Raw genomic sequence first — 115343 nt, 5'->3', positions numbered from 1 at the left:
CAAATTAATTCATACAATGAATATATATGACCCACATTAATCATACTGCCATGAATTTGCAACGTTGCTGCCATTGCAACCAAAAAATAGTGACTCCGCCTTTTCAACCTCAGCAGGTCATTGTTTGCCCAAGATGTTCTAGTCAACTTAATGATGGTCGCTCATGGTCGCTCCGTCGTCTCGCGCTATTATCTATTACTTTATTGCTCCTTGCTCCCATCGCTTTTTGGCAACCTCTAATTTCTATTCATCTATTTGGGATACAAATTAATGCCAATGTACTTGATGGTGTTCGCCTAATGAGTGAACAAGGTGATCCGTTTACTGCCAGTATTGTCGCTTTTTGTGCGATAGCGGCCCCATTGCTACTACCTATTTCGATTTTATCTCTCGTCTTAGCCCGTTATTTAGCGATGAACATGCGCCCTATTTTATTGATGATGAAACACCTCAAAGAATGGGTCATGCTGGATGTCTATTTAGTTGGGCTCGGTATTGCAGCAATTAAAATGAAGGATTACGCGACGGTCTATATGGGACATGGACTGATTGCATTCAGCATCATGTCCGTGATTAGTATCCTTATTTTAATCCACATCAATCTCGATGAGTTGTGGCGGCGGCTGTATCCTTTGGAGGAACAAGCGGATTCTCCCCGCGCCAAAACATGTCTAGCTTGCCATTTTACTGGAGAACCGAATAAAAAAGGGAAATGTCAGCGCTGTCATCGCCCACTTCATCATCGTGAACCTCTCAGCCTACAAAAAACATGGGCAGCACTGATTGCTGCCATGGTGTTGCTGATCCCTGCTAACCTACTGCCTATTTCAATCTTTTATTTAAATGGGCGGCGGTTAGAAGACACAATTTACTCAGGTGTGGTTTCCTTAATTGATTCTGGAAACTGGCCGATTGCCATTATCGTCTTTATTGCCAGTATTTTGGTGCCCTTTGTAAAAATAATCATCATGATATTACTGTTATTTTCAATTCAGTTTAAAAGCCACACCGACCCTATTCTACGTATGAAGTTACTCAAATTCGTTTCATGGATCGGGCGCTGGTCGATGTTAGATTTATTCGTCATCGCCTTAATGATGACATTGGTTAACCGAGATATGCTGATGTCGTTCACCATGGGACCAGCGGCTTTATATTTTGGTACTGCGGTTATTTTAACTATCCTTGCTGTTGAGTGGTTAGACAGTCGATTAATTTGGGATTCTTATGGAAAATCAAAACCATCAAAATGAAACTTCTGATGAAGTTTCGGAGGCTGTCCGTCGTAAAAGGACAACCATTTCACCCTTTTGGCTGCTTCCCATCATCGCGATTATGATCGCAGGCTGGCTACTGTTCCAACAATGGGTCGAACGCGGAACACAAATTACCATTCAATTTTCTTCCGCTTCTGGGGTTGTTGCTGGGCGAACACCAATCCGCTACCAAGGTGTCGATGTCGGAATGGTACAAACAGTGTCCATCAGTGGTGACATGAAAAGTGTCCTTGTCACCGCGAATGTCAATAAAGATATGCGTTCCGCGCTCACCAGTGGAACGCACTTTTGGCTGGTCACACCCAAAGCTTCTTTAGCTGGTGTATCGGGGTTAGATGCGCTAGTTGGCGGGAACTACATTGGTATGCAACCCGGTACAGGCTCACCTAAATCTCAGTTTATCGCACTTGATACGCCGCCTCTGCGCAACTTAAATGAAGGTGAATTACTGATTTATCTCACCGCAAAAGATTTAGGGGCGTTGAACGAAAACTCTCCGGTTTATTATCGTAAAGTGCCTGTCGGTTATATTTCCGATTACTCCTTATTACCTGAAAATAAAGGCGTCTCAATCGCCGTTATTATTAAAAAACGCTACGTTAACCTTGTACGCTCAGATAGCCAATTTTGGAATATTTCCGGTATTGAAGGCGGATTTGATCTCAATTCAGGTGCCAGCATCAAAATGGAAAGCCTTTCGGCGGTCATCAATGGTGCTGTAGCATTTGATTCACCTGAAAACAGTCTGCCGGCACAAACGGGACAACAGTACGTATTACAAGCCAGTAAAGACGATGTCAAACCGCTAGATCAGCAAGGTAACCTAGATTTACAACTCACCCTAACCGCCTTGGATACATTTGGGGTTAACGTAGGTCAACCCGTTGTATACCGCGGGATCAAAATTGGTGAAGTGTTACAACGTCACTTAACTGACGATAATGTTCAGTTCCAAATTTCCATTTTCAATGAATTTAAACATTTGGTTAAACAAGACAGTAAGTTTGTTGCCAATAGCCGTGTCGATGTACAACTGGGTATGAATGGCGTGCAATTCCAAGGCGCTACGCCACAAGAATGGTTAGATGGTGGCTTACATATTATTCCAGGGAAAGGCAAAGATACCTTACCCGAATCATTTCCTTTATACCGTACGGATGAGAATGCCAAAGCAGGTGTTTTAGGCTCAACCCTACCAACGACGATTACGTTGAACACCAATACGCTACCTGATATCCAACAAGGTTCCGTCGTGTTATATCGACAATTTGAAGTGGGTAAAATCGTCTCGATTAAGCCAAATAATGATGGTTTTGCGGTGAATGTCTATATCTCCGCACAATATCGCAACTTACTCACACCACAAAGTGTATTTTGGGCAGAAGGTGGCGCCAAAGTTCAGTTAAATGCAGGTGGTTTAACCGTTCAAGCCTCCCCGCTCAGCCGTGCATTTAGTGGTGCTATTAGCTTTGACAATATCCAATCTGGCTCTTTGGATACTTCACGCCAACACACTCTCTATCCATCAGAAACTGCCGCGAAAGCCATTGGTAGTGCTGTGACGCTAACCACCTTTGATGCCTCTAAATTATCAGAAGGAATGCCTATCCGTTATTTGGGGATTAACATTGGTCAAATCGAATCATTGCAGCTCTCAGCTGATAACCGCGAAGTGAAAGCAAAAGCTATTTTATACCCAGAATATGTGGAAAACTTCACCAAAATTGGCAGCCGTTTTGCCATTGTTACCCCCGAGCTTTCACCTTCTGGGGTCAATAATCTTGATACACTGATCCAACCTTATATTAGTGCAGAGCCAGGGCGCAGTAATAAGAGCCGTTTCCAATTTGAATTGCAAACTGCCAACATTACAGATTCCCGTTATCTCGATGGTCTCACCATTATCCTTGATGCCAGTGAAGCGGGTTCTATTCAGGTAGGAACGCCAATTCTGTTTAGAGGATTAGAGATCGGAACCGTCACCGGGCTTTATTTGGGAGAGCTTTCCGATCGCGTTTATGTTGCAACGCGTATAGGTAAAGAATACCAATATCTGATCCGTGATAATACCCAGTTCTGGTTATCTTCAGGTTACAACCTCGCCTTTGGCTTAACGGGCGGCGTGGTGAAAAGCGGCACATTCAAACAGTTTGTTCGTGGTGGAATCTCGCTGGCAACCCCGCCAACAGTGCCACTCGCACCTAAAGCTAAACCTGATCAGCATTTCATTCTGAAATTAGAGCCACCAGCGGACTGGTTAGACTGGGGAACCCCTATCCCCAAAAAATAATCCCTAACAAGGCGTCCTATTTTTCAGCAGGACGCCTTTTTTATCTTCCATTCATAAGAAAATATTTTGGAAATGAATTCCATTTATACTATGCTTAATTTCGTTGGGCTGATTTTTTATTGTTAAAATAAAGAGTAAAGAGGAAATGTTATGAGCATAGTTAAATTGAAAATCTCTTCCTATGAAATCAATGATGCAGTAATGGCGGACAAGCGTAGCGATACCGTGAGTATTCCTTGTGATTCTGATTCTGAATTCTGCATGCAATTAGATGGCTGGGACGAACATACAAGTATCCCTGCGACACTGAATGAAAAGCCTGTTTTGCTCTATCGCCAACGTTACGATAAAGAAAATCATCACTGGCTGATGAGAATTGCTTAATGAGTGCGAAGGGGCTAAGTCGAAATATCAGATGGGAAATAACACAAAAAAAAGAGGCCTGGTAGATTCCGATTACCGGGCCTTGGGAAATGGCTCTGGCAGAGCCGTGCGCTAAAATTGCCATTGAGACGTAACAAAGTACTCCCTAATACTAGCGTTCAGCTTACGTTCTTACCACTTAAATTAGCAATTATTTCACATATTTTTAACACAATTTATTGCTTAATTTTCCAAGATTGAACTATTTGCATGATAAGTTAAATCTATCAGAGCAATCAGTAAAACCTTTCAATCGCCATTCCCTTGATCTTTCAGCTAAAAAGTCTCAACATCTTATTTATTTTCACACAACTTTTCTGCTGCTTGTTTTAGCGGTAATACTCTCTCTTCAACAGATTTCGAGGTTTCAATCGGTGTGAGTAGTACATCGATCGGCTGTGCTTGAATCTGTTTTTTCTCCATTTGTGCAGTCGCAATATCATTTAGCGGATGCTGCATTAATGTAGCGGGATTAATCACAACCAAGGCTCCATTAGCTCGGCACTCTAACATCACTTCTTCACGTTTTAGTGGCCAATCATCGCCAAACTGTTTTTTACTCACTGTCGCCAATGGTGCAGCAACTGCAGTACTGAATGCTCCACTCAGTAATAATGCACAAACTAGTAATTTGGATTTCATCTAAAGTAACCTTGTCAAACGAGGGTTATATACATAGGAAGCTATTATACAGGTTGGTAGGTAGCAAAAATAGACACAGCAAGAATAGCGATAGTTCCTAGCAATAATTCAGCCCAACTATTCATAATCAAATAGCTGATACGCCCTTGCTGCTGAAGACGAGGAACCACCCAATAACGATTGGTTAGTGCTAACAATACCATCAATCCAACTAATACAATTTTTAGCCATAGCCAAGATTGATATTCGGACAACACTGACGAGAATGGCCAATCAGGCAATAAAATCACACTATTGATAATTCCTGTGACAAGGACGCAAATAACCGCAAGATGCCCTAATTGTGAGTAACGCTTCATTGAAATCACAATTTGCTGGTCTAATCCCGTTTTAAGTTTATCTTTACTGCGCAAGAATTGAATACAAATCAGAAATGGCCACAACCCGCCAAACCAATATGCACAACTAATCAGATGAATAAATTGGTTGATCTGGTGAAACACACCTAATCCCCCATCATGCATTGCAGCATGTCCAATTAATGCATGCAAACCAAGGATAATAATGGAAAAAATAAGGATAAGATAAAGCTTTAGCGTAATCGGGCGTATAAATAGCACCGCCAATAAGCCAACCGCACAGAGGATTTCCCAACGCCAGATTTGTCCAAACGTTGTGCCGAGTACACCTTGCCAAATAGTCATATCCAGCGCATCTTCCCAGCCATCGCCCATCAAACCTGATTGAGCAATCATCCAGCAAAATGTGGTAATAATCGTGATAACTGCGCTAAAGATAATACTTTTCTTCAGTGCAGTTTGTAACAATTCGCGAAATTGCCCACGACAAACTATCACCGCAAACATTGACATTCCACACATCAACATTGCGGCGATAAAGTGAGCAAATCGCGTTAAGGTATAAAATGCTTCTAGTGACATATTATTTCACAGTGAAGCTATAGTTCCCTTTTGTTTTATGTCCATCAACAGAGACCACGCTCCATTGAACATCATATTTACCCGCAGCTAGCTTACTTTCGACAGGAATAATGACTTTGGTATTGTTGCTAGGATCTAAAGCAGCTTTACCTGTTTTGATAGTCTGTTTATTTTCATCGGTCACATTAACTTTAGTAAAGTTAACTTCAATGCCTTCAGAAAAATTCAGCGTGATTGCTTCAGGGGCTTGTTCTAGAGCGGCGCCCTCAGCGGGTAATTGATCTTTCAGATGGGCATGCGCGAAGGCTTGTTGAAATGACATTCCTAAGAACAGTACAGCGACCGCGCTTAATTTACGCCAAGATGATTTTATCTGGTTGATTGGCATAGTAACCTCTTAATTTGCAGGTGAATTTAGATATATTGCCAATCATTATACGGAAAATAATACGATGCGCAGCGATAAAAGCAGATTTTCTCAGCCAGCTTGTGAACTTTGACACAAAACGAGAATAAAACTCACTCGCAAAAATAAAACAAGCGCCATTCATTACTGAGATGGCGCTTGAAACATAAAATAAGGAAATAGATTAAACGTGCGCTGCTGCCGCTAAACCTTTCAGATCTTTATCCAGTAAGAATAGAGATTTACCTGATTCACCCACCATGCCCAGTTTATCAAGCACAGATTTGAACAGTTTCTCTTCTTCATGCTGCTCTGCCACATACCATTGCAGGAAGTTAAATGTTGAATAATCTTGGGTCGTCATCGCCAAATGCGCTAACTTATTGATTTCTGAAGTAATCAACTGCTCATGCTCATAGGTTTTGTTGAATACATCAGCGATAGAGTCAAAATTTTCTGGTGGCGCAGCAATCGCACCTAAGCGAGGTAATGCACCTGTATCGCTAAGGTAATTAAATAAACGCTGCATATGTTCCATCTCTTCTTGCGAGTGTGCTTTTAAGAATGCAGCTGCGCCTTCAAAACCTTTATCGCTACACCAAGCACTCATCTGTAAGTACAGGTTGGCAGAGAAGAATTCAAGATTCAGTTGTTTATTTAGCGCTTCAATCATGTCAGCTTTTAACATAGTTCTACCTTAATGATGATGATTTTAAGAAGTTATACTGCACAGTAACATAATAAATGAATACATAAAACATTCTTTCCATAAAATTTAATTTATTGATTAACAATGATTTTTAGTAAAAATAACACGAATCAATCGCATTAGCTTTTCATTACCGTCATAATCCTAATTGGCGACTATTATCGAGTTTGAATTTGATATTATTCATTGGTGATATCTTTATTTTATCAAGATTTTCTGTACTTCAATTGCTACAATTACGGCTGATGTTGTTAACTGTTAGGATTTAAAATGAGCCACAATCTTGCCATCCTCCCCAAAGACGAGATGGATAAAATCAACGTTGACCTTCTTGCTTCCGGTGTTGCCTTCAAGGAGCGCTATAATATTCCTATTATTCCTGAAGCCGTCGAACGTGAACAGCCAGAACATCTGCGGGATTACTTTCGGGAAAGACTGGTTTATTATCGCCAGTTATCGATGAATTTTGCTCGTATGCCATATGAGCCAAGAAATCGCTAAAACAAAAAAAGGAGAATTCAATTCTCCTTTTTCGTTCGCTAAACCTGCAAATTAATTGCTGGTGTTATACGTAATCGTGTCGTTTTTGCAATTGACTGTAACACGGTAGTGCAAATCAGATTTTGAGCCTCTGACCACTAAAGGAAGTATGTAACCCTCTTCAGTTTTAGTCACTTCATTGTCATTAATCCAAGCAACTGCTTTTTTACCTACCGCCGCTTTTTCATCTGTCCAACGTGGTAATCTGTTGTTCATAAAGTCATTTTTAACTTGAGCTGCAATTTGTGGTTCAGTGAGATTACCACAACTCACAAATGCCGCAGCTTTGCCTTCTTCCTTGTTAGCACTGAACGCAAACGAACTTAATACAAGCGCACAACCGCCTAAAACAACTGCCATTTTTTTATTAATATTCATACCATCCTCCGGCACCCACGAGATGTAGGTGAAATTGAGATCCATTTTACTCACCAAAACTGCATCAAGGTTAACAACGCCACGCATATATGCTGACGTTATCCATACAGTGTAGTTGCTAAAATAAAACCTATGAGCAAAATGACTTAACCGATATGAATTTATCAGAAATATTTTTAAATGTTAATAGTATGTTTACCGATTATTAATTTTCATCATCGAATCGAGCAACAATTTGCTCTTTATCTTGGTATTTTTCTCTGATTTCGTGCGCTACCAGCGCAATCGCCTCTCCACTACTCATGCCATCTGCCATCAATTGGTGAATACGCTCAACGGCTTCTTGTTGCTCTTCATGGGAAAGTGCTGGCATACCTGAAAACATCATCAACCTCTTTAAATTGTGGACTTATTTTATACATTAGGATTTTCAGCAAATTTTAACAGCTCTTACCTTAATAAGGTAAGATTATATGGTAATCTGGCATCATTCACTGTAGAACCCGATATTAATTGATTGATATGGCTATTAATAAAATACAACTTCCTTACAGCCCAAATGCGGCATTAGATTATTTTGCACCGTTATCACACCAACCGTGGGCAATGCTACTCCACTCAGGTCAGGCTGAACACTCACACAATCGCTATGATATGATTGTCGCCGATCCGGTCGCAACCCTACTAACCCGTGGTCCTCAAACCGAAATTCAAATACAAAACCAACCCATACAATATTCGGAACAGGACCCTTTCGCCCTTTTACAACAGCAAATTGATCAATACCCCGAAGCAAAATGCATGGATGAGCACTTGCCATTCCAAGGTGGCGCTATGGGTATTTGGAGTTATGATCTCGGTCGCCGCATCGAAAAATTGCCTGAACTCGCCACAACTGAACTGAAGTTTCCTGATATGGCAGTCGGTATTTATTTATGGGGTTTAATTGTCGACCATCATGAACAATGTGTGACGTTGTTTAGTCATCAAGATGTCGAGCAGCGGTTAGCCTGGTTGCAGGCGCAGAAAACGACACGTAAAGCGCCCTTTGCACTAACATCGCCGTGGCATGCCAACATGACTGAAGAGCAATACCATGAAAATATTGCCCGAATTCACCAATACTTACGCGAAGGTGATTGCTACCAAATCAACCTTGCACAGCGCTTTAAAGCTAAATATAAAGGTAATGAATGGGATGCTTTTCTAACGCTGAATCAACATAACCGCGCGCCATTCTCCTCGTTCATTCGCTTGCCTGATAATGCTATTATCAGCATTTCACCTGAACGCTTTATTCTATTAGAAAAAGGTGAGATTCAAACACGCCCCATTAAAGGAACATTACCTCGACTTGATTCTCCAGAAGAAGATCAGCTGCAAGCTGAAAAGTTAGCAAACTCATCGAAAGATCGTGCTGAAAACTTGATGATTGTAGACTTACTACGTAATGACATTGGACGCGTCGCAAAACCCGGTACTGTGCGCGTGCCTGAACTCTTTAAAGTAGAGCCATTCCCTGCCGTTCATCATCTTGTCAGCACGATTACGGCGACATTAGAGACTCAATACCAAGCTACCGATTTACTTCGCGCATGTTTCCCTGGCGGTTCAATTACGGGAGCACCCAAAATTCGTGCTATGCAGATTATTGAAGAGCTTGAACCGAATCGTCGACATGGATATTGTGGTGCAATAGGCTATATTAGTTTCTGTGGCAATATGGATACGAATATTACAATCCGTACCCTACTTACTGATAAAAAACAGATTTATTGCTGGGCAGGCGGTGGTATTGTTGCTGACAGTCAAGCTGATAAAGAGTATCAAGAGACTTTTGACAAATTACGTTTAATTTTGCCAATACTAGGAAAACTGGATAACGATGACTGAGCTGAATAGCTTTATTAACCGTTTTCAATTGACACTTCCCTTCTCACGCCAACCCGCCACATCGGCGGGTAAAGCGGCTGCTGTGCTCTTGCCGATTATCAACAAATCCAATCCAACATTGTTACTAACTCAGCGCTCGCCTCTCTTGCGTTCTCATGCAGGGCAAGTCGCCTTCCCCGGTGGTTCACGTGATCCTGAAGATTCAAATTTAATTGCCACGGCGCTACGAGAAGCCTACGAAGAGGTCGCCATGCCGCCTGAAAAAGTACAAGTTTTAGGGCAGCTCGCTCCGATTACCAGCATTGGCGGTTATCAAGTAACCCCGATTGTTGGACTCGTGCCCGATAATATTCGCTATCAAGCGAATCCAAGCGAGGTTTCGTCTATCTTTGAGATCCCGCTGTTTGATGCGCTATCTCTACAGAAACATAAATATGTGGATATCAATCGCTCTGGTCGTGAGAAACGTATCTTTTTTTACTGGTATAACAACCATTTAGTTTGGGGTTTAACAGCATCCATCCTGCACCAACTTGCCTTACAGCTGGATTAATTTTTACAGCGAATAATCCTTTTATTCAATTATTTTTCCATTGCCTAAAATACAATTAGTGCTATTTATAACCAATCCACCTTATGTAACTACCTTATTTCAAAAAATACTTTAAACTTACTGGTTAACACTACGAAATAACAGTAAAGTAGCGCCCTTTAAAATAAATCACTATATCTTCATCTTTTGTTTAAGGAGTCCTGCGTGATAAGCGTTTTCGACATGTTTAAAGTGGGCATTGGCCCTTCAAGCTCTCATACAGTTGGTCCGATGAAAGCTGGGAAAGAATTTGTCGATGATTTGGTCAATAAGCAATTATTACCATCCGTCACCCGTGTCGCAGTAGACGTTTATGGCTCTTTATCCTTAACAGGTAAAGGTCACCATACCGATATCGCCATTATTATGGGTTTAGCAGGTAACCTTCCTGCTACCGTTGACATCGAATCAATCCCATCCTTTATCAAAAATGTGGAAGAAACAGAAAAGTTACCATTAGCAAATGGTACCCATACTGTTGAATTTCCACGTGAAGGTGGCATGAATTTCCGTCAAGATAACTTACCGTTACATGAAAACGGAATGACTATCCACGCCTTCGCTGGCGATAAAGAAATTTATACCAAAACCTACTATTCCATCGGTGGTGGTTTCATTGTTGATGAAGAGCATTTTGGTCAAACGGCATTAGACAGCAAACCCGTTTCTTATCCATTCAACTCGGCTGCTGAGTTACTGCTAAAATGTAAAGAATCAGGTTTGTCCATTTCCAGCTTGATGATGAAAAACGAGTTGGATTTACATCCACGTGAAGAAATTGATGCTTACTTTGCTGATGTATGGAAAACCATGCAAGCGTGTATTGAACGCGGTCTTAACACCGAAGGCATTCTACCGGGTCCACTGCGTGTACCACGCCGTGCGCCAGCACTTAACCGTTTAGTTACCTCTGCTAACAAACTGTCGAACGACCCCATGAACATCGTTGATTTGATCAACATGTATGCATTAGCCGTTAACGAAGAAAACGCAGCGGGTGGGCGCGTCGTGACTGCACCAACTAATGGTGCTTGCGGTATTGTTCCAGCAGTGCTGGCTTACTATAACCACAGTATTGAACCTGTCACCCCTGAACTGTATTTGCGTTATTTCTTAGCCTCCGGTGCAATTGGTATTCTCTACAAAATGAATGCTTCTATCTCCGGCGCTGAAGTCGGTTGCCAAGGTGAAGTTGGTGTGGCGTGTTCTATGGCAGCAGCTGGTCTCGCCGAATTATTTGGCGCAAGCCCAGAGCAAGTGTGTATTGCTGCCGAAATTGGTATGGAACATAATTTAGGTTTAACCTGTGATCCTGTTGCAGGACAAGTTCAAGTACCTTGTATCGAACGTAATGCCATCGCTTCTGTTAAAGCTGTTAACGCAGCACGAATGGCTTTACGCCGAACCAGCGAACCTCGCGTTTCACTGGATAAAGTCATCGAAACTATGTACGAAACCGGTAAAGATATGAATGCGAAGTACCGTGAAACCTCTCGCGGTGGTTTAGCAATCAAAGTCCAATGTGATTAATTATTAGTACGTAGACCCTCCCTCTTCATGGCGTATTGTGCATCATGAAGAGGGAAATTTTTCCTCACTTTACCTCCCCCTTATTTAATTTATTTAATTAAGTTAATTGCCCTTACGACTCCCTACCACCATTCTGTCTCTCTCTATCAGCTTTGCTCGTTTCAGCTTTCGATTTTTATCGTTTATGGTTGTTTTGCTTTGTCTGTTTTTATCGCCTTTTCTCTTATTTTTGAATCTATACTTTCGTCCTTTTATTACTGAAGATTCTATCCCTCAGACTAAATTTGCTCACTATTCAATCAATTCTAACAATCACCCTCTAAAAAATTCTCTTTTTGTTACCGATAACAAAGCAATACATCGCTAACTAAACAAAATAAAGATTATTTATCTAAAGAATATTATATTTTCAGATTTATAGGTTTATTTATCAGTGATATTTGGATCGGTTTTTATTTTTCTGACGCGAAACAAGTTTTTTAGATTAATCCTAGTGATATGATTGGACTGACCATTCAGCTAATAATTGCACTTAACTAATTATTAGCTAGCCACTTAGTTTGAATTTATTCAGCTACTATTTAAGGTGCAGGGGAAACACATAGAGAAGAAGTTCGGTTTCTAACTTCTATTCTATCGTCAATGATGTTTCGATTTATCTGTTAAGAGGGAAAAATAGTGAGTATAGCTATTATGATTGGTACCCACGGAGTTGCTGCCGAACAGCTACTCCGAACCACCGAGATGTTAATAGGCGAGCAAGAAAACGTCTCGTTTATTGACTTTGTCCCTGGGGAAAATGCTGACACGCTATTCGATAAATACACACAAAAGCTGACCACTCTTGATACCTCAGCTGGTGTGCTATTTCTTGTTGATACGTGGGGAGGTAGTCCATTTAATGCTGCTACGCGCATTGCCAATGAGCATGACAATTACGAAATCATTACAGGCGTAAATGTCCCAATGCTCGTCGAGACCTTCATGTGCCGCGATGATAACCCATCCATGGATGAGCTGATCACTGTCGCACTCGAAACAGGTCGCGGTGGCATCCGTCCATTCAAGTTTAAAGAAGTTGTTGCAGAAGCACCCGCACCTAAAGCCGTCAACACACCTGCTCCACAACCTGTTATTGCCGGTCCAGGTGAACATATGATCATTGCTTTAGCCCGTGTTGACGACCGTTTAATCCACGGTCAAGTCGCGACGCGCTGGACCAAAGAGATGCGAGTTAAACGCATTATCGTGGTCAGTGACGAAGTGGCAAAAGACACTGTACGTTCCACGCTACTGAAGCAAGTTGCCCCTCCTGGTGTCACCGCCCACGTTGTTGACGTAGATAAATGTGTCCGCGTTTACAACAACCCGAAATACTCGGGTGAGCGTGTCATGCTGTTATTTACTAATCCAACAGACGTACAACGCATTGTTGAACAAGGCGTTGAAATTGACTCGGTCAATATCGGTGGAATGGCTTATACCGAAGGAAAAACCATGGTCACCAATGCCGTATCAATTAACCAAAAAGATATCGATGCATTTAAGTATTTGAATGACAAAAATATTGAGTTAGAAGTCCGTAAAGTTGCTTCAGACAGTAAAGTCCACATGATGGATTTAATTAATAAACTCAAAAAATAATGTTTTAGAAATTAGTTCATATTGAACCGTTACTCAAAAACAGTCTTAAAAACTTGTTGGTTACAGGAGATTAAACAATGGAACTTACCGTTGTTCAAATAGTAATGGTCTTCGTTGTGGCTTGTATCGCCGGTATGGGATCAATCCTCGATGAATTCCAGTTCCACCGCCCTCTCATTGCCTGTACGCTTATTGGTATTGTTCTGGGTGATATGAAAACCGGTATTATTATCGGTGGTACGCTGGAAATGATCGCGTTAGGTTGGATGAACATCGGTGCGGCGGTTGCCCCTGATGCAGCATTAGCCTCCATCATTTCAACCATTCTGGTTATCGCAGGTGGTCAAAGTATCGGCGCGGGTATTGCAATCGCGATACCATTAGCTGCTGCGGGTCAAGTCCTCACCATTATTGTACGTACAGTTACTGTTGCATTCCAACATGCTGCTGACCGTGCTGCGCTCAATGGTAATTTATCCGCGATTGGCTTTATTCATATTTCTGCATTATTACTTCAAGCAATGCGTATCGCCATTCCGGCTCTCATTGTTGCTGTCTCAGTCGGGACATCAGAAGTACAACAGATGCTGGATTCCATCCCTCAGGTTGTTACTGACGGTCTGAATATTGCGGGTGGTATGATTGTTGTTGTGGGTTATGCGATGGTTATTAACATGATGCGCGCTGGCTACCTCATGCCGTTCTTCTATTTAGGTTTCGTCACTGCAGCATTCACTAACTTTAACCTTGTTGCGCTTGGTGTGATTGGAACTGTGATGGCTATCCTATATATCCAACTCAGCCCTAAATACAACAAATCTCAGGTTGTTGTCACACAAAACAGCAATAACAACCTCGACAATGAGCTGGACTAGGAGGAATGCAATAATGGTCGATATCACAAAACCAACCGAAAAGCGGTTAACTCAAAGCGATATTCGCGGCGTATTTCTACGCTCTAACTTATTACAAGGTTCATGGAACTTTGAACGTATGCAAGCCTTAGGCTTTTGCTATTCAATGGTTCCTGTTATTCGTCGTTTGTATCCAGACAACAATGATGATCGTAAACAAGCGATTAAACGTCACCTAGAGTTTTTTAATACTCATCCTTACGTTGCCGCGCCTATTTTAGGTGTCACAATGGCGATGGAAGAAGAACGCGCTAACGGTGCAGATATCGATGACGGTGCTATCAACGGTATTAAAGTCGGTTTGATGGGACCATTAGCGGGTGTCGGTGACCCTATTTTCTGGGGAACCGTGCGTCCCGTGTTTGCTGCATTGGGTGCGGGTATCGCAATGACAGGTAGCCTATTAGGGCCGCTGCTATTCTTTGTTCTTTTTAACTTAGTCCGTTTGCTGACACTTTACTATGGTGTTGCCTATGGCTATAAAAAAGGGATTGATATCGTTCAGGATATTGGTGGTGGGTTCCTGCAAAAACTGACAGAGGGGGCGTCAATTCTCGGTCTGTTCGTTATGGGGGCATTGGTCAATAAATGGACTCATGTCAATATTCCACTCGAAGTTTCGCGGATCAAAAACCAAACTACAGGTGTTGAAGACATCACTACCGTTCAGATGATCCTTGACCAATTAATGCCTGGCTTGGTGCCTCTGTTACTTACCTTCGCCTGTATGTGGCTGTTACGCCGTAAAGTGAACGCTTTATGGATTATTATCGGCTTCTTCGGTTTAGGTATCCTTGGTGCTTGGTTAAACTTCTTAGCGCCATAATTTCTATTCAATATCAAGAAAGGGAGGTTGCAGCCTCCCTTTTTTACTTTTAAGCTTGATAGCTCGTCCACTTAGTCATGGGTACTCAAATGACCTTAAATGATGCAATTTTAGCTATTATCATTTTGATCATGCTTGTATACGCAATCTATGATGAATTTATCCAAGGAATTCTGAAGGGCAAAACTCTATTAAAAGTTAACTTAAAACGTAAACACAGAGCCGATGCCATCATTTTTATTGTTCTCATTTGCATCGTCATTTATACAAACATTGCTCGACATGGTAATTTATTAACCACTTATTTATTAATGATTACTATTTTTATGGCTATTTATTTAGCCTTTATTCGTCGTCCGAAAGTATTTTTTAAACAAACCGGTTTTTATTTCGCCAATACATTTATTTTATATGAGCGAATTAAAACAATGAATTTATCTGAAGATGGTATTTTAATGATTGGATTGGAGCAAAAGAAAATCCATGTTCAAGTCAACCATCTTGATGATTTACAAAAGATTTATGATTTCTTCATTAATCACAAATAACTACTTTATATATTGGTATAAATATTAAGGTTAATTAAATGTTTAATTAACCTTAATTTTGTTAATATCGAAAATGAAAATTATTATCATTTGCAGAAATCATTATTAATAATTAATATTTTGCCTTTATTAAAATCTATGATATCTTTCGTCCCACGTCATTGGGGAGTAGCCTGTTCTGGAAATATATTCTTTCCAGAAAATCCGTATCAACATACTCGTTTGTTTTTAAACGTGGTGCGGATGCCATTTATTGGTTGGCAAGACCATAGACACATAAATACGCCTTTTGGTTGGGGGTAATTTATGTGTATATGGAAACACCCAACCGAGATTATTGTTATGAGCTTTTACGCCACTCTCATCCTCGCCTTCGCACTATCCATGGATGCTTTTGCTGTCGCTATTTGCAAAGGTGCAGTACTCCATAAACCCCGTTTTCGTGAAATTCTCCGTACTGGATTTATCTTTGGTTTTATCGAAGCCATTACGCCAATCATTGGCTGGGGAATCGGTATTTTAGCTAGCCAGTATGTGATCCGTTGGGATCACTGGATTGCCTTTGCCCTACTATTCATCCTTGGCGGTCGTATGATCTGGCAAAGTCTGACGACGAAAGATGAAGACTGCTGCGATAAACCATCAAGTCATAGTGCAGGAAACCTTGTGTTATCCGCGATAGCCACCAGCCTCGATGCAATGGCGATTGGTTTAGGTTTAGCTTTCTTACAAGTCGATATTGTCCATACAGCAATGACCATTGGTTTAACCACCATGATTATGGCGACGATCGGTATGATGATTGGACGTTACGTGGGTCCACTACTAGGAAAAAAAGCAGAAATATTAGGTGGTTTGGTACTTATCGCGATTGGCTTCAATATCCTTTTTGAACATCTCGAATTGTTTATGTACGCACCGTAATATTCGATATCCCCCTGACTTGTTCAGGGGGCTCGTTCAAAAGTTTCACCGTGAGTTTACGGTTGATATTGATAAACTCGAATCAAAAAATCTGCGGTATACGCTTTAATTTCTGATTGTTTTAATTGCTGTTTCACTTCTTCAGACGCTCTCCATGCAAATGGCGTCATCTCAAGTAATGCAAATGCCTCTTCACCAGCCAAACTCATCGCGTAATTTAAACGCGTTTCATCAATCAGTTTGAAATCAGGAAGATCTTCCTCTTTTGCTGGATGTAATTTCACTTCATCATAAATCAAGGCTTTTAATTCTTGCAGATGTTCTGCTGCGGGCGTCACGGTAATTAAGATGCCCATAGACATTAATACGCGACTGAGCTCTTGTGCTTTACAGGGTGCGTAAATACGAATAATTCCACTGATGCTGGTATCAGCAAAAGGTAAACGATGACTCGATGCGACACAAAAATTGACTGATTTGTACCGCTTAGCAGCAAAACGGATCGCGACCTTCGAAACATCAAGCCCATACATGTTGATGGGCTTGGATGCTGCTAATAATGACTGTAAAAAATAATCGGTGTAATACCCTTCCCCACACCCAATATCGAGTACGCTTTGGCTATTTTCAGGTAAATATTGTGCAAGTTTTTCCGCGACTTGATCGCGCATAGGTTGATAATGCCCGGCATCTAAAAATTGGCGGCGCGATACCATCATCTCTAAACTATCGCCCGGATCTTTCGAACGCTTATGTTGCACTGGAAGTAAATTAACATAACCCTCTTTGGCGCAATCAAACTGGTGGTTTACTTCACAACGATAGCTACTGTTAATTAAATTGAGAGGTTTAAAACACAGGGGACATTGATAATTCATACGGTTACACTGATTTAAAAATAATGCGCAGTATACCATATAAGCGGTCAAGCAGCGCCATGGAATTATACCCCCATGGCACCGTGACGTAATCTAGAGGAGTAAAGCGAACTTATTTACCTGCTTTAGTCGCTTCTGGCGCTTTTACTTCACCAGTTTGTTTGACTTCACTCTTTTTAAGTTCTTTTTTACTGTGTTCTGCTTTGGCAACTTCGTGAGTTTTCACACCATGGTTTACATGTTCAGTTTTCGCAGTGGTATTTGCTAGTGCGGCACCAGAAACAGTTAATGACAGAACAGTCGCGATTGCTAATAATTTTTTCATTTTGAACGCCTTATTTAAATTCAAACTAACGAGTCATTGATATAAAACTTATATTTTGGTGTAGCTAAAAATTTAAATGGCTTTTTCGGCACTTTTATCTTTAGTTGCACTCACTTTTTTCTCAGTTTTCACTTTTGCGTGATGAGTTTTCGCTGAGTGATGAGCGGCAGCAATTGGCGCTGCAGGCTCAGTTTTGGTTGTTGTATTTGCTAATGCAGCACCAGAAACAGCTAATGACAATACAGTTGCGATTGCTAATAACTTTTTCATACTAAGTACCTTAAGATTAATTTATTAAGCAAGGATGTTCTTGCCACACTAATAAATCATATCTGTAGATCATTTCGCAATAGGAGAATATTAAAGATTCTTAAATTTTTTATAGGTTATTTTAATGAATAAATATTTTAATTTTGTTGATATTCCATTTACTTTCATAGGTTAATTTTCAATCTTTATTTGATTTACTGCGAAGTTAATTTATTAATAAATATCAAATAGATAAATTAAAGATAACCTTGATGTTAATTTTTTGGTTTTAAAGATCATCTTCATTCCAATTTATTTGATATCTATTTTTTCTTCGTTTTTATTTTAAAAACTCAATTTTTATCTTACAAATTTAATAAAGTTTCTTTTTTTAAGATGTACTGACTTTTATTTTTATCTAAAGAGAACTTTTTTTGCTTACTTCAAGTAAAAAAGCCATTCAATCTTGAATGGCTTTTAAACGGATAATTTAAATTTTAAAATTAAAAATGGGCAAACTCAGGAATAGGCTTACGCCCATGAGCTTCTAAAAAGTCTAAAACACGACGTGGCGTGGTATTCAAAATTCGAGATTCCGGAAAATCGATCGATTTCAGCATTTCAATCACTTCATCAAAACGCCCTAAATAGCTAACATGATGAGAATCTGAGCCTAATGCAACCCAACCACCCGCTTCTTTCACCGCTTTTGCTATTTCTATGCAGTTCTTCTTACTACCCGCTCTTGAATGCAAGAAAGAGGAGTTGTTCATCTCTAGTGCCACGTTGCACTCTTTGGCTGCTTGGGCAACGGCTTTAATATCAATAGGATATTTGGGATTACCAGGATGAGTAATAATTTGCACTTTTCCGCTACGAATAGTGGCGATCATCGCTTCAGTATTCTCTTCTAAACTTTGTGGTTCTAAAACAGGCTCATGGAAACCCGCTAAAATAATATCTAGGTGACGAGCTATCTTTTCATTGCAGTCCGTCTCACCCTGCTTATTCTTAATGTTTGCTTCGATTCCATATAACAAACCAACGCCATTAACAATGCGTGGCAATATTGGCATATTCCCAAAGTGCCACTCATGTGGAGCATCTTGCATCTCTGGGCCATGGTCAGTAATCGCAAATAGTTTCATGCCACGAGCGGCGGCTTCTGCAAAGTATTCATTAACAGTGCTAAATGCATGGGTGCTGGCGATAGTATGAGCATGTAAATCAACTTGATACATAGAATATCCTTCTAATTCTTCTATTTGCCTTCTGACATTATTCAGATTGAAAAGGTTATCTCCAAGCTAACATATCCCTACTCATGATTCGATAACAATTCTGTTAAACCGCACTTATCGGATCGTCATAGTAAATTGCAATTATTCTGATACCTCCATATACATAAAAAAACCCGCCACATGGACGGGTTTAAGTTCAGATAAAATGCCTTAATTCACAAGAATCCGCTTGTTTGTGGCTCCCCACAAAATGGACATTTCTGTAAACAAAGCACCGCTAATCTCTTCAACTTCCTCAGCGGTAATTTCTCCATTGCCTTGTTTACCAAAAAAGACAACCTCATCCCCTGGCTGAACATTTTTAAGGTCAGTAATGTCTACCATTACGGTATTCATGGATGTTTTCCCAAGAACCGGCACACGTTGACCATTAATCAATACATGGCCAGCATTACTGAAGACACGACGATATCCATCCGCATAGCCGACAGGTATATTGGCTAACACTGAGTCACGCTTCAAAGTGTAAGTTCTATCATAACCCACTGTATTTCCTTTCGGATAATGATTAACAGCCGCAATATTTGATTTAAACGTCATGACACGTTTGTAATCGTTGGTCGCAACAGTGTCACCATAAAAAATGCCACCAACACGTACCATATCTAACCACGATTCCGGTACCGTTAATGTTGCATAAGTATTCGCCACATGCAGTGTCACGTCCTCACGCTTTAGCCCTGTCATCTTTAACACTTGTTGAGACTGTTTTTTAAACTTAGCCAGATCCTGTCTAATTTGTGCTTCATCTTCTTCTGGGTAATGCGACATAATCCCGACAATCTTTAAATTTGGTAACTGCGAAATTAGCTTAGCTTGTTGTAATCCCTCAGCATTGCTAACCTCTAATCCATTGCGCGACATACCGGCTGAATTCAATGCAAGATGAATAGGAATAATGGTGTTTTGTTTCGCCCCAATCGCATTTAAGCGCTGCGCCATATCCAAGTTACCAATGAGTTCTTCTACATGAAATTCCGTCGCTTGAGCCATTTCTTTCTCAGTGGCGTTACGCACTCGCATTAAACGACCTTTAAAGCCTAAATCACGAACCTGCTTAAACTCTGTATTACTCGTTAATCCAATGCATTGGACATTATTCTCAATCATCACTGGTGTGACGAGTGTCAAATCATGCCCATAGGCATCCCCTTTTAAAACGGCGCACAACCCCGCTTTATCACCTAATAATGTTTGCACTTTCTTGATATTGTAATCCAACGCACTGTGCGAAATTTCTATCCACGAATTATTAACGACCGCGGGTTGAACTTGTGCTGATGAGGTTTCAATGATGTTGGTTTTCGCGGGTTGCTGGCAGGCTGTCGCAACCAACAAAGGCAAAAGAGCAAGATATCTAAGACGAAATGACACGTTTTTATCCTTAGCCATGGTTCAGTGAGTTTCCCCTCACCTTTATTATTATGATTACGGGGAGTGAACATATACCTTCTATGCATATAGGCTGCTGATAATAACAAGCTGAATTAATTGAACAAGTGATAATTGGGATATTTTGAATAAAAAATCACATTTTATGAATTTATAGTTATTTTCTATACGTCTATTTTGATTTTATCGGCCATCATCTCCCCGTGAGCGTTCCATCCAAAATGAAAATAATAAAAACATAGCAAAGTCCCAATTTATGGACTTCAAGGCGATAAAAACACATTAGGTCCATAATATGGGACTTAATGACAAACTTGACTAGCGCATTATAAAGTCCTATATTTGATACATTAAAGTGTAATATTGCATACTATGTCCAAATTAGGGGACATTATGACCAAGATAAAATCCGCTTTAGCCTATGCAGAGCAAATAGGTGAACGTCTAAAGCAAGCGAGACTCAATCAAAATTTAACCCAAGCTGAATTAGCGCAATTTGTTGGTGTCTCACGCAAAACAATCATGGCCGCAGAAAAAGGTCATGCTCAGCTAGAAATGTTTATTGCCATCATGATGGCACTCAACCTAACTGAACAATTAGATTTATTTTTACCTCCACAGCCAATATCCCCTATTCAGCTGATGAAGCTACAAGGAAAAAAACGTCAACGTGCATCTGGACAACGTACTGATATTGAAGAGGAAGAATTAGAATGGTAATGGAAGTCATCGAAGTGTGCTACCAAGGTGACAGTATTGGTGCATTAAGCTTTGATTCCTCTACGGGTCTTGGCGCGTTTGAATACACTCCTGAATTTATTAAAAAAGGCATCCAGCTTTCTCCGTTAAAGATGCCTTTATCTCCGCATATTTATCGTTTTCCTGAGCTCGATTATCAGACATTCAAAGGGCTACCAGGGTTAATTGCCGATTCTCTGCCCGATGATTTTGGTAACGCAGTCATGAATGCTTGGGTTTCGAGCCAAGGTAAATCCGTTGACAGCATTACACCTTTGCAGCGCCTGCAATACACCGGAAAACGCGGAATGGGCGCACTAGAGTACATCCCTGCTACAAAACTTCATTCCGGTAATAAGCAATCCGACATTCAGATTGAATCTCTTGTTGCTATCGCACAGGAGGTTCTCGATTTACGTGGCGATTTTCATTTGGAATTAAATCGTAATCACCAAGAAGATTCGGCTGCCATGATTGAACTACTTTCTGTCGGAATGAGTGCAGGTGGAGCAAGACCTAAGGCTGTGCTTGCCTTTAACCAAGACTTTACCCAAGTTCGATCAGGTCAATCTGATATTCCGGATAACTTCACGCATTATTTAATGAAATTTGATGGCGTCAGTGAGCATAATAAAAACCAAGAAACGTTTGGAGATCCCCTAGGCTACGGGGCAATGGAATATGTTTATCACCTGATGGCAAGACAGAGCGGTGTAGATATGATGCCCTGCCATTTATTAGATGAAGGTGCTAGACGGCATTTTATTACTCAGCGTTTTGATCGCATTGGTAATCAAAAAATTCATGTACAAACCTTAAACGGGCTAGCCCATGTGGATTATAAAAAGCCAGGCTCATTTTCTTATGCAGAACTATTTGGTATAGCGCGCGAACTGAGATTATCTGCAAATGACGCTTACCAATTATTGAGGCGTATGGCATTTAATATTATCGCTCGTAATCATGATGACCATTCGAAAAACTTTGCATTTATGCTTAAAGATAATAAATGGATTTTAGCGCCTGCATACGATCTTGCTTATAGTTATAAGCCTGGCAGCAAGTGGGTAAATAGCCATTGGATGAGTTTAAATGGGAAAAGAGATGATTTTAGCCGCGACGATTTTTATTCTTTAATCAAGCTCAGCCCGGCATTTAACAAACAAAAAATCGATAATATTATCGATGAAACTATCGATGCAGTTTCACAATGGAATGATCTCGCCAAGGAGTGGGAAGTTCCGACGACATTGGCTGATGAGATAAGTAAAAATTTGAGGCTGGATATTTGACCAGCTTAGTTAATAAAACTGTTTTATATTTAAAAAAACAAAAAAGCCACCAGTAACATACTGATGGCTCTTGTTTTTTAACCTTTATCAACTATTGCTGATAAACGTTATTTTATTCCCACTCAATGGTTGCTGGTGGCTTGCCGCTGATATCATACACTACGCGGGAAATGCCATTCACTTCATTGATAATACGGTTAGAAACACGACCTAAGAAATCATATGGCAGGTGTGCCCAATGTGCGGTCATAAAGTCGATGGTTTCTACTGCACGCAGAGAAACAACCCAGTCATATTTACGACCATCACCCATGACACCAACAGAACGAACAGGTAAGAATACCGTGAACGCTTGGCTCACTTTATTGTACAGATCTGCTTTATGCAGCTCTTCAATAAAGATAGCATCTGCACGACGCAGTAAGTCACAGTACTCTTTCTTCACTTCGCCCAGAACACGAACACCTAAACCTGGACCTGGGAATGGGTGACGATACAGCATGTCATATGGCAGACCTAACTCCAGACCAATTTTACGTACTTCGTCTTTGAACAGCTCTTTTAGCGGCTCAACCAGACCCAACTTCATATCTTCCGGTAAGCCACCTACGTTATGGTGAGATTTAATAACGTGCGCTTTACCCGTTGCTGAAGCCGCAGATTCGATAATATCTGGGTAGATAGTACCTTGAGCCAACCATTTGATATTTTGAAGCTTAGAAGACTCTTCATCGAACACTTCAATAAATACGTGACCAATCTTCTTACGCTTTTCCTCAGGATCAGAAATACCTGCTAGAGCATTCATAAAGCGGTCTTCTGCTTTTGCATGAATAATGTTCAGGTCAAATTTACCTTGGAACATTTCCATGACTTGCTCAGCTTCGTTTAAACGTAATAAACCGTTATCCACGAATACGCAAGTTAGGCGCTTACCGATAGCGCGGTGTAATAGCAGCGCAGTGACAGAAGAGTCCACACCACCAGACAGCGCTAACAGAACGTGGTCATCACCGATTTGTTCTTTTAAGCGAGCAACGGTATCTTCGATAATTGCCGCTGAAGTCCACAGCGCTTCACATTGGCACAGATCCAACACGAAACGTTTTAAAATATTCAAACCTTGGTGTGTATGGGTTACTTCAGGATGGAACTGAACACCATAGAAACGCTTTTCAACATCTGCCATGATGGCATATGGGCAGCTAGGCGTGCTGGCAATCGTTTTAAAGCTTGATGGGATTGCAGTCACTTTGTCGCCGTGGCTCATCCATACATCTAAAACTGGCTTACCATCTTCGTTAATTGCATCTTGGATATCACGGAACAGGTCGCAATCTTCAAGAATTTCAACGTTTGCGTAACCAAATTCGCGCTCACCAGACACCTCAACGGCACCACCTAATTGCATAGACATGGTTTGCATGCCATAGCAGATACCTAATACAGGAACGCCTGCATTAAAAACATACTCAGGTGCACGTGGGCTGTCTGCTTCAGTGGTACTTTCTGGACCACCAGACAAGATAATGCCGTTAGGGTTGAACTCTCTAATTTGTTCTTCCGTGACATCCCATGCCCACAGTTCACAGTAGACGCCAATTTCACGGATACGACGAGCAATCAGCTGAGTGTACTGAGAGCCAAAGTCAAGGATAAGAATGCGATGCTTATGGATATTTGTAGTCATTTGAGGAGAATTCCAACAATTCAAGTCAAAATAAAAGGCGGTGGCGCTACCACGATATCGCGCCACCCTGAAACTTTTTACTTACCGTTTTAAAGGGTAATTACTGCCCTAAACGATAGTTAGGAGACTCTTTCGTGATAGTCACATCATGAACGTGACTTTCTTGAATACCCGCACCACTGATACGAACGAATTCAGCTTTTGTTCTCAGCATATCGATAGTACCGCAGCCTGTCAGACCCATACATGAACGTAAACCGCCCATTTGTTGGTGAATGATCTCTTTTAGGCGACCTTTGTATGCCACACGACCTTCGATGCCTTCTGGTACCAGTTTGTCGGCTGCGTTATCTGATTGGAAATAACGGTCAGAAGAACCTTTAGACATCGCGCCCAGAGAGCCCATTCCACGGTATGCTTTATAGGTACGACCTTGGAACAAAATTGTTTCGCCCGGAGATTCTTCGGTACCTGCGAACATGGAACCCACCATGACACATGCTGCGCCCGCTGCGATAGCCTTAGAAATATCACCAGAGAAACGGATACCGCCATCTGCAATAACAGGAATACCAGTACCCTCTAATGCCCCCGCCGCTTCAGCGATCGCAGTGATTTGAGGCACACCAACACCGGTTACGATACGAGTCGTACAGATTGAACCTGGACCAATACCCACTTTTACTGCGCTAACGCCAGCATCAGCCAACGCTTTCGCACCTTCAGCCGTTGCAACGTTACCACCGATAATTTGTAAATCAGGGTATTTTTGACGTGTTTCACGAATGCGTTGTAAAACGCCTTCAGAATGACCGTGTGAAGAGTCAATCAGCAGGACATCCACACCCGCAGCAACCAAGGCATCAACGCGCTCTTCGTTGCCTGGACCTGCACCTACAGCCGCACCGACACGTAAGCGACCTTGTTCGTCTTTACATGCATTTGGTTTACGTTCTGCTTTTTGGAAATCTTTAACGGTGATCATACCTAACAGATGGAAGCTATCGTCGATCACTAAGGCTTTTTCAACACGTTGCTCATGCATTTTTTGTAATACAACTTCGCGTGCTTCGCCTTCTTTTACCGTCACTAAACGCTCTTTTGGTGTCATCACTGCGGTAACTGGTTGGTCCAAATCTGTCACGAAACGCACGTCACGACCTGTAATAATACCGACTAAAGAATTATCTTTAGAGACAACAGGATAACCCGCAAAACCATTACGTTCGGCCAATTCTTGCACTTCACGGATCGTGGTTTCAGGGGTAACAGTGACAGGATCGGTAACCACGCCGCTTTCGTGTTTCTTCACGCGACGAACTTCTTCAGCTTGGCGCTCAATGGACATGTTTTTATGGATAAAACCAATACCACCTTCTTGAGCCAGTGCGATAGCCAGATCAGATTCGGTGACAGTATCCATCGCTGCGGAGAGCATAGGAATATTCAGGCGGATTTTTGCAGTCAGTTGAGTGGACAGATCTGCCGTGTTTGGCAGTACAGTTGAGTGTGCAGGAACGAGTAAAACATCGTCGAAAGTTAGTGCTTCTTTTTTAATGCGTAACATAGGCAATATCCCACCAGGCAGCGTTATGAAAGGTATAAAATATTGCCGCGGCATTATACACACCGTAATCGGTTGCTTCCAGCACTTTTTTCAAAAAAAACTTGATAAGTCCGTCGGCTGCGTTAGTATCAGTCAATTAAGTCATTGTTTTAAAATTTGATCTAGCTCACATGTCGACTCAACAAAATAGCGCAATTTATTCCGTCAGCAAGCTCAACCAAACGGTAAGAGAACTTCTTGATACTCAAATGGGCCGAATTTGGTTAACTGCCGAAATTTCCAATTTTTCGCAGCCCAGTTCAGGACATTGGTACCTGACTCTCAAAGATGATCGTGCACAAGTTCGCGCGGCAATGTTTCGTGGACAAAATACCCGCGTCACCTTTCGCCCGCAAAATGGGCAACAAGTTTTGGTTCGTGCGACCGTTACACTGTATGAACCACGCGGTGATTACCAACTGATTATCGAAAGCATGCAACCTGCGGGTGAAGGTCTTCTGCAACAGCGCTTTGAGCTACTCAAACAAACACTCAATGCTCAAGGCTTGTTTGATGTTATTCACAAACAAGCCTTACCGTCCCCGGCAAAACGGGTAGGTATCATCACCTCTGCAACCGGTGCGGCTTTACATGATATTTTGAATATTCTTCATCGTCGCGATCCGTCCCTCCCAGTGGTGATTTACCCAACCGCGGTTCAAGGGGATTTAGCGCCAGCACAAATCGCCAGAGCTATCGAACTGGCGAACTTACGTCATGAGTGCGATGTGTTAATTGTCGGTCGTGGTGGTGGTTCTCTGGAAGATTTATGGGCATTTAACGAAGAGATCGTTGCGAGAGCCATTTTTAATAGCCGATTACCAATTATTAGCGCCGTTGGTCATGAAACTGACGTCACTATTGCGGATTATGTTGCTGATGTTCGAGCGCCTACACCCTCCGCAGCAGCAGAGCTTGTCAGTCGTAATCAAACTGAAATGCTGCGCCAGCTAAAATCAGGGCAGCAACATCTCGAAATGGCGATGGATTATTACTTAGCGGCTCAGCAACAACGTTTTGCACGCTTGCAGCATCGCTTGCAACAACAACACCCTCAACTACGTCTTGCTCGGCAACAAAATCAAATTTCTGCTCTACGCCAAAAACTAACAAATGCCATCAATCGCCAACTACAATCATCAACCTTCAAGTTTGATAAAAACCAGCGTCGACTTATGCAAAATGACTTACGTCCTCAATTGCAGCGTCAACAGCGCCAATTGCAGCAAACCCAGTATCATTTGCAAAATATGTTGACCCACTTAGTTACCCGCTACCGCCAACGTTTCGCTGTCGCATGCTCAAAAATGGAGGCGGTTAGTCCTCTCGCCACACTCGCCCGCGGTTTTAGTATCAGTGAAACTCCCGAAGGCACCGTGTTGAAAAAGACCAGCCAAGTGAAATTAGGTCAACAACTCAAAACACGCTTGAATGATGGGTGGGTGGAAAGCCAAGTCACCAACATTCAAAAGGTTCGCACGAAAAAATCAACCAAATAGCTGTTTTATAAAATATATGGCACCATCCCGAATCACACTATCCGCGGTTGGCATAATACGAGAGTAATGTAAAAAAGCATGTAATGTCCCTGAATACATTTTATATTCACATGGGACTTTATGTGCTTGAAACGTTTGAAATAATGTTTCGCTATCATCAATTAATGGGTCATATTGAGCACTTGCAATGAAACAAGGCGGTATACCTTGTGTTAGGTCATTATTAAATAAACAATAGTAAGGCTCTTCGCGACTACCTAAAGCGGTTAAATAAGCATTATCATATTCTTGGAGATCTTCTCGCCTTAACCCGTCCCATTCTCCTCCATACAGGCGACGACTACGCGAGTCGTGTAACCCATATAATCCATACCACAGCAACACTGCACAAATATCACCACAGTAAATGTGTTTATCCCGTAACCATAATACCTTGGCAAGCGCTAGCATTGCGCCTGCTGAGTCTCCTGCGAATCCAATATGGTTCATATTGAGCGTGAATTTCTCAGCGTGCTGATAATAGAATTGACACACCGCGACCGCCTCTTCTATGGCTTGGGGATAATGCACCTCTGGAGAAAGTGTATAATCGATGCCAATCACCGTACAACCTGTGTACAGTGCCAGTAAGCGCATAATACGATCATGCGTATCGAGATTACCGAGAATAAATCCACCTCCGTGCAAGTAAAACAGTGTGGCAGGCGTCTTTTCTATAGGGTGATAAATTCGCGTGACAACGTCACCTTTGTCTGTTGGGACAAGATTGTTTTTTATGCTAAATAATTCTGGGGAATTCGCATTCCAATAACGCCGATCCTCAATATAAGCAAGCCGCTGAGCCTCATAACTTCCATCATTGGGCTCAACAGGATCTTTCTGCGCATAATAGGCAATCACTTTTTGCATCTCAGGAGAGATCAATTCGAGCACATTAATTTTATTGGTTATTTTCATTATGGTTCTCCTTGGATTTATTACCTTATTGTAATAAATCCAAGGAGATAAACTGCGAGAAGGGTATCCAATATTGAATAGCGTTTAAAGCGCGTGTCTATCAATCGTCGTTAGTGTGTAAGACTAAAAAGACTAAACGCCTTAATTATTTTACTGCTTAGTTAAAAACGCACTTGCCCACCAATCATATAACTACGTCCCCTTCCCGTTTCATTATTGCGACCTCGTTCCTCCATTACAGCACCTGAATTAGCACGGTTTAATACATCCGTGTAATTTTCGTTTGTGAGGTTATTAATCGCCATCATTAACTTGAAGTTTTTATTGATTTCATAATCTGCATATAGATCAACAATAGTAGGTTGCTTCTCATATTTTTCAGTCATCGCATCCCCATTTATATCTCCATCCGGAATTGGGCTAATGCGCTTAGAAGGTCCCGTCCATGTAATGGCTGAGCCAAGCGTCAGTTTTTCATCAAATAAACGCACGCCAGAATCTAAAGTCACATAATATTCAGGTAATTGGGTAAAGTCCCCTGCACTAAATACCGATGTACTGTTGATTGACACTGGTTGTTTGCCAGACTCTTGGGTGTAAGAAACCATGGAGTAAAATACCCCTGCATCGTAGTTTGCTTGTAGCTCATAACCGCGTAAATTAACATCACGGGGATCGTTCACATACATATCTGCGCGTTGGAAAATATCCGGATTTTCTTTATCCCACACATCATCATTAATTAAACACCAATCAAACTCTTCCTGAGAGTTTGCACGACATAGCAGGAAAGACTTACTCGTGATGTAGTCTTTGATATGTGTATGGAACCACAGCGCTTTCAGGTTGAACTGATCACCTTCTACAATTAAGTCTGGCTTAAAACTATTAAAACCTACCTGCCAAGTTTGCGACTTTTCTCCTTTTAGGAATGGATTCATACTCTGACCACCATTTTGAGAGAAAAAAGCTTCCTGAGAGTTTGGTGCTCTCATTGAGTGCGCATAACTCACAAAAGGTTGAAATTCAGGAATAATTTGGGCGGAAACCAACACTCCGGGGTTAATGCCACTTTCCCGTAGATTTAATGTACTCGCTTCTTGAGGGAAGCATTTTTCCGTTTCATCACAAGCGGGTTTATACCCCTTAACTCGATAATTAAGGTAATTGAGGTCAAAGGTAGCCGTATAAATATCATACTGCGCTTCAAATTGGGTATACAAACTCGCAATATCTTGCGTACCGCTCGGAGAAAATGGGTTATAAATAACCGTATTTGGATCTTCCACTGGCTGCGTGATTTTTTGGTACTTAGTTTTCATTAGCTTCGAACCAAGCTGCCATTTGAAATCCATCTCACCATAAGAAAAACGGCTAGTATTGGAAATATTAATACTGTCTGATTTATTCTCTGACTCCGCATCCTTTAATGCACCACCAATAGGTTCGCCTTGGAATTTTTGCGTGTTAAACCCATGACTGGCGAGCACCTCAACATCTATCAATTCATTGATTGGCGTGTATTTATATTTCAGATAATAATCTTCGCTATTAATCTTACGGCTGGTTAGCTTATTTTGTAAAAATCGACCACTGAATTCGACTTCATGGCTATCATTCGGTTTATACTTTAATTTGGTTAATTGAGATTGCGGTTTTTGTTTAAATGTCGGGTCTGTTGCAAATTCATCTGTATCAAAACCATCCCCGTTTTTATAACTTCCAGGAATATTATGTCCACTCACTGCAATTAAACCACCGAAATACCCTTCGCCATCGTTTAATAAGGATTTTCCTGCAACAGAAACCATCCCATTATATCCGAGCCCATTATCACCCCAACTCCCCTTACTGCGCACTCCCCATAAATTATCCTTAAAAATAACGTCATCAATGGATAAGGTTCGGAAATTTGCACTACCCGCTAAGGCGTTGACACTATTACTGCCGTTGAGTTGCCCTTTCTCTACCTCAACAGACACAATAAAGTTAGGGTCAATCAGTGAGCCAAAATCATTACTTGGCTGCATCCCGTGAGTATATTTACTGGGTGATATTCCGTAGTAGCTTTGCGTGACGCCATCCACCATCATATTCACGCGGCCAAAGCCACTGAGACCACGGATATTCACATTGATGGTGCCTTGGCTTGCGTCCATTTGAGTGTAAGTTCCCGGCATAGAGCGGATAATTTTATCCATAGACTGAAGTTTATTTTCAGTACCTACCGCGCTATATGCCCCTGGTTTTTCTAATGCTTTCACCAGCGGCGTTTGTTTTTGTGCGCCAGAGACTTTTAATTGGCTAAAATTAACCACATCATCCTGCTGCTGATTTGTCTGCTGTGTATTTTCAGCCAAAGCGAACCCTTGGAAGCCAGTGGAAATAGTCCCAGCTACCATGATTATTATTTTATTATTCATTAAACCATTCCTGTAAACGTACTAATAAAACAGTCGCTCACATTGCAAACGCAGAATAAATGTCATTTCTGCGAATAGGATTAGTTGTCGGTTTTAATAACCATACAACTAATCCTAGATAACCTTATATTGGCTACTTATTATTTATATTCTGGAAAATATGTTTCTTTGTTTTCTAACATCAGAATAAAACTGTATTCCCTTGCAATATCATCTAATGCATTAAAACGACCTGATTTTCCGCCATGTCCTGCATTCATATTGGTTTCTAATAACAATAGTGAATTGCCCTGTTTAAGATCGCGTAATTTCGCAACCCATTTAGCAGGTTCCCAGTACTGCACTTGTGAGTCATGCAATCCTGTAGTGACTAGAATATGAGGGTAATGCTGCGCTTTAATATTGTCATACGGGCTATAGGCTTTAATTCGCCAGTAATCCTCTTCATTTTCAGGATTACCCCACTCGTCATATTCCCCTGTTGTCAGTGGAATTGAAGGGTCAAGCATGGTGGTGACCACATCAACAAATGGTACGGCAGATACTACGCCTTCATATAGGTCAGGCGCCATATTAACAACAGCCCCCATTAATAGACCACCGGCACTGCCGCCCATGGCATAGACGTGACCTTTTTCCCCATAACCTTGCGCCAATAATGCGTGGGTAACATCAATAAAGTCCGTAAAGGTATTCATTTTATGGACGGTTTTACCTTGAATGTACCAATTTTTACCCAGATCGCCGCCGCCACGAATATGGGCGATAGCATACACAAATCCGCGATCAAGCAAGGACAATCGAGAAGAACTAAATGATGGGTCGATGCCGTATCCATACGCTCCGTAGCCATAGACTAACAGCGGGTTTTTACCCTGTTTGAAGCTATCTTTGCGATAAACCAATGAAACAGGCACTTTCACACCATCTCGCGCCGTAATCCAAATTCGCTCACTTTGGTAATTTTCTTTGTTGAAGTCTTTTACTTCTTCTTGTTTTAATAGCTGTTTCTCTTGCGTTAGCATATTAATTTCATACACAGAAGAAGGTGTCGTCATCGAGGAGTAGCCGTAGCGTAATTTATCGGTATCCGGCTCTGGGTTATTGCCAATCCACGCCATATAAGCGGGATCCTCAAAACTGACAGCATGCTCTTTTTGAGTTAACCAGCTAATTTGGCGAATATTAACGAGACCATTTTGACGTTCTTCAATGACTAGCCAATTATTGAATAAGGCAAAATCCTCAAGATCAACATTGTCACGCGGCGCAATATAACTGACCCACGGAGCTGCCGCATTATCTGCAATGTACAAACCAAATAATGGATGCTGATGATTTGAGCGAATATAAAATTTTCCATTAAAATGGTCAGGATAATATTCCACACCCGTTTTACGTGGTTGTAGAACTATTGCATCATGCTGCGGCTGATTTGCATCAAGAAGACGGTATTCAGACGTTTCAGTACTGGTAATCCCAATTAAAATATAATCTTTGGAAGTCGATTTCGCTAAGCTAACGTAGTAAGTATCATCTTTCTCTTCATACACGAGCTTATCAGCCGATTGCAAAGTCCCATATTGATGCTTAACTACTTGATAAGGCAGCAATGTTTTTTTGTCTTTGTTGACGTAAAACAACGTGTGATTATCATTCGCCCAAACGATATTGCCTGACGTATTTGTCAGCACATTTTCTTGCCACGTGGAGTCATCAATTTTACGAAATGAGACAGCATAATCGTTACGACCTTGGCGGTCTTCCGCAATCGCAATCGTTGTATTATCCGGTGATATCGCTAATGCCCCCATCCGGTAATATTCAACGCCTTCTGCGCGTTGGTTACCATCAACTAATACTGTCCATTCGTCGTTGCTATTAATTGGGCGTCTTTCATAGATTGAGTAATTTTTCCCTGCCACGACACGAGAGCGGTACGTATAACCATTGTAGTTGTAGGGTACAGATTCATCATCCTGCTTCACTCGGGATAATAATTCATCGTAAATTTGTTGTTTTAATGGCTCACCCCGCTCAAGTTGTTGCGCGGTATAGGCATTTTCTTGATTCAAATATTCAATAATTTCTGGAGCTTCACGGTTATCATCTCTTAACCAATAATAGTTATCGACACGTTCGTCACCATGAATTGTCATAACATGGGGCTGTTTTTTCGCTATTGGTGCTAGCATTTTATCCTCCGCAGCGCTGCTGGCTGCATATAACCCTAGTAGTGTGACCACGCAAAATGTGGTGATTCTATTATGCATAGTGAATCCAATCTATTTATCATTAAGTGTAAAATCAATAGGTAACCTGACAGTTATCCGCCCATTGTTTAATATCTTCGTCGGAGGCTCGGGTAACGGCGCGGCACGCGATAAAACTTGCAGGGCTTCTTTGTCTAAAGAGCGCGTACCTGATGAGCCCACTAAACTGCTATCAAGTAAAAAGCCTTGGCTATCCACCGTAAACATCACCACAGGTTTGCCGATACGATTGCGTTTGCTCGCATCTTCTGGGTAGCGCTTATATTTATTCAATTTTCCCAGCACGATGGCTTCCCATTGCTTCTGAAGGCTATCATTTGCATCTGATTGGCTATTCAGTTCCGCTGCAATTTTTTGACTTAGTACCGGTGCGGCGGCATCACTGGTCGCAGGTGCATCGCTGGCTTTCGAATCGGTGGTTTGCACTTTTTTAACTTGCTTCTGTTCCTGTTTCTGTTTTTTCAGCTCAGGCTTCGTTTTTTTGGCTTCAGCCTTAATGAGTTGCACTTCAGCTTGTTCATTAACGGGCAAAGCAGGGATCGCGATATCTTCCGATGGTGTCTTGTGAGATTCACTCGCGACGGCAAGCTCTTGCGTTTTTCCAATATTCACTTCCGTTAACTGTTTAGCTTGAGCTTCGATAGACAACTCCATCACCACAGACGGTGGCGGCAGTGAGTCTTCCCATCGTTCATTATGCGTTGTCCAAATAAAAATCCCCACAATAGCAACGTGTAAAACGACTGCTAAAGCCAGCCATCCGCCCATTTTGGTGGTTCTACTGACATACCCACTTTCAAACGTTATTGTGCTCATATTCATCTTACGTGCTTTTATAGAGTTGCAAATGATAATTAATAACGAATGCAAATGGAAATTATTTGTAAATAAATATGATGATTACTTCACAAAATTAACGATTTTAAATCATCATATTAGTGACTATTGGTGATTATTTCGGCGTATACCACACATAATCCGCATGTAGGTTGTCGATTTCTTCACCTACCTCAGAAATAATCAATACTTTCAATGGTTCATTAGGTGCAAGGTCGAGTACATGTAATGGAACACCAATTGCTCGTGTTGCATGATATCCCCCAGCAAAAAGAACCGCTGGAGCAGGTGCATCCAATAACCCTTGAGCCATTGCCCTATCTCTTAGCTGTTGGATATTCATCATTTTGTTAGATTGAATATCATCCAATTCACCATTGTGTGAGCGTTTAATGGTTTCATTGATTAATGCTTGAATAACGGGTTGTGTTGAGTGCTTTCCTGTCAGCTTAGGCGGGTTATTGTAAGCTTCCATAACGGCATCTCGATTAATATTTGCCGCTAACACTGGGTATGGCTGAGCTAACAAATACTTCACTAAATTCCCATATTGTGCCCATGGCCAACCTGTATTCCAATGCAACACTTCTTGTAATTTTTCGTCTCGAATATAAGGATTGCCTTGCATTTGTTTCTGGACATTGGCGACCTTACTTTGTTGATTGGGAGTAAGCATCTCTAGCAATACCGCCCCTTGCGGGCGTATCTGTTGCATTTCTTGTGCCACCCACTGCTCAATTTGATGATGATAAATATTATCGTGTTTTTCCCCAACAATGACCCGTGGGGATGCCGCAAGTTGTTGGATTAATTGCTGTGGTGTGATGGATTTACCGGAATCCAAATCAATGATTTTACCGACTTGAGTTAATTGAGGATCCAACTGTGTGGCAGGTTTTGGCGTTTGAGAGGTACATCCTAGCTGTGTGAAACTCAAAACGAAAAGCACTCCTAAGCTCAGGAGTGATGACTTTTTCGTTAAATAATTCAAAGAACGTGCTGATATCATTATCTTTTCCATATAGTGACTTTGAAGCCATTCAAAATACAGATAATGATAATCATTTTCAAATAAAAAAGACTCCCATTAACAAGAATGGAAGTCTTTCTGGGGAACTCGATAATTAATCAATCATTCGATAAATTATTATCAATGCAATAATTACAGTGGGTTTGTTTGAGCTTCCACTGCTGCTAATGCCACCATGTTCACTATGCGGCGAACTGAGGCAATTGGCGTTAAAACATGGACGGGTTTAGCAACACCCATTAATACTGGACCTACCGTCACACCATCAGAACTGGTCACGCGCAGTAAGTTATAACTAATACGTGCAGCTTCCATGTTTGGCATAATTAATAAGTTTGCAGAACCTTTCAATGGGCTATCTGGCATCACATCTTTACGAATTGATTCAATTAATGCCGCATCTGCATGCATTTCACCATCAATTTCTAAGTTTGGTTCACGGGCTCTCACTAACGCTAGCGTATCACGCATTTTCTGTGCCGATGAGCAATCTGAAGACCCAAAACTTGAACGGGATAACAACGCAACTTTTGGCTCAATACCAAATCGACGAACAGTATCCGCCGCCATTAACGTGATTTCCGCTAACTCTTCAGGGGTTGGATCTTCGTTCACATAGGTGTCGGCAATGAACGTATTACCCGTTGGTAATAACAAAGCGTTCATTGCGCCCGCAGCGTGAGCCCCCTCACGGAAACCAAACAGGTCTTTAACCACTTGGTAATGTTCACTGTAGCTACCGATTGAACCACAGATCATGCCATCTGCTTCACCTCGCAGTACCATGATACCGCCGATAATGGTTGGGTTCGCAATCAAGGCACGACGCGCCATTTCTTGGGAGATGCCACGACGCTTCATGATCTGATAATATTCTTGCCAGTATTCTTTAAAGCGTGGGTCATTTTCGTTGTTGACCACTTCAAAGTCTTTGCCCAGCTCGATATGTAATCCTAGTTTTTGGATACGCATCTCAATCACGCTTGGACGCCCAACCAGAATTGGGAAAGCTAAACCAAGAGAAACTAACTCTTGAGTTGCATGTAAAACACGCTCTTCTTCCCCTTCCGCTAAAACAATGCGTTTTAACTCTTTTTTCGCTTGAGAGAAAATAGGCTTCATAAATAAGTTTGTTTTATGCACAAACTGATTCAATTTTTCAACATATGCATCCATATCCGTAATTGGACGCGTTGCGACACCCGATTCCATCGCCGCTTTCGCAACGGCTGGCGCAATTTTGACAATCAGACGTGGGTCAAACGGCTTAGGAATAATGTATTCTGGACCGAAAAACAGATCTTGGTTGCCATATGCTGAAGCCACTTCTTCGCTTTGCTCCGCCAGCGCTAAGTCCGCAATAGCATATACACACGCCAGTTTCATCTCTTCGTTAATGGTGGTCGCCCCCACATCCAAAGCACCACGGAAGATGAATGGGAAACACAGCACGTTGTTAACTTGGTTCGGGTAGTCTGAACGTCCCGTGCAGATAATCGCATCAGGGCGAACTTCTTTCGCCAGTGGTGGCAAAATCTCAGGTTCAGGGTTTGCCAAGGCTAAAATCAGCGGGTCTTTTGCCATGGTTTTAACCATTTCTGGTGTTAATAGTCGAGGACCAGAACAACCGAGGAAAATATCCGCGTCAGGAATCGCATCCGCTAATGTACGCTGTCCATTATCTTCAATGGCATAAGCAGCTTTAGTCGCATCCATTCGCTCATCACGACCTTTATAAATGACCCCTTTTGAGTCACAAACGGTGATGTTTTCACGTTTTAATCCTAATGCAACTAATAAGTTCATGCAGGCAATCGAGGCCGCACCCGCACCGGATACCACTAAACGAACATCGCCAATTTCTTTTTTCACAATACGCAGACCATTGATCACCGCTGCCGTACAGATAATCGCGGTACCGTGTTGGTCATCATGGAACACAGGAATATTCATGCGTTCACGTAATTTTTGCTCAATATAAAAACACTCTGGTGCTTTAATATCTTCGAGGTTGATACCGCCAAAGGTCGGTTCTAACGACGCAATAATATCGATGAGTTTGTCTGGATCGGTTTCATCCACTTCAATATCGAAAACATCAACGCCCGAGAATTTCTTAAATAAAACGCCTTTCCCTTCCATAACAGGCTTACCGGCCAATGCACCGATATTCCCTAAACCCAGTACTGCTGTACCGTTAGAGATAACCCCTACAAGGTTACCTTTTGCTGTATAGCGGTACGCTTTCAGTGGATCATCCGCAATTTCCAAGCACGGCACGGCTACCCCTGGAGAGTAGGCTAATGCGAGGTCGCGTTGGGTTACTAATGGTTTGGTTGGTGTGACAGTAATTTTCCCAGGATGAGGAAACTCATGAAAATCGAGAGCACTTTGTTTTAATTTATCATCCATCATCAAGTCCTTTCAAAATTTGGTAAGGTAAGAGCCTTCACAGTATAAACACATCTTGTTAGCAAATCATGATCGTGCCTATGATTTCCAGAAAAATCTTTCAGTTACAAGAAATCTACACGGATTTACCACAAAATGACAATGGTGTATTTTTAGATATACACAATATTGTTATTATTTTTATTCATATCATTTTTTAAATACCTTTAATTTTTTTCAATCTTAGTTATTATTTTTTTGAAATTAATGTATTATTCCAAAGCTCGCTTCTATTTGACCTAAAATATATTAAGCTCCATAATTTTCGCTTCCATTATTCATGTTTTTATAAAGCCAATTGACTCATCAATTAAGAATGATGATTTCATGCAAACTTAAATATATTATATTTTAACTATATTAAATCTAGTTAATCGAATAAGTTGTAAGACATAAAAAAGGAACCCACTATGTCTAATCATACGGTTATGATTATCGATGAACATCCTATTTTTCGCTTTGGATTATCCCACTTATTAACATCAAAAGCTGAATTTGAAATTTCAGCTGAAGTTACAAATAGCAAAGAAGCCTTAAACATTGCCACCACTAAACAGCCCAATATGATACTGATCGACACTATCTTACAGGGTAATAAAACATTCGAGACTATCCGATTACTGCGCAAACATTGCATTAATAGCTACCTCCTTGTACTTTCCTTCTCAACAATGAAAACGGATATCTACTCTGCCATTGATGCCGGTGCTCAAGGTTACCTACTAAAAAATAGCGAGCTAGATATGTTACTCAATAGCATAAAAAAAGCGATGGAGGGGCATCATGTATTCAGCGAAAAAGTTTATCAACATCTTATCACTCGACATCAAACTAAAGACCCACTATCCACATTAACCCGGCGTGAATGTGAAATATTGCATGAAATGGCCGCTGGATTAAAAAATAAAGAAATTTCTCAGTTATTATTTATTTCAGAGGAAACCGTTAAAGTTCACATTCGAAATGTTCTGAAAAAATTACGGGTTCGTTCTCGCTTAGAAGCCAGTTTAATATACATGCGCTCAAAATAATTCAACATGATTTAATTTAATTAATGTAAGTTATCTAAATTAATTATTTTATTATCCATTTATAAAATCATGAATATTAACTCCGCTTTAGTTATTATTAAATCGATTTTAATATTAATAAATCTTTTCGATTCAAGGGGGTAGACCACAATTGTATTTTCCCGCATTATGTATGGCATAACATTGTTCGCCATCAGAGGAAAATCATATGTCCAATACCCCTGTGCCCCCTTATACCATGTATGGGATTAAAAACTGCGATACCATTAAAAAAGCACGCCGTTACTTAGACGATAATGCAATCGGCTACCAATTCCATGACTATCGCGTTGATGGCATTACAGATGAGCTTCTCTCCACATTTTTACAGCATATCGATTGGGAAACGCTTGTGAACAAACGAGGTACCACTTGGCGTAAACTGAGTGATGAAGAAAAAAATGCCGTTATTGATGCAGACAGCGCCAAGAAAGTACTACTCGCTGAACCAGCAATGATCAAGCGCCCTATCCTTGTCTCCGCAGACCACCGTTACCTTGTCGGATTCAATGCTGACGACTACCAATCATTCACACGATAAAAGGTGACTCAATGAACTGCCCTGTCATCGAACTTGCACAACAACTTATTGCACGCCCATCAATCAGCCCTGATGACCAAGGTTGCCAAGATTTACTGATTGAACGTTTGAATAACATCGGTTTTACTGTCGAAAAAATGCCATTTGGCGATACGCTTAATTTTTGGGCTCATCGCGGCAACGCAGGTAAAACACTTGCGTTTGCTGGACACACAGATGTTGTCCCTGCTGGCGATCATAGCAAGTGGCAGACGCCGCCATTCACGCCAACCATTATCAATCAGCATTTATATGGGCGTGGCGCCGCTGATATGAAAGGCTCTATTGCCGCGATGGTCGTCGCCGCTGAGCGCTTTGTCGAAAAATATCCGACTCATACTGGACGTCTCGCATTTTTGATTACCTCTGATGAAGAGGCTAAAGCGACCCACGGGACTGTTAAAGTCGTTGAAACATTACAAGCTCGACATGAACCCGTCGATTACTGCTTAGTAGGGGAACCGTCGAGCCAATCTGCGCTTGGCGATATCATTAAAAATGGTCGTCGAGGCTCTATCACCGCCCACTTAACCATTTTAGGCACACAAGGGCACGTCGCTTACCCACACCTTGCAGACAACCCCGTGCATCGCGCAACAAACTTTCTTCAAGAATTAGTCACAACAAAATGGGATGACGGTAACCAATACTTCCCTGCCACCAGCATGCAAATTGCCAATATTAATGCGGGTACGGGTGCAGATAACGTGATCCCTGGAGAGCTAAAGGTACAATTCAACTTCCGCTTTAGTACGGAATTGACTGACACTATAATCCGTGAACGCGTCACTGACATGCTTGAGCGCCATGGTCTGGCTTATCGCTTAGAATGGTTCTTATCCGGTCAGCCTTTCTTAACAGGTGACAGTGAATTAGTGAGTGCAACCGTCCAAGCTATCCATGAAGTTACAGGGCGTGAAACCACACTGTCCACCAGCGGCGGTACATCTGACGGGCGTTTTATTGCGCAAATGGGTACCCATGTGATTGAATTGGGTCCACTGAATGCCACCATCCATAAAGTGGATGAGTGCGTTAGCATCGAGGATTTACAACAGCTTGCTGTCATTTATGAGCGCATCATGGAGTTACTACTACTATGATCACCATCGAGATGCTTACAGGGCGTTCCACCGACCATTTAGTCACATTAGGCGGTCATCATCGACTGCAATTTAATACCACTAAAGCCTTTCTTGCTATGCAACAAACTGCGGCACGCGCAGGATTCAAGTTACAATCTGCCAGCGCATTTCGCGACTTTGCTCGTCAACAGGTGATTTGGAATGAAAAATTTGCAGGTCAACGTCCTGTTCTCGATACACACAGCCAACCGCTAGACATTTCGACCTTAACTGAAGGGCAGCTGTGTGAAGCGATTTTGCATTGGTCTGCGTTGCCCGGTGCTAGCCGCCATCATTGGGGAACTGAAATTGATGTTTACGATCCGCTACGGATCCCCGCTGGACAAACATTGCAATTGGAACCGTGGGAATACCAAGAAGGTGGGTATTTCGCTGAGTTAAATGATTGGCTCACCGATAATATGGCAACGTTTGATTTCTATCGCCCTTTTACTGCTACAGATGCCGGTGTAGCAGAAGAACCTTGGCACATTAGTTACTGGCCATTGTCCCATGAAGCAGAGCAACTATTAACGCCAGACATTATCAAACAGGTACTCACTGAGGAAGATATTAGCGGGAAAAACTGGTTACTCGCTAACCTTGAATATGTGTTTAACCGCTATATTAAAGTGCCGGATTAATGTTTATTGTCACTCGGTGCCTTACTGAGTGACATTTTTCCACTTTATAACTCAGTCTTACTCTGCTGAGTTTCCGTAGCATCCACCACAGGTAAACGGTACATAAAAATCAGCAACCAACACATTCCCACGAATAGCCCGATTTTTAACCATCCATAACTGACCACCCAAATCGAAAATGCAAATGTCAGGACGATGAGCGTCATCGCTTTCGGTTTTACACCTTTAGGTAATGCCCGATAAGTCTGCCAGTGACGTAAATAACCGCCAAACCATGAGCGATACAATAGCCAATTATGAAAACGTGGGGATGAACGAGAAAAACACCATGCTGCCAGTAATAAAAAACACGTTGTTGGCATCACAGGTAAAATTGCGCCTAAAAAGGCTAAGCCAACGGCAATCCACCCTACTGTAATGAATATGATCTTCTTTATATTCATTCCGGCTCTCCCGTTAAAACAAAAAACATGGTTAAATAACCCCACTTAAGCTAGCTAATTAGCAACGTTGGCTGCGCTACACATTATTATGATTAATATAAGAAGGCAAATATGCATTGGTTAGCCGATTATTGGTGGATCATTCTACTTTTATTGGTTGGCGTCATTTGGAATTCAGTTAAAGAAATGATGCGACTCGACCCCAAAAAATATTTAGACGACAAACCTAAAATTCCACCTCACCAAGATAATAATCACCTGTGGGACGATGAAGACGACGACTGGCCTAAGGACAAAAAACGCTAATTTGCTGTTTTAATCCGCGCGTCTGTTCAGCGTAATAATCATTCAACCATTGGGCAATTTCCATTCTTGCACGTTTTAGCCACTGTTTTTGCCCTGCTAAACCTAGCCGCTTTGCTGCCTGCTCGATGGATAGCCCTTGCTGGAAGTAATATCCAAGAGCAGTATTCACTATTTCATGCGAATGTTGTTGCTGAAAAACAGCTAAAAAGCGCTGTAGTGACGCCTCACTCGCCGCAAGCGAGCGGCTATAATGGCTAAAGCCGACTAATTCTAGCCAATCCCCAGCATCAAGTAGCTGCTCAGATGTGCTTTTCAGATTAAATTCATCGAGATCATCACGCCAAAACAGATCTCGCTGTAAGCGATGTTGCCCCAGATGGCAGATTGCCCGAGCTTCCGTAGATAGCGGCAATATCGCCATTGCAGTATAACAGCCACTACTTGCCTCAATATGGCGCCCTATACGTAAAAGATGGAATCCCGCTGATTGCCAAAATGCCAATAAGTCAGGCGTCAAACCAAAACTCACCGAAAGAAAATCCAAACCATCCTGAACACCGCGTTCCACTTGTAATGCTAATAAGCGTTGCCCGATTTTTTGGCGGCGATATCGGGTCTGCACTGCGATCCTCATCACACGCCGAGAACGCAACCTCGATGCTTCAGGAAAATAACTATGCGCAGCAAGAGATTGCGCTACTAAATTTCCCCGAGGACGCCGTAATCCAGCCCAAATTTGCCAGCTTAAATGCGTCTCTAACCCTCCTTCATCCACCAGCCAAACAGCCCCCATAACATCCTGATTATCGTGGCTTATCATCGCAAAATGTTGATGCTGAGCATCCAATAATCGTCGTAGATCCAGAGGTGACGTTCGATAATGTGCCGCCGTTAATAAACCATAAAACCCCTTCAGCAACTTAGGATCATCCGCAAGTTGTTGTTGGCTCAACAACTGTGTAATCGCTGGTGCATCGATAATATGAGGGGATTCCACCTCACCTAACAAAAGACTCTGATTAATCACTTTTTCGAGCGGATCATCCTGCGCAAATCGAATCGGCTGAGTTAGCGATAACTCAGTAAAATTCTCAAGGCTATCGCAAAATTTCATCACAAATCCACGCCCAGTTCCTTCATACCCTTCGACTGTCGTCGTCATTAAAACCCGCGGAAAGTAGGCGATAATTTTTCGTAGCATGTGCGTTGGAATTGCGGCGGCTTCATCAATAATCAACCAATCTGCATCAATCGTTTGACCAAATTCGCAATAGTGTAAAAGCACATCTGGTGCCCAAAATTCAAGTTCATGTTCCGCATACTCAGCGACCACACGGGTGGAAACTTTCGCCGGTGCACAACACCAGCACTTTCCCTGCCACTGTTTTATCAGCATCCCTGCAACTGTCGATTTTCCTCTTCCTCGAGGTGCGATCAATCCCCAAACACCGCAATTAGCGGACATTAATTGTTTCAGGGCATTGAGTTGCTGTTGAGTCGGTTGACCTAAAGGTGGAAACCATTTGGGGTGATCGGGTAGCAAATTCAAGAAACGTGGCTGGTTTTGCTCCACAACTAACACTTCGGGACAATTCAAAAATGTTCGCTGTAAATGACGGACAAAATTGGGAGTAGGGATTTCACCAAAGTGCTCATTCCAACGCTCACTATCCGCATCATTTTGACTTGCCCACGTTGACTGTGGCGGAGTACAGAGCACCAATAAACTACCCGCTTTTAATGTTCCCGCTAAGATAGCAAGGGCTTCACTGTGCAGACCTTTACGTGCATCAAAGATGCCATGGGTGAATTCACGTCCCAGCAATAATTGCGCTTTTTCCGGTAGGATATTATTGGGTAACTCTGATGAAATACACAGCCAATCTCCCGCTAAATAACTTTGAATTTGCTGAAGTTCATTCGAGATCCATTCACTCTCACCTGATATCACCAGCAAACGGCGATAACCCATAGTTTGTAGCTGTTCAACGATTGCCTGTAATGATTTTTGCATAAGTCGCGCTACGATTTACCAACCAATAATGAGAGAATTCCAGCCGCAATCAACGGTCCGACAGGAACCCCGCGGAATAGTGCCACACCAATCACCGTACCGACTAATAATCCTGCAACAGTTGAAGGTTGGCTTCCCATGAGTGCCACCCCACGGCTCCCTAACCAAGAAACCAACACGCCAATCACTATTGCTAAGAGTGATTTCCAATTCAAAAATGAGCCTAATACATCATTTGCGGAGATCTTCCCACTGGCAATCGGCGCCATTACCCCTATTGTCAATATTAAAATCCCAATAGTTAATCCGTATTTTTCTACCCAAGGAAAGAAATTATTCAGTGGCGTGATCCGTACAACCAACAGAAACAGCATGGCTAACGTCACCGTCATGTTATGACTGATAATACCTAGCCCTGCCAGTACCAGCAAAATGATCAGCGTTGGATCAACTTGGCTCATAGATTTTCCCCTGTAAAATAAATACGTTGCAGTATTCCACTGTCACTGCATCCATAAAGTATGTATGTTATTGATCTCGCGCTGAAGAGGCAAACATTCCTTCATCGCTCAGCACTATTTTCCATCGTTTATCTGAAAAACAGTTTACCTTAAAAACAACACTGTTTTTTGCTCAGCCTTGCAAACCAGATGAAAGCTTAAGCCAAATAATTAGAATATTTGGGACTCTACTTTCATTTTTTTCTGTTTTTCCCGACCTTCTCTATCAATCTTTTTCAAGATGCAGTGTGTTTCACTAAAAAACCCAGAAAAAATCGCCTTTCCCGGACAGCCATTTATCAATTCGTATAATAGATTACCAAAATCTATCAACATGATTCGCAAGGATCTTTGCTATGTCTCATTCTTTAGCAACTTACTCAAATGCGCGTTTTATCGCTCTACGCTTACGCCCAGGGGATGATGTTATTCTCACATTGCAACAACAGGTAAAGCACCACCAGCTACAAGCTGCATTTATTGCAGGCTGTGTCGGTAGTTTAACCGATGTTGCACTGCGCTTTGCTGGGCAAGAAGATACTCATCTGACATCCGGTAAATTTGAAATTGTATCGCTTATCGGGACACTCGATGCACAAGGTGAGCATCTCCATCTTGCAGTCTCCGATGAAAATGGACATATGCGTGGTGGGCATATGATGCCCGGCTGCACCGTCAGAACCACCCTCGAATTAATTATTGGCGAATTAGAAAATAATACATTTACCCGTGAGCATTGCACGCTTTCAGGGTATGAAGAATTGGTCATCACTTCGCGTTAACTATCATTCTGTCTTGATTTTTATTATGGCGTTAATTTTCAACTTCTAAGGGATATTTATTTCATGGCAAACTCGTCAATGATTTCAAGCCGCACACTGGCGCTAATTGTTTTCTCCATTGCAATCAATATGGTCGTTGGACAGCTAAGTTCTATGTTAAAGCTGCCTATCTTTTTGGATTCTATTGGAACGATTATCTGCGCACTTCTCGCGGGTCCTTGGGCTGCCTTATTTAGTGGCTTAGCAACGAACTTACTGTGGGGATTATTAAGTGGTCCTATCGCTGCGGCGTTTGCCCCTGTGGCAATGATGATTGGCTTAAGCGCAGGCTTACTCGCCCGAGCCGGTGGTTTTCGTACCCTACCACGTGTGATTTTATCGGGTGTAGTCATCACTTTTGCTCTGATGATTGTTGCCGTGCCTATCCGCACTTACTTATTTGCGGGTACGACTGGTAGTGGTGCAGACTTTTTTGTCGCCTATTTCCACGCCGTTGGTGAAAACTTATTAGAATCGGTCGCCATTACCGTCTTAGGTGCCAATATTGCCGATAAGATAATCTCTGCCATTGTCGCTTGGATGCTTGTTCGTCGTTTACCAGAGCGCGTTCAGCGCACTTTCCCAAATATGGCTAAAGTACGCTAGGGGTCAGGATGCATCCTTTTACCTCATTAACCTTATGGCTCTGGTTTAGCGCTAGCACATTGATGCTACCACTCGGCTGGGGCTTGGTCTTTGTTGCTTTCGCTCCATTTGCCGCCGTCATTCTACGGTCCGCGTCGTATCACCGTTGGAAATTTATCGCATGGATTATGCTGCCGATGGCAGCAGGACTTTGGTTAATTCATGGAGGCTGGTTAAGCCAATTATTAACGGGTTCACCACCGCTTATCTCTCAGCAACAAAGTGCCATGGCTTTATGGCTACGCCTGCTAGCCATCATTAGTGCATCCCAATTATGGTTGCAATATGTCTCCACGGAGCAATTTATTCGTGCGTTGTTTGCAAGCCGTCTTCCTGCGAGTTTTGCCTATGTGCTCGCCGGTCCACTCTTACTGGCTGAACAGTTTCGCCAACAACTTGCGAGCATTCGAGAAGCGCAGCTTGCTCGGGGTGTCCCATTAGATGGTCACTTTTGGCAACGTATGACATCATTGCCCACCCTCTTATTTCCACTGGTTAGCCAGACACTCAGCGAACTGACTGTGCGCAGTGCTGCACTCGATATGCGTGGTTTTCGTTATACTCGTCATCGCACTACTTTACATAAACCTATGGATAGCCGAAGCCAATATATCTGGCGCCTCGTTTTGTTGCTATTAATCGTCATTGAAGGAGCCTTTGCATTATGGTGGTAGATTTACAGCAACTGTCCTTTATCCCACAAGGTAGTGAAGAGCCTATTCTTGATGCTATTCACTTAGCCTTACCTCAAGGACATTGGCATTGTATTCTGGGCGGTAATGGCAGCGGAAAAACCACATTTGCGCAACTGTTAGCGGGCTGGTTTCCTGATCAATTGATTGGCAAATTAATCGGCGATGGGCAAGTGCTTTCTCAGCGATTAGGAAAACAATCATTAGTTGAGTTATCAGTCGACCGCCAGTTAGTTCAGCAATCACCTCAATTACAGCTATCAGGATGCACTTTTACTGTTGCACAAGAAGTGGCATTTGGTCCTGAAAATTTGGGGTTGTCTCCTGAGGAAATTGTTCGCCGCGTTGAACAAGCTTTGGATTTGACATTCAGCCAGGATTTGCGTGATCGTCACCCTGCGACACTGTCTGGAGGCGAAGCTCAACGCGTCGTTCTAGCCAGTGCCCTCGCTATGTCTCCCCAGCTGTTGCTATTAGATGAAGCATTTAGTCGTCTCACGCCCGCAGCTACCTATCGACTATTAACACAACTCAAAAACTACAGTGAACAAACTGGTTGTAGTGTCATTCTATTGGAGCGCCACTTACTGCCTGCCTTGCATTTTTGTGATGATTTTTCACTACTTGAGCAAGGTAAAATCACCGCTCAAGGGGATATTAACTCCGTATTTCTACCCGCGCAAAATACCATCAATATGCCAGATGCATGGCGAGTGTTGGGTCAATTAATAGAAAATGGTATTTGGCAATCGGAAGTTCCATGCAAAGAACAGCAACTCATTCAAGGCATCGAGGCTTGCTATGCTGCAAATCAATAATTTAAGCTTTCAATGGGCACCTAAAACCGCGCCAGCTATTGCCGAGCTGTCATTCGCAATCCATGCTGGTGAATGGGTCGCTCTCGTCGGTGACAATGGTGCAGGAAAATCCACGTTATTACGCTTAATGGCAGGACTGTTATCGCCTTCTCATGGGGAGGTCAATTTCAATCAACACCCCATATCTTCATTACGTGCGATCGAGCGGGCACAGCACATTGGAATTTTATTCCAAGAGGCGGAAAAACAGATTTTTCACAGCACCGTAAAAGATGAAATTTTGTTTGGGTTACGCCGTAAAAAACTCAATCAATCTGACATCACGGAAAAGTTAGAACACGCTTTAGATTTATGTCATTTAACCGATGTCGCTGATAAACACCCTCTAGACTTGCATTCAGCCCAACGACGAATGGTCGCTGTTGCGTGTTTAACCGCTGTCGCACCTAAACTATTGTTGTTAGATGAACCTAGCCGAGATTTCGACGCCCAGTGGCTCGGCTATTTTGAACAGTGGCTAGATTTTCAAAAGCAGCTTGGCACCACCGTTGTCACTATCAGCCATGATTTAGATTTTGCTGCGCGCTACTTTGAACGTGCCTTGCATTTGTCTCAGGGTCACTTAGTCGCGGATGGCAAGATTGATACCGTATTACGCCATCACGAGTTACAACCTAATTCAGCGTTACCTTCCCCCTCCTTACACGCCCTGAGCCAGCAATTAAATATACCGCCCCAAAACCATCCCATCTCTTGGGTCCAGCAATTTATGGCACAAATTCAGTCATAATGTACACGTAAAAAAATAGCCTGCAATTTGCAGGCTATTCTCTATTCGCTTAATACGCGGTTGAATACTTAGTCAAGCTTAACTCCAATACGGCGAGCCACTTCTTCGTAAGCTTCAATCAAACCACCAAGACTTTGACGGAAACGGTCTTTATCCATTTTGTTCAAGGTTTCTTTATCCCATAAACGGCTACCGTCTGGAGAAAACTCATCACCCAGAACCACTTCACCGTTGAACAGTCCAAATTCCAGTTTGAAGTCAACTAAGATAAGACCTGCATCAGCAAAAATCCGGCTTAAAACATCGTTCGCTTTGTAGCTCAGTTCGCGCATTTTCGCTAAGTTTTCTTTGCTCACCCAACCAAACGTTTCGCAGTAAGATTCATTCACCATTGGGTCGTGTTTGGCATCATCTTTCAGGAATAAGTCAAACAGAGGCGGGTTTAAAATCATCCCTTCTTCTACCCCAAGGCGCTTGACCAGCGATCCTGCCGCACGGTTACGAATAACGCATTCAACCGGCACCATATCCAGTTTTTTAACCAACGCTTCGGTGTCAGATAACAGGGCTTCCATTTGGGTAGGAATACCGGCTTCTTGCAATTTAGTCATAATAAAATGGTTAAATTTATTATTGACCATACCTTTGCGGTCAAACTGTTCGATACGCTCGCCATCGAGTGCTGATGTATCATTGCGGAACTCCAGAATGAGTAAATCTGGATCCTCTGTGGTATAGACCGTTTTTGCCTTGCCACGATACAACTCAGCTTTCTTTTGCATCTTAAACACTCCAGGGATGTGAATACACTCAATAGAAATCAACCTGCACAGCAGATTCAGATAAGTAACAGAAGAATAAACCGCTAAAAATGGCGGGTTCATTGTTAATTTTCTGCTCTGATTCAGTCAGTTATCAAAAAATAGTCATGATATTGCTAACTAACTGATATTCAATATTTTATGATTAACTGCTAATTATGATAATAAAATTCTCACGCATACGCAAACGATTACTTAGCCGTAAATACTGATTTTTTGTCCATTTGTTTCACTGAGAATTTTATGGTGGATAGATGTGCAGATGGGTAGTTATGTGCAGGCGCAGGAAAGCGACTAAAGTAATGGATGTTTGCTGATCACAATCAGCTTATGGGTATAGATGTCGATATCCCTGCCCCAAAGTTGATTAATCCATTGATCAAAGAATTCAGACTCAGTATGGATTTGTGTTAGTGGTCTGTCTTCAAGCGTGCCATCGGAAGCATAAATATAAAAGTTATTATAAAACGCCCAAACAATTGTTGTTTCCCAGAAACGCTGCCCATCACGGGTATGCTCTTCATCTGTCACCATAATACAGTGTGTATTTAAGAGGTATGCAAAGAAAATACTTGGCATCTCCCGTATGATGGATTTATGTTCTACCGCCATTGTGCGCCAAACTTTAATTTGAGTGCATGTAGTTTCACCAAAGACAATATCCGTGCGGAATCTCAGCTCCAGTAAGTAAACTGTTTCTGGTATTCCCTCCATCGCTAATAATCGATATTGTTCTTTTTTGAGTGACTTAACTAACCGATATCCCTTAGGGATAACATAGCCGGGTAAATCAAAGTCCACAACGCCATCTCGAATAAAGCTTTCCGTATGGCTCTGGTTATTTTCGGTACTGCGTAATTTATAATTAAATTCAGCCCCTGATATTTGTCTTGGCATCGAAGTACTATCACTCTTGGTCGTTGGTTTAGATGCGTTATTATCCACGACTTTTCCCTCATTATTAGCCTTCATTGACTGAAGTATATCCGAAAAATAACCTCTAATACATTCACCGTTAGAGTGACTATTAAGCGGTTTTATTACGTTGAAATCACGTTTTTACCTGAAAAAAAACGCCATCCCAAAGGACGGCGTTTTCACTTGATAAAACAAATAAGTTATCTATGTAAACTTATTTTTTCATCTGTGTTTTACTGAAAGCAGCTTTTAGTGCAGCAACCATTTCATCATTTTGTTTCTGAGTTAATGGTACGCCTTTAGTGTTGATAAACTGTAAGCTACTACGGTTATTCAAGTCACCCACTTGGACTTTATAGTCATTTTCTGGCACAGATGGATCGTCAATACCCAGCGCTTGCCATTCAGAACTGCTTAGACCTTTGTACGTCACCATGACAGATCCGGCTGAACGGCTACGGTCACCCACTTTCATGCCCACGCTTTCTAACGCGTGCGGTAAACGCTCCCAGACAGCATCATATGGTGCACGAACGATAACAACTGGTAAGCCTGTATCATCGCTGCCCGACTGAACGTCAATGATACCGTATGCGCTTTGCAGACTATTTTTGCTTGATGTATCACGCAAGGTGTACAGCGCATCCGTTAAATCGTTTAATAACAGCTTGTTATAACGCTGAATTTCAGCAGCATCCGTAACGGTTTCATTTCCTTGGCGTAAGCCTAAGTTAGTTACAGTGAGTGCAATCATCCCATTTTCAGGCTGAACAGTCACTTTATGGCGGCTTTCTAATGGGACGTTCTCATCCGCACGATCCCACTTAACCCAATCCGTTTCGATAGAACGAGAACCATCATTTTTCGTGGTAACAGGAATACCACGTTGTTCTAAAATCATGGTCACTTGTGACCATAACGCATTATTTTCAGGAGTATTATCTAGCAACAAACGGCTGGCATTTGCACTGTTTTCAGTACGTGAGCCCGCTAATTGTGAAATCGTCAGTACCGGTGGGCGAATATCTAGCGCTTTCCCAACTGCACCTGTTGAGGTCGTTTTAGGAATATCATATTCACCGTTAGTCGCTGGTAATGTGATCCCTTGTGGCGCATTTAATACTTTCAATGGCGCAGCATTAAGATATTCCTCATCACCACTAACCTGACGTTTATAGCGCTGATCGCTGGAGCAGGCTGCCAGTAACACGACAAGTGACAGGCCAGCAACCTTCATAACCTTCGATTTTTGCAATAATGTTGCCATTAAAATTCCCTAAATTTTACAGTAAACCCGCGAGTTTCAAGGCATCCTCAACCTTTTGCTGTCCAGATACTGTTAACGGTGTCATTGGTAACCGTAAAGTATCATCCGCAATAAGACCTAGACGATGACAAGCCCATTTCGCAGGGATTGGATTCGGCTCAACAAATAACTGATGATGAAGACCCATCAGCTGTTTATTCAATTCACGGGCCTCAGTATATTTGCCCGCAAGCGCTAAGTCACACATTTTTACCATCTGCGCAGCCGCGACGTTGGACGTGACCGAAATAACGCCCTTTCCACCGAGTTGCATAAAATCAAGCGCGGTAGCATCATCGCCGGAAAGCAGAACAAAGTGATCATCAACCAGCTCTTTGATTTGGTGAACCCGTGCTAAGTTCCCTGTGGCCTCTTTAATTGCCACAATATTCGCCAATTTCGCTAAGCACCCCACAGTTTCAGGTAATAAATCACACCCAGTGCGTGATGGTACATTATAGAGCACTTGTGGCAAGCTGGTGTTTTCTGAAATTGCTTTAAAGTGTTGATATAACCCTTCTTGTGACGGTCTATTATAATAAGGTGTTACCGTCAGGCACGCAACTACACCACTGTTTTCAAACTCATTTGTTAGCGAAATCGCTTCTGCGGTCGCATTTGCGCCCGTTCCCGCAATAATAGGAATTCGACCATCAGCTAACTCAAGTGTCGCTTTCACTACATCAACGTGCTCTTTATGGCTTAATGTTGCTGATTCCCCTGTTGTTCCGACAGACACAATCGCAGAGGTTTTATTGGCAACATGGTAATCCACCAGCTGTTTTAAGCTTTTTCTATCAACGTTACCCGCTGAGTCCATCGGTGTGATCACCGCAACAATACTGCCTTGTAAAAAGTCTTTGTAGTTTACGTTTTGATTAGCCATCGCCATACCCCCTAAATAGATGAGTTTCCATGTTACTTTTTCATTTCACAGAAGAAAACCACCCAAACGCAAGATTTTAATGAATTTTGTTAATGCCGACGACATTAACTTAAATAGAAGTAATAATTCAGCCATATTTGTCGCAAGAGTGAATCGCCCCACTTGGCAGATTCACAATTTTATGGTTTCCTTACCACCATCATGAGTCAATATTATTGACCTAAATTTAGTCAAAATAAGGAAGATACTTTGCCTAAGACTGAACCGCAATTTCTTGTTATTACTGCGCTGGGAACAGATCGTCCGGGCATTGTGAATACAATTACGCGTCTTGTCAGTGAATGTGATTGTAATATTGAGGATAGTCGACTCGCCATGTTTGGCGAGGAATTTACGTTTATCATGATGTTATCCGGCAGTTGGAACGCTATCACGCTCCTAGAAGCGATTTTACCCGCTAAAGGGGCTGAGCTGGATTTACTGATCGTCATGAAGCGCACACACAGTGTACAAACAACGTACTATCCTTCTACTGTCACAATGAATGTCACCGTGGATGATGCCCCGCGGATTATTGAGCAATTTACCAATTTATTTACCACTCAACAGTGTAATATTGCGGAATTAACGTCCAAAACTCAGCCTGCGACTGAAACACAACCGGCTCAATTGGAAATTCAAATTACAGCTCATGACCCATTGAATGATAATGGCATAATTATAAAGAATAAATTTCAACAACTATGTACAATGCTAAATGCCAAAGGCAACATCAGTATTGTTAACAATCCCAAAATGCAGAGTTAACGGAGATATATGTAATGAACCCATTGAAAGCCGGTGATAAGGCTCCTCAATTTAGCCTTCCTGACCAAGATGGTGAAATCATCAATCTTTCTGATTTCCAGGGTCAACGCGTATTAGTTTACTTTTATCCTAAAGCGATGACACCAGGCTGTACAGTTCAAGCATGTGGACTGCGTGATGAGATGGATACACTAAAAGCAAAAGGTGTCGAAGTTTTAGGTATTAGTACAGACAAACCAGAAAAATTGGCTCGTTTCGCTGAAAAAGAGTTATTAAACTTCACACTGTTATCCGATGAAGATCATCAAGTTTGTGAACAATTTGGTGTGTGGGGCGAAAAGCAATTTATGGGGAAAACCTATGATGGTATCCACCGCATTAGTTTCCTTGTGGATGCAAATGGCACCATCGAACATGTTTTTGACAATTTTAAAACCAGTAATCACCACGAAATTGTATTAGCGTACATCAACGCTAATACCTAATTACTAAAAGGGTTGCTTATTATTAAGCAACCCTTTTTCGTTACTGCTCTTCCCGTTTGTCTTGCATCTCAGCATCATTCAGATCTTGCGGCCACGCATTAATTACCGCTTTAATTAAGGTTGCGAGTGGGATAGCAAAAAATACGCCCCAGAATCCCCATAGTCCACCAAAAATAACCACCGATAAAATGATGACGAGTGGGTGCAAGTTCACCGCTTCAGAGTACAGAAGTGGCACGACAATATTGCTGTCTAACCCTTGGATCACCAAATAGACAATAAACAGAGACCAAAATTCGGTTCCAATGCCCCACTGGAATAATGCCACCAACACCACAGGAATCGTAGCGACTACCGCGCCAATATAAGGGATCAGTACGGAAACCCCGACCAATACAGATAATAGAACGGAATAGCGCAAATCAAAATACGCAAATCCAATATAGGTAAACACGCCAACAATCACCATTTCAGTGACTTTTCCGCGCAAATAGTTGGTAATTTGTTGGTTCATTTCCAACCAAACTTTACTGACTAATAAACGATTTTTAGGCAATAATTTTAAAAAGCTTTTTGTGATTTTTTCTTTATCTTTTAATAAGAAAAACATCATTAATGGCACTAGAACCAAATACACCGCCAGCGTGAAAATACCAATCAGTGAAGCGACCGAGGCTTTAACCACGGAATCCGCAACAACGGATAATCGGCTACGCACGTTATCTGCCATCATATCGATAATGCCAGCATCAACCAATGCAGGATATTGTTCAGGTAATCGACGGGCGAATTCACTAAAGCGATTGACCATGTTGGGTAAGTCCGCCACTAAGTTGATGCCTTGCTGCCATGCCGTCGGTGCAATAATTAAGATCACCATGGCACTTATTCCAGCAAATAAGGTCAAAATGATGCTAACCGCTAATACTCGGGAAAGCCCTAATCGTTGAAGTAAATGCGTTGGCCATTCAAGTAAATACGCCAAGACAATTGCGACTAACAATGGAGCCAGTATACTGCTGAAGAAAAAGATGACCAGAAAGCCGATAACCAGCAAACTAAACAAAGCAACAGCTTGCGGGTCAGCAAAGCGCCGACGGTACCATTGTAAAAACATTTCTAACATTCATTGGCTCCTGGGAATGTAAAACAAAGACAGTTCCTAAATTAAAGAAAATTATACCGAATAACAGATTTTACGATAGCTTTTGATATCATATCACCCAATTAATTCGCGTTTTCCGTAGGTAATAAGTGAAGATATGCATGATGACTAAAAAATTGAAATATCCACTGCTCGCTATACTGATGTCCGCACTGATCCACGGTGCTGTATTACCTGCTTATAGTGCTGTCGAGGACAGCTTGCCAGATATCGGCACAACCGCCGGTGGAACACTCAGCATTAACCAAGAAATTATTATGGGTGATGCTATCACTCGACAGATACGCGCCAGTACCCCTCTGATTTATGACCCATTATTAACTCAGTATGTTAATAAGTTAGGACAGCGTTTAGTCACTCATGCTGACTCTGTCAAAACCCCATTTCATTTTTATCTGGTGAATAACCCGAATATTAATGCTTACGCCTATTTTGGTGGTAACGTTGTTCTCCACTCCGCCCTATTTCGTTATAGCCAAAATGAGAGCCAACTAGCCTCCGTCATGGCGCATGAAATTTCTCACGTCACTCAGCGCCATCTTGCGCGAATGATGGAAGACCAAAAAGCCACAACACCGCTGGCAATCGCTGGTACTATAGGCTCCTTGTTGCTGGTCATGGCTAACCCTCAAGCGGGCTTTGCGGCATTAACGGGCACATTCGCAGGGATGCAGCAAGGCATGATCAGCTTTACACAAGCCAATGAACAAGAAGCTGACCGTATTGGTTTGCAAACGCTACGTCGCGCAGGGTTTGATCCACATGCAATGGCTGATTTCATGCAGATCATGTCAGACCAAACTCGCTATATGTCTAAACCACCTGAAATTTTGCTGACTCACCCCCTACCGGATAGCCGTTTAGCTGATGCCCGTAACCGTTCTAACCAATATCCGAAAGTACACGCGCCATCTTCATTAGACTTTATGCTAGCGCGCGTACGTATTTTGTCTATGTACAGCCCCGCAGATCAACGAAATGCGCTAGACCAAATCATAGAAAATTACAGTAAGGGTAATGCCCAAGAGCAATTAGCCGCTAAGTATGGTAAAGCCTTGCTGTTATCCCAAGATAAAAAATACAGCGACGCTGGCGTGATTATTTCAGAATTACTCGCCAAACAACCGGATAATCCGTGGTTTATCGATTCCATGACGGATATCGACATTGAACAAGGTCAAAAGGGCAAAGCAATTTCACGCCTACAAGATGCGCTGAAAAAATCACCGAAAAATACCGTATTTATTGTCAATCTAGCAAATGCGTACGTCAATAACGGGCAGTATCAAGATGCAACGAAGTTATTGAATAAATACACGTTCGATTATCCAGATGACCCGATTGGCTGGGATCTTCTCGCGGAAGCGTCAGCGAAACTCGGCGATCGTAATGCTGAATTGGCAGCCTATGCGGAAGGCATGGCACTACGCGGGAATTATGACACCGCCATCAACTATTTAAGTGAAGCAAGCCGTAGAAGCCGCTTAGGCAGCTATGAGCAACAACGTTTTGATGCGCGAATCGATGAACTCACTCGATTAAAAGAGCGCGACAGCAACGCAAAACCGTAAGGAGCTAAAATAATGACGGATTCAGTTAAAATTTATCATAACCCACGCTGCTCTAAGAGCCGTGAAACACTGGGTTTATTGCAAGAAAAAGGTATCACGCCAATCGTTGTGGAGTATTTAACCACTCCACCTTCCGTTGCCGACATTGAAAAGCTCCTGAAGATGCTCGGATTCAGTGATGCTCGCCAGTTAATGCGCACCAAAGAAGATATCTACAAAGCGTTAAAATTATCGGATGATAGCTTAACGCAAGCACAACTAATTCAGGCTATGCATGACAACCCAAAACTCATTGAGCGCCCTATTGTCATCAAAGGTAAAAAAGCAAAGTTGGGTCGTCCACCTGAACAAGTGTTAGACATTTTATAAGTAGGCTATTTGGCAGACAATAAGTTGGCAGTCGATTGGCTGCCAACTTTCTATAATTTGAGAATATCTTTAACGAAAGGAATGGTCATTTTACGCTGAGCAACAATCGAGGCATGATCCAGCTTATTTAAGATATCAAACAAGGTGCCCATCTTTCTATCTAACCGTTTTAATACAAACCGACAGACATCCTCAGGCAATTCAAACCCACGAATACTCGCACGTAATTGAAGCGCACAGATTTTATCTTCATCACTTAAAGGATGCAGTTTATAAATTTGCCCCCAATCAAGACGGGAAGCTAAGTCAGGTAGTTTTAAATCGATTTGACGTGGTGGGCGGTCCCCGGTGATCAGCAGGCAAGTTCGACCAATTTCTAATATTCGGTTATACAAATTGAATATGGCCATTTCCCACTCTTCATCACCCGCAATGCATTGAATATTATCAATACACACAAGCGAAAGGTGTTCCATACCTTCAAGTACATCAGGGACAAAATACGCTCGTTTATCCAAAGGGACATAGCCGACTGCTACTCCTTGTTCGGATAATTCAGCACACGCAGCGTGCAGTAAGTGACTCTTACCGCCCCCTTCTCTTGACCAGTAATAGATATAACTACCATGAGGCTGGTTAATCGCCGTTTTTAACGCGGAAAGTAATCCCTCATTTTCTCCTGCATAAAAACTCGCGAAAGTTTCATCATCAGGAAGATAAAGTGGCAGTGAGAGTTGAGATGGTGTGTTCAGAAGCGCCTCTGATTGTGCAATTCAATTAACGCCATTGAGTTTATCATAAATAACAAGAAGAGATGAACAGCCTGACGGTTAATTGCCGGAGCTTTAGCCACTCCGGCAATCTATTTATCTTAGTTCTGACTTATTTTTTATTTTCGTCTAATACTTTGACTTCTGAAGTCACAAATTGTTTTTCTGGGCGAACAAACGTAATAAAGCGGAATAATAGTGCCATAAAAATACCCACGATAGTCGCCAACGCCATACCTTTCAGTTCAGCTTGTCCAATATGGATCACCGCACCACTCACACCGATGATTAAAATCACTGAGGTTAAAATCAGGTTTTGTGGTTTGTTATAATCCACTTTAGAGTCGATCAGAACGCGAATACCCGATGCACCAATCACCCCATACAGTAACAGTGAAACACCACCCATAACAGGTACTGGCACTAATTGAATTGCTGCGGCTAATTTGCCCACGCAAGAGAGTAAGATAGCGATAATTGCCGCGCCACCGATGACCCACGTACTGTATACCTTAGTAATCGCCATTACCCCGATGTTTTCACCGTAAGTGGTATTCGGCGTAGAACCGAAGAAACCTGACAGCACGGTAGAGATACCGTTTGCGAACATAGAACGATGTAAACCTGGGTTTTTCATTAAATCGCGTTCAACAATATTTGCTGTCACAACTAAGTGCCCAACGTGTTCTGCAATCACCACTAAAGCCGCTGGTAAAATGGTTAAAATCGCAAACCACTCAAAGCGCGGTGTATAGAATGTAGGGATAGCAAACCATGGCGCTTCGATAACCGGTGTAAAGTCAACAATCCCCATAAAGTAAGAGAGTGCATAACCCGCTAAGAAACCGATTAGGATTGGGATAATGGATAAGAATCCACGGAAAACCACGGCACATAAGATAGTGATTGATAATGTCGTAATCGAAATGATTAATGTGTTTGAATCAACCACAGCACCATCTTTTGGCAATAAACCTGCCATGCTAGCGGCTGTTTGCGCTAATTCTAACCCAATAACCGCAACAATTGCCCCCATTGCGGCAGGCGGGAACATCACATTGATCCAACCACGCCCTGCAACCTTAACAATCAGTGCCACAATACAAAATAGCACCCCGCAGATAATGAATCCGCCAAGTGCTAACTCATAACCGAGTGGTAATAGGATTAAAACAGGAGAAATAAAAGCAAAGCTCGACCCTAAATATGCAGGAATTTTACCTTTACAGATAAATAAATACAGCAGCGTCCCAATCCCGTTGAATAATAAAATCGTCGCTGGGTTCACGCCAAATAAAATAGGAACAATAACCGTTGCCCCAAACATGGCAAACAAATGTTGAAAGCTTAATGGAATGGTTTGTAGTAATGGTGGTCTTTCTTCAACACTTATCGTGCGGCGTGTCATGTTCTTCATCCTCTTTGCGTCATCAATATTATTTTTTTTATCAAAAAAAAGCCGACTCTTCAGTCGGCTTCATTATTATTTAGTACCAAATATCTTATCGCCCGCATCTCCGAGACCCGGAACAATGTAACCTTCATCATTTAAATGTTGGTCAATTGAAGCCGTGTACAATTCGACATCTGGGTGCGCCGCTTCTAATGCAGCAATACCTTCTGGTGCAGCAACTAAAACTAAAACTTTAATTGAGTTACAACCGGATTTTTTCAGAAGATCGATGGTTGCAATCATAGAACCACCGGTTGCTAACATTGGGTCAACAATCAGCGCCATACGCTCATCAATGTTAGAAACTAATTTTTGGAAATATGGGACAGGTTGTAACGTTTCTTCATCACGGTAAATGCCCACTACACTGATACGTGCGCTTGGGATGCTTTCCAATACACCGTTCATCATACCAATACCTGCACGCAGGATTGGTACTACAGTGATTTTTTTACCTTTAATTTGTTCAATTTCTACAGGACCACACCAACCATCAATTGTTACTTTTTCAGTTTCTAGGTCAGCGGTCGCTTCATAAGTCAGTAGGCTACCAACCTCTGAGGCCAGTTCACGAAAGCGCTTAGTGCTTATATCATGATCTCGCATCAGGCCGAGTTTATGTTTAACGAGAGGGTGTTTTACCTCAACGATCTTCATGGGTTTCTCCTACTTTTTTAAAACGTCACCGGACAAAAAAATCGCGGGATTATACCGCTTTTTTCCCTCAATGCCACTAGAATCATCTTGATTCAGGTCAAATAAACATCAATCACTTACTCTTTGTTGAATTAGTATACACATAATATTTTTTAGCATGTAGACCGTGAATAAATTCATGCGCTTTGCATCACGATATCACAATTTATTGCCTCAAATATTTCAGTCAGAAAGCTATCGCAAACGTTTGCGGAGCCTGATAGAATATCGGCAAATGAAGTTATCTTTTCCAAAATGCAATTGCCTTGGGGGCCGTAGTGACTGATAAAACCTCTCTCAGCTATAAAGATGCCGGTGTTGATATTGATGCAGGTAACGCATTGGTTGAACGTATCAAAGGTGTGGTGAAAGAGACTCGCCGTCCAGAAGTAATGGGAGGATTGGGAGGGTTCGGCGCACTGTGTGCCCTACCACAAAAATACCGTGAGCCTGTCTTAGTTTCAGGTACTGACGGTGTGGGAACCAAACTACGCCTCGCGATGGATTTAAAACGTCATGAATCCATCGGTATCGATTTAGTCGCGATGTGCGTCAATGACCTGATTGTCCAAGGTGCTGAGCCACTGTTTTTCTTAGACTACTATGCGACTGGTAAATTAGATGTTGATACTGCCGCTAGCGTCATTACTGGTATTGCCGAAGGTTGTAAGCAGTCTGGCTGTGCATTAGTCGGTGGTGAAACCGCTGAAATGCCAGGCATGTATCATGGCGAAGATTACGATGTTGCAGGTTTCTGCGTCGGGGTAGTAGAACGCTCTGAAATTATTGATGGTTCTAAAGTCAGTGCTGGCGATGCGCTTATCGCTTTAGCTTCAAGCGGTCCTCACTCTAACGGTTACTCGTTAGTTCGTAAAATTCTAGAAGTCAGCAAAACCAATCCAGAGAACACGCTATTAGCAGGCAAATCTCTCGCCGACCACTTGTTAGAGCCTACACGCATTTACGTTAAAAACGTTTTAGAATTAATTGCTAAAAACGACATTCATGCCATTGCGCATATTACGGGTGGCGGCTTCTGGGAAAATATCCCACGCGTTTTACCGGATAACACCCAAGCTATCATTGATGGCAACAGCTGGGAATGGCCTGCAGTATTCGAATGGCTGCAACAAGCGGGCGATGTCACGACGCATGAAATGTATCGTACATTTAACTGCGGCGTCGGCATCATCATCGCCCTACCACAGACTGAAGTTGAGTCCGCATTAAAATTGCTAACAGCATTAGGTGAAAATGCTTGGCAGATAGGAACAATTGGCGCATTACCTGCGGGTGAAGAGCAGGTTGTTATTCGCTAATGAAGAAAATCGTCGTTTTGATTTCAGGTAGTGGCAGCAATTTGCAGTCGATTATTGACGCCTGCCAACACCATCAAATTGATGGTCAAATTGCCGCTGTTATCAGTAATAAAAGTGATGCATACGGTCTGATTCGTGCACAAGAGGCTGGGATTCCAGCCCTTTGTGTTAGCTCAAAAACAATCACAGACCGTCAAGCCTACGATGCAGCACTCTTGGATACTATCGAACAATACCAACCTGATTTAGTCGTCTTAGCTGGGTTTATGCGTATTTTAACCCCTGATTTTGTGAAACATTTCACAGGGAAAATGCTGAATATCCACCCTTCTTTACTGCCTAAATACCCGGGGCTACATACCCATCGACGCGCGCTTGAAAACGGCGACAAAGAACACGGTACTTCCGTGCATTTTGTCACCGAAGAGCTCGATGGCGGACCGATTATTCTACAAGGTCATATTCCGGTCTTCGCACAAGATACGGAAGACGATTTGGTTGAACGCGTTAAACTGCAAGAGCACCTGATTTATCCTCAAGTCATTGAATGGTTTGTTTCCGAACGGCTGATGATGCAAGAGGGCAAAGCTGTATTAGATGGGCAACCATTACCAGCAACGGGTTATCGCGCAAATTAATACGCTGTTAGGTAGATTTAAATACACTCGCGCAGACTTGGTTGGCAGGTCTGTGCGAATAACTCAAACCCAACCATCCACAATAAACGTTTTATTTCCCACCTGCCAAATCGATAAAACTTTCCGTGACGTAAGATGCCTCATCAGACAGCAACCACGCGATAACCAGAGCAACCTCTTCTGGCTGACCTCCACGTTTCATCGGTAAGCTATCTTTAACTCGATCAACCCGAGCTGCCTCATCACCATCAGCATGCAGAAATTGAAAGGGAAATGCGAAGTTTTATCGGTGCCGGTTAAATAATCGGCACCAGGGAAATTAACGCCAGCGTTTTTCCGCCCAGGCGGCCTGCTGTTGCGCGTCGTGGAAAGTCCAGGCCACGAAGCGACTGATTTTTTGCCCCTGCGCCATTTCAATGGTACGGACTTCGGCCGCACCCACCAGCTTCAATGCATGATAAATCGAAGGCAGTGTCGTGCTTTTAGAAATCAACGAGGTAAACCATAGGCAGTTTTGCGCTAGACTAACGCTCTCCTCTACCATTTTACGTACAAAGGCTTCTTCACCGCCTTCACACCATAGCTCGTTATTTTTGCCACCAAAGTTCTGTACCGGCGTGTCGGCTACCTCACCTTTACCCAACTTGTGCAGTTTGCGGCGGGTGCTGGCTTGTGCTTCCTGTTCAGAGCTATGGAACGGTGGATTACACAGTGTGGCATCAAATTTCTCCGCCACGCCGATGATGCCGTTCAAAATAGATTCAGGTTGTTTTTGCAAACGCAGACGCACGCCGTTTCTCAGCGTCGGATTCATCTCCACGATCATTTTGGCCGCATTCAGTGATACTGGTTCAACCTCCGAACCGGTAAAACGCCAGCCGTATTCACGCAGACCAATGATCGGATAAATACAGTTGGCACCAACGCCCACATCAAGGATAGCCACGCCTTTACCACGAGGGATCTCACCGCCGTTGCTGGTCGCCAGCAAGTCAGCAAGATGGTGTAAATAGTCGGCACGACCGGGGATCGGTGGGCATAGATAACCGGCGGGAATGTCCCAGTGTTCGATGCCATAAAAATGTTGCAGCAACGCACGGTTGAGCATTTTAACCGCTGTAGGATCGGCAAAATCTACCGAGATGTCGCCCCAGGCGTTCGGTTTGACGAACGGCTCCAGTGCAGGGCAACTGGCGATCAGGGCCGGGAAATCATAGCGCGAGCGATGACGGTTACGCGGGTGCAAGCCGCTTTTCTGCTGCAGGAAGGTTTTCTTTTTTTCCACCGTGACGGGCTCTCTTAAAGGTATTTCTGACGCGTACGATACCATATACCCTATAGCTTTCAAAACAGCTCGGGATGAAACCGTATTAAGCCTGCCTTCAGAGTTTATGCCGGAATGTCCTGCTCTTTATACCCAATGTCATTCAATATGCAGAAAGGTGGCAAGGAAAGATAGACAAGGAACATACATCAGTATGTAACCCGGCGAGCTGAATGCTGCCGACGAACCTGCAGTTTGAATGAATAAGGAGATATACCGTCCGTTTTGAGCGAGAAGCGGAAGTTAAATGGTTAGACGTTAGCATCGACTTACAGAGGTCTAACCCAATGCGGCAGTTTTATATTTGTAAGATGCTCTTCCTCAACGACAAACGCCAGGCTGTAACGAGCTCGGGTAATGGCCACGTACAGCTTGTTTCTAGATTCCTCCGTTTTATCTTTATCGAACACGCCAAGGTCGCCACCCAGATACTTGAGATGTTTCTCCGGTGAAATAATTAGTATGCGGTCAAAACCGAGACCTTTACAGGAGCCGAAGGTGTGACAGGTGAGACTTGGTGGCAAATAGCCTTTTCCCATGAGCGATGACCATCGCAAAACTTGAGGTTTGAATATATCGAGATAATCGTTCACCTGAGATGGTTTTATGAGAAAACAGCCGCAGTGATGGGCCATCTCTGCAGGAACTTCTCCCACCTCTGATTGCGTTCGTTCATAAATACTGGGATGAATAGTATCCGCGAGATCGCAGATTTCCTGGATACATCTGAGATTCTTCGCCAGCGAGAACGGACTAAAATTGAGGTCTTTGAAGTATTGAATCTTTTGCTCAGGTGTTTCCGGTGCCTTGTGGCCGAACGTGGTCGTGTAAATAGTTTGACGAAAATCGCCTACACAGCAAATAGAGTTATGCATTGCCTTACTGAGTGCTTTGATAACGTCAAAATCCCATCCAACCAAATCCTGAACCTCATCAAAAAAGATCCTCTGATAAATCTCTTTCAATCTGCTAGCGGGGGCATTATTTGTTGAAGCGGAGATTCTTGTTGCCAGCTTCGCCAGCAGTCCAGTGTAAGCTTTGGTTTTGCACGGCGTCAGATAATGAAGAGGGTTCAGCGCCCCATTAATTTTTTCCCCTCTTTTGGGATGCCATTTCCTCGTACCAGGTATCAGGTGAGGGTTATGTTCGGTGAACATTGTAGAAGTGATTCGATCTGGAAACATGGCCGTTTGATAAGGTCTCACTAAGTCTTCTAGGTAAAATGAAAACAGGCCTTTCACAACAAAATCATCGCTGTGTTTGCCGTACAATTCCACAAAGCGAGAACGGAGCTCTGCCTGGTTGTTCATGGTGTAGGTGACGACCAATACTCGTCCGCCCGCCTTTATGACTTCAATGGCATCCTCAATGACTTTTTGGGTTTTTCCTGATCCTGCACCGGCAATCCAGAATTCATTAGGCAAAGTCGAACACCTCATCGAGGAAAGGTGGATACCTGAAATTCAGAGTGCCATCGAACAGCTTGATAGCTGAATCGACCTTGCGAGCGCCCTTACCGTTTCCCTGGACGCTTCGAAACCAGTCGATCAGAAAGTCGCGTCGCTTATCTAAGTCGACTACTTTATCGTAGAGGTTAAACGTCTGTGTCGATAACACCACTTTGGCGAAAGCGTCCAGCGTAACCAAGTTGGTTGCATTGGCATATATCATCGCGGGTTCAAGCGAAAATTCCTCATTTTTGGCAGAGGAGATAAGTTTGATATTGGGATAGGCTGCATAATCGGCACGCACTTTCACGACGTTTTCTTCATAGTCGCCATCGTTATCTCTGAGGACGTTTATCCGGGTACCAATTTCCATACCTACGGAGATGAACGTATCAAACCCGACTCCGCGCACGACGATGATATCAATACCATCCTGCTCGGGCAGGCGATTGTGCTTGCGGTGGTAAATCTTCTTGAGTACTAACTCGTCTGACGGTCCCTCGACAAGGATGACTTTGTGCGACAGTGCCACGCGCAATGTGTCATATCCCGGTAAGCGCTTTAAGGTTTTGACCACTGCAGAGGCAAGCTTATGCAGACGTTTGTATCCCGACTGAACCAGGCAGATTTTATCAATACTCAGCTTGTTGAGCACATACGAGCTGTGAGTGGTAAGGAAGAGTTGTTTGTCGCCACGCTGATTTTCAATGTAGTGAACCAGCTTATTGAGGTTAGTGTGAGAAAGGTGATTTTCGGGCTCCTCCATCATCACCAAATCGATATCCTTAGATTTGTTCTGAATCGCGAGCTTGATCTGCACATTACTCTGCTCACCCTTGCCAATGAACTGGAAAGGGACATCATCTACTTCAAGTTGAAGGCTGGTCTGAATAGATCCCGCTGGTAAAGTGCTTGCGGCAATGGACAGCTTTTTTTCTGTGATCAAGTGGTCCGTATCCAGACCGGTGTTGACTGTCCTGACCTCACCTGAGTTGTTAAAAACCTGCTGATTCTCACGATAATTGAGGGTCAGCTTAACCAGTTCCTCTTTCTTTAAAGCGGTATTAAGTATGGTAGAGATGTACTGATTCTTACCCAGAGTGGGGTGGATACGAGTTGGGTCGATGTATAACGCCCTGAATTTTTTCGCTACGGCTTTAACAGGATTCCACCCGAAATCCAGCCATTCCAGCTTGTAGAATTCGATCGGGATACTCGTAATGTGCGGGTTTGTCAGTAAGTGGTCGGCGTAAACGTCCTTGAGCGTGTCATCAAAGCGCACCAGCACCGTGATACCTTGAGCATCGGCTTTAAGGAAATTATTTGTACCCCGGTATTCAGGCACTCCCTCAATGAATGCCTCTATTGCCAAGACAGGCAAGTGCATGGCCGATTTATCAGAAGCCAAAAAAAGCTGCACTGCATCCTTATTAAAAATGTCTGGCGTAAACTCGCTGTTGAAGGGGCGGCCCCGATAGCTGTAATTCAGTACGATTTCCAGGGCTTCCAGAATAGTACTTTTACCGGCGTTGTTATCACCTACAAAGATATTTACGTCATCGTTGAATTCAAAATGTTCATCTTTGAATTTCTTGAAATTGGTAAGCTTAATCGATTTAACCCGCACTCTAAGTCCCTCAAGATACTGTCAAATGATACCTCTTAAAGATATTAACTCACCGATATACCTGTGTCCACATGCAGGCTCGTTGTCCCCCTTAAATCCTGCAGGCACTGAAGTGGTGGTCGACATAAATAGGCCAAGATATGAGAGCTGTTCTTGGACAACTTAAAGTCTGCTTTTGGCACAAAGCAGCCCACCAAACTAGATGTTCATCACCGCCATCCAGATTCAAATCCAAGCGAGTACAATTTTTGGGTGGAGATAATCTCTGCCCTGTATTGTGTCTTCACCCGATCACCAACCTACTACTAACCATTTTCACTTAAACGAACTAATCTTCGACAAACTCTCCCGCCCCCTGCTTTCTGTCATTATTTTATTGTAAATAAGTGGTATCCTTATAACAGCGCTAAGTAATTAATTTTCTAATTGATACTTTCGCCATAAATAGTTTTATAATTAACAACAATCGAGGTGTTTTATGACGACCGGGCAAGCTCATCTGTTTAAGTTGCGCCCACTTGAGCGTGAAGACTTAGCGTTCATCCACCAGCTGGACAATAATGCCAACATTATGCGTTATTGGTTCGAAGAGCCTTATGAGGCATTCGTTGAACTCAGTGATCTTTACGATAAACATATTCATGACCAATCCGAGCGCCGCTTTATTGTCGAATATGACAGTGAAAAAGTGGGTTTAGTCGAGTTGGTTGAAATTGATTATGTTCACCGTCGTTCTGAATTCCAGATTATCATTGCACCCCGCCACCAAGGCAAAGGGTATGCAAGTCGCGCGGCAAAACTGGCAATGGACTACGCCTTTTCAGTGCTAAATTTATACAAACTTTATCTGATTGTAGATAAAGAAAATGTCAAAGCTATCCATATTTATAATAAACTTGGTTTCCACACAGAAGGCGAGCTTATTGATGAGTTTTTCGTGAATGGTCGCTACCACACCGCAATCCGTATGTGTGTGTTCCAGCACCAATATTTCGCCATGAAACAGCAGTCTGAAAACGCGTAAGCTGCCATCACAGCGCTGCGATAGAAGTCAACGGTGATAATTAGTTTTTATCAGCATTAACCAGTCGAATACGGAGCAACAATGTCCCAAGAACGTCTCTATCATGAAAAAGAGCTCAGCTGGCTCTCTTTTAACGAACGAGTTCTCCAAGAGGCCGCAGATAAGCGTAACCCTTTGATTGAACGAATGCGTTTTTTGGGCATTTACTCCAATAACTTAGATGAATTCTATAAAGTTCGTTTTGCAGATGTTAAGCGCCGTATTTTGATCAATGAAGAACGCGGCTCAGCCAGTGGCGCACGCCATCTTCTCAAACGTATTCAGTCCAAAGTTGCTAAGCAAGAGCAAGAGTTTGACGTGCTTTACAATGAGCTGCTGCTTGAAATGGCGCGCAACCAAATTTTCTTAATTAACGAACGTCAAATTTCGCCTCGTCAGCAAATCTGGTTACGCCAATACTTTCGGCAGAATCTACGTCAACATATCACACCAATTTTAATCAATCGTGATACTAACTTGGTCGAGTTTCTCAAAGACGATTACACGTACCTCGCCGTTGAAATTATTAATGGGACTGAAGTGCAATATGCCTTATTAGAAATTCCTTCTGATAAAGTTCCGCGCTTTGTGAATCTTCCACCAGAAATGCCGAAGCGCCGTAAATCAATGATCCTCATTGATAATATCCTGCGTTATACCCTTGATGAAATTTTCAAAGGCTTTTTTGATTACGATAAACTCAACGCCTATTCCATGAAAATGACCCGCGATGCGGAATATGATATCGCCACGGAAATGGAATCCAGTCTGCTGGAAATCATGTCATCGACCTTGAAGCAGCGCTTAACTGCAGAACCGGTTCGCTTTGTGTATCAACGTGATATGCCCGATGAAATGGTCGCCTTGTTACGAGAAAAATTGGGATTATCGAGTGATGACTCGGTGATTGCTGGTGGTCGTTACCATAATTTTAAGGATTTTATTAACTTCCCAAATGAAGGAAATAAAAACCTTCTCAACAAACCATTACCCCGCCTTCGCCATCGCTGGTTTGATAATTTCCGTAACGGATTTGATGCCATTCGCGAGCGCGATGTGTTGCTCTACTACCCGTATTACACGTTCGAGCATACATTAGAACTGTTGCGCCAAGCATCGTTTGACCCGAATGTGTTATCCATCAAAATCAATATTTACCGTGTCGCAAAAGACTCTCGCATTATCGACTCCGTGATCCACGCAGCCCACAATGGTAAAAAAGTGACCGTGGTCGTGGAGCTGCAAGCACGTTTTGATGAAGCTGCCAATATTCACTGGGCAAAACGCCTCACTGAAGCGGGTGTCCATGTTATTTTCTCCGCGCCGGGACTGAAAATTCACGCTAAGCTATTTATTATCTCCCGCATGGAAGAAGGGCAAATTGTTCGTTATGCCCATATCGGTACTGGTAACTTTAACGAAAAAACGGCTCGCCTCTACACCGACTACTCATTACTCACCTGCAATGAGCAAATCACCAATGAAGTGCGCCGCGTGTTTAGTTTTATTGAAAACCCGTATCGTCCGGTGACTTTCGATAATTTGATGGTCTCTCCACAGAATACTCGAACCAAGATTACCGAATTAATCGACCAAGAGATTGCCAATGCACACGCGGGTTTACCTAGCGGCATTACACTAAAAATCAACAATCTGGTGGATAAAGAACTGACCGACAAACTGTACGATGCCTCTAATGCCGGCGTGAAAATTCGCTTGCTAGTTCGGGGTATGTGCTCCCTCGTTTCAGGGCAACAAGGCTATAGCGAAAACATCCAAGTCACCAGTGTGGTCGATCGTTTCTTAGAGCACGACCGCGTCTATGTCTTTACCAACGCAGGCGATGAAAAAGTGTTTATCTCCTCAGCAGATTGGATGACACGCAACATTGACTACCGTATCGAGGTCGCCGTCCGTTTAGTGGACCCGCGCCTGAAACAGTTAGTCTTAGACATCCTCGAATTACAGTTCAGCGATACCGTCAAAGCCCGTTTTGTTGACAAAGAACTCAGTAATCATTATGTTCCTCGCGGCAATAAGCGCAAAATTCGCGCTCAATTAGCTGTCTACGAATTTTTAAAAGCACTCGAAATGCCTGAAACAAGAGCTTGATACTATGCCAATTGCTAATTCATCTACGCCAAGACCGCAAGAAATTGCGGCGATTGACTTGGGTTCAAACAGCTTTCACATGGTTATTGCGCGTATCGTCAATGGGGCATTACAAGTTTTAACCCGCTTAAAAAAACGCGTTCACCTCGCGGATGGACTGAGTGATACTAATGAACTCAGTGAAGAAGCCATGGAGCGAGGGCTGGCGTGCCTATCGTTATTTGCCGAGCGTTTACAAGGTTTTACGCCAGAGAACGTCTGCATTGTCGGCACCCATTCACTACGGGTCGCCACCAACGTTGAAGAATTTTTACGCCGCGCCAAAGCTATCATGCCTTATCCTATTGAGATCATTTCAGGGCAAGAAGAAGCGCGCCTGATTTTCATGGGCGTTGAACACACCCAACCAGAAAAAGGTCGCAAATTAGTCATCGATATTGGCGGTGGTTCAACGGAGCTAGTGATCGGCGAAAAGTTTGAGCCGATTTTAATTGAAAGCCGTCGCATGGGCTGCGTTAGTTTTGCGCGCCAGTATTTTCCAAACGAAACCATTTCACCCGAAAATTTCAATCGCGCTTATTTAGCCGCCTGCTTAAAACTTGAAAGTACCGCGACACTATTTAAGAAACAGGTTTGGGACGTGGCAATGGGGGCATCCGGTACAATCAAAGCTGCCCATGCGGTCATTATGGAAATGGGGGAGCGTGACGGTATCATTACCCGTGAGCGCCTCGAAAAAATCAAACAGATGGCTCTGAAGTACAAAACGTTCCGTTCATTAGAGATCCCAGGTCTTTCTTCTGATAGAAAACAAGTATTTGTACCCGGCTTAGCCATTTTAATTGCTGTTTTTGATTCTTTAGAAATCAAGGAATTACGTCTTTCTGATGGTGCCTTACGTGAAGGTGTACTCTATGAAATGGAGGGTCGCTTTCGGCACCAAGATATTCGGCAGCGTACTGCACTAAGCCTTGCTGAGCACTATAATATTGATCGAGAACAAGCCCGACGGGTTTTGAAAACCATGGAAGAGCTGTATTATCAGTGGCGCCAGCAGAACCCCAAACAAGCCAACCCGCAATTAGAATCTATTTTAATTTGGGCGGTTATGCTGCATGAGGTGGGATTAAGCATTAACCATAGTGGGATGCACCGCCACTCCGCGTATATCTTACAAAACACCAATTTACCGGGATTTAGCCAAGAACAACAGTTGCTATTATCCACATTAGTACGCAACCATCGCCGCGCTATCAAGTACGATGAAATTCCAAAGTTTAACCTGTTTAAACGCAAACAATTTATGCCGTTGATTCAGATTTTGCGCTTATCCATCCTATTGAATAATCAGCGCCAATCAACGACAACCCCATCGTCTATGCGCATTGAAACTGACGATGGACATTGGACACTTTTTTTACCCGCACAGTATCTCGCACACAACGCGTTAATGTTGCTTGATCTTGAAAAAGAAAGTGCCTATTGGGAAGAGGTTCCGGGCTGGAAACTCACTATTTGCGCAGAAAATGAGCCATAACGTTTTACCACTAAGAAAAATAGAAACAAATAAATAGCGATTTGCGGTCAGTATTGTTTTGTTCTTCTTATTCGAAATATGAACCGATTTGATATTTTTTCGGGATCAGCGACAATACTGGGTAGATGTTTCGTCACCTCGCAGGCGAATTAATTTAAAGCGCTTCGGCGCCGAATGGTTTAAGGATTAACATGTCACAAACTGCTTTTTCAACTGATGCGGCAACAATAATCAATCCGCATTCACAAAGACTGGCGTATATCCGCCAGCAAATACTGACGTTATTCATGGAAGACGAAGAGTTTGTCCATGCTCTTATCGAGAAAGACCAACACGTCAGTATGGATGATAAAGCATTTAGTGAAAAAATTAGTGCTGTCAAAGAACTGCTCATTGATCTCCACACCGCTGATATCGCCGATATTCTTGAGATGCTGCCTTACGATGAGCGTCTCGCTCTATGGCGCTTAGTTGACAATAACGAACGTGGTGAAGTGTTAGTTGAAGCGTCGGTGTCAGTCTGGGATAGCCTAATTAAAGATATGTCAGACCGAGAGCTGCTGCGAGCAGTAGCGGGTTTACATGTCGATGAACAAGCTTATATCGCCGAACATTTGCCGCGCGATACCATGCGCCGCCTACTGACCTATTTAGATCCAAGCTTACGAAGCCGTATTCGCGAAGTTCTGCAATATGCTAAAGACAGCGTTGGGCAGATGATGGATTTCGAATTCGTCACCGTCCGTTCCAATGTCACACTAAAAACAGTACAACGCTATCTCCGTCAACGTGGAAAAATACCTGAAGCGACAGATAAAATTTTCGTTGTCGACAAAGACAATTACCTACAAGGTGAATTGCCTCTAACCACCATTTTGATTCAAGCACCAGAACGTATTGTTGCTGATGTCATGAAAACGGATACCGTCACCTTTTTGCCCGATGAAAAAGGTGAAGACGCCGCAAGCGCGTTCGAACGTTACGACTTAATTTCCGCTGCCGTCGTCGACAGTAATGGGTTACTTATGGGGCGACTCACGGTTGAAGATATCGTTGATAATATTAGCGAAGAAAATGACAACAGCATTCGCCGTATGGGGGGGTTGAGTCCTGAAGAAGACGTATTCGCCCCTGTGGGTCAAGCGGTTAAAACACGTTGGACTTGGTTAGCCATTAACCTCTGTACCGCTTTCGTCGCTTCTCGTGTGATCGGCGTATTTGAAGATACTATTTCACAGCTCGTTGCCCTAGCCACTTTGATGCCAATCGTGGCAGGTATCGGTGGTAACACCGGGAACCAGACTATTACCATGATTGTGCGGGCAATTGCCTTACACCAAATCCAAAACGGTAGCTTCTCTTTCCTAATGCTTCGAGAGCTTGGCGTTGCCTTGATTAACGGTATTGTCTGGGGGGGGATCATGGGTGTTGTCACCTACTTACTCTACGGCGATCTCGCCATGGGTGCCGTCATGACGCTTGCGATGATACTGAACCTGCTCATGGCTGCTATCATGGGCGTTCTTATCCCGTTGATTATGATTAAGATGGGTAAAGACCCTGCTATCGGCTCTAGCGTCATGATCACTGCAATTACTGATACCGGTGGTTTCTTTATTTTCTTAGGTTTAGCCACCCTGTTCTTAGTCTGATAACCTAGCCCGCATACTTCCCCTTGTGAAAAGTATGCGGGTTTATAAAAACCCATTTTTTTTCTAAAAACCTCTCATATATACCAAAACACGAATCTGAAACAACTCAAACAGACGTGTATTATTTATATAAATAGCCTTATCCCCTGTTAAATAATTATATTCTTTTACTGATAAGATTTATTAATATTAATTAATTTCTTACCAAATAGATCCCTGTTCTTTTATTTATTGCTTTTTTTGCCCTTATTTTTCCGCTTCAAATATACAATCGTCTGTAATTATTATTTTATTAATATCATATCGTGACATTTGATTATCATTCGGAATACATATTCAACCTTTAAAAACTAAATAGAATCTTATGCTTGTTTTAAGGGTGGCAGTTTACAGAATATGAAACTTTCTGCTATAAATGAAGGCACGTTAGAGATACAGAGTATTACCTAGGTTTATTTTCCCTCGTTTTATCTCTCTTATCCTTTGCTAAATAATATTAATTACTTCGCTATTTAACGTACCTATTATTACAAATAACCCCATCGCGCTAATATTGAAATGTTGTGTATTTAGAAGGACAGAATTATGACATCGCAAACAACCAGCCAGCCCGCGGCTAGACCGTTGGGCAAAGAAGATTATAAAACATTGGGCTTATCCTCATTAGGTGGCACATTAGAATTTTATGATTTCGTTATTTTCGTCTTTTACGCGAAGATTATTTCCCAACTCTTTTTTCCGGGTGATAATGAATTTCTCGCACTAATGGCGACACTGGGTCTGTTTGCTGCGGGTTACCTTGCTCGCCCATTGGGCGGTATTATCATGGCTCACTTTGGCGACAAAATCGGTCGTAAGAAAATGTTTACTTTAAGTATTTTCTTAATGGCCTTCCCAACATTTATTATTGGTTTCTTGCCTACATTTGAAACCATTGGTGCCGCTGCACCACTGTTACTGTTATTAATGCGCATCATGCAAGGTGCGGCTATCGGTGGTGAAATGCCGGGTGCGTGGGTGTTCATTGCCGAACATACCCCAAAACAACGTTATGGATTAGGTGTTGGCACGTTAACTTCCGGGATCACCGGTGGGATTTTACTGGGATCTATCGTTGCCATTATCATTGAACGCTCTTATACCACTCAAGAAGTGCATGATTTTGCTTGGCGTATTCCATTTATTTTAGGCGGTATTTTTGGTTTTATCTCTGTGTATCTGCGTCGTTTCTTACAAGAAACGCCCATTTTCAAAGAGATGGCGGCTAAAAAAGCGTTAACCAAAGAATTGCCAGTAAAAACCGTGGTTAAATCCCATAAACAAGCTTGCATGATCACCGCTGCACTGACGTGGTCACTGTCTACCGCTATCGTTGTCACCATCTTGATGACGCCTGACGTGGTGTTAAAAGGTATTTATGGCATTGACCGTAACATGGCTTTGCAAGCCAACTGTGCGGCAACATTAACGTTAACTTTAGGCTGCATTTTCTGGGGTTGGTTAGGGGATAAAGCAGGAACGCGTACTTCAATGACGTTATCTTGGGGTGGATTAGCGGTCACAGCTCTCTATTTCTACTCGACTTTATCATCCGATATTTCTGCGAGTACCTTAACGTTTAACTATGCATTAATGGGCTTCTTTGTGGGTGCAATTGCAACAACGCCAATTATCAGTACTCGTGCGTTCCCACCAGAAATTCGTTTCTCCGGCTTATCATTCGCCTATAACTTGGCTTATGCCGTATTTGGTGGATTAACCCCAATCTTAACGGGTGCATGGTTACAACAATCTCACATGGCACCAGCATACTATGTAGTAGGCGTTTCATTATTAGCCATAGCGGTAGCCTTTATTCCACTGTCATGGAAAGGTTGGAGTGCAAATGAAACACAGCAAAATGAGAAAGCACCGGTTTTAAATACCAGTACAATTCAATAGTTATCGATTAGTCTAAACCAATAAAAGCCACCTTAATGGTGGCTTTTATTATTAATAATCACATAGTGTACTGAGTACAGTTTTTATCTAAATAATTGGATGGTGTCCCACAATTGGCATGCCATAGCCATATTTGATATTAATATTCCCAACAGTATTTGAGGTCATAATATCTGCCTGAGGAAAACTGCCTAAAGCAGAAGCGACCATTTCAGCTTGTGATGACCCGAAACAATCTGTGACTAGCGGATCAAAAGATTGTGCCTCATCAACCAATTGTTTCACCTTCATCTCGAGCGTTATTTCTTGTTCAATGTCTGGGCCAAGACAAGGCTCAGACAATGCAAACTTAGATTGTGGAGCTTCGAAATAACCTTTGATTAGCGGGTCAAAAGGTTGTACCTCATCAACCAATTTTTTGATCTTCATCTCGAGCGTTATTTCTTGTTCAAATTTTGGGCTAAGACAAGGCTCAGACAATGCAGATTCAGAGACCCGCTCAAATAAATCCGTGGTATTCGATAAGTTCATCTATTAAATTCCTTTTAATGTAATTACTTATTAGCTACGATTATTGACTCTTTCTGCTGTGAGTCAATTCACTTTATAATCCCGACGCTAACTGCGCTAATTTTTTATTTATATACGCTTGATCAACTCATTTCTTAATCAAATTTAGCTCAGGTAATTCATTGAATTATTAGGTGAAGAATGATTTTTGTTTATATTGTATTATGTCCTAAACTTATTTAGCACTAACGCTGATTAAATAGGTACGTCACGGCAAGTAGATATACGCATACTCAGGACGTACATAAATTGACACTTATTCATAATTCCTCCATTTTTCTTTGTACCTATCAAGTTAAACTATTATTATGTCTAACTAACTCTTTTTCGTTAGTTTTTTAGCCTATAGCCTGACGGATTTTACCCACTCTTTTGAGTTAAGCGAATGACCCACCATGACGACACAGAAACGCCGTACAATTTGGACTCGATCTGCCCTGTTTGTTGCGATAATCGCAGTAGCTGGTACAACGTGGTATGTCTACCATAAAAATAATCAAAATGAAGTACCAACAACAGCGAGTGCAACACCGAGTGGACAAGCGAAAAAAGCAGGTGGAAGACCGTCTCGTCCCTTAGCCCCAGTGCAGTTTGCTACGGCACAAGAAAAAGTCGTTCCGCGTTTCTTATCCGGTTTAGGAACCGTGCAAGCCGCCAACATGGTGACGGTGACCAGCCGCGTTGAAGGTCAGTTAATGCACATCTACTTCACTGAAGGCCAATCCGTTAAAGCCGGTGATTTATTAGCACAAATTGACCCTCGCCCTTTCGAGGTTCAACTCGCTCAAGCAGAAGGTCAGTTGGCAAAAGATAAAGCCGCCTTAGCCAATGCCCGTTTAGATCTCACTCGCTACCAAAAACTCGCAGGTACTAAAGTCATTTCGCAACAAGAGCTGGATAATCAACGTGCCACGGTTTTACAGGCAGAAGGCAGTATTAAAGTTGACCAAGCTGCCGTCGACAATGCCAAACTGCAGCTGACTTACAGCAAAATCACTGCCCCTATTGCTGGACGGGTGGGTTTAAAACAGGTTGATGTTGGTAACTTTATCTCTTCGGGTACTTCCACCCCTATTGTCGTGATCACCCAAACACAACCTGCCGACGTTCTATTCGCCTTGCCTGAAGGCGATATTCCCGCCATACAGCAAGCACAAGCTGCGGGTAAAAAAGTGCTGATTGAAGCGTGGGATCGCAACAATATTGCTATGATTGCCCAAGGGGAATTACTGAGTACCGACAACCAAATTGACCCCGCAACAGGCACACTCAAAATTAAAGCACGCTTTACCAACGAAGAGCAAAAGCTGTTTCCGAACCAATTTGTCAACGTCAAAATGCAAGTAGAAACGTTACAAAATGCAGTCGTTATCCCAACCGCCGCCCTGCAAATGGGGAATGAAGGGCACTACGTTTGGGTTCTGAATGATGAAGGTACCGTCGCGAAGCATCTTGTCACCGTAGGTATTCAAGACAGTCAGCAAGTGGTCATTGAAAGTGGGTTATCCGCCAATACCAAAGTCATCACCGATGGGGTTGATAAGCTCACGGATGGCGCGAAGGTGGAGGTTGTTAATGCGTCATCCATCGAGAAAAAGTCCGCTTCCGTAGAGAGAAAACCTCGCAATAGTGCGGAGAAAGCCTAATGCAGCCTGAATCCCTTAAAGGCGGAGGTCCGTCTCGCCTCTTTATTCTGCGTCCAGTGGCGACCACATTATTTATGGTGGCAATCTTACTGGCAGGGATCATCGGCTACCGTTTTTTACCTGTTTCTGCATTGCCCGAAGTTGACTATCCAACAATCCAAGTCGTCACTCTGTATCCGGGGGCCAGCCCTGACGTCATGACATCGGCGATCACCGCTCCGTTGGAAACACAATTTGGTCAAATGTCTGGCTTACAGCAAATGTCATCACGCAGCTCTGGTGGCGCGTCGGTGATCACGCTCATGTTCCAGCTCTCGCTCCCTTTAGATGTTGCAGAGCAAGAAGTCCAAGCGGCAATTAACTCTGCCACCAGCTTATTACCCTCTGATTTACCGTATCCACCGATTTACAATAAAGTGAATCCTGCGGATCCCCCTGTCTTAACGTTAGCCGTCACCTCCGATGCCATGCCGCTGACTCAAGTACAAGATATTATTGAAACTCGCGTTGCGCAGAAAATATCTCAAGTAACGGGTGTCGGTTTGGTTACCTTAGCCGGTGGGCAGCGCCCTGCTGTCCGCGTGAATCTTAATCCCCAAGCCATGGCGGCTAAAGGGCTAGATAGCGAAACGATTCGTACCGCGATTAATAACGCTAACGTCAACTCCGCAAAAGGGAGCTTTGATGGTCCAACTCGTGCGGTAACTTTATCTGCCAATGACCAAATGAAGTCGCTTGATGATTACCGCAAGCTGATTGTGGCATTCCAAAATGGCGCGCCGGTACGTCTTGGTGATATTGCAACTATCGAACAAGGAGCAGAAAACGCTTACCTCGGTGCATGGGCAAATAGCCAGCAAGCGATTGTCATCAATGTTCAGCGCCAGCCCGGCGCTAACGTCATTAGCACGACAGACACCATTCGTGCCTTACTGCCTGAGCTCATTGAAAGTCTGCCAGCCTCCGTCAACGTGGATATTTTAACGGACCGCACCAGTACGATACGCGCCTCCGTGAATGATGTTCAATTTGAATTGATGCTTGCCATCGCCCTTGTAGTCATGGTGATTTACCTGTTCCTGCGCAATGGTATCGCGACATTGATCCCCGGTATTGCCGTACCGCTATCCCTCGTCGGCACCTTTGCGGTGATGTATTTCTGTGGTTTCTCTGTCAATAACCTGACGTTAATGGCACTCACCATCGCAACGGGATTCGTCGTCGATGATGCCATCGTGGTGATTGAAAATATCTCCCGTTATCTTGAACAAGGCGATAAGCCTGTCGTTGCGGCATTAAAAGGCGCTGGAGAAATCGGCTTCACCATTATTTCGCTGACGTTTTCATTGGTTGCCGTGCTGATCCCACTGCTGTTTATGGGAGACATTGTCGGGCGTCTATTCCGTGAATTTGCGATCACCTTGGCGGTGGCGATTTTGATCTCTGCCGTGGTATCCCTCACACTCACCCCAATGATGTGTGCTCGCTTACTCAAGCCAGAATCCCAGCATAAACATAACCGTTTTGAAATCGCCTGCGAGCACTTTTTTGAATGGATGATTGCGGGCTATGGAGTATGGTTAAAACGCGTTCTTAACCACCAATGGCTAACACTGTGTGTCGCACTAGGAACCTTGGTGCTGACTGTGCTGCTGTATATGTGGATCCCGAAAGGTTTCTTCCCACTGCAAGATAGCGGTATTATTCAGGGCACTATTGAGAGTCGCCAATCCATTTCATTTGCGGCTATGTCGAAAAAACAGCAAGAAGTGGCGGGAATTATTCTGTCCGACCCTGCCGTTGAAAACGTCACCACCTATGTGGGAATCGATGGCAATAATGCCACGCTAAATAATGCCCGTATTCAAATCACATTGAAGCCCCTTGATCAACGTGATGACCGAGTACCCACCATTATTCCCCGCCTACAGCAAGCCACTAGCAATGTTGCAGGAGTAAACCTCTATCTACAACCTTCACAAGATTTAACCATTGATACACAAGTTTCTCGTACCCCGTATCAGTTTACACTGCAAGCCGGCTCCCTCGATGAGCTCAGTACTTGGGTACCAAAGTTAATTGACGCCCTTAACCAACAACCCGAACTTGTGGATGTCAGTAGTGACTGGCAAGACAAAGGGTTAGTCGCCTATGTGAATGTGGATCGGGATACCGCAAGTCGTTTTGGCATTACGATGTCAAATATCGATAATGCCCTGTATAACGCCTTTGGCCAGCGCATGATCTCGACTATCTATACCCAAGCGAACCAGTATCGCGTTATTTTAGAGCATAACACCCAAACCCGTGATGGAATGGATGCACTGAATGATATTCGCCTGAAAGGGACGGATGGCGCCATGGTGCCGCTCAACACCTTAGTGAATATTCAAGAAGGTTATGGCCCTCTCGCCATCAATCACCTTGATCAGTTCCCTTCCGTCACGTTTTCTTTCGATGTCGCAGAGGGCTCTTCATTAGAGTCCGCAGTTAACGCGGTTAAGCTGGCAGAAAAAAACATTGCCATGCCAAAATCCATCACCACGCAATTCCAAGGGGCAACACTCGCCTTTGAAGCGGCATTGAGTAGCACAGTTTGGCTTATTTTTGCCGCGATCATCGCCATGTATATCGTGTTGGGCATTCTGTATGAAAGCTTTATTCATCCAATCACTATATTATCCACTCTGCCAACCGCTGGGGTCGGGGCGCTACTTGCCTTAATGATGGCAGGAAATGAGCTAGATGTAATAGCCATCATCGGTATTATATTGCTGATCGGAATTGTGAAAAAGAACGCCATTATGATGATTGACTTTGCGCTTGCTGCTGAGCGTGAACAAGGTTTATCCCCATATGATGCGATTTATCAGGCCTGTTTACTGCGTTTTCGTCCAATCCTGATGACCACGATGGCTGCCTTATTAGGTGCATTACCGCTGATGTTAAGCACGGGTGTGGGTGCGGAATTACGCCAACCGTTGGGAGTCTGTATGGTCGGTGGACTGATCATGAGCCAAATTTTGACGCTCTTCACCACCCCAGTGATCTACCTGATGTTTGACCGCTTAGCCCATCGCTTTAATCGTCGTGAGCGCAAGGCACAGGAGTCTTAATGAAACGCTTCTTTGCTTTATTCATCAGCCGTCCGGTGGCAACCACCTTAATCAGTGTTGCCATTACCTTATGCGGTGCATTGAGCTTTCTATTTTTACCTGTGGCGCCCCTGCCACAGGTCGACTACCCAGTAATAAGAGTGTCAGCGTCACTTCCCGGTGCATCACCAGAAACAATGGCATCCTCGATTGCGACCCCACTTGAGCGTTCACTCGGCAGTATCGCAGGCTTAAATGAGATGACATCCAGCAGCTCGTTAGGGAGTACCACTATCACCTTAGAGTTCGATCTCACAAAAGATATCAATAATGCCGCCCGTGAAGTACAAGCTGCATTGAATGCAGCGCAAAACCTATTACCTAGCGGCATGCCAAGCCGCCCGCGTTACTATAAATCGAACCCGTCTGATGCCCCCATTATGATTTTAACGCTCACATCAAATACCCTAAGCACTGGGGAAATGTACGATGTGGCATCGACACGCTTAGCACAACGTATTGCACAAATTGAAGGTGTCAGTGAAGTGACTGTGGGTGGTGGCTCCCTGCCCGCAGTACGAGTGGAACTCAACCCCACGGCATTATTCAATCAAGGGGTTTCTCTGGATGCAGTCCGCTCTGCAATCAGTAGCGCCAATGTGCGTCAACCCCAAGGTTATATCAATAACCCAGATAACCGATACCAAGTTCAGACCAATGATGAACTGAAAAAAGCAGCAGATTATCGCCCGATTATTGTCCATTACAGTAACGGTAATGCCGTTAAACTCAGTGATGTGGCAACGGTAAAAGATTCGGTACAGAACGTACGAGCTGCGGGAATGTCCAGTGGTGAACCTGCGATCCTCATTATTATTCGTCGAGAAGCGGGTGCCAATATCATTGAGACTGTAAAACGCATTCGTGAAGAAATACCTGAATTTAAGGACATGATCCCTGCCGCCATCGATCTTCAAGTCGCACAAGATAGAACACCGACCATTAAAGCCTCCCTTGCGGAAGTAGAAAGGGCATTAATGATTGCGATCGCGCTTGTTATTCTCGTCGTGCTGCTCTTTTTACGCTCTGGTCGTGCCACGCTTATTCCGGCTATTGCCGTGCCTGTTTCGCTAATAGGCACATTTACTGCAATGTATTTATGCGGATTTAGCCTCAATAACCTATCACTCATGGCGCTGACCGTTGCAACCGGCTTTGTGGTGGACGATGCCATTGTGGTCTTGGAGAACATTTCACGGCATATCGAAAATGGTCGCAAGCCCTTTATTGCCGCCATTAAAGGGGTTTCTGAAGTGGGTTTTACCGTTGTCTCCATGAGTATTTCTTTAGTCGCCGTGTTTATTCCTTTACTCCTGATGGACGGGCTAGTCGGGCGCTTATTCCGGGAATTCGCCATCACACTCTCGACCGCTATTGGGATTTCATTGATCATTTCCCTCACATTAACCCCGATGATGTGTGCACATTTACTGAAAAAGAGAGATGATAAAGTTAATGCTAAGCGCCAAGGCTTTGGTCGAGTGCTTATTCGGCTACAAGAAAGTTACGGCGTCACGTTAAATTGGGTACTTTCTCATCGACGCAGTGTATTAGCCGTATTAATTGCAGCTATTGGTTTAAATGTTTATCTGTATATTTCAATTCCTAAAGCCTTTTTCCCAGAACAAGATACTGGGCGGTTACTGGGTTTTGTCCGTGCAGACCAAAGCATCTCATTCCAGTCAATGAAGCAAAAAATGACGAGCTTTATGCAGCAAGTAAAAGCGGATCCTGCCGTGGATAGCGTCACTGGATTTACGGGCGGCAGCCGCGTCAACAGTGGCTCTATGTTTATCTCCTTAAAGCCACTGGATGAGCGCAAAGAGAGTGCTAACAGCGTGATTAACCGCTTGCGCATGAAACTGGCGAAAGAACCCGGTGCCAACTTATTTATGATGCCCGTGCAAGATATCCGCGTGGGAGGACGTCAATCCGAAGCTAGCTATCAATTTACCCTGTTAGCCGATGAGCTGGATGCATTACGTTCATGGGAGCCCGCTATTCGCCGAGCTCTAGGGGATTTACCTCAGTTAACCGATGTGAACTCCGATAAAGAAGATAAAGGCGCGGAGATGGCATTAACCTATGACCGCGATTTGATGGCACAACTGGGGATAGATGTGCGTGATGCGAACAATCTGCTCAACAATGCCTTTGGTCAGCGACAGATCTCCACTATCTATGAAGCGATGAACCAATATAAAGTGGTGATGGAAGTGGCACCCGAATATACACAAGACGTGAGCTCACTGGATAAAATGTTTGTGGTCAACAAACAGGGAGACGCCATTCCCCTTTCCTATTTTGCACGCTGGCAACCCGCCAATGCGCCGCTGAGTGTGAATCACCAAGGATTATCTGCCGCGTCCACCATCTCGTTTAACGTAGCGGATGGCTATACCTTAAATGATGCAATTGATGCCGTAGAAAAAACCATGACATCACTGGGTGTCCCCTCTACCGTACGAGGCACTTTTGCCGGAACCGCTCAGGTATTCCAAGAAACGTTAAAATCACAGTTATTTTTAATTTTAGCAGCAATTGTCACCGTCTATTTGGTATTGGGTATTTTGTATGAAAGCTATATTCACCCGCTTACGATTCTTTCCACCCTGCCTTCCGCAGGCGTGGGGGCATTATTAGCCCTTGAATTGTTTGATACGCCATTTAGCTTGATTGCTTTAATTGGGATTATGTTACTCATTGGGATTGTCATGAAAAATGCCATTATCATGGTGGACTTCGCGCTCCAAGCACAACGTAACGCCCACTTATCCGCTCGCGAAGCCATCTTACGCGCTAGCCTATTGCGTTTTCGCCCTATCGTCATGACCACGCTTGCAGCGATTTTTGGTGCACTCCCCTTGATGTTAGGCACCGGTGACGGCGCAGAACTACGTCAGCCCTTGGGGATCGCCATCGTGGGCGGGCTAATCATGAGCCAGCTATTGACCCTATTTACAACCCCCGTGGTGTACCTCAGTTTTGATAGCCTAAGACAGCGTTTCTCACGTTCAGCGCATTCTGTGCAGGAGAAAACCCATGAAGCTTAAACTTACCAGCCTTAGTACCCGTTTGTTCATCGCGATTTTTGCCACCTGTTTGCTGCTGGTTGTCATAATGCACCAAGGGGTGCGTATGGGGTTTCAGCACGGCTTTATTGACTATATCAAAGAGAACGACCAGCAACGTGCTGAGCTACTTTCCTCCGCACTCGCTGAACAATATGAGGAAGAGGGAAGTTGGCGATTTCTTGCGAGTGATGAGCGCATGTTTTTCCGTATTTTACGCAATGTTGATAACCAACATCAGAGTCCAGGTCCAGGTCCAGGTCCAGGGCATGGACATAAGCGTATGCGCGGGATGTTTTGGGTTTTTGATGCTAAAGATAACCTTATTTGGGGGCGAGAACGGCCTCCAGAGCAAGTGATCCGAGTTCCCGTAAAAACTAGCCAAGGGACAACGGTAGGCTGGCTGATTGCCAGCTATGAAAGTGGCATCAGTAATCAGTTAGACCAGCGTTTCGATACTCAACAGATGCATATTAGCTGGCTAATTGCAGGATTATCGCTATTTGTTGCACTGTTAGTTACCCTCTTTTTGGCTCGCGGATTCTTAAAGCCCATCAAACGGTTATTGGAAGGCACTCACCAATTAGCAAAAGGCGATTTCAGTGCGCGGGTTTCTGAGGTTGGTCAAGATGAATTGGGACAGCTCGCCAAGGATTTTAATCACCTAGCTTCTACACTCGAAAAAAATGAGCAGATGCGCCGTGATTATATGGCCGATATCTCCCATGAACTACGCACCCCACTATCCGTCTTACGTGGTGAACTTGAAGCCGTGCAGGATGGTGTTCGCCAAGCGACTCCAGAAACCATAAACTCATTACTCAATGAAACACAGACGCTGATCAAGCTTGTCAATGACCTACACCAGCTCTCCTTATCCGATCGCGGTTCCTTAGTATATCGCATGCAATCCATCGATATTATTCCCATTATTGAGATGAATTTAGGGCAAGCTAAATGGCGCTTGGAAGATAGACAACTGACATTAAACACTCAGTTTTCTAGCCATTCTCCCCTCTTTGCTGACCCTGACCGCATAAACCAACTATTCTATAATTTGATGGAAAATAGTCTGCGTTATACGGATCCACACGGTAAGATTGCCGTTAGCGTAACGCAACAAAATCAACAACTCATTATTGAATGGGAAGACAGTGCCCCAGGGCTGAGCGTTGAACAATGTCAGCACCTCTTTGAGCGATTTTATCGTGTTGAAGCATCTCGCAACCGTGCGAGTGGCGGCTCAGGTTTAGGGCTTGCCATTTGCTATAATATTGTCGAAGCGCATAACGGTACTATCTCTGCGGCGCCTTCCACACTAGGCGGCGTGAAGGTGACCATTCAACTTCCCATCGCGACTTTGGAGACTGAATAGTGACTTTGCCTGAGAAAAACTTTTCTGAATCAAATAGTTACCATATTTTGATTGTTGAAGATGAACCCAAGCTGGGACAGCTCTTGTTCGATTATTTACAAGCCTCTGGCTATGTCCCTGCGCTACTGATGCGCGGAGATGAAGTGATCCCTTATGTCCAAAAACATTTCCCCGACCTCATTTTGTTAGATTTAATGCTGCCGGGGCTTGATGGCATTTCGGTTTGCCGTGAGCTGCGTCAATTCAGTGACGTCCCCGTGATTATGGTGACAGCAAAAACGGAAGAAATTGACCGTTTGTTAGGATTAGAAATTGGTGCTGATGATTATGTTTGTAAGCCATTTAGTCCTCGAGAAGTTGTCGCTCGCGTGAAAACTATTTTGCGCCGCTGTCAACGCTCATCGACTTCAGCAAACCACCATGAAACCCAATTAATTATCGATGAAAATGCCTTTCAAGTTCGTTACGGTGACAAATTACTGGAACTGACACCCGCGGAGTTTCGTCTGCTAAAATTTCTCTCCGATAATGCAGGTACCGTCTTTTCTCGGGATCAATTACTGGATATTTTATATGACGACCACCGTGTGGTGACAGACAGAACGATTGATAGCCATGTAAAAAATTTACGCCGTAAGCTGGAATCATTAGATAACGAAAAAACATTTATTCGCTCTATCTACGGTTTAGGCTATCGCTGGGACGATATCTAATTCAGCTATTCCCTTGTAACAAAATTATAACCATATTTTTTACAAGGGAAATTTGGCATTCCCCGCATTTAGCGTTAAAATCCCCACCCTCGAATTTTTACACCATGCCATCCGGCATGGTGCTGACCTGACATCAGACTGAGAACTAACATGTTTACACCAGAATTATTATCCCCAGCAGGTTCCTTGAAGAACATGCGTTATGCGTTTGCTTACGGTGCCGATGCGGTATATGCCGGTCAACCTCGCTACAGCCTACGTGTGCGCAATAACGAATTTAACCATGAGAATCTCGCTAAAGGGATCAACGAAGCCCACGAACTTGGTAAAAAATTCTATGTGGTCGTCAACATTGCCCCGCATAACGCCAAGCTAAAAACGTTTATTCGCGACCTGACCCCCGTGATCGAAATGGGACCCGATGCACTCATTATGTCCGACCCAGGACTTATCATGATGGTGCGTGAAGCATTCCCAGATATGGATATTCACTTATCGGTTCAAGCAAACGCCGTCAACTGGGCTTCCGTCAAATTCTGGAAACAAATGGGATTAACCCGCGTCATTTTATCTCGCGAGCTCTCCTTGGAAGAAATTGCAGAGATCCGCCAGCAAGTCCCTGAAATTGAGCTTGAAGTCTTTGTACACGGTGCACTGTGTATGGCATATTCAGGGCGCTGCCTGCTTTCTGGCTATATTAATAAACGCGACCCGAACCAAGGAACCTGCACCAATGCATGCCGTTGGGAATATAAAGTCCAAGAAGGTAAAGAAGACGACGTGGGCAACATCGTGCATATGCATGAGCCTATCCCAGTGAAAAATGTTGCACCTACACTGGGTGAAGGCGCGCCAACTGATAAAGTGTACATGATTGAAGAAGCGATGCGCCCAGGCGAATACATGACCGCCTTTGAGGATGAGCATGGTACGTATATCATGAACTCCAAGGACTTACGCGCTATTGAGCACGTCGAGACACTGACTAAGATGGGTGTTCACTCACTGAAAATCGAAGGTCGTACTAAGTCATTCTATTATTGTGCACGTACAGCCCAAGTGTATCGTCGCGCTATTGATGATGCTGTTGCAGGTAAGCCATTTGACCCAAGCCTGCTCTCTACGCTTGAAGGGTTAGCACACCGTGGCTATACCGAAGGTTTCTTACGCCGACATACCCATGATGCTTACCAAACTTATGAGTATGGCTATTCTGTTTCAGATACTCAGCAATTTGTGGGTGAATTTACGGGTAACCGCGTGAATGGCTTAGCGGAAGTTGATGTTAAAAATAAATTTAGCGTCGGTGATAGCTTAGAGCTCATGACACCCGCGGGTAATATTGTCTTTACGCTGGATTCATTGACCAACCGTAAAGGCGAATCCGTGGATGTTGCGCCAGGTAATGGGCATGTGGTTTACCTACCAATTCCTGAAGATGTGGATGTTAATTTTGGTTTGTTAATCCGTAATTTGGCGGGAACGACAACCCGTGATCCTCATCAAGCTCAAGTCGAAAAAGCGTAATTTTCGGATAGCGCAGCTTGCTATCCACTCACCACGTTTTCTGAATAAAAGCCCATGGTCGATGACGGTGGGCTTTTTCTTATGTTTTTGTGTAAAAAACGCTCATTTTGTGCTTTATTTTAGTTGAGAATCATTCTCGTTATTGACAGTCTCACTAAAAAATGCACTCAATATCCAATTTTATGCAACAGATCACATCAATTGGTTATTCTATATCGTATAGTCACTCTCGAAAACGAAGAACTAGAAAGTCATAAATTAAGACTAGGAACCACCTCCTTGGCTGGCTCAATCTCCCTTGAGCTAGCCATTTCTTTTTTCTAGCCCCTAATATCCTTACCACCACCGATAAAAATGGTGCACGGGCCCGAAACCACTCCCAACCTCTAAGCTGTCTGCTTGTTCAAGGGCGCCCTGTAAATAAGCTTTAGCTTCAATGACTGTTTGTTGCCAATCAGCATAACGTGGTCGTAATGCAGCCAATGCCGCCGATAATGTACACCCTGTGCCATGAGTATTTTTAGTGTTAATCCGTGGCGAAGTGAAACGCCATTCTCCTTCAGGCGTGATCAGCCAATCAGGGCTTTCAGTATCAATCAAGTGACCGCCTTTCATTAATACACCTTGGCAGCCTAACTGTAATAACCGTTTCCCTTGGTCACGCATTTGTTGCTCGGTTTGTGCCATGGGTTCATCCAGTAACGCAGCCGCTTCCGGTAAATTGGGGGTAATCAATGAAACTAACGGCAATAGTTGCAACCTTAACGTCTCTACAGCATCCGGTAATAAAAGTGGATCACCACTTTTCGCAACCATCACGGTGTCCAGCACAACATAGGGAACAGGTGTTTTTTTCAAAGCTTCAGCAACGACATGTACATTATCGCGATTTGATAGCATACCAATCTTGGCTGCATCTATACGCACATCACTTAAAACAGATTCCAATTGAGCAGCAACAAACTCAGGAGGGATATTATGAACAGATTGAACGCCTCGCGTATTTTGTGCCACCAGCGCAGTCATCACACTGGTTCCATATGCACCGAGCGCGGAAAAGGCTTTAAGGTCAGCCTGAATACCCGCTCCGCCTGATGGGTCCGTTCCTGCAATCGTTAACGCATTCACTCTCATTAATGCCCTCTCCTTTGTCGTCAGAAAGATAATTCACCTTAGTAATATTACGTTTATTTTATTTTTTTAACTTAATTAAAATCATTAAGTTAAAAAAATAATCACTTAAAATGGATTGTCTCATATGCCATGCCAATTACTAGTGAATGATCCATTAAACTTAAAAATTAAATGCGATTAATTGTCATTTAAATGCAAATTTTTATTTTACTAAATTAATCATTGAATTACGTTAATCCATTTAATCAAACTTATCGATTTAGCAAATTGATTTTACGCACCTAATTGCACGCCCAATAGTCATTATCCTAATTTAACTATTTATTGCTGTCTTATTTAGCTTATCTTTATTAAAATAATTGATAATAGAATTATTACAATTGCGATAATGATGTGATCATTGTCAATGGCTACCATTACTTATTTATCAGATATAACTAGATTGGATCTACAATGAGAGTTAATAAAAACATACAGTTGGTTGTAAGCGCGTCAGCAATTTTGGGTGCTTCAATCTGCATGTCATCACCTGCATTGGCTGAAGAACAGTCAGTTGGTCTATGGGATAAATTCACCAATAATGTCAGTACCACATGGGATTCTGACAAGTATGAGCTGTATATCCCGTTCTTCACTTGGCATAACCGTTTTATGTACGATAAAGAAAAAACCAATACCTATAATGAAGAGCCATGGGGTTTTGGTATTGGTAAATATCGTTATGATGAAGATAATGATTGGCATGCACTGTACGCAATGGCATTTATGGATTCTCATAATAAAGTCGAACCGATTGTCGGATATGGTTTCCAAAAAATGTGGATCCCCGGTGATATGGATGGTTTCCGTATGGGGGCTGGTTTCACGTTAGGGATTACCGCTCGTGAAGAGTACAGTTATATTCCGCTTCCTGCACCGCTGCCGTTAGTTTCAATTGAATATGACAAACTGTCTGTTCAAGCTACCTACATTCCTGGGACTTACAATAATGGTAACGTGCTATTTGCATGGTTACGCTGGCAGTGGTAAACCACTCGCTTCTACGATTCATTTAACCACCAAAAGCAGCGCAAAAAAAACCGGTAGATTCAATATCACCGGTTTTTTATTCTCTTTGATTAACCAAATAGGTTATGACACTTTACTTTCGATGCCTTGCTGTTTAGCGCCGGAGAATTGGTAGCCTACCCACAGGACTGCAATCCATAGTGGCATAATCAGCACCGACACACGCAGCCCATCCATTGTCAGAATAATAATTAAGATCAGAGACAAGAATGCTAAGCACAGGTAATTACCAAATGGGTACCAAATACTCTTAAACTTGGTTTCAATGCCCTGTTTATTCATTGCGGCTCTAAACTTCAGGTTAGACACACAAATCATAATCCAGTTGAGCACTAACGTTGTGACCACTAAGGACATTAGCAATTCAAATGCTTTGCCTTCCATCACAAAGTTAATCAGAATACCACCAGACGTCGCAATCCCCGAAACAATCAACGCCATCACAGGTACGCCGCCTTTGTTCACTTGTGCCATAAATCGAGGGGCATTGCCTTGTTGAGCTAAACCGTACAGCATACGGCTTGTACAATATGCGCCACTGTTATACACAGACAGTGCAGCAATCAAAATAACCACGTTCAACGCATTTGCGACTAGCAAATCGCCCAACTCATGGAAAATCAAGACAAACGGGCTGGTTTTACCATCCAATTGTACCCATGGGTAAAGTGCCAACAACACCGCCAATGAACCAATATAGAAAATTAAAATACGATAAACCACTTGGTTGATAGCTTTTGGAATACTCTTGTCTGGGTCTTCCGCTTCTGCCGCAGTGATGCCCACTAATTCTAATCCACCAAATGAGAACATAATAATTGCTAGAGCAACTAATAGTCCATTATACCCTTTTGCAAAAAAGCCACCGTATTCCCACAAGTTGCTAACTTTAGCTTGGGGACCACCGTGACCACTAAAGAGTAGGTAGCAACCAAATAGAATCATCGCAATGACAGCAACCACTTTTATCAATGCAAACCAGAATTCAGTTTCACCGTAAGAACGAACGTTAATGAGGTTAATGGCATTCACAGCAATGAAAAATACCAGCGCTGAAACCCAAATAGGTAACTCAGGCCACCAGTGCTGCATATATTTACCTGCGGCGGTCAGTTCAGTCATTCCGACGAGAATAAACATGACCCAGTAGTTCCACCCCGAAAGGAACCCAGCAAAACCACCCCAATATTTAAATGCAAAATGGCTAAACGACCCTGCAACAGGCTCTTGAACAATCATTTCACCTAACTGGCGCATGATCAGAAATGCGATAAAACCACACAGTGCATACCCGAGTAAAACTGACGGCCCTGCCATTTGAATCGTGGTTGCTATCCCTAAAAATAGCCCTGTACCGACAGCGCCCCCTAAGGCAATTAACTGAATATGCCTGTTTTTCAATCCGCGCTTGAGCGTCTGTTGCGCCATATCTTTACCTTTTCGTCCTCTAGCTTTTGTTATCGTCCACAGTTGTGATAATCACGCAAGTTTATTTGAATTTTTGCATGAACTCCACCCGCAATTACACCACTGTGAAGCTGGCTTTCTGCCTGTCTTACGATGTTTCCAAATAATAACAAACTAATATCTAGTAAGACGTTCTAAAATGCAAACTCAAAATGGTAACAAAGCTGTCACTCGGCAGATCCCAAGCTGAAAGTCATCACCACCTTGATCGCAGAGATTATTCATCGCCAGTAGGTATAAAAAAGCACAAATGGTCACAATGATGATGATTAATAGCATATTTCGCATAAATATAGGGGTTCTTAGTAGTCACTTAATCTGCCAATATTAATCAATATTACGATGATTAGTTTGTGTAAAATGGGCAATTCATCGTTTTCAAGAAAACAATTGTTCATTTTTGCAGCTATTGATAAATAACTTGCTAGGATTGCCTGTTTTTCATACACAAATCTGTTATACCGCACAACCAACCTTTGTCATGGTGAAATGAAGTTGTGTATACTTCGGTTACCGTAAAATAAGAATGAATTTGAGATGGCACAAGATAACCACGTAGCACTTGTTAATGCTCTAAGTAAATGGATCGAAGAGCATTTAGGCAGAGTCATCCATTTGGAAGAGCTCGCGGCCTATTCAGGGTATTCCCTTTGGCACATGCAAAAAATCTTTAAGGAAGTCACTGGGATCTCCTTAGGTAAATATATTCGCCAACGCCGACTCGCTGGCGCAGTAAATTTATTACGAAATAGCAGCCAAAGTATTTTTGATATCGCGTTAGATTTTGGATTTGGTTCCCAATCTCACTTTACCTACATGTTCCGCAAAGAGTACGGCATTACTCCGTTTGATTTTCGGCAGAATGACCAAATTCAATTGGACATCAAAGAACCGCTGCATCTCACGACGGATGACGAGTGAATTTGTTTTACGCGCATTAACCGCCCTTAGCTTTAATGCGATAAAACATGAGCATTCTCATCCTATTTACTGAGCAATCTATTTATTGCCCTCTTCGATAATTTACATTCTCGATAATCAGAGTAAGGTACGTGTAAAAGTTCTATTTTAGGAGGCGTTGATGTCAATCAAACTGGTCGCCATTGATTTAGATGGCACATTACTCAATTCGCAGCACCAAATTTCCCCTGTAGTCAAAGAAGCCATTACGCGTGCCCATGAACAAGGTGTTCGAATTGTCCTCGCCTCGGGTCGCCCCTATTCTGGTATTCAGCCTTACCTTCAAGAACTTGGTTTAGACACCGCCAATAACTACTGTATCAGTAACAATGGTAGTGTTATCCACCAAGCCAATGATGGCAGCCATTTATATGAAAACCTGCTGGATTTCGCAGATTATCAATATTTTGCAGAGCTAGCGAGTAACGTTGGTGTCCATATGCATGCACTTGCAGATAACACGATGTTTACCGCCAATCGCCACATTAGTCGTTACACCATTCATGACGCTTACATTACCAATACTCCACTGGTGTATTGTCCCGTGAACGAAATGGAAAGCTCACTCAGTTTCACCAAAATCATGATGATTGATCACCCAGAAAAACTCGATGTGGGTATCAGTTACATTCCTGAGAATACCTTTGAAAATTATTCGTTAATCAAAACCAGTCCCTATTTCCTCGAAATTTCGAATAAAGATGCCAGTAAAGGTTCTGCGCTGAAGGTGCTGTGTGACAAACTCGCCTTAACCCCAGATAAAGTGATGAGCATCGGTGACCAGAATAATGATGTCACGATGCTACAATATTCGAGTGTTTCGGTAGCAATGGGAAATGCAGCACCACATATTCGTGAAATAGTGAAATTTGTCACATCAACCAACGATTGTGATGGTGTTGCTGTGGCATTAAATAAATTTATTGTCTAAATAATTACTCATTTAAAGCTCAAATCCCTAAACAAAAATACAATTCTGCTGGATATGCCTCTACATTAGCTTTTTGGCATATCCATTCTCTATCCCCCCTTCAGAACTATTTTATCCTTTGCCTTACTTACTCTTCCAAATTTGATACTATCTGCGTCTTTCAAAAAAATTGTCACCTATAGACAAATACAATAAAACTGACATCACTAACAGGTAGTTAAATGTTTTCAACTAAAGATATGTTAATTCTGGGCATGATGGTATTCGCCTTATTTTTAGGCGCGGGAAACATCATCTTTCCGCCTATGGCAGGGTATCAATCGGGGACAGACTGGTTTAATACTTCATTAGGGTTTCTGATCACGGGTGTTTTGTTGCCATTCTTAACCCTCGTTACCGTTGCCGTAAAAGGTCGAGGGGAAAAACTCTCCGTTGACTTACCCAAATGGGTCGCCGTGATCTTCTGGGTTGCACTTTATTTAATTGTGGGTTCCACCTTCGCCATGCCGAGGGTCACCAATACCGCATTTGAAATGGGCTTCCTACCATTAGGTTTTGCTGAAAAAAATACGTTTTCACATCTCACCTTCGCATTGGTTTTTAACTTTACCTCGATGTTCTTTATGCTAAAACAAGGCACAATGATCAGCGCGATTGGTAAGTTTATGACTCCTGCTCTACTGGTTTTATTAGTCGTTGTGGGTATCGCTGTCGTCCTTGACCCACTTTCTGAAATGAATGCACCAGTTAAGCAATATGCAGAATTTGCATTCTTTGGCGGTGTGATCGATGGTTACCAAACCATGGACGTGCTTTCTGCGATGGCATTTGGGGGAATTGTCGCTCGCGCTCTAGCCTCTAAGCAAATCACCGAACCTCGTCAAGTTGCCACAATTACGATTAAAGCGGGATTGATTTCAGTAAGCTTACTCGCCGCTCTATACATCTGCCTATTCTATTTAGGGGCAACCAGTGAGCAAGTCGCCAATACCGCAACCAACGGTGGACAAATTTTCTCTCGTTATGTTGATGTATTATTTGGTGCCGTTGGTACTTGGATTATGTGTGGGATTGTCTTGCTGGCCAGTATGACCACTTTAGTGGGTGTAACCAGCGCATGTGCGGATTATTTCGCCACATTCCATCACCGTTTAGGATACCGTTTTTGGGTGGTCTTTTTCACCATGCTAACCACCATTGTGTCGACGTTTGGTCTCGATACCTTATTACGTGTCACTATCCCTGCATTATTGATGATCTACCCATCATCCATTACCATCGTATTTTTGCAATTTGCGCGTAAATTTATGGCTTCACCACGCGTTACATACGGCATCACTGTTGCAGTCGTGGTCCTAATGAGTTTGCTTGATACGCTCAATAATATGGAACTGCTCAGTGTTACGGTAAAAGCGCATCTCATTGCCTATTTACCACTATTTGAACAAGGTATGGGCTGGTTAATTCCAGGTATTATTGCGTTTATTCTCTCGATGTTTATCGGTAAATTTATGGCTAAAGATGAGCCTATTGCTGAACAAAACTTAGCTTAACGCTTATTGTTAATCGCCTAATGTTAGGATGCTGCTGACATTAGGCGTTTTCATCACCTTTCTTATCTTGCGATAAATTCAGCTCATACAGTCTCTGATAGCCACTTGTTTTTCCGAACTTTTCTTGTAGGAAATCAAGAAAGGCTGACACCTTTTTAGGCAAAAACTCTCGGTTTGGATAAACTGCATAAATATGATGCTGCGGTAAATGGTATTCCGGTAGTACCGTTATTAATCGCCCAGCCAAGATGTCGGGCGCGGCGATAAATTGAGGTAGCTGGCAAACACCTAATCCTTGTAAAGCAGCTTGGTGCAACGCTAAGCTATTATTTGCGCGGAAATTTCCTGTGGGTGTAAATCGAACCATTTTCCCCTGATGCGTAAATAACCATGTTTGCCCCGCCTGATAATAACTGTATAAAAGGCAATTATGTCCTGCTAATTCTTCAAGGTTCTGGGGGCTGCCATGTTCTTCTAACCATATGGGGGAAGCACACAAGACACTGTGACAGGGGGATAAGGTTCGCGAGACTAATGAGGAATCCTTTAATTCGCCTATTCGGATTGCCATATCAAACCCCTCTCCGACTAAATCCACCAGCTTATCGTCAAATACGAGCTCAGCATTCAATTGCGGCCAACATTTCAGAAATTCAGGTAGCAGAGCCGTCAGATGAAGATGACCAAAAACGGTTGGCGCACTGATTTTTAAGGTTCCATCTACCGCACCACTGTAACGGGAAAGTGCTGCGTTACCGTCATCAATAGCCCGATGAGCCTTTTTTAAGTAAGCATAATAAAGCTCTCCAGCTTCTGTCAGTTGTAAATGTCGAGCGAGTAATCAGGCGGATCCCCGTACTTGCCTCTAACGCCATTAATTTTTTACTGATTGCCGACTTTGTCATATGCAGGGAATCTGCAGCTTTAGTTAAACTACCTTGCTCTACAATCGCGATAAAAATGGGCAGTAATGCATAATCCACGCCAGTCATTGTCAATCCTTAGGAAACAGAGTTTTTCTTTTATAGCGGTTTTTCTTCATGCTGACAATCCCTATACTTTGCCAATCACTCGTCCTGAATTAATGAAAATGAAAAAAGATATTGCGCTTTCTCTAGTTGCTGTATTTTCAGGTGTATTACTGACATTGATGATCATGAGCAACAGTTATTTGTCTACGTTTACCTCGCCGTTACAAGCCTCTTGGCTAACCCATGGAATCGGCAGTATGGTTGCTGTATTGATTTGGTTGGTCGTGAAAAAACGATTTGGTAAAGGAAAGCCAGCTAACAAAATACCTCGCTGGAGTTATCTCGGCGGGATCCCTGGTGCCTTTACGGTGTTACTCGCGGCTATCACTGTCAATAGCCCACTTTCACTTTCAGGCTCAATCGTATTGATGCTAACAGGGCAAATCGTGGCAGGATTACTGATTGATCATATGGGACTTTTAGGATTAGCCCAGCGAAAAATAGCCAAGAAGGATTATCTCACGGTGTTATTTCTACTGGTTGGCTCAACATTGATCATTATGGGAAGATAAATATATGTTACTGTTTTTTATTATGATTGCACTGTCTAATGGCATGTGTATTATCCTGAGCCGCAGCCTTAATGGACGCCTATCTCAAGTCAGTAATGCCTTTTATGCTTCCCTTATTAATCATGTTGTGGGCTTTTTATTTCTGAGTATTATCATGTGGTTCGCACAAATACCATTTAAAATTGGTTACGAGAATATTCCGCTTATAGCATTTGCTGGCGGTGTCATTGGGGCATGTTTTGTGATGATTAACAGCTATATACTGCCATTACTGGGCGCAACACTCACCACTATTTTTGCGATAAGTGGTCAGGTGCTTTCCAGTGTGGTGATTGACATTGTGCAACATGGCTTGCCAGAACAAATAAGCGTGCAGCTACTGGGTATTATTTTCATTTTTGCCGCTATTGGCGTGCGCTATGCACCCAATAAGCTAGCTTGCAAAAAGGTTAGTGCCCAAAATTAAATCATCGTCTTGTGGCGATAAAACAGGTTATTGATCCTATCGTCACCATCAAAACCCCTTGCCAGAAACCTAATGTTAACGCCGTACTCAATAACATCGACGAAAAAGCTGTAGAGATCACAGGCGTAAAGTAAGAAAGCGTACCAAGAAAAGCCACGTTACCTTTGATAATTGCAACGGTCCAAAGCGCATTTGCACCACCAGTTGCAATCGCCGTAACGAGCAGTAAGCTGACACTGTTCACACTGATATTAAATGGCGCAGGCGTCGAGAATATAAACAGCATCCATAGCCCAATGGATGTCATAATAAAAAACAATACCATTCCATTGCAGCCATTAGACATACGTTTCGTGATGTTACTATAAAACGCCCATAACAAAGCGCCAATAAACGCTAAGGCATAGCTAAGAGGGTTACTTTGAATATTCGATAAAATCGCGTTCAACGATAATGGTTGGTCCCCAGAGATTACCCACAGCAGTCCCACGAATGCCAAAATTAAGCCAATAATCAACAATACGCTAAAACGTTGCCGGTTAAATAAGACGGCTAAGGCTATCGTAAAGCTCGGCCACAAATAATTGACCATCCCGAGTTCAATCGCTTGTTGACGGTTATTTGCAAGCCCTAATGCTAAAATAAAGCAGATTTCATAACTCACAAATAAAAATGCGCCCCAGAACAAATAGCGTTTAGGAAAAAGGTGAATTTTCGGTAACCCCATCACAGCCACTAAAACAAGGCTACCAATGGAATAAATCAATGCGGCACCGCCAATGGGACCAAAGTTTTCGCTTGTACTACGCACAAGCCCTACCATGGTACTCCACAATAAAATAGAGACTACCCCATAAAAGGTTGCTGCATGTCGCCCGAGTTTCATCTTCCTAATCAACACCTTATTTCGCATTTATATCAATGACAATTTTCCTTCAAAACCTTACGCTTTGAGAGCAATAAAGCAAGTTTTTTATATTTATCCACCCTTTATTTCAATAAAAAAGCGCCTAGGAATACACCCAGGCACTTTTACGTTTATACCTATGTTTAATCATCAATTAATGAGCTTGATGCTTAACCCATTGCTTCACTGACTCTTTTTCCCAAATACCATCGTTAAGCTGTTTCTTCAGTTCAGGATGATCATTTATATCAAATGTTGGAACCTTCCCTGCGCTCAATTGTTGGTTATAGTCTTTTGCCAATTTGAACGCGACACCTGACAACAACAAAATTGCAATCAGGTTAGTGATCGCCATTAAGCCCATTGAAACATCGGCAAGTTTCCAAATAAGGGGCATCTCACCTAATGCGCCAAACATCACCATTCCTAATGTCGCTAAACGGAAAAGAAACAGTCCTGCGGTGTGGTTATTTTCCAAGAAAATCATATTGCTTTCTGCATACGCATAATTGGCAATAATTGAGGTGAAGGCGAAGAAGAATATTGCGATAGCAATAAAGATGCTTCCCCAACTGCCGACCGCGGAAGATAACGCCATCTGAGTCAACTCAATGCCATTGATTTTATCTACAGGTCCATCTAATACCCCCGACGCTAAAATAATAATCGCGGTTGCACTGCAAATTACAATGGTATCAAGGAATACGCCTAGCATTTGAACATAGCCTTGTGAAGCTGGATGCGGAGGATAAGGTGAGGCAGATGCGGCTGCATTCGGTGCAGATCCCATACCGGCTTCATTCGAAAATAATCCACGTTGGATCCCTTGAGTCATGGCTTGGGCAATCCCATAACCGAGTGCACCACCAGCGGCCTCTTGCAAGCCAAATGCACTGCGGAAAATTAACATAAAGACATCGGGTAAGCGCTCAATATTTTGCCCGACCACCCAAAATGCGAGCAGTAAGTAAGCAATCGCCATAATGGGTACAACAAATTCAGCGACTTTGGCAATTGATCTTAATCCACCAAAAATAATGGTGCCACTGAGAATCACTAAAGCAATTCCAACATAGAGTGGGTTAAAATCAAATGCCACAGCAGTTGCTTGTGCGATTGAGTTCGCTTGTACTGCATTAAAAACCAAACCAAATGCAATGATTAAGAAAATAGAGAATAAGACCCCCATCCAGCGTTGTTTTAAGCCCTTCTGCATATAATAAGAGGGTCCGCCACGATAATTGCCTTGATCATCTTTCGTTTTATAGAGCTGTGCTAATGTACATTCAATGAATGACGTTGCCATACCTAAGAGTGCAACAACCCACATCCAAAATATGGCGCCTGGACCACCTGCTGTAATAGCGATGGCAACACCCGTTAAGTTTCCAGTACCGACTCGAGCGGCTAAACTTGTACACAATGCTTGAAATGAAGAAATACCTGAGCTGTCTGAACGGGTACTATTTTTAAGCACTCCAAACATGTGACCAAAATGTCTAAACTGAATAAATTTAGATCGTATTGTAAAATATAATCCAGCGCCAAGTAATAAATAAATTAATATTGAGGTCCAAATAAAATTACTGATTGAGTTTATATATTCTATCAAATTATGCTCCTTTTATTGTATCCACTAATTACGTAATTAGTCGGTTAGTTATTTAGCTCCATATCATTTAAGTAATTAAACACATAAAAACGCAAACCATGAATGGTTCAGCATGTATAATCCATGTTATTAAACAAGACCCATGGATTATATTTTTTTTGCTTTCTCTGTAAATTTTTTTCTAGTTCAGATTCTATGAAAGACTTAATACTGATGTAAAAAAAGCTAACCAATACAAAATGTATGAGTAATTTAATATTTAAAATCAATGAATTAATGATAACGCAACGATGTCAGACTTAATTTTAATCATATGATTAAAATTAAGGTATTTTTTAACCAACTTTATCTTTTTTTAATCAAAAAAAATAAATGTTAATTACATGAAAATATATTTAAGAAAATAAAATTAAGCGTTTTTTAAATTAAATCGTTAATTAAGTTCGGATATTTATTATTTTAGTGAATAGACTTGAGAGATAAAAATTAAGTATAAATTAACTTTTATTTTAGCTTAATCACTTATTTAGATTTGCCATTTTAGATAGATTCCCACACAAAATAATCTTTTTGGTATCATCATAATAAGATTATTGCTAATATTTTATGATGACAATACACTTATCGCTAATTTGCTTTTTACATCAAAGGGTAATATATGGAAATCCACATTAAAGTTTCTGACGATCTCGTTTCAACACTCGCCGAAAAATCCTATGACGCATTTGCCGCTGAATTGCACGCTAGGGTTTTAGAAGTCTACCCTGGTAGCAACCTTGTTATCACACATGACAGTGGTGCAACAACCTTTGACACTAAAGGTTTCCATGATGATAAAGAAGCACACATTGTTTTGCATGAATTGGTTGAAGATGTCTTCCATCACGGTCATTGGTTAAAGGCTTAATTTCCGTCGTTTTATTTACCAGCCTGCCATTTTCATCAGGCTGGTACTCCCCAAAAACGTTTCTGGTTAATTTCAAATACTGATCAAGATCATAGTTAGCGATTATGCTAACCAACTTTGCCCAAAAGCCCTTTTCTTTTTACCGTTATATGATACTGTATATAACGAATTTTCATTTACATTGCTTTTGCTAATTTATAGCAGCCAGTATTTATACTGGCTTTTTTTATGGGAAAAATCAGGTAAACACATAGCCGCCCTAATCATGAAATGCGTGAAATAAGGCATCACTGTGATTTTTCACACAATGTTACAATCGCTGCACGTAATTCTGGTGTATCACTCGTAATCAATTGGTTATGTTCTGTAAATTTACCATTCTGAACATTAACACTGGCAACAAACGGCAATTTATCACTTTGATGCGCGATTTGATAAGAACCACAAACACGATAACTTTCGCCTTCTTTAAATTCACTTTTTAGAACGATGTTTACATTCTCAAAAACTAATGGTTCAGTAGAACCAAGCTTACTTTCAATCAACTTTTCAGCTTGTTTAGTGACATCGCTATCACCGATCGTTGTGTAAAATTGATAAGCAAATGCCCCAAGGGCGAGTAGAATAACGATCAGTAGCTTACTTTTTATACGTTTCACGCTTAAATCCTTCTTATCTTACAGCGATTAGCACACACCATTATGTTAACACTTTTGTTTTATTGATAATAAGCACTCTGAGATCAATGTCGCACAAAAAGCTCTATACGTTTTTTGTCATTGAAATTAATTGATTTTACATTTTTAAATTTATATTTTATAAAAAGCAGCCTTTAAAAAGTAAAAATAAATTCATATTTCATTACCTATTTAACAAATTTTTATCACCGTGAAGAAATAATGAATAACTGTGTCCTAAATATGAAATATCCCTATATTTAAGTAAATTGAATTGAAATAAAAACCCTTGATGACAAACTAGAATTAAATATAGAGGAGAAGCACAATGAAAAATTTAAAATCACTTATTCTAGTTGGAAGTTTATTAGCCATTAGTTTCTCAACATTTGCCTATCATGGTAATGGATTTCATCGTAGCGGCAACGCTAACGGACCATGGTGTAATGGACAGAACCAAACACAGTATGACCGTCCTTGTGACACTCACTATCGGGGTCAGTATATGGGTCGTAATCAAGGTATGGTGCAGTTTTCGACATCCGTTCAAACAGCACAGCCAGAAGAGGCTTTAAAGAAAATTACAGCCGAGATCCCTAAAGGAGAGAATAATAAAACCTATATGGTAAAAGTCGCGGTAATTGAAATTACGCCTAATGTAAACACTCAAGAAAATCAATAAAAAGGCATTGAATAAATATAGCCAGTAAATCTACGATATACTGGCTATTAAATATCAATCAGCTATTTGTCCCTATCGGTAAATACCCTTGCCATAATGGCGAAGGTTTTTTTCCATTTTCATTCTTAGTTAAATGAATATAATACTCACCGACTTTTTGTAATAATAGACAGTCATCAACATCTTTTAAATTGTCTTTATGTTGCTGCTGGCTCCCTACTAATAATTGGCTAATGGCTTTTTGTTTTGCCTCTTGTGCCGTTTTCGCCACAAACAAATCAAATTCATGCAATTCTGCAAGTGTTGATAAAGTGTACCCTCCGACATTGATAAAATAGAGTTTATACTCACCACCTGATGACTCTTTGCTCAAACTGATGTCGAATCCATCAACCCAATTTACATCTGCATACCCATCCACATGAATTTTATCTTTATCACCAAACCAAGCATCTCGTAATAGTGGCCAAGCCTCTTCCGGTTTATCGACTGCGGCAAACTGTACATCATGTACTTCAATGTTTGATTTCCCAGCATTCCCACCAACATAAAACATAAATAATTTCATTATTATCTCTCTATGATTGACTATCGCTATATAAATTAATATACAACCATATCAATTCAATATGCAATCATTGATTTTTTACGGCTAATTTAGCAATAACTTAAATTTATTATAAATATCAATTTATTATATGAAAATCATTAATCCACCCAACATAATTGAACTTTACACACCCATAACACAGTGAATAAAAAATCACTTCAACTATATATTTATTTACAATTGAATTATTTCGAGTAATCTAATTAGACTTTAAAAATATATTTCAGGGACACACTATGGATCGTCGTTCATTTTTAAGATCAAGTTCACTTATCGCAGGTGGACTAGCACTAAATTCCGTTTTAAATCAAGCAAGTGCAAAAACGGCGACATTAGCAGCGCCGAGTATTCAACATCCTTTATTATTAAACTTTAATGAAAATTCGTTAGGAATGTCACCGAGCGCTCAAAAAGCTGTCATTGACGCTTTACCTGGCGCATTCCGTTACCCTGATGCAGCACGTTCCGAACTTATTAATAACGTCGGTACGCTACATGGTTTAGAAGGTAAAAACGTCACCTTAGGAAATGGTTCATCAGAAACCATTCAAGCAGCGGTTGCTATGCTGGCGAATAAAGCAAGAAAACAGAACATAAAAATTCAGCTCGTCACGCCGGATCCAACCTTTAACTATGCTGAGCTCTATGCGCTACCATTGGGTGTTGAAATCACGAAAGTTCCACTAAAATCGGATCTCAGTTTTGACCTGGTAAAAATGGAACAGCTGGCAAATAGCTTCGATGGTCTCTCCATTATCTATATTTGTAACCCAAATAACCCAACGGCAATGATCACACCTCATAGCCATCTTGATAGTTGGATGAAAAAAGAGTCAGATAAACAATTCTTTATTGTCGATGAAGCCTATGCAGAGTTTGTTCAAGACCCTCAATTTATCAGTGCGATTGAGTTGGTAAAGGCAGGACAAAAAAATCTGATTGTGACGCGCACTTTCTCAAAAATTTATGCATTAGCTGGTCTGCGTGTAGGCTATGGTATTGCAGCTCCTGACGTTATCGCTTCTGTGGATGAATTTATCTCCATTGATAATACCAATACAGCGGGGGCAGCAGCTGCAATTGCCTCATTAAAAGATCATAAATTCCTCGAATACAGCCTGCAATCCAACAATCTTTCACGAAAAATCGTAGAAACGGCGTTGAATGAATTAGGCTTGGAATATGCACCATCACAAGCTAACTTTATTTTCCATAAAGTAAAAGGTGATGTAAAAGCTTATAAGCAACACATGCAAGATGCCAATATCATGGTCGGTAGAGAATTTCCACCTGTTGTTGGTTGGAATCGCTTAACACTAGGAACGCCACAAGAAATGGAACAATTCGTAGCCGTGCTGAAAGAATTTCGCCAAAAAGGCTGGGTGTAGAGAGCACTTAACTTATCGACAAAGCATCTTCTACTCTGAGAAGATGCTTTGAATTAAAAAGGTCCTTTAAAAATAAAGAATGCCCCTGCAAAAATGAGGATGAAGCCAATAATGTGATTAATTGTCAGGCTTTCCCCCAAATAAAGCACAGAGAATCCAACAAACACACATAATGTAATCACTTCCTGCATCGTTTTTAACTCAGCAGCACTGTAATACTGATGACCTAAGCGATTCGCTGGCACTGCAAAACAGTATTCTACAAATGCAATTAGCCAACTGACAAAAATAACGATATACAAAGGCTTATTAGTAAATTTTAGATGCCCATACCAAGCGAACATCATAAATACATTGGATATAACCAACAATATGACAGGATAAAATTTTGCTAACATGATGAACCAATTGAAAGTTCGAATAGACCCATATTATGCGAATAACCCACTATGATTTCAATCACCTTCCTAAATCAATCTAATTAAATTCACGCCCTATTTTCTAGCACTGCCACACATAGATTGCATTTATTCCCACACATGAAAGTGTATTTATTAGTACATTTTGATTTACTTTAATCTTTTCATGATTACAATAACACCAATTAATGTATTTAAAGGTACAATTTATGACGGATTATATTACCGCTAATCAACAAGCTTGGGATAAACAAGCAATATCGCAACAAGCATGGTCTATTCCAGTTGATTCAAAAACAATTGAAAAAGCAAAAAAGGGAAACTGGCAAATCCATCTAACACCCTCCCCTCTGAATAAAACTTGGCTTGGTGACGTAAAAGGAAAACACATTCTTTGTTTAGCATCGGCTGGTGGGCAGCAAGCGCCAGTTCTAGCTGCTGCAGGTGCGATTGTGACTGTTTTTGATTTATCCGTGAAACAATTAGAACAAGATAAGATGGTTGCTGAACGGGATAATTTAGAATTGAATGTTGTACAAGGAGATATGCGCAATCTCACTGTGTTTGCAGATAATATGTTTGATATTATTTTTCATCCTATTTCAAACTTATATATTCCTGATGTAAATCCTGTCTGGCAGGAATGTTTTCGCGTGCTTAAACCGCAAGGTCGTTTACTTTCAAGCTTTTTCAATCCAGTGGTTTTTATTGATGATAGAGAAAAGCGTCCAGAAGAAAACACCATTATTAAACCTCGCTACACCATGCCATTTTCTGAATTAGATAATCTATCCTCAGAACAGATAGCGGCAAAACAAGAGAAGCAAGAGGCATTTGTTTTTGGTCATTCACTCACTGATTTAATTGGTGGGCAAATACAAGCAGGCTTTACTATTACAGGTTTTCAAGAGGACTGGCAGCCAAATCCTCGCTTTGTTATCGACAATTTTTTGCCTACATTCCTAGCGACGTTAGCCATGAAACCATAAAATGAAGAGGCAGGTTAAATACTAAAAAATTAACCCGCCCTCTTTGATTTGTTACCGATTACAATATCGCTCCCAAATAGGATCAAATTGCTCAACAGGTACAATATCATCAACTTTTTCAACTAATGGGATGGATACTATTGTTTTACCTTCTGCATTTTTATGTAAGCGAACAATAAATCGTTTATATCCATAAGGTAAACCATCTTCAAAACCAAAAACCTCGCCACAATAATATCCCGTCTCATCCCCCTCCTCATTTTGATTCAGGACATGATACTTAACATTTTTGTATGTTGCTGTAGAAGGATAGATAAGAAAATCTTCAACGGCGCTTTTAACTTTACTCTCGGCGTCCATCTCAGTATTTGAAGAAACTTCTGTCATCACACCCGCTATGTAGGAACAACCAGCAACTAGTAATAATACTAGGACTCTTAGTAACATTTTTCTCTATAAATGACTGATTGGGAAACACTGACTATTATTATAAATCGTCTAAAAAATAATTCGAGTGTAAATTAAACACATAATCATTGTATTTAGATTTAAATGTCAAGAATCGCACTTTTTATTTAATTAACACCTGAAAAGCGTCAGCCTTACCCTATTTACTGAGTCATCTGCCAAAAATAAACTAAAACAGCTGCTGTAATCACCCAAACTAAAGTGGCTAAACTTAAGCAAATCCAAGGGGTTAATTTTGTTGCAAATACATAAACGGTGACTAAGTACATGGCATATGGAATTAACGACCACAAGCCAAATAGTGCAGTTTTTCTTAATGCTTCAACGCCCTGTTCCTGGACCACAATGACATGAGCAATCAAAGCAAAAGTGGGAAATAATGGCACTAATCCAGCAATATAGTAAACTTTGCTGCGTGATAATACCGCAATAATCAACACGGCTAATGCGCCAAACAAGCATTTTATTAATAAAGCAAACATGGCAAACTCTACATTATCAATTGTATTTTTACCTATTATCACTCTAAATCCTTCACACTAGCTAGATCACTTTCGCAAACATACCTTCTTCGATCACATATTTAAACGCCTAATCTTTCACGTTCCCAATGTTTATCCATCATTGAATATTTTTTGCTTTTATTCTGATATAACTACCTCGATTAAGAACTAACTTAAGAGATAAAAATGACAATAAAAATTTCTGTACTGGTTGATAACAACACATTAATTGATAGCTATTTCTGTGGCGAGCCCGCCGTTTGTTATCACATTGAAGTTGATGGTAAGAAAATCCTATTTGATACTGGCTATTCAGATGTCTTCATCGATAATGCCAATATCTTAAATATCGACCTTGCTCAAATTACTGATCTTGTTCTTTCCCATGGCCACAATGACCATACTTGGGGCATTAACCACCTTATTCAGTATTTAGATCGTCGAAATGTTGAATCACAGCAAACCAAAAAATTAATTTATCATCCAGATGCATTACAACCAAAAAGTTATCACTCCAAAGTCATTGGTGCGAATACCCCCAAGAATGTTCTAACTGCCTACTTTGACACAATTGAAACTAAAGAAGCTTATTATCTCTCTGAGAATGTCATTTTTTTAGGTGAAATTCCGAGAGATAACACTTTTGAAGGAAAAGAGCCTGTAGGAAAAACAATTGATGATAACAACAATAGTGTTGACGATTATGTTCTCGATGACAGCGCCCTAGCGATAAAAACCTCTGAAGGGTTAATCGTTATTACAGGGTGTTCACACTCAGGGATCTGTAATATTGTCGAACATGCAAAGCGAGTGACTAAAATAGATAAAATAGTGACTGTTATCGGCGGTTTTCATTTACAAAAAGCCTCTGAGGAATTGCTAAACCAGACTAGCGAATATTTTAAAAAACAGAATTTATTACATATTCACCCATGTCATTGTACTGATTTGGCGGCTAAAATTCATTTGTCCAGACATGCACCTGTCCAAGAAGTTGGAACAGGCATGCAATTGACCTATCCTGCATGATTGAATTTCTACACTATGCCGCTAATTAGCGGCATTTTTTTATTTTGATTGAACCTGTATTCTTTTATGTTCTTGAGCCTAGATCATTATCATGTTTTGAACCTGCAAGCATTCTTGTCAGTTCCTCACAACGAATAATCTTTCCATTCATTAATTGAAAGCAAGCAAATACTTCAAATTCACTCGTAGAGCCATCTTTTTTCACCGCTCTAGCAATATGCTGTGTATGAACGCAATTTTTACCTTCCGCAATAGATTTTATTTCAATAGAGATATTTTCTGTCGCTTCCTTTAACGCTCTCATATGGGCATAAAACAGAGTAAAGTCAATTTGCTTCCCATCAACGACTTGTACATAATCCGATGAGAAATATTGTTTTATGACCTCTAAATCCCCCAGCTTTTCACCCAAAACTGAGTTTAATGCTCGTTCTACAAATGCTATTTTGTCCATAATTAACCTTTGGTAAGATATTTTTCTTCATTTATTGACACTATATTCGGGTCGTTCCTCCCGTTTTCAACCATCTAAACACTATTAACTAATAATTCTTCTCACTGACCTTTCACAAGCTAACTCAGCTAATTTCTATTACTACAATAAATCTGTTGAAGCTCATAAACAGAAGGGATAAAACATAGAAAACTTAATTATTTTATTGAATTATATGAAATTACTTAAATCTATTTGGCAGTTCTTTGGTCTTTATCAACCTCTATTGTTCAATTAACACACTGCCTGATCCTGTTTCTGGTTATTACACAGATCATCATTAGTAATTGGATGTTCGTTAGCAAAAATGGTGTTATCCCAACGGAAGGAATTGAGTTCTATTTTACTTGGTTACATATTGCTGTGGGTTTTAGACTATTATTTCTCTCAACCATCCTAATTTATGTTTGTTTCTCAAATCGAGGATTACACTATTTTTATTCCTTCTTACAGGGGAATTTTTCACAATAAAAAATCAGCATAATCTTTTAATAAAACAGAATTAGCTGCTAAAATTAATGTAAAGTTTTGAAAATATGCATTTTCAATAGGTAGTTCTAGTTAATAAAAAAATGATTTATTGAGAGTTTTCTTACTGTTAGGTTGAAATATACAGATAATGCTGATTTACACAAATTTAAACTCTACCTATACTCACAACTCAAATCTTCGTTAAGGAATAAACATGAATTGGTATTTAGAAGTCATCAAAAATAACTATGCTAATTTCGAAGGACGCGCTAGACGTCAAGAATATTGGATGTTCACTTTAATCAATACCATTATTATTATGGTGTTATACTCATTAATGTTTTCATCTATTGATTACACGACGGGTGAAGTAGGTGGTTTAGGAATTATTGTAGGAATTTTACTGGGAATTTATGCTCTAGCCACTATCGTTCCATCTATTGCTGTTTCTGTACGCCGTTTGCATGACACTGAAAAATCAGGCTGGTGGTATCTGATAGCTTTCATTCCTTTTGGTGGAATTGTATTACTCGTTTTTATGTGCTTAGACGGTACTAAAGGCGATAACCGTTTTGGCCCAGATCCAAAAGCATAATATCACTGCCCCTTATAAATTTAAGGGGCGATTTCTCCACATATTAAGATTTTCTTTGTTCTATTCATTTTTCTCGTCGATTCCAACTAGTAAAATACTGCTTCCGTTGTGCTTCTTTTCGGTAGCTTCATCATTTTTCCATTAGATACTACCGTAAGTATAAAATTGCACCTATGGGCGATATTTTGCTTGTCATAATCACACTTGGAGTCAACAAATAGAATAGGTAAACCTAATGCTTTTATTTCCATTTGAAGGTCAAATGGCTTTGTAATATCGTTTCCATAGCTAAGAATAGTTTCAGAGAATACAACATTATCTTTATAATATTTTATAGTCTCAGGCAGTTTATTCTTATTGTATGTATTTTTACTGTATTGAACTCTCGGCTCAGCATTCATCGAACCTATGATGATTCCATCATTGTTATACTGGTATATTAACTTACCATTACTATCAGCTCTTGAAACAATCAAACAATTTGCTGCAACTTCCATTTCGACTGGACCATTAGCATCTGAGCCCACTAATTTGTTTTTTTCGCGTTTGACTAAAAGCCAGTTATCTATGCTATTTAAATGCTCATCTTTCTTTTGACTGAAAGAAAAACTATCAACACAGCCATCACGACCAATATTTAAAGTTGACTGATAATTAATGGTTTCATCATCATTGTAAACCATCGTATTTAACTCTTTAACATTACCTTTAACTGGATTAAAATCATAGAGTTGAGCAAAATTAAATACAATTGGATTATACTCATCTTTTTGAAATGCCAGTGACTGGAAAGAGGCAGAAAATAGCGCGAATTGAATAATTGAAACTATGCATTTGTTATTCATATAATTCTTATACCTCAATATGCTCATTTGCTGTGTTCTGAAGTTTAAAGCTGTTTTTCTAATTTTTGTTTACATTATTATTTTTACTATAAATATTCTTTATCATCTTAACATTTATCAAACTAACTTCCAGCGTCATTTTCAATCTGACACTAAATCAAAATACGTACTTATACGTATATCTTTTCCTTGAAAATTTCGTATTAGGATAATCTTTAGATAATATGAAAATTACGTCTTAATAATTTCATCCATGCAGAATGCCCTACCGAAATGAAAGCCTATGCGATAATTTAGCTACAAGTTTTATTCCTAATATTCTTGACATAAAAAGTCAAAACCATCGGAAATTGACTAGCCTTTATAAATCTACCTAATAAATGAAATAATAAGGGCTAGAGTGTATAGATTAAGTATTTTTGTTATTAAAAAAGGCTGCACACTGGCAGCCATCCGAGTTTAAAAACTAAACATTATTATGGCTTCACACTATAGCGGCTAGCAATGGCAATACGATTAAAAGAACCAATGATAATAGATAACCATTCGATTAATGCTAGCTGCTCCTCACTCCAATATTCTGCGGCTTTTTCATAAATTTCGGTAGGTATATGCCCAGCATGGATCATATTGACTGATTCAGCCAATAAGAACGCCGCTTTTTCTTTTTGTGAGAAATAACCAGCTTCTTCCCACACTGTAACCAGTGCGATTTTATCAATACTAACATCACACTTTTGCGCATCTTGAGTATGAAGTCTCACGCAAAATGCGCATCCGTTAATTTGAGATATTCTCAATTTAAGCAAATGAATAAAACCGACATCTAATCCTAATGATATTGCTTGCTCATCAATATTATTACTAATCTCAATCAACTTATTATAGGCATTAGGTGAATTCTTAGATAATGAAACTCTCGTCATTATACACTCCGAGTTATATTGTAATTAAATACATATAACCAGTTTCTATAAAACCCATCTATCATCATTGTGTGGTACATACATTTGGAACAATATGAACACGGATAAAACTCACGCCATGACGGCTTTTACCTAGCGTGTAAGACTCCTTCCCTGTGTTCATATGAGAGAGCCAGTGGTTACTACGACCAGTGGTTATCTTACCTCAACCGTACTTACAGCACGCGCGAGGAATATGAGGTAGCATATATAATAAATCCAATCAGTTACGTTGAGTCTGAATGAGAACTTTCACCACTTACCTGTTTTGGTGATTTAAATTACCATTAATAACAGTTTTACAACTAAATTAATCTTGAATATATTTATCCCGCACTGATTACTCAGTGTGTAGATGGAAACTGCTGTGTACAAATGGAAATGTGAGGTTTTGTAACCTTTTTGCCTTAACCGCTGTTGCTGTTAAGGCTTTTTTTATTTTTTTGGAATATTTTAATCCATTAAAAAGCCACACTAAGCAGCTTATTGAGGTAGATGTTCGATTGAGCTCAGGCTAATTATTTAGTCTGTAGGGAAAAGTCATTCAATTTATTTGGATCCTTTGATTGTCTTTATTCGCTATTATTCTAAATTTCTTCCGCTAGTATGTATAAATATCAATCAGGGCTAATTAAGATTGATATTCTATTTCAACGCTGGTAATTAGGAGAATTAACATGAGTTTTAAATACAATCGACTCGATAAAGATAATGCTGCTGTTTTACTCGTAGATCATCAAGCTGGGCTGCTTTCCCTTGTTCGTGACCAAGATCCTGATAAATTCAAAAACAACGTATTAGCCTTAGCTGATTCAGCTAAATATTTTAATCTTCCCACCATTCTCACTACTTCATTTGAAAATGGTCCAAACGGACCGCTAGTTCCTGAATTAAAGGAAATGTTTCCTGATGCGCCCTATATTGCTAGACCGGGTCAAATCAATGCTTGGGATAATGAAGATTTTGTAAAAGCCGTGAAGGCAACTGGAAAAAAACAATTAATTATCGCTGGTGTTGTTACTGAAGTTTGCGTGGCCTTTCCTGCACTCTCCGCCTTAGAGGAAGGATATGAAGTGTTTGTTATCACTGATGCTTCAGGCACATTTAATCCAATCACTCGAGACGCTGCGTGGGATAGAATGTCCCAAGCAGGGGCTCAGATGATGAGCTGGTTTGGTGCGGCTTGTGAACTGCATAGGGACTGGAGAAATGATATTGTTGGTTTAGGTACTCTATTCTCTAACCATATACCTGACTATCGGAATTTAATGACCAGTTTTGACTCATTAAAATAACGTCTATATTCAATTAGAATGACGCCATAATATAATGGTGTCATTCTAAAAATTAGCTCGTAGCACATTTATTATTTTTCATTATCTGCTGTTTTTGTTTCTACTAAATCAGGTTTCTCTTTACTAACCTTTAGCTTTTGACATTAATTAAATGGTAAACCCGTAGAGACTATCTAACATGAGTGATTAATTGAGTCATACTCATACTTACCTTTAATAAATAAAAGAAAACTACACAATGATAACCTTAGAATAGTTTTTTGAATCTTCTTTTTCCGTATCCATGAGCTTTACCCATTAAATTTAGGTTAAGGAAAAAACACTATAATTCTAAATTTAAAATGTGAATACCGTTAAATAGAAAAATAAACTGTTTTTTTAAATTAATGCATGATGAAACACATTTAATTTTGATAACTGTTTCAAATGTGACAATAAAAAACGGGAACTATTAAGTTCCCGTTATTAATTACACTATGCAGTAAATTACATGTGTTTGATGATTGCGTCACCGAATTCGCTACATTTCAGTAATTTAGCGCCTTCTAATTGACGTTCGAAATCGTAAGTTACAGTCTTAGCCGCGATTGCGCCTTCCATACCTTTAACGATTAAGTCTGCCGCTTCAACCCACCCCATGTGGCGCAGCAGTATATAGATACATTAATCATAACCATCTGATATTTATCATATTACTATAAATATTTTATCTTTTTCATGATAAAAACAGAGAGTTTTAAGTCATTGATAACATAAATGATTAATTTAGTTTTGATAACTGCTATTTCTCAAACATTGAGTGGAAATTAATCAATTTTAACACAATTAACCCATCACAATAATCGTCTTTTCTAATCGCTTAAATTATCTTTGCTTTAATTAGACAGCTAAACTCGAGTGTCTGGTTTGAACAATAAGCGGACGTTCATAATTATCCCTGTTCAGGAATGCATGGTTAGCGCGACCGCTAATGCATTTTTAGGTAACAACCTACTTTATATAGGCTCTTGCGTTGCTAATAAGCGGAACCGACGAAAACATATGCTATCAAACATCACTTCACCATCAGGTTGAAAACCCAACCGTAAAATAGTTTTAATTTTTACCCTACTCAAGGGCAGTAAAATAGTGATGCTTTCTAGTTTCATCTCACAGAAAGCACGTCTGATAATTTCGTCATAGATTATTTTACCTGCCCCCCAATAATCTGGGTGAAGCACCAGGGCAAGGTCTGCATCACCGTCTTCATATTGTAATCCCCCCCACCCAGCAAAATGCTCATTAATCATAATTGCCCACGGGCCATAACCATGTTCTTTCCATTGAGCATCTTTTTGTGCCACCCATTCTATACACTTTTGGTAGTTAAAATCGGGGCTTCCCAATGGCATGTGCCGTAATACATCAGGATGGTTATTGAGCGTAATAATATTGCTAACATTGACCTCTGTTAGTCTTTTAAATTCTAAAATCAAATACAGGTCCCTTATGAAAAAATGCATGAATAAAATAATTCTACTGACATTATCATAACGTTATGGTTCTAATGATACTTTCATGCCTATTCAGCAAAGAATTGGGATAGTAGAACTTATCACATCTATCAAGATAAGCTATTAGAACACTTCTGATGATATTTCTTCTAAGAAATAAATCATATTCACTGCTGCGCTCCATTATATCGGACTTTTTTAATTATTTACAGCGTCCGTTTGAATTTCCGCTCATGGCACAAAGCTGATGGAGACAAAAACTTAAAGGTTTACTCTGAATAAGTACCTTTTATAACTTTTTTAGAAAAACATTATTTTGTGTTAAATAAATCGGATATCGCTTCCCGTCATTTCACATTACAAAACAGTATATGGCTATATTAATCATCTGATATTTATGACGTTATCATTAATATTTTATCTTTTACATAGCAAAAATAGAGGTTTTTAATTCATTGATAATATATAGAAATTAATTCGTTCACCTAGAATCCATTAAATCAATTGCAATCGCATATATGGTTATCATTTGTTTCTCTTGCTCACTTTCTTTTTGCTCTTTTAAAATCGCAGATATGCGCTCTCCAGTAATGTTGTGCTTTGACTCATTTAGCAACATAACAGCCCGACCAACTACTTGACATATTCGCATATAAATTACATCTTTATCCGTATCCATAATCACCTCTGAGTATTCTCTTAACAGTATCACTTAGTTAACGTAATTCCCAGATAAGATTTGTATAGTTTTACTATAATTAATTTTTCTGTAAAAATTCAAGGATTCATTTAATATTTTTCATATTCAAACATTTTCTGATTTTTAGTTTATTAATTATTTTATAGTTTGATACGTTCTTATTTCTATACGATAGCTAGCTATAATACATGTAATATTAACAATTGTTTTACTTGTTTAGATCAACCTTCCTACTATAGCTTATCATTAAGCTACTTATTTATTTTATAAAAACTCATTCTTTGGGCTTTAACCTATCTGCATTAGAAACATATAGAGCAAAAATAAGTACTAATATTGATATCGAGTAAATAATGAAGAGTTGTGGATCTTTATGCTCAACCACTATTAACCTAATTACTGCAGTAATTGCAATATAGATAAAATACTGTAATGGAAAATGATAGTTAGATTGAAAATATTTAATAATCAATGCAATGAACTCAAAGTATAAAAAATAAACAATAAGACCATCTACTAATAAGTAAATTGAAATGGAATCATTAGCTGTAAATAACAACCCTGCTAATACAACAGTTTCTTTTATTAAAAATGCTATTAATATAACAGCAAGTAAAAGTAATGCGGCACTACTAATCCACTGCAAGATTCTACAAATCAATTTGGATTGACTTAGGCCTGACATGATACACCCACAGGATATTAATCCTTTGATATTAAATAGTAATATCATTAATTAAGGAAATGGACCACCATCGAGGTATCGAACCTCGACTCTTAGACTTAATAAGGCTAAATACTCTTCCAGTTGAGTTAATGGTGGGGAAAAATTATTTAAATAAATTAACTACATATGAAGCAATCAAAATTAATATCCCTACTAATATAATTACTACAAATATATTTCCTGAATATATAACAATACGTCGATAAAGAGGAAACCAGTTCACAGAATACACCTTATGAGTTAATTGTTAGAAAACACATACCCATTACCAAGCTTATTTAATGATGGCGTATCAAAGAAATAAATTGCACCAAGGACCGCTATAGTTAACACAGCCAAAATGAGTATGTTCTTATAAATAGTTACAACTAAACACTGAACTGTTTGCTTTTTCATTAGTATACCTTGGGTAAATATCCCTTGGATACCACATTTATTTTTAGATAAAAGCTTGCGGATGCAAGATTTGCTATTCATAGCAATGAGGTATAATTATTCCTTAACCTTAACACATCCATTTAAATAAATACGATTTAAATAAAAAAACCTCGTTGTAACGAGGTTTTAAGTACTATCGAAATTTTAATCAGCAAACTTTTGCTTTCATTGAGCTTTTGCAAAAAATGCATTTAGCGCCATGTGGATTATTTACTGAAATATCAAACTGTGAGGTTCTATATTGAGATCCACTACAGCAAGGACATTTAAAGTACAGATAGACTTTTATAGTGTCTTTAAAGCGCCACCACTTGTCCTGCAGCAGGACCTTTTGCACCATTTTCAATGATGAATGAAACTTGCTGACCTTCAATTAAAGATTTGAAGTTATCACTCTGAATTGCAGAGAAATGAACAAATACATCTTTAGAGCCATCAGCTGGAGTAATGAAACCAAAACCTTTATCGTCGTTAAACCATTTTACTGAACCAGTCATTGTATTAGACATAGAATTTCCTTTAATTTTTTAAGTTTGCCATAAGGCATATTAGGTTTGTTTTTTATTTTTACTTATGGGAATTAATTAGAAGGAATTCGCAATGAAGGGTATCTTAGATAACACTAAATGGTGAACGACTTTAAACTGACTAGCATAAATAGGCCTGTACTTCCAAACCAGTTAAACCATTAGGCCACACAAACACAATAATAGCAAATTTTATATTTTACTCCTTTTTCAGAAGAGCTTACTATTGATATTATAAATGCAAATTAAAAAGTAATATTTAGCGATTTATTTTAATACGTTATACCACTATTTATACAGCTAGAGCATATTTTTACAACTTCATAACCTGATTTTTTAGCCATTTTAATCGCTTGCATAGCATTTAAAAAGTTACCAAGATAAAATCTATTTACAGCTATAGGCATATTCTTACATCCAATCTTATGCATTTTATAAGTACCCTGTGGTTCCATCATTGTCTGAATGTAATAGTTCATTTTTTCTCCATTAAGCTATACGCGAGGAAGCGCACTAACAATCCCCATCATTGATGCTTTTAAGCCTCTACACTTAGTTTTCAGAGGCTAAATACCTTTTATTTCCGTGATCTGCAGAATAGTTTTACATCCAGTATACAAGTGAAAATGCAGCTAGCAGTAATACAACTATTATTAAAGCATTCCCTGTAAGCGATAAAATGTTTCGGTACAATGTAGATAAATTCATAGGCAATCCCTTAGGAATTACTTCCCTTGGATACCGCATCTATTTGTTAGATAAAAGCTTGCGAAGGCAAGATTTGCTTTTACAGCAATGAGGCATGATTATTTAATGTACTATAACATACTATCTATACATTAACTTAATTAATAATTTTATAAATGAAAACATTTAGTTAGGAAGCATTTCATGCAAAATACTCTAATAATTAAAATGCTTACTCACTATACATACAATTGATAACAATTTTTTATTAACTTTTTACTTTTAGCTAATTTTGTTTTTAGAAAGTAAATTCTATATTTATATTTTATTCATGCGCTTAATAATAACTTAACTTATTGATTCATAATTATTTAAATGGCATTAACCCTTGGTCTTATGCCATTTTCAACTATCATTTAACCTCTTGATTTAACGATATTATTTAAATGGTTTTGGGGAAGTCATTTTCTTAGCCATAAGATAAATTTTACCTTATTTCTTGATCTCCATTAATATTTTACTGTATATAATCACAGTTATTATTTAACTGTTTTTATATACAGCACTTTATGTAAGGAGAATGTACGATGGTTACTATTAAAGTTCGCTTCGCTGCAAGCATGAAAGGTAAATTACCTATGGGGACTTTCGACGCATTGAGAAATGAGATCACAAAAAGATTGAACCCCAAATACCCTGATTTAAATATCGATATTAGTTGGGGATCTCAAGCTAATGTTTCTATTGATGGCCTTGGTAAGAACGAAAAGAAAACCTACATTGAAGAAACGCTGGAAGAAATTTGGAATGATGGAGATTGGATGCCTGAAATGAAAGAAACTGAGGAAGTAGAGTATTTCGATAAATGATCTGAGTGCGCCAACTACTCGAGCTGGCGCACCTTAGTTATTACTCTTCGAGTTTGCTTGCTTGTTCTTGTTTGGATTCTTCCTCTAATCTCTCC

The 115343-nt window shown here is 41.4% G+C and carries 109 protein-coding genes, 1 tRNA gene, 4 pseudogenes and 1 riboswitch; of the genes and pseudogenes, 56 read left to right on the top strand and 58 right to left on the bottom strand.

From position 1 onward, the window contains the following. The first annotated feature begins 26 nt into the window (after positions 1-26). From yebS to PR795_RS12620, 3 genes are all read left to right on the top strand, one after another. Positions 27-1253 carry a membrane integrity lipid transport subunit YebS gene (yebS, locus tag PR795_RS12630; RefSeq protein ID WP_039861798.1) on the top strand — a complete coding sequence of 409 codons (1227 nt, stop codon included), beginning with the start codon at positions 27-29 and terminating at the stop codon, positions 1251-1253. Continuing rightward, a complete protein-coding gene (locus tag PR795_RS12625) occupies positions 1228-3567 on the top strand; it encodes a PqiB family protein (protein WP_181479964.1) in 2340 nt (779 codons plus the stop codon). Before yebS ends, PR795_RS12625 begins: the two co-directional genes overlap by 26 nt. Positions 3568-3717: 150 nt before the next feature. Beyond that, positions 3718-3951 carry a DUF1480 family protein gene (locus PR795_RS12620; RefSeq protein WP_006658787.1) on the top strand — a complete coding sequence of 78 codons (234 nt, stop codon included), beginning with the start codon at positions 3718-3720 and terminating at the stop codon, positions 3949-3951. A 333-nt stretch (positions 3952-4284) separates the two neighbouring features. Here PR795_RS12620 and PR795_RS12615 read toward each other — a convergent pair whose 3' ends face one another. The 4 genes from PR795_RS12615 to ftnA all read right to left on the bottom strand — a co-directional run bounded on the left by PR795_RS12615 (position 4285) and on the right by ftnA (position 6667). Beyond that, complete coding sequence (locus PR795_RS12615) at positions 4285-4632, bottom strand: DUF2511 domain-containing protein (RefSeq protein ID WP_006658789.1); 348 nt, start codon at positions 4630-4632, stop codon at positions 4285-4287. 44 nt (positions 4633-4676) lie between these two features. After that, positions 4677-5573 (bottom strand): copper homeostasis membrane protein CopD, encoded by an 897-nt coding sequence (gene copD, locus PR795_RS12610; RefSeq protein WP_006658790.1) that lies wholly within the window; start codon positions 5571-5573, stop codon positions 4677-4679. A gap of 1 nt (position 5574) precedes the next feature. Further along, positions 5575-5961 (bottom strand): copper homeostasis periplasmic binding protein CopC, encoded by a 387-nt coding sequence (gene copC, locus PR795_RS12605; protein ID WP_006658791.1) that lies wholly within the window; start codon positions 5959-5961, stop codon positions 5575-5577. Positions 5962-6163: 202 nt separating this feature from the next. Continuing rightward, positions 6164-6667 carry a non-heme ferritin gene (ftnA, locus tag PR795_RS12600; RefSeq protein WP_006658792.1) on the bottom strand — a complete coding sequence of 168 codons (504 nt, stop codon included), beginning with the start codon at positions 6665-6667 and terminating at the stop codon, positions 6164-6166. 291 nt (positions 6668-6958) lie between these two features. Here ftnA and PR795_RS12595 point away from each other — a divergent pair, with 291 nt between their 5' ends. Beyond that, positions 6959-7189: a DNA polymerase III subunit theta gene (locus tag PR795_RS12595; RefSeq protein ID WP_006658793.1), complete on the top strand. Its 231-nt coding sequence runs from the start codon at positions 6959-6961 to the stop codon at positions 7187-7189. Positions 7190-7240: 51 nt separating this feature from the next. Here PR795_RS12595 and yebF read toward each other — a convergent pair whose 3' ends face one another. Continuing rightward, positions 7241-7651: a protein YebF gene (gene yebF, locus PR795_RS12590; RefSeq protein ID WP_235048187.1), complete on the bottom strand. Its 411-nt coding sequence runs from the start codon at positions 7649-7651 to the stop codon at positions 7241-7243. A gap of 160 nt (positions 7652-7811) precedes the next feature. Beyond that, positions 7812-7991 carry a YoaH family protein gene (locus tag PR795_RS12585; RefSeq protein ID WP_006661634.1) on the bottom strand — a complete coding sequence of 60 codons (180 nt, stop codon included), beginning with the start codon at positions 7989-7991 and terminating at the stop codon, positions 7812-7814. A 137-nt stretch (positions 7992-8128) separates the two neighbouring features. Here PR795_RS12585 and pabB point away from each other — a divergent pair, with 137 nt between their 5' ends. From pabB to mntP, 8 genes are all read left to right on the top strand, one after another. Further along, positions 8129-9499 (top strand): aminodeoxychorismate synthase component 1, encoded by a 1371-nt coding sequence (gene pabB, locus PR795_RS12580; protein ID WP_272516859.1) that lies wholly within the window; start codon positions 8129-8131, stop codon positions 9497-9499. Beyond that, positions 9492-10052: a CoA pyrophosphatase gene (locus tag PR795_RS12575; RefSeq protein WP_036965823.1), complete on the top strand. Its 561-nt coding sequence runs from the start codon at positions 9492-9494 to the stop codon at positions 10050-10052. The genes pabB and PR795_RS12575 overlap by 8 nt, the downstream gene beginning before the upstream one ends. A gap of 204 nt (positions 10053-10256) precedes the next feature. Beyond that, positions 10257-11621, top strand: coding sequence for an L-serine ammonia-lyase (locus PR795_RS12570; protein ID WP_006661632.1), 1365 nt, complete (start codon positions 10257-10259; stop codon positions 11619-11621). 678 nt (positions 11622-12299) lie between these two features. Continuing rightward, entirely contained in the window at positions 12300-13265 is a 966-nt protein-coding gene (gene manX, locus PR795_RS12565; protein ID WP_006661631.1) for a PTS mannose transporter subunit IIAB, read from the top strand. A 77-nt stretch (positions 13266-13342) separates the two neighbouring features. Further along, positions 13343-14140, top strand: coding sequence for a PTS mannose/fructose/sorbose transporter subunit IIC (locus PR795_RS12560; RefSeq protein WP_006658800.1), 798 nt, complete (start codon positions 13343-13345; stop codon positions 14138-14140). 13 nt (positions 14141-14153) lie between these two features. Then, positions 14154-15005, top strand: a complete 852-nt coding sequence (locus PR795_RS12555; protein WP_006661630.1) for a PTS mannose transporter subunit IID — start codon at positions 14154-14156, stop codon at positions 15003-15005. Positions 15006-15094: 89 nt separating this feature from the next. Then, a complete protein-coding gene (locus tag PR795_RS12550) occupies positions 15095-15553 on the top strand; it encodes a DUF986 family protein (RefSeq protein ID WP_006661629.1) in 459 nt (152 codons plus the stop codon). A gap of 151 nt (positions 15554-15704) precedes the next feature. After that, positions 15705-15889, top strand: a riboswitch (yybP-ykoY riboswitch). A 6-nt stretch (positions 15890-15895) separates the two neighbouring features. Next, the gene (gene mntP, locus PR795_RS12545) at positions 15896-16477 is read left to right on the top strand and encodes a manganese efflux pump MntP (protein WP_006661628.1); all 582 of its coding nucleotides are present in this window, start codon (positions 15896-15898) and stop codon (positions 16475-16477) included. A 56-nt stretch (positions 16478-16533) separates the two neighbouring features. Here the strand turns inward: mntP and rlmA are convergent, their stop codons facing one another. The 5 genes from rlmA to alr all read right to left on the bottom strand — a co-directional run bounded on the left by rlmA (position 16534) and on the right by alr (position 20604). Beyond that, positions 16534-17355: a 23S rRNA (guanine(745)-N(1))-methyltransferase gene (gene rlmA, locus PR795_RS12540; RefSeq protein ID WP_181479966.1), complete on the bottom strand. Its 822-nt coding sequence runs from the start codon at positions 17353-17355 to the stop codon at positions 16534-16536. A 112-nt stretch (positions 17356-17467) separates the two neighbouring features. Further along, positions 17468-17680 (bottom strand): hypothetical protein, encoded by a 213-nt coding sequence (locus PR795_RS12535; protein WP_006661626.1) that lies wholly within the window; start codon positions 17678-17680, stop codon positions 17468-17470. Positions 17681-17752: 72 nt separating this feature from the next. After that, on the bottom strand, positions 17753-17950 hold the full coding sequence (locus PR795_RS12530; RefSeq protein WP_006661625.1) for a hypothetical protein: 198 nt from the start codon (positions 17948-17950) through the stop codon (positions 17753-17755). Positions 17951-18432: 482 nt separating this feature from the next. Beyond that, complete coding sequence (locus PR795_RS12525; protein WP_181479967.1) at positions 18433-19170, bottom strand: phosphatase; 738 nt, start codon at positions 19168-19170, stop codon at positions 18433-18435. Positions 19171-19380: 210 nt separating this feature from the next. After that, positions 19381-20604 (bottom strand): alanine racemase, encoded by a 1224-nt coding sequence (alr, locus tag PR795_RS12520; RefSeq protein ID WP_181479968.1) that lies wholly within the window; start codon positions 20602-20604, stop codon positions 19381-19383. A 411-nt stretch (positions 20605-21015) separates the two neighbouring features. Between alr and PR795_RS12515 the strand changes: the two genes are divergently transcribed. Both PR795_RS12515 and PR795_RS12510 read left to right on the top strand, forming a co-directional pair. Then, on the top strand, positions 21016-21342 hold the full coding sequence (locus tag PR795_RS12515) for a helix-turn-helix transcriptional regulator (protein WP_006661622.1): 327 nt from the start codon (positions 21016-21018) through the stop codon (positions 21340-21342). Beyond that, on the top strand, positions 21336-22652 hold the full coding sequence (locus PR795_RS12510) for a type II toxin-antitoxin system HipA family toxin (protein ID WP_006658810.1): 1317 nt from the start codon (positions 21336-21338) through the stop codon (positions 22650-22652). Before PR795_RS12515 ends, PR795_RS12510 begins: the two co-directional genes overlap by 7 nt. Before the next feature lie 112 nt (positions 22653-22764). Here PR795_RS12510 and guaA read toward each other — a convergent pair whose 3' ends face one another. After that, complete coding sequence (guaA, locus tag PR795_RS12505) at positions 22765-24342, bottom strand: glutamine-hydrolyzing GMP synthase (RefSeq protein WP_006658864.1); 1578 nt, start codon at positions 24340-24342, stop codon at positions 22765-22767. A gap of 100 nt (positions 24343-24442) precedes the next feature. After that, positions 24443-25909 carry an IMP dehydrogenase gene (gene guaB / locus PR795_RS12500; RefSeq protein ID WP_006658865.1) on the bottom strand — a complete coding sequence of 489 codons (1467 nt, stop codon included), beginning with the start codon at positions 25907-25909 and terminating at the stop codon, positions 24443-24445. Between the two features lie 170 nt (positions 25910-26079). Between guaB and xseA the strand changes: the two genes are divergently transcribed. Continuing rightward, the gene (gene xseA, locus PR795_RS12495) at positions 26080-27447 is read left to right on the top strand and encodes an exodeoxyribonuclease VII large subunit (protein WP_006658867.1); all 1368 of its coding nucleotides are present in this window, start codon (positions 26080-26082) and stop codon (positions 27445-27447) included. Here xseA and aes read toward each other — a convergent pair. From aes to maeB, 6 genes are all read right to left on the bottom strand, one after another. Further along, positions 27436-28404 carry an acetyl esterase gene (gene aes, locus PR795_RS12490; protein WP_272516858.1) on the bottom strand — a complete coding sequence of 323 codons (969 nt, stop codon included), beginning with the start codon at positions 28402-28404 and terminating at the stop codon, positions 27436-27438. The genes xseA and aes overlap by 12 nt on opposite strands. A gap of 161 nt (positions 28405-28565) precedes the next feature. Further along, positions 28566-30827, bottom strand: a complete 2262-nt coding sequence (locus PR795_RS12485; protein WP_006658869.1) for a TonB-dependent receptor domain-containing protein — start codon at positions 30825-30827, stop codon at positions 28566-28568. 140 nt (positions 30828-30967) lie between these two features. Next, a complete protein-coding gene (locus PR795_RS12480; protein ID WP_181479970.1) occupies positions 30968-33100 on the bottom strand; it encodes a S9 family peptidase in 2133 nt (710 codons plus the stop codon). 12 nt (positions 33101-33112) lie between these two features. Continuing rightward, positions 33113-33916 carry an energy transducer TonB family protein gene (locus PR795_RS12475; RefSeq protein WP_154636556.1) on the bottom strand — a complete coding sequence of 268 codons (804 nt, stop codon included), beginning with the start codon at positions 33914-33916 and terminating at the stop codon, positions 33113-33115. Positions 33917-34052: 136 nt separating this feature from the next. After that, on the bottom strand, positions 34053-34946 hold the full coding sequence (locus PR795_RS12470) for a ChaN family lipoprotein (protein ID WP_036979426.1): 894 nt from the start codon (positions 34944-34946) through the stop codon (positions 34053-34055). A 153-nt stretch (positions 34947-35099) separates the two neighbouring features. Further along, complete coding sequence (maeB, locus tag PR795_RS12465) at positions 35100-37379, bottom strand: NADP-dependent oxaloacetate-decarboxylating malate dehydrogenase (RefSeq protein ID WP_006661616.1); 2280 nt, start codon at positions 37377-37379, stop codon at positions 35100-35102. Between the two features lie 449 nt (positions 37380-37828). Here maeB and PR795_RS12460 point away from each other — a divergent pair, with 449 nt between their 5' ends. From PR795_RS12460 to PR795_RS12445, 4 genes are all read left to right on the top strand, one after another. After that, positions 37829-38449 carry a LuxR C-terminal-related transcriptional regulator gene (locus PR795_RS12460; RefSeq protein WP_006661615.1) on the top strand — a complete coding sequence of 207 codons (621 nt, stop codon included), beginning with the start codon at positions 37829-37831 and terminating at the stop codon, positions 38447-38449. A 208-nt stretch (positions 38450-38657) separates the two neighbouring features. Continuing rightward, on the top strand, positions 38658-39029 hold the full coding sequence (locus PR795_RS12455; protein WP_006661614.1) for an ArsC family reductase: 372 nt from the start codon (positions 38658-38660) through the stop codon (positions 39027-39029). 11 nt (positions 39030-39040) lie between these two features. After that, complete coding sequence (gene dapE / locus PR795_RS12450; RefSeq protein ID WP_006661613.1) at positions 39041-40171, top strand: succinyl-diaminopimelate desuccinylase; 1131 nt, start codon at positions 39041-39043, stop codon at positions 40169-40171. Beyond that, on the top strand, positions 40168-40836 hold the full coding sequence (locus tag PR795_RS12445) for a M15 family metallopeptidase (RefSeq protein ID WP_181479971.1): 669 nt from the start codon (positions 40168-40170) through the stop codon (positions 40834-40836). Before dapE ends, PR795_RS12445 begins: the two co-directional genes overlap by 4 nt. A 44-nt stretch (positions 40837-40880) precedes the next feature. On the opposite strand, the gene PR795_RS12440 is transcribed toward PR795_RS12445, so the two are convergent. Further along, on the bottom strand, positions 40881-41279 hold the full coding sequence (locus PR795_RS12440) for a DUF454 family protein (protein ID WP_006658878.1): 399 nt from the start codon (positions 41277-41279) through the stop codon (positions 40881-40883). 111 nt (positions 41280-41390) lie between these two features. On the opposite strand from PR795_RS12440, the gene PR795_RS12435 reads away from it, so the two are divergent. Then, positions 41391-41585 (top strand): YpfN family protein, encoded by a 195-nt coding sequence (locus tag PR795_RS12435; RefSeq protein WP_006658879.1) that lies wholly within the window; start codon positions 41391-41393, stop codon positions 41583-41585. Here the strand turns inward: PR795_RS12435 and PR795_RS12430 are convergent. Together PR795_RS12430 and PR795_RS12425 are read right to left on the bottom strand one after the other, a co-directional pair. Beyond that, complete coding sequence (locus tag PR795_RS12430; RefSeq protein WP_181479972.1) at positions 41566-43599, bottom strand: tRNA(Met) cytidine acetyltransferase TmcA; 2034 nt, start codon at positions 43597-43599, stop codon at positions 41566-41568. The genes PR795_RS12435 and PR795_RS12430 overlap by 20 nt on opposite strands. Before the next feature lie 8 nt (positions 43600-43607). Further along, positions 43608-44060, bottom strand: a complete 453-nt coding sequence (locus tag PR795_RS12425) for a DUF441 domain-containing protein (RefSeq protein WP_006658881.1) — start codon at positions 44058-44060, stop codon at positions 43608-43610. A gap of 395 nt (positions 44061-44455) precedes the next feature. Here PR795_RS12425 and PR795_RS12420 point away from each other — a divergent pair, with 395 nt between their 5' ends. The 5 genes from PR795_RS12420 to PR795_RS12400 all read left to right on the top strand — a co-directional run bounded on the left by PR795_RS12420 (position 44456) and on the right by PR795_RS12400 (position 47865). After that, entirely contained in the window at positions 44456-44881 is a 426-nt protein-coding gene (locus tag PR795_RS12420; protein ID WP_006658883.1) for a PPC domain-containing DNA-binding protein, read from the top strand. Positions 44882-44944: 63 nt separating this feature from the next. Continuing rightward, entirely contained in the window at positions 44945-45526 is a 582-nt protein-coding gene (locus PR795_RS12415) for a membrane protein (RefSeq protein WP_036961425.1), read from the top strand. 8 nt (positions 45527-45534) lie between these two features. After that, positions 45535-46239, top strand: coding sequence for an energy-coupling factor transporter transmembrane component T (locus tag PR795_RS12410; protein ID WP_036961423.1), 705 nt, complete (start codon positions 45535-45537; stop codon positions 46237-46239). Beyond that, positions 46230-47075, top strand: coding sequence for an energy-coupling factor ABC transporter ATP-binding protein (locus tag PR795_RS12405; RefSeq protein WP_181479973.1), 846 nt, complete (start codon positions 46230-46232; stop codon positions 47073-47075). The genes PR795_RS12410 and PR795_RS12405 overlap by 10 nt, the downstream gene beginning before the upstream one ends. Further along, on the top strand, positions 47059-47865 hold the full coding sequence (locus PR795_RS12400) for an energy-coupling factor ABC transporter ATP-binding protein (RefSeq protein WP_036979430.1): 807 nt from the start codon (positions 47059-47061) through the stop codon (positions 47863-47865). The genes PR795_RS12405 and PR795_RS12400 overlap by 17 nt, the downstream gene beginning before the upstream one ends. Positions 47866-47933: 68 nt before the next feature. Here the strand turns inward: PR795_RS12400 and purC are convergent, their stop codons facing one another. From purC to dapA, 4 genes are all read right to left on the bottom strand, one after another. Next, positions 47934-48647, bottom strand: coding sequence for a phosphoribosylaminoimidazolesuccinocarboxamide synthase (gene purC, locus PR795_RS12395; protein WP_036979431.1), 714 nt, complete (start codon positions 48645-48647; stop codon positions 47934-47936). A 333-nt stretch (positions 48648-48980) separates the two neighbouring features. Then, positions 48981-49658, bottom strand: a complete 678-nt coding sequence (locus PR795_RS12390) for a hypothetical protein (protein ID WP_181479974.1) — start codon at positions 49656-49658, stop codon at positions 48981-48983. Between the two features lie 160 nt (positions 49659-49818). Next, on the bottom strand, positions 49819-50871 hold the full coding sequence (bamC, locus tag PR795_RS12385; protein WP_006661606.1) for an outer membrane protein assembly factor BamC: 1053 nt from the start codon (positions 50869-50871) through the stop codon (positions 49819-49821). A gap of 16 nt (positions 50872-50887) precedes the next feature. Next, entirely contained in the window at positions 50888-51796 is a 909-nt protein-coding gene (gene dapA, locus PR795_RS12380; RefSeq protein WP_272516857.1) for a 4-hydroxy-tetrahydrodipicolinate synthase, read from the bottom strand. Between the two features lie 249 nt (positions 51797-52045). Here dapA and PR795_RS12375 point away from each other — a divergent pair, with 249 nt between their 5' ends. Both PR795_RS12375 and bcp read left to right on the top strand, forming a co-directional pair. Then, positions 52046-52603 (top strand): glycine cleavage system transcriptional repressor, encoded by a 558-nt coding sequence (locus PR795_RS12375; RefSeq protein WP_181479976.1) that lies wholly within the window; start codon positions 52046-52048, stop codon positions 52601-52603. 14 nt (positions 52604-52617) lie between these two features. Next, a complete protein-coding gene (gene bcp, locus PR795_RS12370) occupies positions 52618-53088 on the top strand; it encodes a thioredoxin-dependent thiol peroxidase (protein ID WP_006658893.1) in 471 nt (156 codons plus the stop codon). A 40-nt stretch (positions 53089-53128) separates the two neighbouring features. On the opposite strand, the gene PR795_RS12365 is transcribed toward bcp, so the two are convergent. Next, positions 53129-54214, bottom strand: coding sequence for an AI-2E family transporter (locus PR795_RS12365; RefSeq protein ID WP_006658894.1), 1086 nt, complete (start codon positions 54212-54214; stop codon positions 53129-53131). Between the two features lie 143 nt (positions 54215-54357). On the opposite strand from PR795_RS12365, the gene PR795_RS12360 reads away from it, so the two are divergent. Together PR795_RS12360 and arsC are read left to right on the top strand one after the other, a co-directional pair. Further along, on the top strand, positions 54358-55824 hold the full coding sequence (locus tag PR795_RS12360) for a beta-barrel assembly-enhancing protease (protein WP_006661604.1): 1467 nt from the start codon (positions 54358-54360) through the stop codon (positions 55822-55824). Positions 55825-55836: 12 nt separating this feature from the next. After that, positions 55837-56193, top strand: a complete 357-nt coding sequence (arsC, locus tag PR795_RS12355) for an arsenate reductase (glutaredoxin) (RefSeq protein WP_006661603.1) — start codon at positions 55837-55839, stop codon at positions 56191-56193. 50 nt (positions 56194-56243) lie between these two features. Here the strand turns inward: arsC and hda are convergent, their stop codons facing one another. The 3 genes from hda to upp form a co-directional block, all read right to left on the bottom strand. After that, positions 56244-56966, bottom strand: coding sequence for a DnaA inactivator Hda (gene hda, locus PR795_RS12350; RefSeq protein ID WP_036961411.1), 723 nt, complete (start codon positions 56964-56966; stop codon positions 56244-56246). A 109-nt stretch (positions 56967-57075) separates the two neighbouring features. Next, on the bottom strand, positions 57076-58371 hold the full coding sequence (gene uraA, locus PR795_RS12345) for a uracil permease (protein ID WP_006661602.1): 1296 nt from the start codon (positions 58369-58371) through the stop codon (positions 57076-57078). A gap of 75 nt (positions 58372-58446) precedes the next feature. Beyond that, on the bottom strand, positions 58447-59073 hold the full coding sequence (gene upp / locus PR795_RS12340) for a uracil phosphoribosyltransferase (RefSeq protein WP_006658899.1): 627 nt from the start codon (positions 59071-59073) through the stop codon (positions 58447-58449). Between the two features lie 317 nt (positions 59074-59390). Here upp and purM point away from each other — a divergent pair, with 317 nt between their 5' ends. After that, positions 59391-60431 (top strand): phosphoribosylformylglycinamidine cyclo-ligase, encoded by a 1041-nt coding sequence (gene purM / locus PR795_RS12335; RefSeq protein ID WP_036965858.1) that lies wholly within the window; start codon positions 59391-59393, stop codon positions 60429-60431. Next, positions 60431-61069 carry a phosphoribosylglycinamide formyltransferase gene (gene purN / locus PR795_RS12330; RefSeq protein WP_006658902.1) on the top strand — a complete coding sequence of 213 codons (639 nt, stop codon included), beginning with the start codon at positions 60431-60433 and terminating at the stop codon, positions 61067-61069. Before purM ends, purN begins: the two co-directional genes overlap by 1 nt. A 91-nt stretch (positions 61070-61160) precedes the next feature. Here the strand turns inward: purN and PR795_RS12325 are convergent. The 4 genes and pseudogenes from PR795_RS12325 to PR795_RS12310 form a co-directional block, all read right to left on the bottom strand. Next, a pseudogene (locus tag PR795_RS12325) lies at positions 61161-61328 on the bottom strand (SDR family oxidoreductase); the annotation flags it as partial. 60 nt (positions 61329-61388) lie between these two features. Then, positions 61389-62354, bottom strand: coding sequence for a 23S rRNA (adenine(1618)-N(6))-methyltransferase RlmF (gene rlmF, locus PR795_RS12320; RefSeq protein WP_181479978.1), 966 nt, complete (start codon positions 62352-62354; stop codon positions 61389-61391). A gap of 308 nt (positions 62355-62662) precedes the next feature. Further along, complete coding sequence (locus PR795_RS12315; protein WP_181479979.1) at positions 62663-63817, bottom strand: UvrD-helicase domain-containing protein; 1155 nt, start codon at positions 63815-63817, stop codon at positions 62663-62665. Next, positions 63810-65468: an ATP-dependent nuclease gene (locus PR795_RS12310; RefSeq protein ID WP_181479980.1), complete on the bottom strand. Its 1659-nt coding sequence runs from the start codon at positions 65466-65468 to the stop codon at positions 63810-63812. Before PR795_RS12310 ends, PR795_RS12315 begins: the two co-directional genes overlap by 8 nt. Positions 65469-65946: 478 nt before the next feature. On the opposite strand from PR795_RS12310, the gene speG reads away from it, so the two are divergent. From speG to PR795_RS12285, 5 genes and pseudogenes are all read left to right on the top strand, one after another. Then, a complete protein-coding gene (gene speG, locus PR795_RS12305) occupies positions 65947-66492 on the top strand; it encodes a spermidine N1-acetyltransferase (RefSeq protein ID WP_006658911.1) in 546 nt (181 codons plus the stop codon). 81 nt (positions 66493-66573) lie between these two features. After that, a complete protein-coding gene (gene ppk1, locus PR795_RS12300; protein WP_006658912.1) occupies positions 66574-68643 on the top strand; it encodes a polyphosphate kinase 1 in 2070 nt (689 codons plus the stop codon). 4 nt (positions 68644-68647) lie between these two features. Further along, on the top strand, positions 68648-70180 hold the full coding sequence (ppx, locus tag PR795_RS12295; protein ID WP_036961393.1) for an exopolyphosphatase: 1533 nt from the start codon (positions 68648-68650) through the stop codon (positions 70178-70180). A gap of 371 nt (positions 70181-70551) precedes the next feature. Beyond that, positions 70552-71832 (top strand): annotated as a pseudogene (gene mgtE, locus PR795_RS12290) (magnesium transporter); the annotation flags it as partial. A 585-nt stretch (positions 71833-72417) separates the two neighbouring features. Further along, on the top strand, positions 72418-73773 hold the full coding sequence (locus PR795_RS12285) for an MFS transporter (RefSeq protein ID WP_181479982.1): 1356 nt from the start codon (positions 72418-72420) through the stop codon (positions 73771-73773). A gap of 87 nt (positions 73774-73860) precedes the next feature. Here the strand turns inward: PR795_RS12285 and PR795_RS12280 are convergent, their stop codons facing one another. Beyond that, a complete protein-coding gene (locus PR795_RS12280) occupies positions 73861-74304 on the bottom strand; it encodes a hypothetical protein (protein WP_181479983.1) in 444 nt (147 codons plus the stop codon). A gap of 434 nt (positions 74305-74738) precedes the next feature. Here PR795_RS12280 and PR795_RS12275 point away from each other — a divergent pair, with 434 nt between their 5' ends. The 6 genes from PR795_RS12275 (at position 74739) to trhP (ending at position 85830) form a co-directional block, all read left to right on the top strand. After that, positions 74739-75989, top strand: a complete 1251-nt coding sequence (locus PR795_RS12275) for an MdtA/MuxA family multidrug efflux RND transporter periplasmic adaptor subunit (RefSeq protein WP_036979435.1) — start codon at positions 74739-74741, stop codon at positions 75987-75989. Then, positions 75989-79105, top strand: a complete 3117-nt coding sequence (locus PR795_RS12270; RefSeq protein ID WP_006658918.1) for an MdtB/MuxB family multidrug efflux RND transporter permease subunit — start codon at positions 75989-75991, stop codon at positions 79103-79105. Before PR795_RS12275 ends, PR795_RS12270 begins: the two co-directional genes overlap by 1 nt. Further along, entirely contained in the window at positions 79105-82197 is a 3093-nt protein-coding gene (gene mdtC, locus PR795_RS12265) for a multidrug efflux RND transporter permease subunit MdtC (protein ID WP_036975598.1), read from the top strand. Before PR795_RS12270 ends, mdtC begins: the two co-directional genes overlap by 1 nt. Further along, entirely contained in the window at positions 82187-83590 is a 1404-nt protein-coding gene (gene baeS, locus PR795_RS12260) for a two-component system sensor histidine kinase BaeS (RefSeq protein ID WP_154629381.1), read from the top strand. Before mdtC ends, baeS begins: the two co-directional genes overlap by 11 nt. Continuing rightward, positions 83590-84303, top strand: a complete 714-nt coding sequence (gene baeR, locus PR795_RS12255) for a two-component system response regulator BaeR (RefSeq protein ID WP_181479984.1) — start codon at positions 83590-83592, stop codon at positions 84301-84303. The genes baeS and baeR overlap by 1 nt, the downstream gene beginning before the upstream one ends. Positions 84304-84453: 150 nt before the next feature. Further along, complete coding sequence (gene trhP / locus PR795_RS12250) at positions 84454-85830, top strand: prephenate-dependent tRNA uridine(34) hydroxylase TrhP (protein ID WP_006661587.1); 1377 nt, start codon at positions 84454-84456, stop codon at positions 85828-85830. A 336-nt stretch (positions 85831-86166) separates the two neighbouring features. On the opposite strand, the gene thiD is transcribed toward trhP, so the two are convergent. Then, on the bottom strand, positions 86167-86964 hold the full coding sequence (gene thiD, locus PR795_RS12245) for a bifunctional hydroxymethylpyrimidine kinase/phosphomethylpyrimidine kinase (protein WP_181479986.1): 798 nt from the start codon (positions 86962-86964) through the stop codon (positions 86167-86169). Between the two features lie 453 nt (positions 86965-87417). Here thiD and pagP point away from each other — a divergent pair, with 453 nt between their 5' ends. Next, a complete protein-coding gene (gene pagP, locus PR795_RS12240) occupies positions 87418-87993 on the top strand; it encodes a lipid IV(A) palmitoyltransferase PagP (RefSeq protein WP_006658925.1) in 576 nt (191 codons plus the stop codon). 102 nt (positions 87994-88095) lie between these two features. On the opposite strand, the gene PR795_RS12235 is transcribed toward pagP, so the two are convergent. After that, positions 88096-89460, bottom strand: a complete 1365-nt coding sequence (locus tag PR795_RS12235; protein ID WP_006661585.1) for an amino acid permease — start codon at positions 89458-89460, stop codon at positions 88096-88098. A 186-nt stretch (positions 89461-89646) separates the two neighbouring features. Next, positions 89647-89778 carry a PhoP/PhoQ regulator MgrB gene (gene mgrB / locus PR795_RS12230; RefSeq protein ID WP_006658928.1) on the bottom strand — a complete coding sequence of 44 codons (132 nt, stop codon included), beginning with the start codon at positions 89776-89778 and terminating at the stop codon, positions 89647-89649. A 258-nt stretch (positions 89779-90036) separates the two neighbouring features. Here mgrB and PR795_RS12225 point away from each other — a divergent pair, with 258 nt between their 5' ends. The 3 genes from PR795_RS12225 to brnQ all read left to right on the top strand — a co-directional run bounded on the left by PR795_RS12225 (position 90037) and on the right by brnQ (position 92943). Continuing rightward, the gene (locus tag PR795_RS12225; RefSeq protein ID WP_006658930.1) at positions 90037-90420 is read left to right on the top strand and encodes a helix-turn-helix domain-containing protein; all 384 of its coding nucleotides are present in this window, start codon (positions 90037-90039) and stop codon (positions 90418-90420) included. 160 nt (positions 90421-90580) lie between these two features. Then, the gene (yidA, locus tag PR795_RS12220; protein ID WP_006658931.1) at positions 90581-91390 is read left to right on the top strand and encodes a sugar-phosphatase; all 810 of its coding nucleotides are present in this window, start codon (positions 90581-90583) and stop codon (positions 91388-91390) included. 221 nt (positions 91391-91611) lie between these two features. Then, positions 91612-92943 carry a branched-chain amino acid transport system II carrier protein gene (gene brnQ, locus PR795_RS12215; RefSeq protein ID WP_181479987.1) on the top strand — a complete coding sequence of 444 codons (1332 nt, stop codon included), beginning with the start codon at positions 91612-91614 and terminating at the stop codon, positions 92941-92943. Between the two features lie 40 nt (positions 92944-92983). Here brnQ and PR795_RS12210 read toward each other — a convergent pair whose 3' ends face one another. Then, positions 92984-93616, bottom strand: a complete 633-nt coding sequence (locus PR795_RS12210) for a substrate binding domain-containing protein (RefSeq protein WP_232373840.1) — start codon at positions 93614-93616, stop codon at positions 92984-92986. Positions 93617-93704: 88 nt separating this feature from the next. Continuing rightward, positions 93705-93935, bottom strand: a complete 231-nt coding sequence (locus PR795_RS12205; RefSeq protein WP_232373683.1) for a LysR family transcriptional regulator — start codon at positions 93933-93935, stop codon at positions 93705-93707. A gap of 98 nt (positions 93936-94033) precedes the next feature. On the opposite strand from PR795_RS12205, the gene PR795_RS12200 reads away from it, so the two are divergent. Further along, the gene (locus tag PR795_RS12200) at positions 94034-94486 is read left to right on the top strand and encodes a DMT family transporter (RefSeq protein WP_272516856.1); all 453 of its coding nucleotides are present in this window, start codon (positions 94034-94036) and stop codon (positions 94484-94486) included. Between the two features lie 4 nt (positions 94487-94490). Continuing rightward, complete coding sequence (locus PR795_RS12195; RefSeq protein ID WP_181479989.1) at positions 94491-94952, top strand: DMT family transporter; 462 nt, start codon at positions 94491-94493, stop codon at positions 94950-94952. 1 nt (position 94953) lies between these two features. On the opposite strand, the gene yddG is transcribed toward PR795_RS12195, so the two are convergent. Both yddG and PR795_RS12185 read right to left on the bottom strand, forming a co-directional pair. After that, entirely contained in the window at positions 94954-95838 is an 885-nt protein-coding gene (gene yddG, locus PR795_RS12190; protein ID WP_006661580.1) for an aromatic amino acid DMT transporter YddG, read from the bottom strand. A 175-nt stretch (positions 95839-96013) separates the two neighbouring features. Continuing rightward, positions 96014-97471: an alanine/glycine:cation symporter family protein gene (locus PR795_RS12185; RefSeq protein ID WP_036961359.1), complete on the bottom strand. Its 1458-nt coding sequence runs from the start codon at positions 97469-97471 to the stop codon at positions 96014-96016. A 658-nt stretch (positions 97472-98129) separates the two neighbouring features. Here PR795_RS12185 and PR795_RS12180 point away from each other — a divergent pair. After that, on the top strand, positions 98130-98378 hold the full coding sequence (locus tag PR795_RS12180) for a DinI-like family protein (protein WP_006658938.1): 249 nt from the start codon (positions 98130-98132) through the stop codon (positions 98376-98378). Positions 98379-98665: 287 nt separating this feature from the next. Here PR795_RS12180 and PR795_RS12175 read toward each other — a convergent pair whose 3' ends face one another. Continuing rightward, entirely contained in the window at positions 98666-99037 is a 372-nt protein-coding gene (locus PR795_RS12175) for a hypothetical protein (protein WP_006658939.1), read from the bottom strand. 346 nt (positions 99038-99383) lie between these two features. Between PR795_RS12175 and PR795_RS12170 the strand changes: the two genes are divergently transcribed. After that, a complete protein-coding gene (locus PR795_RS12170) occupies positions 99384-99737 on the top strand; it encodes a hypothetical protein (protein WP_006658940.1) in 354 nt (117 codons plus the stop codon). A gap of 58 nt (positions 99738-99795) precedes the next feature. On the opposite strand, the gene PR795_RS12165 is transcribed toward PR795_RS12170, so the two are convergent. Then, entirely contained in the window at positions 99796-100305 is a 510-nt protein-coding gene (locus PR795_RS12165; protein ID WP_036961353.1) for a DUF1543 domain-containing protein, read from the bottom strand. Positions 100306-100583: 278 nt separating this feature from the next. Between PR795_RS12165 and PR795_RS12160 the strand changes: the two genes are divergently transcribed. Beyond that, positions 100584-101735, top strand: a complete 1152-nt coding sequence (locus tag PR795_RS12160; protein WP_006658942.1) for a pyridoxal phosphate-dependent aminotransferase — start codon at positions 100584-100586, stop codon at positions 101733-101735. Between the two features lie 53 nt (positions 101736-101788). Here PR795_RS12160 and PR795_RS12155 read toward each other — a convergent pair whose 3' ends face one another. After that, positions 101789-102133 carry a DMT family protein gene (locus PR795_RS12155; RefSeq protein WP_006658943.1) on the bottom strand — a complete coding sequence of 115 codons (345 nt, stop codon included), beginning with the start codon at positions 102131-102133 and terminating at the stop codon, positions 101789-101791. Positions 102134-102363: 230 nt separating this feature from the next. Between PR795_RS12155 and PR795_RS12150 the strand changes: the two genes are divergently transcribed. After that, on the top strand, positions 102364-103143 hold the full coding sequence (locus tag PR795_RS12150; RefSeq protein ID WP_006661576.1) for a class I SAM-dependent methyltransferase: 780 nt from the start codon (positions 102364-102366) through the stop codon (positions 103141-103143). Positions 103144-103194: 51 nt separating this feature from the next. Here PR795_RS12150 and PR795_RS12145 read toward each other — a convergent pair whose 3' ends face one another. Together PR795_RS12145 and PR795_RS12140 are read right to left on the bottom strand one after the other, a co-directional pair. Then, positions 103195-103530, bottom strand: coding sequence for a hypothetical protein (locus tag PR795_RS12145; protein WP_224063590.1), 336 nt, complete (start codon positions 103528-103530; stop codon positions 103195-103197). A gap of 224 nt (positions 103531-103754) precedes the next feature. Then, positions 103755-104093: a GlpM family protein gene (locus tag PR795_RS12140; protein ID WP_036961450.1), complete on the bottom strand. Its 339-nt coding sequence runs from the start codon at positions 104091-104093 to the stop codon at positions 103755-103757. 207 nt (positions 104094-104300) lie between these two features. On the opposite strand from PR795_RS12140, the gene PR795_RS12135 reads away from it, so the two are divergent. After that, positions 104301-105143: an MBL fold metallo-hydrolase gene (locus tag PR795_RS12135; protein WP_036965885.1), complete on the top strand. Its 843-nt coding sequence runs from the start codon at positions 104301-104303 to the stop codon at positions 105141-105143. A 64-nt stretch (positions 105144-105207) separates the two neighbouring features. Here PR795_RS12135 and PR795_RS12130 read toward each other — a convergent pair whose 3' ends face one another. Next, positions 105208-105597 carry a nuclear transport factor 2 family protein gene (locus PR795_RS12130; RefSeq protein WP_006658948.1) on the bottom strand — a complete coding sequence of 130 codons (390 nt, stop codon included), beginning with the start codon at positions 105595-105597 and terminating at the stop codon, positions 105208-105210. Between the two features lie 724 nt (positions 105598-106321). On the opposite strand from PR795_RS12130, the gene PR795_RS12125 reads away from it, so the two are divergent. Then, the gene (locus PR795_RS12125; protein ID WP_006658950.1) at positions 106322-106702 is read left to right on the top strand and encodes a DUF805 domain-containing protein; all 381 of its coding nucleotides are present in this window, start codon (positions 106322-106324) and stop codon (positions 106700-106702) included. Positions 106703-106788: 86 nt separating this feature from the next. Here PR795_RS12125 and PR795_RS12120 read toward each other — a convergent pair whose 3' ends face one another. Next, positions 106789-107547, bottom strand: a complete 759-nt coding sequence (locus tag PR795_RS12120; protein WP_036965888.1) for a YnfC family lipoprotein — start codon at positions 107545-107547, stop codon at positions 106789-106791. A 476-nt stretch (positions 107548-108023) separates the two neighbouring features. Further along, positions 108024-108473 carry a carboxymuconolactone decarboxylase family protein gene (locus tag PR795_RS12115; protein ID WP_006658953.1) on the bottom strand — a complete coding sequence of 150 codons (450 nt, stop codon included), beginning with the start codon at positions 108471-108473 and terminating at the stop codon, positions 108024-108026. A 716-nt stretch (positions 108474-109189) separates the two neighbouring features. On the opposite strand from PR795_RS12115, the gene ycaC reads away from it, so the two are divergent. Further along, positions 109190-109807, top strand: coding sequence for an isochorismate family cysteine hydrolase YcaC (ycaC, locus tag PR795_RS12110; RefSeq protein WP_006658954.1), 618 nt, complete (start codon positions 109190-109192; stop codon positions 109805-109807). 486 nt (positions 109808-110293) lie between these two features. Here the strand turns inward: ycaC and PR795_RS12105 are convergent. The 8 genes and pseudogenes from PR795_RS12105 to PR795_RS12070 form a co-directional block, all read right to left on the bottom strand. After that, positions 110294-110461: pseudogene (locus PR795_RS12105) on the bottom strand (NADP-dependent isocitrate dehydrogenase); the annotation flags it as partial. A gap of 341 nt (positions 110462-110802) precedes the next feature. Continuing rightward, positions 110803-111282, bottom strand: coding sequence for a GNAT family N-acetyltransferase (locus tag PR795_RS12100; protein WP_036979447.1), 480 nt, complete (start codon positions 111280-111282; stop codon positions 110803-110805). A 499-nt stretch (positions 111283-111781) separates the two neighbouring features. Continuing rightward, positions 111782-111979 (bottom strand): DUF2767 family protein, encoded by a 198-nt coding sequence (locus tag PR795_RS12095; RefSeq protein ID WP_132496092.1) that lies wholly within the window; start codon positions 111977-111979, stop codon positions 111782-111784. Between the two features lie 295 nt (positions 111980-112274). After that, positions 112275-112685 (bottom strand): phosphate-starvation-inducible protein PsiE, encoded by a 411-nt coding sequence (gene psiE / locus PR795_RS12090; protein WP_036975563.1) that lies wholly within the window; start codon positions 112683-112685, stop codon positions 112275-112277. 60 nt (positions 112686-112745) lie between these two features. After that, a tRNA-Asn gene (locus PR795_RS12085) sits at positions 112746-112823 on the bottom strand. Between the two features lie 508 nt (positions 112824-113331). Beyond that, a pseudogene (ymcF, locus tag PR795_RS12080) lies at positions 113332-113505 on the bottom strand (cold shock small protein YmcF); the annotation flags it as partial. Next, positions 113462-113674 carry a transcription antiterminator/RNA stability regulator CspE gene (gene cspE, locus PR795_RS12075; RefSeq protein ID WP_036975560.1) on the bottom strand — a complete coding sequence of 71 codons (213 nt, stop codon included), beginning with the start codon at positions 113672-113674 and terminating at the stop codon, positions 113462-113464. The pseudogene ymcF and the gene cspE, both read right to left, overlap by 44 nt. A gap of 290 nt (positions 113675-113964) precedes the next feature. Beyond that, positions 113965-114171, bottom strand: coding sequence for a hypothetical protein (locus PR795_RS12070; RefSeq protein ID WP_154609462.1), 207 nt, complete (start codon positions 114169-114171; stop codon positions 113965-113967). Between the two features lie 795 nt (positions 114172-114966). On the opposite strand from PR795_RS12070, the gene PR795_RS12065 reads away from it, so the two are divergent. Beyond that, a complete protein-coding gene (locus PR795_RS12065) occupies positions 114967-115248 on the top strand; it encodes a DinI-like family protein (protein ID WP_154628561.1) in 282 nt (93 codons plus the stop codon). Positions 115249-115343 lie beyond the last annotated feature (95 nt).

The organism is Providencia sp. PROV209 (assembly GCF_028479485.1).
Classification (GTDB): Bacteria; Pseudomonadota; Gammaproteobacteria; order Enterobacterales; family Enterobacteriaceae; genus Providencia; species Providencia alcalifaciens.
This window is presented reverse-complemented; position numbering and strand designations above follow the sequence as displayed.

Excerpts from the sequence above, each read along its gene's own strand:
- yebS (WP_039861798.1), top strand. The coding sequence starts at position 27 with ATGACCCACATTAATCATACTGCCATGAATTTGCAACGTTGCTGCCAT.
- PR795_RS12625 (WP_181479964.1), top strand. The coding sequence starts at position 1,228 with ATGGAAAATCAAAACCATCAAAATGAAACTTCTGATGAAGTTTCGGAG.
- PR795_RS12620 (WP_006658787.1), top strand. The coding sequence starts at position 3,718 with ATGAGCATAGTTAAATTGAAAATCTCTTCCTATGAAATCAATGATGCA.
- PR795_RS12615 (WP_006658789.1), bottom strand. The coding sequence starts at position 4,632 with ATGAAATCCAAATTACTAGTTTGTGCATTATTACTGAGTGGAGCATTC.
- copD (WP_006658790.1), bottom strand. The coding sequence starts at position 5,573 with ATGTCACTAGAAGCATTTTATACCTTAACGCGATTTGCTCACTTTATC.
- copC (WP_006658791.1), bottom strand. The coding sequence starts at position 5,961 with ATGCCAATCAACCAGATAAAATCATCTTGGCGTAAATTAAGCGCGGTC.
- ftnA (WP_006658792.1), bottom strand. The coding sequence starts at position 6,667 with ATGTTAAAAGCTGACATGATTGAAGCGCTAAATAAACAACTGAATCTT.
- PR795_RS12595 (WP_006658793.1), top strand. The coding sequence starts at position 6,959 with ATGAGCCACAATCTTGCCATCCTCCCCAAAGACGAGATGGATAAAATC.
- yebF (WP_235048187.1), bottom strand. The coding sequence starts at position 7,651 with ATGGATCTCAATTTCACCTACATCTCGTGGGTGCCGGAGGATGGTATG.
- PR795_RS12585 (WP_006661634.1), bottom strand. The coding sequence starts at position 7,991 with ATGTTTTCAGGTATGCCAGCACTTTCCCATGAAGAGCAACAAGAAGCC.
- pabB (WP_272516859.1), top strand. The coding sequence starts at position 8,129 with ATGGCTATTAATAAAATACAACTTCCTTACAGCCCAAATGCGGCATTA.
- PR795_RS12575 (WP_036965823.1), top strand. The coding sequence starts at position 9,492 with ATGACTGAGCTGAATAGCTTTATTAACCGTTTTCAATTGACACTTCCC.
- PR795_RS12560 (WP_006658800.1), top strand. The coding sequence starts at position 13,343 with ATGGAACTTACCGTTGTTCAAATAGTAATGGTCTTCGTTGTGGCTTGT.
- PR795_RS12555 (WP_006661630.1), top strand. The coding sequence starts at position 14,154 with ATGGTCGATATCACAAAACCAACCGAAAAGCGGTTAACTCAAAGCGAT.
- PR795_RS12550 (WP_006661629.1), top strand. The coding sequence starts at position 15,095 with ATGACCTTAAATGATGCAATTTTAGCTATTATCATTTTGATCATGCTT.
- mntP (WP_006661628.1), top strand. The coding sequence starts at position 15,896 with ATGAGCTTTTACGCCACTCTCATCCTCGCCTTCGCACTATCCATGGAT.
- rlmA (WP_181479966.1), bottom strand. The coding sequence starts at position 17,355 with ATGAATTATCAATGTCCCCTGTGTTTTAAACCTCTCAATTTAATTAAC.
- PR795_RS12535 (WP_006661626.1), bottom strand. The coding sequence starts at position 17,680 with ATGAAAAAATTATTAGCAATCGCGACTGTTCTGTCATTAACTGTTTCT.
- PR795_RS12530 (WP_006661625.1), bottom strand. The coding sequence starts at position 17,950 with ATGAAAAAGTTATTAGCAATCGCAACTGTATTGTCATTAGCTGTTTCT.
- PR795_RS12525 (WP_181479967.1), bottom strand. The coding sequence starts at position 19,170 with ATGTATCAAGTTGATTTACATGCTCATACTATCGCCAGCACCCATGCA.
- PR795_RS12515 (WP_006661622.1), top strand. The coding sequence starts at position 21,016 with ATGACCAAGATAAAATCCGCTTTAGCCTATGCAGAGCAAATAGGTGAA.
- PR795_RS12510 (WP_006658810.1), top strand. The coding sequence starts at position 21,336 with ATGGTAATGGAAGTCATCGAAGTGTGCTACCAAGGTGACAGTATTGGT.
- guaA (WP_006658864.1), bottom strand. The coding sequence starts at position 24,342 with ATGACTACAAATATCCATAAGCATCGCATTCTTATCCTTGACTTTGGC.
- guaB (WP_006658865.1), bottom strand. The coding sequence starts at position 25,909 with ATGTTACGCATTAAAAAAGAAGCACTAACTTTCGACGATGTTTTACTC.
- xseA (WP_006658867.1), top strand. The coding sequence starts at position 26,080 with ATGTCGACTCAACAAAATAGCGCAATTTATTCCGTCAGCAAGCTCAAC.
- aes (WP_272516858.1), bottom strand. The coding sequence starts at position 28,404 with ATGAAAATAACCAATAAAATTAATGTGCTCGAATTGATCTCTCCTGAG.
- PR795_RS12485 (WP_006658869.1), bottom strand. The coding sequence starts at position 30,827 with ATGAATAATAAAATAATAATCATGGTAGCTGGGACTATTTCCACTGGC.
- PR795_RS12480 (WP_181479970.1), bottom strand. The coding sequence starts at position 33,100 with ATGCATAATAGAATCACCACATTTTGCGTGGTCACACTACTAGGGTTA.
- PR795_RS12475 (WP_154636556.1), bottom strand. The coding sequence starts at position 33,916 with ATGAGCACAATAACGTTTGAAAGTGGGTATGTCAGTAGAACCACCAAA.
- PR795_RS12470 (WP_036979426.1), bottom strand. The coding sequence starts at position 34,946 with ATGATATCAGCACGTTCTTTGAATTATTTAACGAAAAAGTCATCACTC.
- maeB (WP_006661616.1), bottom strand. The coding sequence starts at position 37,379 with ATGGATGATAAATTAAAACAAAGTGCTCTCGATTTTCATGAGTTTCCT.
- PR795_RS12460 (WP_006661615.1), top strand. The coding sequence starts at position 37,829 with ATGTCTAATCATACGGTTATGATTATCGATGAACATCCTATTTTTCGC.
- PR795_RS12455 (WP_006661614.1), top strand. The coding sequence starts at position 38,658 with ATGTCCAATACCCCTGTGCCCCCTTATACCATGTATGGGATTAAAAAC.
- dapE (WP_006661613.1), top strand. The coding sequence starts at position 39,041 with ATGAACTGCCCTGTCATCGAACTTGCACAACAACTTATTGCACGCCCA.
- PR795_RS12445 (WP_181479971.1), top strand. The coding sequence starts at position 40,168 with ATGATCACCATCGAGATGCTTACAGGGCGTTCCACCGACCATTTAGTC.
- PR795_RS12440 (WP_006658878.1), bottom strand. The coding sequence starts at position 41,279 with ATGAATATAAAGAAGATCATATTCATTACAGTAGGGTGGATTGCCGTT.
- PR795_RS12435 (WP_006658879.1), top strand. The coding sequence starts at position 41,391 with ATGCATTGGTTAGCCGATTATTGGTGGATCATTCTACTTTTATTGGTT.
- PR795_RS12430 (WP_181479972.1), bottom strand. The coding sequence starts at position 43,599 with ATGCAAAAATCATTACAGGCAATCGTTGAACAGCTACAAACTATGGGT.
- PR795_RS12425 (WP_006658881.1), bottom strand. The coding sequence starts at position 44,060 with ATGAGCCAAGTTGATCCAACGCTGATCATTTTGCTGGTACTGGCAGGG.
- PR795_RS12420 (WP_006658883.1), top strand. The coding sequence starts at position 44,456 with ATGTCTCATTCTTTAGCAACTTACTCAAATGCGCGTTTTATCGCTCTA.
- PR795_RS12415 (WP_036961425.1), top strand. The coding sequence starts at position 44,945 with ATGGCAAACTCGTCAATGATTTCAAGCCGCACACTGGCGCTAATTGTT.
- PR795_RS12410 (WP_036961423.1), top strand. The coding sequence starts at position 45,535 with ATGCATCCTTTTACCTCATTAACCTTATGGCTCTGGTTTAGCGCTAGC.
- PR795_RS12405 (WP_181479973.1), top strand. The coding sequence starts at position 46,230 with ATGGTGGTAGATTTACAGCAACTGTCCTTTATCCCACAAGGTAGTGAA.
- PR795_RS12400 (WP_036979430.1), top strand. The coding sequence starts at position 47,059 with ATGCTGCAAATCAATAATTTAAGCTTTCAATGGGCACCTAAAACCGCG.
- purC (WP_036979431.1), bottom strand. The coding sequence starts at position 48,647 with ATGCAAAAGAAAGCTGAGTTGTATCGTGGCAAGGCAAAAACGGTCTAT.
- PR795_RS12390 (WP_181479974.1), bottom strand. The coding sequence starts at position 49,658 with ATGAAGGCTAATAATGAGGGAAAAGTCGTGGATAATAACGCATCTAAA.
- bamC (WP_006661606.1), bottom strand. The coding sequence starts at position 50,871 with ATGGCAACATTATTGCAAAAATCGAAGGTTATGAAGGTTGCTGGCCTG.
- dapA (WP_272516857.1), bottom strand. The coding sequence starts at position 51,796 with ATGGCTAATCAAAACGTAAACTACAAAGACTTTTTACAAGGCAGTATT.
- bcp (WP_006658893.1), top strand. The coding sequence starts at position 52,618 with ATGAACCCATTGAAAGCCGGTGATAAGGCTCCTCAATTTAGCCTTCCT.
- PR795_RS12365 (WP_006658894.1), bottom strand. The coding sequence starts at position 54,214 with ATGTTAGAAATGTTTTTACAATGGTACCGTCGGCGCTTTGCTGACCCG.
- PR795_RS12360 (WP_006661604.1), top strand. The coding sequence starts at position 54,358 with ATGACTAAAAAATTGAAATATCCACTGCTCGCTATACTGATGTCCGCA.
- arsC (WP_006661603.1), top strand. The coding sequence starts at position 55,837 with ATGACGGATTCAGTTAAAATTTATCATAACCCACGCTGCTCTAAGAGC.
- uraA (WP_006661602.1), bottom strand. The coding sequence starts at position 58,371 with ATGACACGCCGCACGATAAGTGTTGAAGAAAGACCACCATTACTACAA.
- upp (WP_006658899.1), bottom strand. The coding sequence starts at position 59,073 with ATGAAGATCGTTGAGGTAAAACACCCTCTCGTTAAACATAAACTCGGC.
- purN (WP_006658902.1), top strand. The coding sequence starts at position 60,431 with ATGAAGAAAATCGTCGTTTTGATTTCAGGTAGTGGCAGCAATTTGCAG.
- speG (WP_006658911.1), top strand. The coding sequence starts at position 65,947 with ATGACGACCGGGCAAGCTCATCTGTTTAAGTTGCGCCCACTTGAGCGT.
- ppk1 (WP_006658912.1), top strand. The coding sequence starts at position 66,574 with ATGTCCCAAGAACGTCTCTATCATGAAAAAGAGCTCAGCTGGCTCTCT.
- ppx (WP_036961393.1), top strand. The coding sequence starts at position 68,648 with ATGCCAATTGCTAATTCATCTACGCCAAGACCGCAAGAAATTGCGGCG.
- PR795_RS12285 (WP_181479982.1), top strand. The coding sequence starts at position 72,418 with ATGACATCGCAAACAACCAGCCAGCCCGCGGCTAGACCGTTGGGCAAA.
- PR795_RS12280 (WP_181479983.1), bottom strand. The coding sequence starts at position 74,304 with ATGAACTTATCGAATACCACGGATTTATTTGAGCGGGTCTCTGAATCT.
- PR795_RS12275 (WP_036979435.1), top strand. The coding sequence starts at position 74,739 with ATGACGACACAGAAACGCCGTACAATTTGGACTCGATCTGCCCTGTTT.
- PR795_RS12270 (WP_006658918.1), top strand. The coding sequence starts at position 75,989 with ATGCAGCCTGAATCCCTTAAAGGCGGAGGTCCGTCTCGCCTCTTTATT.
- mdtC (WP_036975598.1), top strand. The coding sequence starts at position 79,105 with ATGAAACGCTTCTTTGCTTTATTCATCAGCCGTCCGGTGGCAACCACC.
- baeS (WP_154629381.1), top strand. The coding sequence starts at position 82,187 with ATGAAGCTTAAACTTACCAGCCTTAGTACCCGTTTGTTCATCGCGATT.
- trhP (WP_006661587.1), top strand. The coding sequence starts at position 84,454 with ATGTTTACACCAGAATTATTATCCCCAGCAGGTTCCTTGAAGAACATG.
- thiD (WP_181479986.1), bottom strand. The coding sequence starts at position 86,964 with ATGAGAGTGAATGCGTTAACGATTGCAGGAACGGACCCATCAGGCGGA.
- pagP (WP_006658925.1), top strand. The coding sequence starts at position 87,418 with ATGAGAGTTAATAAAAACATACAGTTGGTTGTAAGCGCGTCAGCAATT.
- PR795_RS12235 (WP_006661585.1), bottom strand. The coding sequence starts at position 89,460 with ATGGCGCAACAGACGCTCAAGCGCGGATTGAAAAACAGGCATATTCAG.
- mgrB (WP_006658928.1), bottom strand. The coding sequence starts at position 89,778 with ATGCTATTAATCATCATCATTGTGACCATTTGTGCTTTTTTATACCTA.
- PR795_RS12225 (WP_006658930.1), top strand. The coding sequence starts at position 90,037 with ATGGCACAAGATAACCACGTAGCACTTGTTAATGCTCTAAGTAAATGG.
- yidA (WP_006658931.1), top strand. The coding sequence starts at position 90,581 with ATGTCAATCAAACTGGTCGCCATTGATTTAGATGGCACATTACTCAAT.
- brnQ (WP_181479987.1), top strand. The coding sequence starts at position 91,612 with ATGTTTTCAACTAAAGATATGTTAATTCTGGGCATGATGGTATTCGCC.
- PR795_RS12205 (WP_232373683.1), bottom strand. The coding sequence starts at position 93,935 with ATGACTGGCGTGGATTATGCATTACTGCCCATTTTTATCGCGATTGTA.
- PR795_RS12200 (WP_272516856.1), top strand. The coding sequence starts at position 94,034 with ATGAAAAAAGATATTGCGCTTTCTCTAGTTGCTGTATTTTCAGGTGTA.
- PR795_RS12195 (WP_181479989.1), top strand. The coding sequence starts at position 94,491 with ATGTTACTGTTTTTTATTATGATTGCACTGTCTAATGGCATGTGTATT.
- yddG (WP_006661580.1), bottom strand. The coding sequence starts at position 95,838 with ATGAAACTCGGGCGACATGCAGCAACCTTTTATGGGGTAGTCTCTATT.
- PR795_RS12180 (WP_006658938.1), top strand. The coding sequence starts at position 98,130 with ATGGAAATCCACATTAAAGTTTCTGACGATCTCGTTTCAACACTCGCC.
- PR795_RS12170 (WP_006658940.1), top strand. The coding sequence starts at position 99,384 with ATGAAAAATTTAAAATCACTTATTCTAGTTGGAAGTTTATTAGCCATT.
- PR795_RS12165 (WP_036961353.1), bottom strand. The coding sequence starts at position 100,305 with ATGAAATTATTTATGTTTTATGTTGGTGGGAATGCTGGGAAATCAAAC.
- PR795_RS12160 (WP_006658942.1), top strand. The coding sequence starts at position 100,584 with ATGGATCGTCGTTCATTTTTAAGATCAAGTTCACTTATCGCAGGTGGA.
- PR795_RS12155 (WP_006658943.1), bottom strand. The coding sequence starts at position 102,133 with ATGTTAGCAAAATTTTATCCTGTCATATTGTTGGTTATATCCAATGTA.
- PR795_RS12150 (WP_006661576.1), top strand. The coding sequence starts at position 102,364 with ATGACGGATTATATTACCGCTAATCAACAAGCTTGGGATAAACAAGCA.
- PR795_RS12145 (WP_224063590.1), bottom strand. The coding sequence starts at position 103,530 with ATGACAGAAGTTTCTTCAAATACTGAGATGGACGCCGAGAGTAAAGTT.
- PR795_RS12140 (WP_036961450.1), bottom strand. The coding sequence starts at position 104,093 with ATGTTTGCTTTATTAATAAAATGCTTGTTTGGCGCATTAGCCGTGTTG.
- PR795_RS12135 (WP_036965885.1), top strand. The coding sequence starts at position 104,301 with ATGACAATAAAAATTTCTGTACTGGTTGATAACAACACATTAATTGAT.
- PR795_RS12130 (WP_006658948.1), bottom strand. The coding sequence starts at position 105,597 with ATGGACAAAATAGCATTTGTAGAACGAGCATTAAACTCAGTTTTGGGT.
- PR795_RS12125 (WP_006658950.1), top strand. The coding sequence starts at position 106,322 with ATGAATTGGTATTTAGAAGTCATCAAAAATAACTATGCTAATTTCGAA.
- PR795_RS12120 (WP_036965888.1), bottom strand. The coding sequence starts at position 107,547 with ATGAATAACAAATGCATAGTTTCAATTATTCAATTCGCGCTATTTTCT.
- PR795_RS12115 (WP_006658953.1), bottom strand. The coding sequence starts at position 108,473 with ATGACGAGAGTTTCATTATCTAAGAATTCACCTAATGCCTATAATAAG.
- ycaC (WP_006658954.1), top strand. The coding sequence starts at position 109,190 with ATGAGTTTTAAATACAATCGACTCGATAAAGATAATGCTGCTGTTTTA.
- PR795_RS12095 (WP_132496092.1), bottom strand. The coding sequence starts at position 111,979 with ATGGATACGGATAAAGATGTAATTTATATGCGAATATGTCAAGTAGTT.
- psiE (WP_036975563.1), bottom strand. The coding sequence starts at position 112,685 with ATGTCAGGCCTAAGTCAATCCAAATTGATTTGTAGAATCTTGCAGTGG.
- cspE (WP_036975560.1), bottom strand. The coding sequence starts at position 113,674 with ATGTCTAATACAATGACTGGTTCAGTAAAATGGTTTAACGACGATAAA.
- PR795_RS12070 (WP_154609462.1), bottom strand. The coding sequence starts at position 114,171 with ATGAACTATTACATTCAGACAATGATGGAACCACAGGGTACTTATAAA.
- PR795_RS12065 (WP_154628561.1), top strand. The coding sequence starts at position 114,967 with ATGGTTACTATTAAAGTTCGCTTCGCTGCAAGCATGAAAGGTAAATTA.